Raw genomic sequence first — 113,413 nt, 5'->3', positions numbered from 1 at the left:
GCGCTGGTCGAGCTCGACGGTCTCGAGCCGGGCACGACCGAGGCCTACACCGTCGCCGTCGACGGCGAGCAGGTGTGGCCACCGGTCGGGTCGCCGTTCCCCGACCCCGTGATCGCCACCCTCGAGGCGGGCCGCCCCCTGCACCTCGCGTTCGGCTCGTGCCGCACGTCGGTGGCGCACGACGCGAAGGGCAACCGCACGCACGGCGTCGACGCGCTGCGCGCCTGGGCGCTGCGCGTGGCCGGCCAGGTCGAGCCGGCCGATCCCGACGACCCGGACCTCACCCCGGACCGGCTGCCCGACCTGGTGCTGTTCCTGGGCGACCAGGTCTACGCCGATGACACCACCGACGCCATGCGGGAGTTCATCGAGTCGCGCCGCGACATCGACGAGCCGCCGTGGACCGAGCTGCAGGACTTCGAGGAGTACGCCCACCTCTACCGGCTCGCGTGGTCCGACCCGGCCAACCGCTGGCTGCTGTCGACCGTGCCGAGCGCGATGATCTTCGACGACCACGACATCCGCGACGACTGGAACACCTCGCTGGAGTGGCGCCGCGAGATGGAGGCCACGTCGTGGTGGCACGGCCGCATCGTGGCCGGCCTCGGGTCCTACTGGGTCTACCAGCACCTCGGCAACCTCTCGCCCGCCGAGCGTGAGGTCGACGAGGTCTACGCCCTCGTGCGGGCGCACCGCGGCCAGGACGAGCAGGACCTCGGCCCGCTCCTCGACGCCGTCGCGGCGCGGGTCGACCAGCAGCCCCAGACCTACCGCTGGAGCTTCACCCGCGAGTACGACACCCAGGCCCGGCTCGTCGTCGTCGACTCACGGGCCGCCCGCCGGCTCGACCCCGACCACCGGGCGATGCTCGACCCCTCCGAGGCGGCATGGCTCGACGAGCAGCTGCGCGGAGACGTCGACCACCTGCTCATCGGCACGTCGTTGCCGTTCCTGCTGGCCCGCGGGCTGCACCACCTCGAGGCGTTCAGCGAGGCGCTCGCCCGCGGCGCGTGGGGCGAGCGGGGCGGCCGACTCGGGGAGAAGGCGCGCCAGCTGGTCGACCTCGAGCACTGGGGGGCGTTCCAGACGAGCTTCCAGGAGGTCGCCCGGCAGGTGATGGAGGTCGCGGCCGGCAAGAGGGGCCGGGCACCGTCCACGGTGACGTTCCTCTCCGGCGACGTGCACCACAGCTATGTCAGCCAGGCGCGTCCGGCCGACGGCGGGCCGGAGCTGGGGTCGACGATCCTGCAGGCCGTCTGCTCCCCGATGCGCAACCCGCTCGCGCGCAGCCTGAGGTTCGCGACGGCCGTGCTGTCCTACGGCGTGGCCGGTCCGGTCGGTCGGCTGGCAGCGAGGTCGGCGCGGGTCCCCGACACCCCCTTCACGTGGACCTACGCGGAGGGCCCGTGGTTCGACAACAACCTGGCGTTCCTCGACCTGGCCGGGCCGAGCCTGCGCATCTGGTGGGTCACCGGGGAGGTCGTCGACGACCACGAGCGTCCGCGGCTGGCCAAGGTGGAGTCCTACGCGCTCGACGAGGACGGCAACCCGCCGCCGCTGGAGGGCGTGGTGTCGAAGGTGCGGCGCCGGGTCGCGCGGCGCACGAGGGACGGCCTGGTCCGGGAGCGGTGAGGACGGCGCTCAGGCGTTGCTGAGCGTGCGGTCACGCCCGTGGACGCAGTCGCAGGTGTCCGAGCACGGCAGGTAGGTGTGCCGGCCGTGGCCGCAGCCGGTGCACGGGAGGTCGTGCGAGAGGTGGACCGAGCTGGTCTCGACGGTGTCCCACATGCTCTCGAGGGTGGCACCGCACCCGCGCTCGCGGACCCGAACGTGCCCGGAATGCCCGATCTGGGGCACGGAATGGCCCGTTCGGGCCATGGGCGTGTGGCCCGAACGTCCCGCACCGGCGTCCTAGGATCGCCGCATGGGGGCGCGGACCGGTCACGAGCTCACGCGGCAGCAGGCTCGGCGCATCGCCGTACGCGCCCAGCTGCTCGCGGAGCCGCGGCCGACCGACGCGCTCGACGTGGTGCGCCACCTCGGCTCGCTCCAGGTCGACCTGACCCGCGTCGTGGCACCGCACGCCGAGCTCGCGCTGTGGACCCGGCTGGGTGGTGCCTTCGATCCCGATGACCTCGAGGACCTCGTCGGCGACGGCGCGCTCGTCGAGGTCAGGGGCATGCTGGTGCCCAGCGAGGACGTGGCCCTGCTGCGCGCCGACATGGACGCCTGGCCGGGGGAGCCGCCGCTGAAGGAGTGGCAGGAGGACCTCGCGGACTGGGTGGCCGCCAACGACGGTTGCCGCCGCGACATCCTCGCGCTGCTGCGCTCGGAGGGACCGACGCCCGCGCGCGACCTGCCCGACACCTGCGAGGTGCCGTGGCGCTCGACGGGCTGGACCAACGACAAGAACGTGATGAAGCTCCTCGAGTGCATGGAGGGACGCGGCGAGGTCGCCGTCGCCTCGCGCGAGGGCAGGGAGCGGCGGTGGGACCTCGCCGAGCGGGTCCACCCCGGCGACCCGGCGGTGCCGGTGGAGGAGGCGCACCGCACGCTCGCCCGTCGGCGGCTCCGCGCGCTCGGCATCGCCCGGCCACGCGCCCTCGAGGCGTGGGACGAGCGCTACGACGTCCGTGACACGGGTGAGCCGGCGCGGGTCGAGGGCGTCCGCGGCCAGTGGCGCGTCGACCCCGACCTGCTGGCCGACCTCGACGACTTCGCCGGACGCACGGCGATCCTCTCCCCGCTCGACCGCCTGGTCTTCGACCGCAAGCGGATGGAGGACCTGTTCGCCTTCGACTACCAGCTGGAGATGTACAAGCCGGCAGCGAAGCGGCAGTGGGGCTACTGGGCGATGCCGGTGCTCGACGGCGACGAGCTCGTCGGCAAGGTCGACGCCACCGCCGAGCGCGACGCCGGCGTGCTCGTGGTGGACGCCGTGCACGAGGACGGCACCTGGTCGGCGGCCCGCCGACGGCGGGTCGAGGCCGAGATCGCCGCGCTGGGGGAGTGGCTGGGGCTCGAGGTCGTGCGGTCGGACGCTACGACCGGCGGGTGAGCGTCGCCGGGACGTCGATCCGGGCGAGCTTGGCGGGATTGCGCACGGCATAGATCCGGCTGATCCGGCCGTCCTCGACGAGGAAGGTGATCGCCGTGTCGTGGCCGTCCTCGAGCCCGACGATCCTGACGCCAGGGGACCCGTTGAGCGGGACCGGCACGACGGTGGCGCCCGCCCCGAGCTTCGGGAACGCCCGCAGCAGGTTCGCCACCTTCTTGGCGCCCGCGACCGGATGGGCGATCGCCTGGGCGATCCCGCCGCCGTCCGCCACGAGGACCACGTCGGGGGCGAGGACGTCGAGCAGGGCCTGCAGGTCGCCGCCCGCGACCGCGGCGAGGAAGCGTTCGACGACCTGCTCCTGCTCGCTCCGGCTCACCTGCCTGCGCGGCCGCCGGGCCGCGACGTGCTCGCGGGCCCGGTGCCCGATCTGGCGCACCGCCGCCGCGGACTTGTCGACGACGCCGGCGATCTCGCCGTACGGCATGTCGAACACCTCGCGCAGCACGAACACGGCGCGCTCGGTCGGGGTGAGCGTCTCGAGCACCGTCAGCATCGCGTACGACACGCTCTCCGCGAGCTCGACGTCGTCGGCGACGTCCGGCGCGGTCAGCAGCGGCTCGGGGAGCCACTCGCCGACGTACTCCTCGCGTCGGCGCGCGTTGGCCCGCAGCCGGTCGAGCGCCTTGCGGGTGAGCATCCGCACCAGGAACGCCCGCGGGTCCCGTGCCTCGGCGCGGGCTGCCGGCCCGATGGCGTCCCATCGGATCCAGGTCTCCTGCACGACGTCCTCGGCCTCGGACGCCGATCCGAGCATCTCGTAGGCCACGGTGAAGAGCAGACCGCGGTGGGCGACGAACGGGTCCTCGGACACGGTCAGGAGCCTACGGCCGGGCGCTGGGCGAGCGGCGGGAGTCCGCAGGCGGCCGCGAAGCCGTCGGACTCGATCCCGAACGCGACGTTCGCGCGGGTGGTGGAGTTGGCGAACGCGATGACCGCGGTCAGCTCCACCAGGGCGGCGTCGCCGAGCTGCGTGCGGAGGGCGGCGACCATCTCGTCGGTCACGGTCGGCTCGGTCTCGGTCATCGCCTCGGCGTAGGCGAGCACGTCGCGCTCCAGGGACGTGAAGGCGTCGGACTCGCGCCACCGGGGGATCTCGCGGGCCTTGGTGACGTCGAGGTCGCGGCGGTGCGCCTCGAGGTAGTTGAAGTCCAGGCACCAGCTGCAGCCGACCCTCGCGGCGACCGCCAGGTGTGCCCACGACTTCAGCTGCTCGTCGCACGTGTCCCACTTCTTGACCCTGCGCCCGGCGGCGGCCATGTCGGTCAGCACCCTCGGGTTGTGCCAGTAGACGCCGATCGAGGTGGGCACCGTGCCGAGGGTCTTGCGGGCGAAGCGCTTGATCAGCGATCCCCTGACGCCGGAGATGTCGGCGGCGGGGACACGGGTGGTGGTGGTCATGTCGTCCTCCTGAGGTCGGTCGGTCGACATCAAGACGCCGGCAGGCACCCGTTCTGTGACATCCGGCTGCGACACCGGCCGTGACATCGGGCTGGGCCGACGGTCAGCGCCTGAGCAGCCGGCGCAGCTCCTCGGTCGTCTCCGGGCTCCATCCGCTCGGTCGCACCAGCTGGACCCAGGCCGCCGCGTGCTCGCCCGAGAAGTTGTGGCCGTAGCCGGGCTCGGTGTCGAAGGCCATCGCCAGGTCGGCCGAGACCTGGAAGAACGTCACGAGCGGCACCCAGCGCACGCCGCTCGGGACGTCCGCTCCGCGCTCCTCCTCCAGCCAGTCGGGTCGTCGCAGGAGCAGGTCGGGGCTCCACCACGTGACCGGGTCGGACGCGTGCTGGAGGTAGAGCACCCGGCTGCCCTCCCACGGCCGGCCGGACGGCGGCGGGCTCTCGGCGCGCGTGGCGAACCGGACGATGCGCCCGTCACGGTAGACCGGCTCGATCTGGGGCGAGCCGGGATCGCGGTCGTCGGACAGCTCGCCCCAGAGCCGGTTGAAGCTCGGCGGACCGACGAAGAGGGCGCCACTCGTGCGGTTGGCGAGGTCGTACTCGCCGCTGAACGCCTCCTCGGCGCCGAAGGAGCCCAGGCTCTCGCCGAAGACGTAGAGCCGCGGTCGGTCATCGGGCGGGAGCGTCGTCCACCGCTGGTAGACCGCGTCGAACAGCCCGCGCCCGGCCCCGCGGGCCCGCTTCGCGTCGACGACGAACGACAGCCAGGACGGCAGGTGGGAGTACTGCATCGCGACGATCGCGGAGTCGCCACCGGTGACGTACTCGAACCCGGCCGCCGCGCTCGGCTCCACCCAGCCGGTGCCGGTCGTGGTGACCACGAGCAGGTGCTCGCGGTCGAACCCGCCGGCGCGCTCGAGGTCGTCGACGGCGAGCGCCGCCCGCTCCTCGGCGTCGTCGGCGTTGCCGAGGCCGGCGAAGGCGCGGATCGGGTCCATCGCGGTCGTCCCCACGACGTCCTCGATCTGCTCCGCGGTCGGGCCGCCGGCCACGAAGACGCGGCCCTCGCGGCCCATGTCGTCCCAGTCGACCAGCGACTCGTCGCTGCCCGAGCGCAGCGCGGAGTCGGGCTGCCGCGCCGAGGCGGGCGTCGTCAGGTCGCCGACGGCGAACGACGCGTCGAGGGCGCGCAGGCCGGCGTCGGCGAGCACCCCGCTCACCAGCGTGACCACGAGGCCCACCACCACGACCACCCCCAGCGCCTGCGCCGCCTTCGGCCCGATCCGGCGCCCGAGCAGCCGGACGAGTCGCCGGGTCAGCGCCCGCAGCCCCCGCGCCGCGGCGAGCACGAGCCCGGCGACGAGCAACGCGATCGGCGGCACGAGCAGCACGAACGCGAGGGGCGTGGGCTCGCTGCCGGCGAGCCGGTGGGCCTCCTGCTGCCAGCGGGCGCCCAGGAGCAGCATTCCCACCCCGCCCACCACGCCGGTCACGGCCAGCGCGGTCGTGGCCCAGCGCGGCCAGGCGCCCCGGGGCCGGTCGCGCACCGCGCTCCAGCACCACGAGCAGAGCACCCCGAGGCCGTATCCCGCCGCCGCGGCGACACCCGTGACGATGCCCTGGAAGAGCGGTGGGCGCGGGAGCAGGGACGGCGTCAGCGAGACGGCGGCGAGCAGCAGCGCCCCGGCCACGCCCGGTGCCACCAGCGCGAGCCGGCGGGCGGATGTCCGCGCGAGCGTGTCCAGCCGTGCCAGGGCCACGCCGGTGGCGTCACCTGCCATCGGGGCACCTCCTCGCCCGTGACGCGAGCGCCCTGCGCCGAGCTCCTCGCGCCCAGACGGACTATCCCACACGGCGTCCGCGCGGGTCACCGTCCCGGACGTCCGGCGGACGGTCCCCCCACCTGCTCGGCCGGGCCTTCGCCTTCGCCTCCGCCTTCGCCTTCATCAAGGTATGCAGGCCAACCCGCACTTCCCGGCCTCAATTCATCGAGGGAAGTGCCGGTCCAGCGACATACCTTGATGAACCATCGACGGCGGCGCGGGGCCGCGTCGCGGATCGGGCTACGCGCGGTCGTCGCGCATCCGGGCCTACTCGTCCAGCGGGAGACCGAGCGCCGAGGCCAGCGCGCGCGGGTCGGCCACGGAGAGCGTGGCGCCGGGGTGGGTGATCGTGCCGGTGGGGTCGATGGCGGGGACCGCTTCCCGGAACGTCAGGCAGAGCGCACGCTCGCCGTTGGTCGTGAAGGAGACGCCGCGGTCGGCGGCCGACAGGTGGGCGGGACCGGCGGTCTTGAGCCACGAGAAGCCGCCGGTGAGCTGCCCGCCGGCCAGGTTGGCGCGCGGGGTGACCAGGCGCCACGGACCGAAGCGGACGTAGAGCCACTGCGGACCGACCTCCACCGTGGTGCTGGCCGGGGTGATGCCGAAGGCGCGCGCGGGCGCGACGTACGACGGCGCGAAGGCGAAGTCGAACGTCTCGACCGCCTCGGGCGTGCCCTCGCCGCCGGGCTCCCGCACGAGGCCGCGCAGCGCCGCACCTGCCGGCACCCGGTAGGGCTGGAGGGCGGCGGCGGCGGGACGCGGCACCCGGAGCACGGCACGGCTGACGCCGCCCGGCGCGGGCAGGACGTGGTGGTCCATCGTCGTGGCGACGGCCCCGCGCCCGGCCCGCCACGTCCACGACCGCAGGGCGGGGTCGACACCGACGACCTCGAAGTCGACGGCGACCCCGGGCGGGCCGTGCACCCGGCCGGTGGTGCCGGGCGCCAGGACGTCGTCGGACGACTCGACCTCGCGGATCGACGGCGCCCACGACGACCACGTCGCGGGGGTGGTGAAGCGGCGCCACGCCTCGTCGGCGGCAGCGGGACCGTGCGCGTCGACGAGCATGGCGCCGGCCTCAGAGCTGGACGGTGTCGTTGTCGCCCAGGTCGGGCCGGTCGTCGGTGACGAGCCCCTTGGCCACCTGGACCACGAGGGCGACCTTGCCGGGCGACTCCCAGTACTCGGCCGTGTCGCCGTCGATGCGCAGCAGCACGCTCTCGGGGTCGTCCGGACCGCCCGACATGAAGGCGCCGGCCGAGGCGTCCCACAGCTCGCGCAGCTTGGCGCGGTCGTCGCTGACGTGGGCGGTGCCGGCCAGCGAGACCCAGCCGGCCTTGCTGGAGTAGGAGACGTTGACCCGCGGGTCGGCCTCGATGGCACGCACCTTGTCGCTGCTGCGCTCGGTGATGAACCAGGTGGTGCCCGGGCCCTCGAAGTCCTGGGTGCCCATGGGCATGGAGACCAGCCGGCCGTCGAGCGAGACGTAGGTCAGCACCGCGATGTCGGTCTTCTCCATGATCTCGGCCACGGTGGCGGTCGGGTCGTCGTGAGTGCTCATCTCCCGACAGTGACACGCCCCGCCGACCCGGCACCCCACCCGGGAGGCTGGTGCGGTCACACCGGCGGCGCGCGGGCCGTCGTACTGGCAGGATTGCCCCAGCACTGCAGGGGCACGAGACCCGTTCCGCCGGGTCCGCGAGCAGACAGGGGACACGCAGAGCATGACGACCACGCACCCGGCCGACGACCACGCGCTGATCAGGGTCGAGGGGGCCCGGGAGAACAACCTCAAGAACGTCAGCGTCGAGCTGCCCAAGCGGCGGCTGACCGTGTTCACCGGGGTCTCCGGCTCCGGCAAGAGCTCGCTCGTCTTCGCCACGATCGCGGCGGAGTCGCAGCGGATGATCAACGAGACCTACAGCGCGTTCGTGCAGGGCTTCATGCCGAGCCTCGCCCGGCCCGACGTCGACCACCTCGAGGGACTCACCACCGCGATCATCGTCGACCAGGAGCGGATGGGCGCCAACCCCCGCTCGACCGTCGGCACCGCCACCGACGCCAACGCGATGCTGCGGATCCTCTACAGCCGCCTCGGCGACCCCTACGTCGGCCCGCCGACCGCGTACTCCTTCAACGTCCCCACCCGCAAGGCCAGCGGGATGATGACCACCGAGAAGGGCGGACGCACCGAGCGGCGGATCGCCAAGCAGGAGGTCTACCTCGGCGGCATGTGCCCGCGCTGCGAGGGCATGGGCAAGGTCAACGACATCGACCTGACGGCGCTCTACGACGCTGAGAAGTCGCTCAACGACGGCGCCCTCACCGTGCCCGGCTACTCGATGGACGGGTGGTACGGCCGGCTATTCGAGGGCATGGGACTGCCGATGGACAAGCCCATCAAGTCGTTCACCAAGAAGCAGCTCGAGACGATGCTGTGGTCGGAGCCGACCAAGATCAAGGTCGAGGGCGTCAACCTCACCTTCACCGGCATGATCCCGCAGATCCAGAAGTCGATGCTCTCCAAGGATCCCGAGGCGATGCAGCCGCACATCCGCCGCTTCGTCGACCGGGCGGTCACCTTCCAGACCTGCCCGGAGTGCGAGGGCACGCGGCTCACCCCCGAGGCACGGAAGTCCACGATCAGGGGCAAGTCGATCGCCGACGTGTGCCAGATGCAGATCAGCGACCTCGCCGAGTGGGTGCGCGAGCTCGACGAGCCGTCGGTGGCGCCGCTGCTCAAGGGCCTCCAGCACCTGCTCGACTCGTTCTCCGAGATCGGGCTGGGCTACCTCTCCCTCGACCGTCCCGCCGGCACGCTGTCGGGCGGCGAGGCCCAGCGCACCAAGATGATCCGGCACCTCGGGTCGTCGCTGACCGACGTCACATACGTCTTCGACGAGCCCACCATCGGGCTGCACCCGCACGACATCGAGCGGATGAACAACCTGCTGCTGCAGCTGCGCGACAAGGGCAACACCGTGCTGGTCGTCGAGCACAAGCCGGAGACGATCGCGATCGCCGACCACGTCGTCGACATCGGTCCCGACGCGGGCGCCGCGGGCGGCACGATCTGCTTCGAGGGCGACGTGGACGGCCTCCGCGCCAGCGACACGATCACCGGCCGGCACCTCGACGACCGGGCGCGGCTCAAGGAGTCGTTGCGCGAGGCGAGCGGCGTGATGGAGGTGCGTGGCGCCTCGACCCACAACCTGCGCGACGTCGACGTCGACGTCCCGCTCGGCGTGCTGACGGTGGTCACCGGGGTGGCCGGATCCGGCAAGAGCTCGCTCATCCACGGCTCGCTCGCCGGCCGCGACGAGGTGATCGTCATCGACCAGGGCGCGATCAAGGGCTCGCGGCGCAGCAACCCGGCGACCTACACCGGCCTGCTGGAGCCGATCCGCAAGGCCTTCGCCAAGGCCAACGGCGTCAAGCCCGCCCTGTTCAGCTCCAATTCCGAGGGGGCGTGCCCGACCTGCAACGGCGCGGGCGTGATCTTCACCGAGCTCGGCCCGATGGCGACGGTCGAGTCGCCGTGCGAGGAGTGCGAGGGCCGACGCTTCAAGGCGGAGGTCCTCGAGTACACGCTCGGCGGCAAGGACATCGCCGAGGTGCACGAGATGTCGGTGGTCGACGCCCTCGCCCACTTCGGCGAGGGGGAGGCCCGGATCCCGGCGGCCGTGAAGATCCTCGAGCGGCTGGTCGACGTGGGGCTGGGCTACCTCTCGCTGGGCCAGCCGCTCACCACGCTGTCCGGCGGTGAGCGCCAGCGGCTCAAGCTGGCCACGCAGATGGGGGAGAAGGGTGACGTCTACATCCTCGACGAGCCGACCACCGGCCTGCACCTCGCCGACGTGGCCAACCTGCTCGGCCTCCTCGACCGCCTCGTCGACTCCGGCAAGTCGGTCATCGTGATCGAGCACCACCAGGCCGTGATGGCCCACGCCGACTGGATCATCGACCTCGGCCCAGGCGCGGGCCACGACGGCGGCACGATCGTCTTCGAGGGACCGCCGGCCGAGCTGGTGGCAGCGAAGGAGCCCACCCTCACCGGCACGCACCTCGCCGCCTACGTCGGCGCGTGATGCTGCTCCTCCACGGGCCCGGTGCGGGTGTCGATGGGCTGGCTGCTCCCCGGCGTCCGAGTCGGTGCTCGGTGGCGAGCTCGGCTATCTGCGCGGGTGGAAGCGGAGGTCGCCGTTGGGGAGTCGGTCTGTGCGGTGGCCGGTGTGGTGGGCTCGGTGGTGATGGTGGCTGCACAGCAGGATGGCGTTGGCCAGGTCGGTGGGCCCGCCGTGCTGCCACGGGGTGAGGTGGTGGGCCTCGCACCAGGTGCCCGGGGTGTCGCACCCTTGAGCGCGGCACGTGCGGTCGCGCACCAGGAGTGCCTTGCGCTGGGCGGGGGTGAAGAGGCGGCGGGCTCGGCCGAGGTCGATCGGGAGGCTGTCGCCGGCGAGGACGGCGGGCAGGATCTTCGCGGTGCACGCCAGCCTGCGGGCGTGGGCGGCGGTGACCTGGTCGCCGGTGAGGTCGTCGCCGGGCACGAGGCCCGCACCGGTGAGGTCGGCGGTCGCGAGGTCGGCTCGTAGCGCGTCGAGGGTGATGGTGACCACCAGTGTGGTGGCGTCGCCGCCGTGGACCGGCAGGCGGGTGGGGTCGAGGGACTCCAGGAGCTGGATGAACGCCTGACCCAGCCGGCGCGGATAGGGCAGACGGGCGAGCACCCCCCCATCCGTCGTCGAGCCAGCGCCACGACCGTTGCCAGCTGCGGAGGCCAGGCGAGGGTTGGCGAACGCTTCGAGGTAGGTCGCGAGCCGGGTGGCGGCGGCGTCCGGGATGCGACCGGAGATGCGGGTCGTGCCATCGCCGAGACGCCGCAGCATCAGGCGGGTCTGCTGCTCGGCGTGGGCCTCCAGGTCGGCGAGGCGGGCGGACTCTGCCTGCTCGGCGACCTCGGGAGCCACGACGTCGAGGATCCGGTGCCCGATCCGGCCGAGCGCCTTGGGCCCGAACTCCGCGGAGCGCTGGACCAGGTGGGCCTCGGCCAGCGACACCGTCTCGGCGTCGACCGCCTCCGGCAGGGCGGTCAGGGCGCGCTGGATGACCTGTGCCTGCGCGAGACTCACCGCGCCGTCCCGCATCGCCGCCGCCAGCACCGGGTGGCGCCGGTCGAGCGCGTGGGCCAGGCGAAGGTCGGCGCGCGCGTCGGTGAAACGGGTGCGCGTGTGCTGCGCCAGCCACCCGGCCGCGTCCTTCGCCGCCGTCTCGGCGGCAAGGTCACCGGCGTCGGCGAGGATCCGCAGGCGCAGCTCGACCAGCTGACCCTCGGCCCGCGCCAGCTCGCTCAACGCGCTGGCCTTGTCGGCGGTGGTCATGAACGTCGGACTGGCATCGGCGACCGCTTTCAGCGACGACCTCACCTCACCCACCGCAGCCATGATCGGGTGCGACACGATCGGCCCCCTCTCGCGACAACGACGGTCCACCGCGCACACGCGCGGCTGCTGAACGGTCGTCGCTCCTGGAGGCCCGGATCACCGGGCTATCACGTCACCCTCGCAACTCGCCCCCACCAGCCACAGCCCGGGCACTGCCCTGGAGCCATGGACCTCGTGAAGCGTTCCCCCAGAGTAGCGTCCACCTGCATTATTCGCAAGTGTGTTCGATGCGCCGTGTGCCCCGAACATCACGGCGTGAGCACCACCAGGCGCTGCGTGGCGCGCGTCATCGCGACGTAGCGGTCCACCGCGCCCCCGACACCGTCGCCGAGCCGGTCCGGGTCGACCAGCACCACCAGGTCGAACTCGAGGCCCTTGACCAGCTGCGGCGGCAGCGAGCGGACGCGCGCCGAGTCGGCGTACGTCGGATCACCGACCACGACGGCGGTGCCCTCGGCGTGTTCGGCGAGCCACGCGCCGATGATCGCGTCGCGCTCCTCGACGGGCGCGTGGAGGACCGGGATCCCGCTCTCGCGGATCGACGTGGGCACGTTGGCCTCCGGGAGCGCGGCCCGGATGACCGGCTCCGCCTCGGCCATCACCTCGGCAGGGGTGCGGTAGTTGACCGTCAGCGGCGCCACGGTGACCTCGGGCAGACCGACCCGAGCCAGGCGCTCGACCCACGACTCGCCGAAGCCGTGGCGCGCCTGCGCACGGTCGCCGACGATCGTGAGGCTGCGCGAGGGGCAGCGCCGCAGCAGCATCGCCCACTCGGCGTCGCTGAGCTCCTGCACCTCGTCGACCACGATGTGGGCGAACGGACCGGCCAGGCGGTCCACGTCGGCGTCGGGCAGGGCCGCGTCGTCGACCAGCGCGCTCTGGAGGTCGTCGTGCACGAGCATCGACACCAGCCCCTCGCCGTAGTCGTCGGCACCGGACTCGCGGGCGGTCGTGCGGAGGTCGTCGATCACCCCGTCCATCCGCGCCCGCTCGCGTGCCTCGGCGACGGCGGTACGACGCCGACGGCTCGAGGCGTGGGGGTCCCCGAGCCGGAGCCGGGCCGCGTCGAGCAACGGGAGGTCGGCGTCGGTCCATGCCTCGGGGTCCTCGCGTCGCAGCGCGCGCACCTCGTCGGGAGCCAGCCACGGCGCGCAGTGGCGCAGGTAGGCCGGCACCGTCCACAGGTCGCCGACGAGGTCGGTGTGCTCGATGATCGGCCACGCCCGGTCGAACGTGTCGCGCAGCCCGGCATGGCGGTCGAGGACGCGGCGCAGGTCGTCGGGGGAGAGGTCCTCCAGCTCGTCGGCCACCTTGTCGACCAGGATCGTCAGGACCGCCTCCCACACGTCGTCGCGGGCCAGGTTGTGGGGCGTGCCGGGGTCGGGGGAGGCGAACGCCTCCGCCCACTCGGCGGCGGTGATCCGGACGTCCACCCACGGGGTCTCGACCAGGGAGGACTCCGTGGGCGGCTCCTCGTAGAGCGCGACGGCAGGCTCGATCGCCGCGACCATGCACAGGTCGGCCTTGAGCGAGGCGACGCGTGGGTCGCACTCCGGGCCGGAGGCCGCGTCGGGCACGAGATCGGCGATCGTGCACGTCTGCACGCCCTCCTCGCCCAGGCTCGGCAGCACGTCGCCGACGTAGGCGAGGTAGGGCTGGTGCGGGCCGACGAAGAGCACGCCGCCGCGCCGGTGACCCAGCCGCGGGTCGGCGTGGAGGAGGTAGGCGGTGCGGTGCAGCGCGACCACGGTCTTGCCCGTGCCGGGACCGCCGTCGACGACCAGCGCGCCGCGCGACCCGGCCCGGATGATGGCGTCCTGGTCGGCCTGGATCGTGGCGAGGACGTCGCGCATGCGGGGCGTACGACTGCCGCCCAGCGTCGCGACGAAGGCCGACTGGTCGTCGAGGGCGGCCGCGTGGCGCAGCGCCTCCTCGGTGAAGGCCTCGTCCCAGAAGTCGACGATCCGTCCGCCCGACCACCGGTAGCGGCGCCGGCTCTCCAGGCCCTGCGGGTGGGCGTGGGTCGCGGCGAAGAACGGCTCGGCCGCGGGGGAGCGCCAGTCGACGAGCAACCGCCGGCCGCCGGCGTCCGCCAGCCCGAGGCGCCCGACGTACGTCGGCTCGTCGCGCCCCGCGTGCACGATCCGGCCCAGGCAGAGGTCGAGGTCGTAGCGGCGCAGCGCGCGCAGTCGTGACGACAGTCGGTGCACCTCCTGGTCGCGCTCGAGGGCGGCAGTGCCGTGGCGCGCCGGGGCCGCTCGGGTCTCGGCGAGCCTGCCCTCGAGGTCGGCGATCGCCCGCTCGAGCGCGTGGGCGATGCGGGCGAAGTGCATGCGGTCGCTGTCGATGAGGGCGGGGTCCGCCTTGGCGGCGAGCGCCTCGGGAAGCGCGAAGGGGAAGGTGTCGGGAACGGTGTCGGGGAGGGCCTCGTACGGGCGTCCTAGCGGCATCACGCCGTGCAGTGTGCAGGCCGACCGGGGTCTTGCGGCAAGGCCCCCGATGGCCTATACGTTGAGAGTGGAGGCAGTCCAGGGCATCGGCTCGGTCCCGATCCTGGAGGCCATGGGCATCCGTGTCGTCGAGGTCCGCGCGGGGCACGCGGTGGCCGAGATGCCGCCCGAGCCCAACGTCAACCACTTCGGCGTGACCTACGCCGGGTCGCTGTTCAGCGTCGCCGAGATGCTGGGCGGGCTGCTCAGCCTGGCGACCTTCGACCTCGAGGGCGAGCTCGCCGGCTTCGTGCCGCTCGTCAAGGAGTCGACGATCCGCTTCCGTCGTCCGGCGATGGGCGTGGTGCGTGCCACGGCGTCGCTGTCGCAGGAGGAGGCGGCGCGGGTGCGGGCCGACGCGCTGGCGTCCGGCCGCGGCGAGTTCGCGCTGGAGGCAACGCTCACGGACGCCGCCGGGGAGGTCGTGGCGACGACCGTCGGGACCTACCAGGTCCGGCGCCTGGAGTGAGCCGGTGAGGTTCGTGCTGCACGACCACCGGCGCCCGCGCCCGCACTTCGACCTCCGACTCGAGGAGGAGGGCGTGCTGCGCAGCTGGGCGGTGCCCAAGGGGCTGCCGGACGACAGCCGCCGCGACCGGCTCGCCATCGCGGTGGACGACCACGACCTGGACCACCTCGCCTACGAGGACGAGCACAAGTCCGTCGCCGACACCGGCACGTGGGAGGAGCACGACCGCGACGGCCGCCGGATGGTGTTCTCCCTCCACGGGCGCGAGGGCGTACGCCGCTATGCGCTCATCCACACCGGCGGCACGCAGTGGCTGCTGCACCTGACGCAGGACCAGCCGGGAGCCGTCAACAAGGGTTGACAACTCAGGCCTGGTCAATCACAGTTGACGCATGAGGACAGCCATCGACGCCGAGGAGCCTGGCGAGCCGGGGGAGGGGGGGCCGCTCGACGAGCTGGTGCGCATCGCCCGCGCCAAGCACGAGCTGGCCGCCGCCGAGGCGGTCGCGGTGCGCCGCGCGCGGGTCCAGGGGTTCACCTGGGCCGAGATCGGCACGCTGCTGGGTGTGAGCAAGCAGGCGATGCACAAGAAGTACGGCAAGTCCGCCTGACGCCGGCCTGCAGCGCAAGCGAGGCGTTGACGAGCCCACGGGCCCGGTGTTACACAAGGATCGTATACAAAGTCGTATACAAGAAGTCCGTGTGACCGCACCCTCTCGGGAGACTCACCGTGACGTCCAGGCAGACTCGGATGCCGCACCACCGTCCACCCCAATGCGCCCCCCGCCCGTCGCGGCTACGGCGCCCGTCCTCGCTCGTCCTCGCCGGCCTCCTCGCGGTGCTGCTGTCCGCGTGCTACGCGGTGCAGCCGCGGGGCGAGACGCCGGAGCGCAAGGACGTCTCGAGCGTCCCCATCGAGGCCGTGTCCCTGGCCGACGGCGGCGACCTGGTGATGGGCCTCTCGGCCGATCCCGACGTGCTGGACCCGACCACGTCCTCGTCGCTCTACACGCGCTACGTGATGAGCTCGATCTGCGAGAAGCTCTACGACATCGACGCCGACGGGCGCATCGTGCCCCAGCTCGCCACCGAGCTCCCCGAGCTCGACGACGCCGGCCGCACCGTGCGGATCCCGCTGCGGCAGGGCGTCACCTTCGCCGACGGGACGCCGTTCGACGCCGATGCGGTGAAGCGCACCCTGGAGCGCCACCTCGAGAAGGAGGACTCGGCCCGCGCGGCCGAGATGGGCCCGGTCGAGAGCGTGGTCGCCGTCGACGACAGCACCGTCGAGCTGAGGTACGAGACGCCGTTCGCGCCCGTCACCGCGTCGCTGGCCGACCGAGCGGGCATGATCATGAGCCCGCGCGCCCTCGACGACCTCGGCGACGACTTCGGCACCTCGCCGGCGTGCGTGGGTCCGTTCCGGTTCGTCGAGCGGGTGCCGGCGACCTCGATCGTGGTGGAGCGCGACCCGGAGTACTACGCGGCCGACGAGGTGCACCTCGACACGATCACCTACCGCATCATGACCGACGCCAACATCCGCGCCGCCAACCTGCAGTCCGGCGACGTGCACGTGATCGACACGGTGTCGCCGACCACGATCGAGACCCTCGAGCGCGAGCCGGGCATCGGCCTGCTGCAGACCGGATCGCTGGGCTACCAGGGCATCACGTTCAACCTCGGCAACACCGACGGCGTCGGCACGCCCCCCGGCAGGATCGACACACCGGTGGCCAGCGACCCCCGGGTGCGGGAGGCGTTCGAGCTCGCGCTCGACCGCGAGGCGCTGGTCAACTCGGTGTTCGACAACTGGTTCGAGCCAGCCTGCTCGCCGATCTCGCCCGACACCGTCTACGCCACCGAGGCCAGCAACGAGTGCCCGCCCTTCGACCCCGAGCGGGCACGCGAGCTCCTCGACGAGGCCGGCGTCGAGACACCGGTGCAGCTCACCATGAAGGTCTCCAACACCCCGGACACGCTCCGCCTGGCGCAGGCGATCCAGGGCAGCGTCTCGGCCGGCGGGTTCGACATCGAGCTCGAGCCCGTCGAGTACACGACGCTGCTCGACGACCAGACCGGCGGCGACTTCGAGATCCTCCAGCTCGGCTGGTCGGGCCGCATCGACCCGCACGGCAACATGTTCTCCTTCCTCTCCACCGGCCAGGCCAACAACTACTCCGGATTCAGCGACGAGCGCGTCGACGCCCTGCTCGAGCGGGCGGCCCGCGAGGTCGACACCGACCGTCGCGCCGACCTCTACGGACAGGTGGTCACCCTCGTGCACGAGGCCGACCCGATCGTCTACCTCTACCGGCAGCGCAACCTCACCGGCTACTCCGAGGACATCGCCGGCGTCAGCACGTACGGCGACGGGGTGGTGCGCCTGAGCCGGGCGGGCTTCGTGACGGACGGGGGCTCGTGATGGTGCGCTACCTGCTCGGGCGCCTGGCACAGGCGTTGGTCACGATGTTCCTCGCCTCCGTCGTGGTGTTCTGGGGGGTACGCGCCCTGCCGGGCGACCCTGCCCTCGCCGCCGCGGGGGAGGAGGCCGACCCGGCCACGCTGGCGGCGGTGCGCGCCGAGCTCGGTCTCGACGACTCGCTGCTCGTGCAGTACGGCACGTTCGTGAAGAACCTGGTCCAGGGCGACCTCGGCACCTCGATCGCCACGGGCATACCGGTCACCGATCTCCTCGGCACGACGCTGCCGGTCACGCTGTGGCTCAGCCTCTACGCCGTCGTGGTGGCCGTCGTGGTGGGAGTCGGCGCCGGGGTCGCGGCCGCGGTCCACCGTGGTCGCTGGCCGGAGTGGCTGGCCAACGGCTTCACCCTCGTCGGCCTGTCGGTGCCGAGCTTCTGGCTCGGGATCCTGGCGATCCTCTACCTGGCGGTGGGTCTGCGCTGGTTCCCGGCGTCCGGCTACGTGCCGGTCAGCGAGGAGCCGCTGCGGGGTCTCTACTACCTGACGTTGCCCGCGCTCGTGCTCGGCACCGCGCTGGCCGCCGTCATCATGCGCCAGACCCGCTCGTCGATGCTCGACACGCTCTCCGCCGACTACGTACGCACCGCACGCGCCAAGGGGATGCCCGCGCGCAGCGTGCTCACCCGGTTCGCGCTGCGCAACTCGCTCATCGTGGTCGTCACCATCATCGGCCTGCAGCTCGGCGGGCTGGTGTCCGGAGCCGTGGTGACCGAGCGGATCTTCGGTCTGCCCGGCTTCGGCAAGCTCACCCTCGACAGCGTCTTCACCCGCGACTACCCGGTGATCCAGGCGGTCGTGCTGGTCACGACGTTCGCCTACATCGTCATCAACCTGGCGATCGACGTCCTCTACTCGGTGATCGATCCCCGCATCCGCGTGGCAGGAGGGAACCGATGAGCGAGGCCACACCCGTCGTCACCGTCGACGACGTCGACCTGGGTCAGCAGCGCGGCCAGGTGCTGCGCCAGCTCGCGCGCAACCCGCTCGGGGTGGTGGGCGGGGCGCTGCTCCTGCTGGTCGTGCTGACCGCGGTGCTGGCGCCCCTGATCGCGCCCTACCCGCCGGAGGAGGTGCACTTCGACCTCCCGTTCCAGCGCGCCTTCACCGACGGCTTCCTGTTCGGCACCGACGACCTCGGCCGCGACATCCTCTCGCGCATCGTCTACGGCACGCGGGTCTCGCTGCTCGTGGGCGCGCTCAGCGTGCTGCTCGCGGTCGTGGTGGGCACCCCGCTCGGCCTGCTGGCCGGCTACGTGCGCTGGGCCGACGTGGTGGTGTCCCGGTTCACCGACCTCACGCTGGCCTTCCCGTTCCTCATCGTCGCCGTCGGGCTCGCGGCCATCAACGGACCCAGCGTCTACAACGCCGCGATCGCGCTCGGCATCGCCCAGGTGCCCACCATGGTGCGGGTCGTGCGGGCCGAGACGCTGCGCGTGAAGGAGCGCGAGTTCGTGCTCGCGGCCCGCGCCCTCGACGCCTCCGGGGCCCGGATCCTGTGGCAGCACGTGCTGCCCAACGCGGCGTCGGCGTTGATCGTGCAGGCCACCGTCATCATGCCGGTCGCCGTGATCGGCGAGGCGTTGCTGTCCTTCCTGGGCCTCGGCATCCAGCCGCCCACGCCGAGCCTGGGCATCATGCTCTCCGACGCGCAGCAGTACATCTTCCGCGCGCCGGCCGCGGCGATCTTCCCGGGCCTCACGATCGCCGTGATCTGCCTGGGCTTCAACCTGTTCGGCGACGCCCTGCGCGACGCCCTCGACCCCACCACCCGGAGGCGCTGATGACGGCCGACCCCGGCGCCTTCGTGGCGCCCCCCGAGCACACCACGAGGCCCACGCTGCGCGGCAGGTTCGGCATGTGTGCCTCCACCCACTGGATCGCGAGCGCGGTCGCGCAGTCCGTGCTCGAGCGCGGCGGCAACGCCTTCGACGCCGCGGTCGCGGGCGGGTTCGTGCTCCACGTGGTCGAGCCCCACCTCAACGGCCCCGGTGGCGACATGACGGGCCTCTTCGCCACCGCCGACGACCCCCGCCCGCGGGTGCTGGTCGGCCAGGGACCGGCCCCCGCCGGCGCGAGCATCGAGCACTACCGGGCCGAGGGCCTCGACCTCGTGCCCGGCACGGGTGCGCTGGCCGCGGCCGTGCCCGGCGCCGTCGACGCGTGGCTGCTGCTCCTGCGCGACCACGGCACCTGGGAGCTCGCCGACGTCCTCGCACCGGCGATCGAGTACGCCGAGGAGGGCCACCAGATCTCCGCGCGCGCGGCGCAGACCGTGGCCGCCACCGCGGAGCTGTTCCGCGAGCACTGGCCCACCTCGGCCGACCTCTGGCTGTCCGAGGGACGACCGCCCGGCGCCGGCGACGTCGTCCGGCTGACGGCGTACGCCACCACCTTGCGCCGACTGGTCGGTGCGGGCGCCGGCGCGCCCGACCGCGAGGGCCGCATCGAGGCGGCCCGTGATGCGTGGGGGAGCGGGTTCGTGGCCGAGGCGGTCGAGGCCTTCGTCGCGACCCCGCACCGCCACAGCGACGGCGCCGACCACGCCGGTGTGCTCGCCCGCGCCGACATGGCCGCCTGGCGCGCCGGCTACGAGGAGCCGGCGACCCTCGACGTCCACGGCGTCACGGTCTGCAAGACCGGCGCCTGGGGCCAGGGCCCGGTGCTGCTGCAGGCGCTCGCGATCCTCGCCGGCTTCGCCGACGACGAGGTCGACCCGTCCACCGGCGCCGGCGCCCACCGGGTGCTGGAGGCGCTCAAGCTCGCGCTGGCCGACCGCGACGCCCACTACGGCGACCCTGCGGACGGCCCCGGCGTACCCCTCGACGTGCTGCTCTCACCCGCCTACGCGGCCGAGCGCCGCGCGCTGATCGGCGAGGCGGCCTCCCACGACTACCGGCCGGGCGACGTGGGCTCCACGCCGGTCTACCTCCCACCGCTGCTCACCGAGGCGCCCGACGAGGCCGGCGCGGCAGCCGTGGGGGAGCCGACCGTCGGCGCGGTGGGCGACGTCCGCCGCGGCGACACCTGCCACCTCGACGTCGTCGACCGGTGGGGCAACATCGTCTCGGCGACGCCCTCCGGGGGCTGGCTGCAGTCCTCGCCGACGATCCCCGAGCTGGGGTTCTGCCTCGGCACCCGGCTGCAGATGACCTGGCTCGACGAACGGGCGCCGTCGGCGCTGCGCCCGGGGAGGCTCCCGCGTACGACCCTGAGCCCCACCCTGGTGCTGCGCGACGGCCGGCCGTGGTGCGCCCTCGGCACCCCCGGCGGCGACCAGCAGGACCAGTGGCAGCTGCTCTACCTGCTGCGGGTGCTGCGCGGCGGCTACTCGCCGCAGCAGGCGATCGACGCACCCGCCCTGCACACCACCTCGATGCCCGGCTCGTTCTGGCCGCGCACGTGGACGCCGGGCGGCGCGGTCGTGGAGGACCGGCTCGGCGAGGAGGTCATCGCCGACCTCGAGCGCCGGGGCCACGTCGTGACCCGCGCCGGCGACTGGACGCTCGGCCGGCTCTCGGCCGTCGCCCGCGACCCGGCGACCGGCCTCCTCGAGGCCGCCGCCAACCCGAGAGGAGCGCAGGGCTATGCCGTCGGACGCTGAGACCGCACCACAGGCAGCACCGGCGACCGCCACCGACCCAGCACCGGAGTCGGCGCCGCCGCTGCTGCGGATCACCGACCTCGAGGTGAGCTATCACGGCACGCCCGCGCTGCACGGCGTCGACCTCACCGTCGCCGAGGGGGAGCGGGTGGCCCTGGTCGGCGAGTCGGGGTCGGGCAAGTCCACGACCGCGGCGGCCGTGATCAACCTGCTCCCCGGCGGCGGCGCCGTGACCCGCGGACGCATCGAGTTCCGGGGCGAGGACGTCACCTACGCCGACGAGCGACGGCTGCGCCGGCTCCGCGGGCGACAGGTCGGGCTGGTGCCGCAGGACCCGATGTCCAACCTCAACCCGGCCACCCGGGTGGGCCAGCAGGTCGCCGAGACCCTGGTCGCCCACCGACTCGCCTCACGACGCGAGGCCCGGCGTCGCGCGGTGGAGCTCCTCGGCGAGGCGGGCATCCCGGACGCCGAGCGGCGCAGCCGCCAGTACCCCCACGAGTTCTCCGGCGGCATGCGCCAGCGGGTGCTCATCGCCATCGCGCTGGCCTGCGAGCCCGACCTGCTGATCGCCGACGAGCCCACGTCCGCGCTCGACGTGACGGTGCAACGCACGATCCTCGACCACCTCGAGACGCTGCGGGCCGAGCGGGGCGCGTCCATGCTGCTCGTCACCCACGACCTCGGGCTCGCGGCCGACCGCGCCGACCGGGTCGTGGTGATGTCGCAGGGCCGCATCGTCGATCAGGGACCGGCACGCGAGCTGCTGCGTCACCCCCAGCACGAGTACACCCAGCGCCTCGTGGCGGCAGCACCGTCGGTGGCCAGCGCCCGAGTCGCGGCCGGGGCAGCACCCGCCGGCCTCCGGACCGCCACCCGGGACGGGTCGTCCGCCGATCTCCCGAACGCCGGCTCGAACGCCGGCCCGACCGACGGCGAGACGGCGCCGATCCTCGCCGTCGAGCACCTCACGAAGGAGTACCACCTGCGCGGCCGGCGGGGCCGGCTCACCGCCGTCGACGACGTGTCGTTCGAGGTGCCCGCGGGCACGACGACGGCGGTCGTGGGGGAGTCGGGCTCGGGCAAGACCACCGTGGCCCGGATGGTGCTCGGGCTGGTCACGCCCACCGGTGGGGAGGTGCGGGTGGACGGCGCCCACGTGGCGGCGGCCAGGGGAGCGAAGCGACGGGCGATCCGTCGCGCGATGCAGCCGGTCTTCCAGGACCCCTACGCCTCGCTCGACCCGATGTTCACCGTCGAGCACGTCGTCGACGAACCGCTGCGGGTCTTCGGCGTCGGCGACCGGCGGTCGCGGCGGGCCCGGGTGGCCGAGCTGCTCGACCACGTCGCGCTGCCGCACTCGGTGGCCCAGCGCCACCCCAACGAGCTCTCCGGGGGCCAGCGGCAGCGCGTGGCGATCGCCCGCGCGCTGGCGCTCAACCCGCGTCTGGTGGTGTGCGACGAGGCGGTGTCTGCGCTCGACGTGCTGGTGCAGGACCAGATCCTCACGCTCCTCGCCGACCTGCAGCGCGACCTCGGCCTCTCCTACCTGTTCATCACCCACGACCTCGCGGTGGTGCGGCTGGTCGCCCAGGACGTGGTCGTGATGCAGCAGGGCCGGCTCGTCGAGACCGGAGCCGTCGACGACGTCTTCGAGCGACCGTCGTCCGACTACACCCGCGAGCTGCTGGACGCGATCCCGGGAGCCGGGGTGTTCTCGTGAGGCACGGGTGAGCCGGCGCGCCGACCAGGTGCGCCGGGCGCTGCGCGCCGACATCGTGGACGGCACCCACCCGGCGGGGACCCGGTTGACCGAGTCGGAGCTGTGCGAGGCGTACGACGTCTCGCGGGTGCCGGTGCGCGAGGCGCTTCGCCACCTCGAGGCGGAGGGCTTCGTCACCAGCGTCGCCTACGCCGGCGTCCGGGTGGCACACCTGGACAGCGACGAGGCGGCCGACATCTTCGCCGTGCGCAGCACGATCGAGGAGCTGACGGCGCGGCGGGCCGCGGAGCGCTGCCGGGCGCAGGGGGACGACGAGGTGCAACAGTTCGCCGACCTGCTGCGCGACCTGGTGGCCGCGGGCCGCAGTGGCCTGGAGGTGCCCGGACGCACCGACCTGCCGCCGCTCAACACCCGGTTCCACCTGGCGATCGCCGAGTTCGCGGGGAACGCCTCGCTGCTCGGCCTGCTGCGCCAGATCGGCGGCAAGGTCGAGTGGCTCTACGGCATGGACGTGGCAGCCCGCGGCGAGCACTCGTGGCAGGAGCACGGGGAGATCGCGGAGGCCGTCCTCGCCGGGCACCCGCGCAAGGCGGCCGGGCTGATGCGGCAGCATGTGCGCAACTCCCTCGACGGCTATCTGCGGCGGCACACCCGGTGAGCGGGGCAGCGCGCCCGGTCGGCGCGGACGGCCTCTCCACGGCGGCGATGCTGGTGCTCTCGTTCGGCACCGGCGTGCTGGACGCCGCGACCTACCTCGGGCTCGACCAGGTCTTCACCGCCAACATGACCGGCAACGTGATCTTCGTCGGCCTCGGGCTCGCCGAGGCCGAGGACGTGCCGCTGCTCCGCGCCGCCGTCGCGCTCGTGGGCTTCGCGATGGGCGCCATCCTGGCCGGAACCGTGCAGCGTGGGCACCACGCTCGCCCCAACGCCGACGTGGTGGCCGCGAGCCTGCTGATGACCTGCGCGCTCACGGTCGGTGGCTGCGCCGTCGTGCTCCGCCTAGTCGACCCCGGAGCGACCGTGTTCGACCTGCTCGCCGGCGCCCTCGGGGGCGCGATGGGCGCCCAGGCCGTCGCTGCCCGTCGGGTCGCGGTGGGCGACGTGTCGACCGTGGTGGTGACGTCGACGCTCGCGGGGTTGTTCGCCGAGGCGGCGTGGACCGGCGGCACCGCGGGACGCGCCACGACGCTGCGCAGGGCCGGGGCGGTGGGCACGATGTTCGCCGGCGCCGTGGTCGGGGCGTTCACCCTCCGGGCCGGGACCGCGCTCCCGGTGGCGATCTCGGCGAGTCTCCTGCTCGTCGTGGCGTCGACGATGGTCGTGCGCGTGGTGCGGGACCGGCGCCGCCGCGCGGTCGGTGACCGGTCGACGAGCACGACGTCGGGCGAATGACACCGTTGTCACCCGGGTCGAGTCGGCGCGTCCTGACCGTCATCTGGTGTCGAGTCGGCGCGTCCTGACCGTCATTCGGCGTCGAGTCGGCGCGTCCTGATCGCGCGCCTATCGGGCGTACGCCGGCCGGCGGTGAGCAGGCAACCGAACTCGCGGCGAAAGAGGTTGCTGGCACACCGCCCATCGGGGATGAGGCGGCGGACCGGGCGCGGGGGCGATCGCGCTCCATTCAGTTCGCCGATAACTGACATTATGTCAGTCCGCGAAGCGAAGGCCACCTGAGTCCGGCCCCGGACCGATCCCCTGCGACGTATCGCTCCATCGGTGTCACGTCGTCCGCGCAGACACGGCGGCGCAGATGATCCCCCGGTTGCCGTCCTGGTCGGCGATCACCGTGAGCCCGGGAGCGTCACTGTCGTCGACGACGGTTCCACCCGCAGCGACGGCGGCGGCGATCCGTTGCTCGACCACCTCGGGAGCCACGTAGACCTCGACGTGGAACCGTTGGTGCCCGGGCTCCTTCTCGTGGGGCTCGGAGAACCAGAGGTTGGGCAACCGCCCCCGGGCGTCACGGATCTCGTCGTCGCCGGGTGTGCCCCGGCCCTGGTCCTCGGCGTTCCCCGTCAGCAGCGCGGCCCACACCGGCGCGATGGACGCGGAGCTCGCCGTGTCGAGGCCGAGCTCGACCTCGCTCACCGCGGACGGGTCGGCGGCGATCCCCTGCTCGACGGCGATCTCGGTGATCCGCCGGGCGAGGTCGACGTCCTGCTGGGTCACCCACTCGACGACGTGCTCCGTGCCGTCGTCCTCGCGATACACGGCATCGCCGGTGACCAGCTCGAGGTCGACGTACCCGTCGCCGATCGCCACCCGCGGGTGGTGACCGAGCGCGTCGCCCGCCTCGCCCACGGCTGCGACGAGTCGGACGGCAGTGCCGAAGCTGTCCACCAGGTAGCGGGCGTGCAGGCCTTGGGCCAGCTTGCGCCAGTCGGTCAGGCCGGCCTCGGCGATCTCGTCCCCCGTCAGCATGTCCATGGACAGGCAACCTAGCTGCGCCTCGACCCCTCCCACCACCGGCAGACCGGCCGCAGGCCGACTTTGAGCCAGCCAGCGGCACGCGCCAGCAACGTGTTCGTGGGGATCGCCCCGCGCGTGAACACGTCCGGACTCGACCCGAGGACGGGGGTGCTTGCGGGAGCCGGGGCTGGCCGAAATCATTCAGCCATCGCCCGCGAGATCTTCTGGACGGACGGCGCTCGCGCCTGTCGGCGCCGGGGCGAGGACGACCAGGCGCTGGTGCCCACCTCCGACTCAGGCCTCGTCGACATCAACTGCGACGGGCCGCTGGACCAGCCGTTCGTCGGCGGCCAGCTCGTGAGCGACCCGCGCCTGCGCAGCGCGTACGCTCCGCGAGTCATCTCCTCCACCCTCGCCGTCGCCTGGGTCGCGGCCGGCCGGCGGGCGGGCTACGTCTCCGACGGTCAGTTCCGGGACAACCTGCACTTCGCTGCCGGCATCGCGCTCTGTGAGGCATCGGGCTGCGTGATCAGCGACCTGGCCGGGGACCCGCTCCACACCGGTCGCGGACTGGTGGTCTCGGCCGACCAGGCCACCCACGACCGGCTGCTCGGGATCGTCGAGCCCCACCTCCGAGCGGTTCGCTCCGCCACCTGACCGCTGGCGAGGTCGACCCCGCTCCCCCGTCACGCGACCGCCCGACGGCGCGAGGTCCCGTACCTGCTCGTGGGCGAGCCCCCGGGAGACCCGGGAGACCAACGGGATCGCGGTGGACCGGCGGATCAGATGGTGCCCGCACCATCGTGAGCCGGTGGGCGGCGATGGTCAGGGCGCGACCAGACCGGTCTGGTAGGCGATGACGACGAGCTGCGCCCGGTCCCGGGCGTGGAGCTTTCCCATCGCGCGGCTGACGTACGTGCGAGCCGTGGCCGGGCTCAGGCACAGCGTGGCGCCGATCTCCTCGTTGGTCAGCCCCCGACCGACGAGGGCCAGCACCTCGCACTCGCGCTCGGTCAGGACTGCGAGCCGCTCCTCGGCCCGGGCCGTCGCCGCGCGCTGCCCGGCGAACTGGGCGATCAGGCGACGGGTGATCCGCGGCGCCAGCAAGGCGTCCCCCTCGGCGATGACGCGGATGGCGTGGAGCAGCTCGGACGGGCCCGCGTCCTTGAGCAGGAACCCGCTGGCGCCGGCCTGCAGCCCGTCGAACACGTGGTCGTCGGTGTCGTAGGTGGTCAGGATCAGCACGCGGACGTCGTGCAGCCCCGCCGACGAGACGATCTCGCGGGTCGCCTGGATCCCGTCGAGCCGTGGCATCCGGATGTCCATGAGGACGACGTCTGGTCGGGTTGCGCGCGCACGCGTCACCGCCTCGAGGCCGTCGGTCGCCTCGCCGACGACCTCGATGTCCTCCTCGAGCTCGAGCAGCAACCGGAAGCCGGAACGGACCAGCGCCTCGTCGTCGACCACGAGGACTCGGACAGGACGAGGCGGCGGTCGCGCGTCGATGCTCATGCCGGAGCCGGAGCCTGAGCCGGTTCAGCGTCGCGCAGGGGCAGCCATGCCGCGACCTCGAAGCCGTCCGTCGTCGTGCCGGCCGTCAGCTCGCCGCCCAGGAGCTGGCACCGCTCGCGCATGCCCACGAGCCCACGTCCGGGCGCGGACCGGGCCGCGCCGCCCTGCACCTCGGCCGACTCCCCCATCGGCCCCGCGTCGCGCACCCGGACCGCGACGCCCTCGGCTGCGTAGGCAACCTCGACGCTCACCCGGGTCGGACCGACGTGGCGGATCACGTTGGTGATCGACTCCTGGACGATGCGGTAGATCGCCCCGCCGACCGCGCTCGGCACCTCGAGCGCCGACGGTGCGGTGTGGACGGCGACCTCGATCCCCGCGTCTCGCGCCCGCGCAGCCAGCTCGCCGATCTGGTCGAGCCCGGGCTGGGGCGTTCGCCCGCCGTCGTCTCGCAGCACGCCGAGGATGGTCCGCATCTCCTCGAGGGCGCGGGCGCTGGTGCGCTCGATCGCCTCCAGCGCCGCCTGCGCCTGCTCCGGGCGCCGGTCCAGGACGTGCGCGGTCACGCCCGCCTGCACGTTGATCACCGCGATCGCGTGCGCCACCGTGTCGTGGACCTCGCGCGCGATCCGCAACCGCTCCTCGTCCACCCGCGCCCTCGCCTCCTCCTCGCGAGTCCGCTCGGCCAGCTCGGCCCGCTCGACCGCCTCGGCGGCGATCACCCGGCGAGACCGCACCGACTCCCCCAGCGCCGCACTCATGACGAGCGCACCGATCCGGAAGAACACCCAGCCGATGGCCGCCCGCGGCTCGACGTCGGCGGCCGACACCAGCCACACCGGCGCCAGCACCGCGACACCCACGCCGGCGATTGCCAGGGACCGGCGTCCGTCGCCGCGCTCGGTCAGCGTGTAGATCGCGACGAAGAGGGCCAGCGAGCACGGCCCGTCAGGGAAGTCGAGGACGTAGTAGACCAGGCTCGCCAGCGCGGTGACGACGAACACCGGGGCCGGCCAGCGGCGCCGTACGACGAGGGCGATGCCGCTGGCCGCGAGCAGCGTGTAGCCGAGGTTGCCCAGGTCGCTCAGCGCGCGCAGGACCGGCTCCCCGTCGGTGCGCACGACGGTCCCCTGCACCTGCATGACGGTGATGGACGCGGCGAGCAGCAGGTCGCCGACTCGCGGCGGCACGCGGAGCGCGCTGGTGCCCGGCATGGGCCCGACTCTAGTCGCCCAGGGCCGGATCACAGGTCCGTCCGGGAGCGTGACGTCCTACGTCGACGAGCGTAGGCCGGGTCCCCTGCACGGTCGCTCCGAGCCGTGCCGCCAGCCGTTCCCGGGCCGACGACGCTGGCACCGAGCCTCGGTGACGATCGGTGGTCTCGACGCCGACGAAAGGCACCGCATGTCCGAGCCGCCCATCACCACCGACCACCCCTCCCCCAGCACCATGGAGCGGTTGGCGAGCACCGCACAGCGCCACCGCTGGATCGCCCTGCTCCTCTGGGTCGTCGTGCTCGCGACGACGACCTTCCTCGGTCAGGTGGTCGGCGCGGCCTATGACAACGACATCACCCTGCCCGGCACCCAGTCCCAGGAGCTGTCCGAGCTGTTGGAGGAGAACGCTCCCGCGCGTTCCGGCGACACCGTCACCGTCGTGGTGCACGACGAGCGCGGATGGGACGCCGGCCTCGACCAGGCGGCCCTGGTGCGCGACCTCGCGGCAGTTGAGCACGTCGAGACGGTCACCGGCCCCGATGCCGAGCGGGGCACGGTCTCCGAGGACGGCTCCACCGCACTGGTCGAGGTCGCTCTCGAGGGGGCGCAGGCGGACACGCCGCGCGCGAGCTTCGAGGATCTCATCGAGGCCGCCGAGGACCACCGCGGGGAGCGGACCCAGGTGGAGCTCGCCGGCAACGGCATCCGCCAGGTCGAGAGCGGGGGCGGCAGCGTCGCGGAGGGCGTCGGACTGCTCGCGGCGCTGGTGATCCTGGTGCTGATGTTCGGCTCCGTCCTCGCCGCGAGCCTGCCCCTCATCACCGCCCTGCTCGCGGTCGGATCGATGTCCGGCGTGGCAGCGCTGCTCTCGCACGTGCTCACCATCCCGGACTACACGACAGCGATGCTGGCGCTGGTGGGTCTGGGCGTCGGCATCGACTACGCGCTGCTGATCTTCAGCCGCTACCGCGGCGAGCTGGTGGACGGTGCTGACCCGGCGCAGGCCACCCGCACGGCGCTCGACACCGCCGGTCGCTCCGTGCTGTTCGCCGGCGCCTGCGTGATCATCGCGCTCGGCGGCCTGTTCACGCTGGGCATCGACGCGTACGAGGGATCGGTGACCGCCGTCGCGCTGACCGTCCTGACGACGATGGTCGCCTCGCTGACGTTGCTGCCGGCGCTCCTCACACTGTTCGGGACCCGGATCGAGAAGGGTGTCAGGCGGCGCGCGGCTCGCGGCGACCACGACGCCGGACGGTCGTGGCGGCGGTGGGCAGGGCTGGTCCAGCGTCGTCCGGCACAGGCGCTCGCGGCGGCAGTCGCCGTGCTGGCGGTGCTCACGATCCCGGCGCTCGGGATGCAGCTCGGGTTCAGCGACGCCGGGACCGACGAGGAGGGCAGCACCGCGCGGGCGGCGTACGACCTGGTCAGCGAGGAATTCGGGCCGGGGGCCAACGGCCCGCTGCTCGTCCTCACCGACGGCACTCCGGCAGACGCACGGGCGACCGCCCAGACACTGCGCGGCGCGCCCGGCGTCGTGGCCGACCGGGTAGGACCGCCTGTCCCCGTCGCCGAGGGGCTGTTCCTGACCCGGGCGGAGCCGACCACCGGCCCGCAGGACGAGGCGACCGCCGAGCTGGTGACGACCCTCCGTGACCAACTCGGGCGCGGGCACCTGGTCGGCGGTCCGACCGCGGCCTACGTCGATTTCTCGGCGGGGATGGCCGACCGGTTCCCGGTCTTCGTCGCCGTGGTGATCGCGCTCTCGGGGCTGTTGCTCGTCGTGGTGTTCCGCTCGGTCTGGATCCCCCTCAAGGCGGCCGTGTTCAACGTGCTGTCGATCGGCGCGGCCTTCGGCGTGCTCAAGCTCGTCTTCCAGGACGGCAACCTCGGTGCGCAGCCCGGGCCGATCGAGGCGTTCCTCCCGGTGTTCGTCTTCGCCATCGTGTTCGGGCTGTCGATGGACTACGAGGTGTTCTTGATCTCGCGCATGCGCGAGGAGTGGCTGCGCACCGGCGACTCCCTGGCGGCGGTCCGGGAAGGGATCGCGCACACCGGGGGGGTCATCACGGCGGCGGCCGCGATCATGGTCATGGTGTTCGGGTCGTTCGTCCTCTTCCCGGATCGGATGCTGCAGGAGATCGGCCTCGCCATGGCCGTCGCCGTCCTCCTCGACGCCTTGGTCATCCGCTGCCTCGCCGTCCCGGCCGCCATGCGCCTGCTCGGGGCCAGGGCGTGGTGGGTGCCCCGGTGGCTCGAGCGAGCGCTCCCGGAGGTGCACGTGGAGGGGCGCCGCCGCGATCGCTCACCTGCCCGGGCGCCGGAGCCCGCCGGCAACAGGTGACGTCACGGCGCCCGGCGCCACCGGCCAATGCACCCGAAGGGGTGCATCCGCCCTGAGGGACCGCGCGCATGCTGGAAGACCTCGGAAGGGGGTCGCCATGCCGACCTTGCTCGCCTCGGGCCGACCCGCTCACGGGGGTCGCCTCACCCGGCTCGTGTCCTGGGCTCTCGCCTCCGTGCTGGTCGCGGCCGGTCTCCTCACCGTCGAGACGACCTCGCCACCACCGGCACAGGCGCAGGAGGTGGCCTGGGACTGCACGCCGACGGCGTACCTCTTCCAGTCGCCCGAGGAGCAGGCCACGCGGGTCTACGCCGTCGACCTGGTGACGGGCGCCTCCACCCGGGTGGGCACGATCGACGACTACGTCAACGGCGTGGGGTTCAACCGCCTCGACAACTTCATGTACAGCTACGACAAGACCCGCCGGCAGATCGTCAGGATCGGCGCCGACCTGGAGCTCACCTCGCTGGGCGTCCCGCGCAACGCCACCGACCGGCTGCGCACCGACATCGGCTGGAGCGCGGGCGCCGTCGACGCCGACGGACACCTGTGGCTGCTCGAGGAGACCACCGGATCCTGGGCCGAGGTCGACGTGACGAACGACCCGGCAACCCTGGTCGACCAGGGCACGACGGCCTCGACGGTCGGCTACCCGAGGGACTGGGCGTTCGTCAACGGCTCGCTGTACGGCGTCGTCAACCGCAGCTTCGCGGGCGGCAACCGCGCCGTGCTGGTCCGGTTCGACACCACCACCCACCGCCTCGTCGACCAGGGCGTGCTCGACTCCATCACCGGGCTCACCAAGGCCTACGGTGCCGTGTACAGCGACGGCCGGTACCTGTACGCCAGCAACAACGGCACCGGCGCCATCTACCGCATCGACCCACAGACCCTCGATGCGTTCAAGCTCTCCGACGGCCCCGTGTCGATCAACAACGACGGCGCCCGGTGCCAGACGCCGATCCCCACCGTGACGGTGGTCAAGAACGTCGCCGGCCGGCTGGTGGCCGAGGACCAGTTCGCGGTCAGGCTCTACGACGCGGCCGGCAACGCGGTCGCAGGCGCCACGACGACGGGCACCCAGACGACGGCGTCGACGATCAACCAGCCGGTCCGGCGCGAGCGCGCCTACTACATCACCGACGAGCTCACCGGCGCCGCCACGTCCCTGCCGACCGACTACACCCGCACGCTGTCGTGCACGAGCGAGGACGGCCCGGTCGCCACGCGAGAGCTGGCGCCTGCGATCTGGACCCTGACCATCGGCGACGCCGACGACTACGTGTGCACGGTGACCAACACCCCGGTCCCGGTCCCCCGGCTCGAGCTCACGAAGTCCGTCGCACCGTTCGCGCCGTACGCCGCCGGGGACGTCCTCACCTACACCTACGAGGTCGCCAACACCGGCAACGTCCCCGTCTCCGGGATCGCGATCACCGAGGTCGCCTTCTCCGGTGCGGGCACGCCCACCACCCCGACCTGCGCCGCCACGACTCTGCCACCGCGCACGGCGACGGCGTGCACCGCGACCTACACCGTGCAACCGGCCGACGTCGCGGCCGGCGGGCTGTCCAACACCGCTCGCGCGACCGGGACCGAGCCGGGCGGCGCTCCGGTGGTCTCCAACGACGACAGCGCGGACCTGCCCGCCACCGCGGCCCCCTCGCTGGCGATCGACAAGACCGCAACCCCGTCCGCGGTGATCCGCGCCGGGGAGACCGTCCGCTACGAGTTCGTCGTCACCAACACCGGCAACGTCACCGTCACCGGCGTCGCGGTCACCGAGGAGGCGTTCACCGGCGCCGGGGGCGGCATCGGCACCCCGACCTGTGACCGCACCACGCTGGTGGCGGGCGAGCGCGCGCTCTGCGTGGCCACCTACACGGTGACGCAGGCGGACATCGACCGCGACCAGGCGATCACCAACACCGCCCGGGCCACCGGGACCGATCCCGGCGGCGGGCCGGTCGGCTCACCGCCGGACAGTGCGAACGTCCCGGTCCTCCAGAGCCCCGAGCTCACCTTGCAGAAGGTCGTCAGGCACGGGCGGCTACGGACGGCCGGCGACCGGGTGACCTACCGCTTCGCCGTCACCAACAGCGGGAACACCACCGTCAGCGGCCTGAGGATCGCCGAGACCGCGTTCAGCGGCACCCGACGCCTGCGCAGGCCCGCCTGCCGGGCCACGACGCTCGCGCCCGGGGGGAGGACGACCTGCGTCGTGCGCTACCGGCTGTCCAGGGCCGACGTCGCCGCCGGACGAGTCGACAACACCGCGACCGCACAGGCGCTCGACCCGCAGGCCGCCCCGGTCGTCTCCAACCCCGGACACGCGGTCGTCGGCACCTCCACCGGCAAGCGCCGGCCGCGCATCCGCACGCAGGTCTCCAGAGACCGCGTGGCCCCGGGGCAGCCGTTCCACGACCGGGTGCGGATCTCCGGGCTCGGCCGGGGCAGCCGAGTGAAGGCGACCGCGCGGCTCTACGGTCCGTTCGCCTCGCGCGCCGCGGCGCGGTGTCGTCCGAACCACCTCGCCGAGTCCGTCACGTGGCGCGCGCGACGGGGATGGACGAGGTCGCCCTCGGTCCGCGTGGCCTCGCCGGGCGTCTACACCTGGCGCGTGACCGCGAAGGCGACGCGCACGTCCGCCGCCCTCCGGCACCGGTGCGGACAGCGGTCGGAGACCCTCACCGTCGCCAAGCCGGCCTACCAGCCGCCTGCGGTCAACGGCGGCTTCGCCGGGACGCTGGCACCGCGGGGCGAGGCTCGCGTCGCTGCCCTGCCTCGCGTCGTCGCGCGGGCGATCGGCCTCGACGCGACCGTGCTGACGACCCGGATCCGCCGCGGAGCCATGGGCCTGCCCGCCGACGTCCGCCAGGTCGCCTGGCTGCGCAGGTCGGCCGGGTACGACGACGCCATCGGCACCACCGTCATCGGCGGCCACGTCTCCGACCGGCGCGACCGCCCCGGAGCCCTGCGCCGGCTCGCCGGGGCCCGCCCGGGTCAGGTCGTCCGGGTGGTCTCCGGCTCGGACGTGAAGCGGTTCGGCGTGGTCGACACGGCGACGTTCCCCCGGAGTGCTCGTCTCCCCCGTCGGTTCTTCCGCACCACCGGTCCGCACCGCCTGGTCCTGATCAGCTGCACCGACCGCGTCCTCCTCCCCGGCGGCCGCTTCCGCTACACGCGCTACCAGGTGGTCGTGGCCAAGCCCCTCCCCACGCGGAAGGAGCGTTGACCGACCAGCTGACATGGCGAGGCAGCAGCGCCACCGCCCGCGTCGTCAGGAGGTCTCCACGGAGGAGCGCAGGGCCCGGAGCGTCTGTCCCAGGCGCAGCAGCTCGGCCTCGCCCACGGGCGCCGCCGCGAAGACCTCGGCGGTGATGCGGTCCAGTGCCGGCAGCAGCTCGTCCAGCACCCCTCGGCCGGACGGTGTCAGCACCAGGATGGACGACCGTCCGTCCTCGGGGTGGGGCGTGCGGATCACGAAGCCGTCCCTGACCTGACGATCGGCTGCCTTGCTCGCCGCCCCGACCGTGATCCCGAGGCTCCCGACGAGGTCGGACACCCGGCATTCCGGCACCCGTGCGATCGTCCGCAGCAGCTCCAGCCTGCCGAGGCCGTGAGCAGTCTCGGAGCGCAGTCGCGCGTCGACGAGCGCGTAGAGCCGGACCTCGAGGCGCACGAGGTCGTCGAGCAGCTGAGCCCCGTCGACAGCCCCGTCGACAGCCGCGGGAATAGATTCCCGGGAATGCGCTTTGCTTTCCATGGAATGCATGTTGTCATCCCTCGACCCAGGAGGTCCACGTGGACCAGACGTCGCTCGCCGAGCTCCGCACCTTCTACGCATCCTTCGGCCACCGGCCGTTGCCGGAGGGCACCCGCACCACCGAGACCACGCTGGGCGGCGTGCCCGCCGTCGACATCGCGGTGCCACTGGCGGACCCGCCGGTGGGGACGCTGCTCTACCTCCACGGTGGCGGCTACGCGGTCGGCTCGGGACACACGGGTGTCCCGCTCGCCGCCGCGCTCGCCGCGCGGGCAGGACTGCATGCCGTCTCCGTCGACTACCGGCTCGCCCCCGAGGCCCCCTTCCCCGCGGCACTCGACGACGCGCTCGCGTCCTACCGGCAGCTCCTCGACCACGTGGATCCCGCCGCCCTGGTGCTCGCGGGCGACTCCGCCGGCGGCGGACTCGCGCTGGCGACCATGATCGCGGCGCGCGAGGCCGGACTGGACCTCCCCAGCGGCCTCGCAGCGTTCTCCGGGTGGTTCGACCTCACGCTCTCCGGGGCAAGCCTGACGGGCAAGGAGGACGTCGATCCGGTCTTCGACGCGGCCGACGTCAGGGCGTACGCGGGCAACTACCTCGCCGGTGCTGACAGTCGTCACCGGCTCGCGAGCCCGCTTCTCGCCGACCTGCGGGGGCTGCCGCCGCTGCTGCTCCAGGTCGGCTCGCGAGAGGTCCTGCTGGACGACAGCACCCGGCTCGCTGCTCGTGCGGCGACCGCGGACGTGGACGTCGCGCTCGAGGTGTACGCGGGTGCCACCCACGTCTTCCACCACGACCACCTCGTCGACCCGACCGCCGCGCGGGCGCTCGACTCGGCGGCGTCGTTCCTCCTGCGGCGGACCGGGCGTCACTGAGAACGGGGTCGACCCGGGGCTGACCAGGCGCTCGGCAGCGAACGTGGGCAGGACCACACCGGGCCACCGAGTGAGCCCGCTCACGACCACCCCGCTGGGTGGTCTCGAGTCGCTATTCTGGTCTCAGACCCCGACCGCTCCTCCCCCGTAGCGGCCGGGGTCCTCCATCTCCGAGGCCCCCGTCCGGCGGGCGCGATCACCGAAGATGGGGTCCGTCCCCCATCTTTGTCCGCCGGCGCCCGCACGGGCGTGATCAGGCCGTGAGCGCCTGTACGGTTGGGGGTACCGCCAAACGACGACGAGGACCTCCGCTTGTGCTGATGCTGATCGCCGTGCTGCTGGCGGCGGCAGTGGCATCCCCGTGGCTCGTGCTGCGTGCCGGACGCCGCGCGTTCCTGGCCCTGGCGGCGGTGCCGCTCGCCGGTGCGGTCTGGGTCGCCGCGCAGACGCCCGCCGTGCACGACGGCGAGATGCTGGTCGAGGTCCACCCGTGGGTCGGCAGCATCGGCATGGATCTCGCCTTCGCCATGGGCACCCTGCAGTGGCTGATGGCCCTCATCGTGCTCGGGATCGGTGCGCTCGTCCTCGGCTACTGCGCCTGGTACTTCGACGACGACGACGACGGCGTGCCTCGCTTCGCGGGCGTGCTGGTGGCGTTCGTGGCCTCGATGCTGGGCCTCGTCCTGGCCGACGACCTCCTGCTGCTCTACGTGTTCTGGGAGCTGACCACGGTCTTCTCCTTCCTGCTGATCGGTCACGACTCGGCCCGGCGGGCCAGCAGGCGCGCTGCCATCCAGGCGCTCGTCGTGACGACGCTCGGCGGCCTGGTGCTCCTCGTGGGCGCGATCCTGGTCGGCCACTCCGCCGGGAGCTACCGCATCTCCGAGATCCTCGCCGACCCGCCCACGGGCGTGGCGGTGACCGTCGGCGTGCAGCTCCTCCTCGTCGGGGCGATCAGCAAGTCGGCCCTCCTCCCCTTCCACTTCTGGCTGCCGTCCGCGATGGCGGCGCCCACCCCCGTGAGCGCCTACCTCCACGCGGCGTCCATGGTGAAGGCCGGCGTCTACCTCGTCGCGCTGCTCGCGCCCGCCTTCGCCGCCGTGACGGGCTGGCGCACCATGCTGCTCGTCCTCGGGCTCGCGACCATGGTGCTCGGCGGGGTCCGCGCCCTGCGCCAGCACGACCTCAAGCTGCTGCTCGCCTACGGCACCGTGAGCCAGCTCGGCTTCCTCGTGCTCGTGCTGGGCACCGGCACCCGCAGCGCGATGATGGCCGGCCTGGCGCTCCTGCTCGCCCACGCGCTGTTCAAGGCGACCCTCTTCCTCGTGGTCGGCATCATCGACCACAGCACCGGCACCCGCGACCTGCGCGAGCTGACGGGGCTGGCGCGCCGGATGCCCGTCGTCACCGTGGCCGCGGCGCTCGCCGCCGCCTCGATGGCCGGCGTCCCCCCGCTCCTCGGCTACGTCGCGAAGGAGAGCGTCCTGGTCGCCCTCGTCGACGTCGCGCGCGACGGTGACGGCACCGGGATCACCACGACCAACGGGTGGCTGCTGGTCGCCGGCGTGGTCGTCGGCTCCATCCTCACCGCTGCCTACTCCGCGCGGTTCCTGTGGGGCGCGTTCGCCAACCGCGACGTCGAGTCGCCGCCGTCGGTCCACTCCCCCTCCGCGGCGTTCGTCGCCGCGCCCGTCGTGCTGGCCGCGCTGTCGCTGCTGCTCGGCGCTGCCGGCGGGCCGCTCACCTCGCTCCTCGCGGGCCAGGCCGACGCCTTCCCGCCCGGGGCCCACGAGCCCGAGCTCACCCTGTGGCACGGCGCAGGGCTCCCGCTGCTGCTGACGGCGATCACGCTCGCCGCCGGTGCCGTGCTGTTCGTCGCCCGCGAGCCCGTCGCCCGCCTCCAGGCCGCCCTGGCCCACGACTGGAGCCTCGAACGCGCCTACCGAGGCGGGATGCGACTGCTCGACCGCACCGCCGTCGAGGTCACCGGTGTGGTCCAGCGCGGCTCCGCGGCGGCCTACCTCGGCATCATCCTGGTCGTGCTCGTGCTGCTGCCCGGCTCGACGCTCATCGGCGGCCTCGGCGACCTCGACGTGCAGGCGTGGGACAACCCCGCCCAGGCCGTCATCGGCGTCATCATCGTCGCCGCCGCGGTGCTCACCGCCAGGTCGCGCCGCCGCATCCGCGCCGTGCTGCTCGTCAGCGTGACGGGCTACGGCACGGCACTGCTCTTCGTCCTCCAGGGAGCCCCCGACCTCGCCCTGACGCAGGCGCTCGTCGAGACGCTGACCGTGGTGGTGTTCGTGCTGGCCCTGCGCAGGCTGCCCGAGTACTTCACCGACCGCCCGCTCACCGCGCAGCGCTGGGTCCGCATGGCGCTGGGTCTCGCCGTGGCCGTCGTCGTCGCGGGCTTCCTCCTCATGGCGGGCGCGGCGCGCATCAGCGACCCGGTGTCGGTCTCGCTGCCCGAGCGGGCGCTCGAGTTCGGCGGCGGAGGCAACATCGTCAACGTCATCCTGGTCGACACCCGCGCCTGGGACACGCTCGGCGAGCTCTCGGTGCTGGTCGCCGCGGCCACCGGCGTGGCCAGCCTGGTCTACGTCAACGCCCGCGGCGCCGACATCCGTCGCGTCCACGACATCCCGTTCCCCGTGGGCGTCAAGAAGGTCGCGACGTCGCCCGGCCGTCGGGCCTGGCTCCCCGGCTCGCGCACCCTGCCGCCCGAGAAGCGCTCGATCGTCTTCGAGGTCATCGTCCGGCTGCTCTTCCACACGCTGATCGTGATCTCGGTCTACCTCCTGCTCGCCGGGCACAACGCCCCGGGCGGCGGCTTCGCGGCGGGCATGACCACCGGTCTGGCCCTGGTCATCCGCTACCTGGCCGGCGGCCGCTACGAGCTCGACGAGGCCGCACCGGTGGACGCCGGGCGCCTGATCGGCGGCGGTCTCGCCGTCGCCGCGCTGGCCGCGCTGCTGCCGCTGGCGTTCGGTGGCGTCGTGCTGCAGTCCGCGGTCATCGACCTGCACGTGCCGCTCCTCGGCGACCTGCACCTGGTCTCGTCCGCCCTCTTCGACGTCGGCGTCTACCTCGTGGTCGTCGGGCTCGTCCTCGACCTGCTGCGCGCGCTCGGGTCCCACATCGACCGCGACATCCAGCGCGAGCTGCGCCGCACGGAGACGGAGAACGCATGACCGTCAACCTCACCCTCGTCCTCATCGCGGCGTCGCTGCTCGGCTGCGGCGTCTACCTCGTCCTCGAGCGCAGCCTGTCGCGGGTGCTCATCGGCCTCGTCATGATCGGCAACGGCGTCAGCCTGTCCTTCATGGTGGCCGGCGGTCCCGCCGGCCGGGCGCCCATCGTGACCAAGGGCGGCGACACCTCGGGCCTCACCGACCCCCTCCCCCAGGCGATGGTGCTCACGGCCATCGTCATCACCCTCGCCACCACCGCGTTCGTGCTGGCCATGGCCTACCGCAGCTGGCAGCTCAACGGGCACGACGACGTGCAGGACGACATCGAGGACGACACCATCCGCAGGCTCGCGCACCGCGATGTCACGTCCGAGGCCTACGACGCCACCACCTCCGACTTCCCCGGCGACGACTCCAGCGGCGACCTCGGCCAAGGTCCCGATGACGACCCGCTGGCCGCCGACGCCTCCGAGGTGAGGTCCCAGTGAACGCCCTCGTCCCGCTCCCGGTGCTGCTGCCGATCCTCGGCGCCGGCGCGTCGCTCGCGCTGCTGCACCACCCGCGCATCCAGCGTTGGCTCGCCCTCGGCGTCCTGAGCGTCGTCGTCGTGGTCGCCGCCGTGCTGCTCTACCAGGCCGACCAGCACGGTCCGCAGACGGTGTGGATCGGTGCCTGGCCGGAGACCATCGGCATCGTCCTGGTCGCCGACCGGCTGGCCGCGCTCATGCTCCTCGTCAGCGCTGTCGTGACACTGGCGGTCCTCGCCTACTCGGTCGGGCAGGGCATGACCGAGGACGAGGAGGGTGCGCCGATCTCGATCTACCACCCGACCTTCCTGGTGCTCGTCGCGGGCGTGGCCAACGCGTTCCTCGCCGGCGACCTGTTCAACCTGTTCGTCAGCTTCGAGATGCTGCTGTTCGCCAGCTACGTCCTGCTGACCCTCGGCGGCACCGCGGCACGGGTGCGGGCCGGCACGATCTACGTGCTGGTCAACCTGCTCTCCTCGACCCTGTTCCTGATCAGCCTGGCGGTCACCTACGCCGCCACCGGGACGCTCACCCTCGCCCACCTGGCCGAGCGGCTCGCCGAGCTGCCCGACCACGTGTCGCTGATGATCCAGCTCCTGCTGCTCACGACGTTCGCGATCAAGGCGGCTGTGTTCCCGCTGTCGCTGTGGCTGCCCGACAGCTATCCGACCGCCCCGGCGCCGGTCACCGCGGTGTTCGCCGGGTTGCTGACCAAGGTCGGCGTCTACGCGATCCTGCGCATGCAGACCCTGCTCTTCCCCGACAGCCCGCTGACCGGCCTGCTGCTGTGGGCGGCGCTGCTCACGATGATCATCGGCATCCTCGGCGCCATCGCCCAGTCCGACATCAAGCGCATGCTGTCCTTCACCCTGGTCAGCCACATCGGCTACCTCATCCTCGGCATCGCGCTCGACAGCCGGGCGGGCACCGCGGGCACGACGTTCTACGTCGTCCACCACATCACCATCCAGACGGCGCTCTTCCTGGTGCTCGGCCTCGTCGAGCGGCGGGCCGGCAGCACGGCCCTGATGCGCATCGGCGGGCTCGCGCGCCTCGCCCCGGTGCTGGCGGTGCTGTTCTTCGTGCCGGCGATGAACCTCGCCGGCATCCCACCGTTCTCCGGGTTCATCGGCAAGGTCGGGCTGTTCCAGGCGGCCCAGCTCGACGGCAGCCCGCTCGCGTGGACGCTCGTCGCCGCCGGCGCCGCGACCAGCCTGCTCACGCTCTACGCCGTCGCCAAGACGTGGACCGTCGCGTTCTGGCGCACGCCGCGCGAGGCCCACGAGGCGCTCGAGGCCATCGGTGACACGGGCGTCGACCCGATCCCCGGCTACGACACCCAGCCCGCCGTCCAGCACCGCGGGCACGTGCACACCGCCGCGGGCAGCGTGTCGAGGCGCGACATCGAGGAGGCGCGACGCCTCGGCGACGACAACGAGCCCGACCGCGACTTCTACACCCTCATCCAGGCGGGCGAGGACAGCCGCACCTCGCCGCTGGGCATGCTGATGCCGGCCAGCGGCCTGGTCGTGGCCAGCGTGCTGCTGACGGTGATCGCCGGACCGCTCTACGCGCTCGGCGACCGCGCGGCCGTCGACCTGCACGAGCGCACCCCGTACCTCTCCTCCGTCCTCACCGAGGAGCAGCCATGAGCCCGGTGGTGCGCACCCGCCCCGACGGCAGCACCCGGCCAGCTCGGCACCGGGCCGTCCAGCCGCGTGCGGTCGCCTGGCTGCTCGTCGTGTGGCTGGCGATGTGGGGCGACGTGACGCCGCTCCTCGTCGTGGGCGGGGTGCTCGTCGCGGTCCTGGTCTGCCTCGCCTTCCCGCTGCCGCCGATCGACCTGGGCTCGCACGTACGCCCGCTCGCGCTGGTCGGGGTGATCGCCCGCTTCCTGGCCGACATCGTGCGGGCCAGCATCGAGGTGGCCGGGGTGGTCCTGCGCCGTCGGCCGGTGCGCAACGCCGTCGTGGCGGTCGACCTCGAGACCGAGTCCGACTTCCTGCTGACCCTCGTGGCGTCGATGCTCTCGCTCATCCCCGGCTCGGTGGTCGTCGAGGCGCGACGTTCGACGCACACGCTCTACCTGCACGTGCTCGACGTGCCCGACGCCGAGGCGGCCGAGGAGTTCCGCCGCACCGCGCTCGACCTGGAGCAGCGGCTGCTGCACGCGCTGCCGCTCCGGGCACCCGCCCACGCACCGACGACCCCGCAGGAGCAGCCATGACCGTCGTGCTGGTGCTCGCAGCGGCGCTGCTCGCGGCCGCCGCCGGGCTGCTGCTCATCCGTCTCACGATCGGGCCGACCATCCTCGACCGCAGCGTCGCGCTCGACGTGATCGTCGCGGTGACCGTCTCGGCGACGGGCCTCTACGTCGCCCACAGCGGCGCCACGTCCGCCCTCCCCATGCTGGTGGTGCTGGCCGGCTGCGGCATGGTCGGCGCCGTCAGCGTCGCGCGCTACGCCAGTCGCAGCGACGACCTCGAGGCCGGCGACCGCGACGAGGGCAGCACGGGGGGTGCCCGATGAGCTGGACCGTCGTCGCCGACGTGGCCGCCGCCGCGTGCATCCTGCTGGGTGCGATGCTCGCGCTCGTCGCCGCGATCGGCGTCATGCGCCTGCCCGACCTCCTCAGCCGCATGCACGCGGCCACGAAGCCCCAGGTGCTCGGCACGATGCTGGTGATGACCGGCGTCGCGCTCCGGCTCCGCGAGCCCGGCGTGGTGGGCCTCCTCGCGCTCATCGTGCTGCTGCAGATGGCGACGAGCGTGGTGACCAGCCACATGGTCGGACGCGCCTCGTTCCGTGCCGGGCAGGTGCGCCACGACCTGCTCGTGGTCGACGAGCTCAGCGACGGGCCCGCCCACGAGGAGCCGCGCGGCGCGCCCTGACCCGGCGCGGGCCCTCTGCCCCTCCTGCGCTGCTCTCCCACCCGCCGGCGGCCTACGGTGGGAGGCATGGCTGAGACCCCGACCTACACCCTCAACGACGGCACGACGATCCCCGCGATCGGCTTCGGCACCTACCCGCTGGTCGGCGACGACGCCACGGCCGCGGTCCTCTCCGCCCTCGAGACGGGCTACCGGCTCATCGACACGGCGGTCAACTACGACAACGAGACCGAGGTCGGGGAGGCCATCCGTCGCTCGGGCGTTCCCCGCGACGAGCTCGTCGTGACCACGAAGGTCCCGGGTCGGCACCACGGCTACGACGACGCCATCGCGTCCGTGCGCGAGTCGCTCGACCGCCTCGGCCTCGAGCGCACCGACCTCCACCTCATCCACTGGCCCAACCCGAGCCAGGGCCGGTACGTCGAGGCGTGGCGTGCCCTGGTGCAGCTGCAGCAGGACGGGCTGGTCCGCTCGATCGGCGTCTCCAACTTCACCGAGGAGCACCTCGCCCGCATCATCGACGACAGCGGCGTCACGCCGGCGGTCAACCAGATCGAGCTGCACCCGCGCTTCCCGCAGCAGCACATGCGCGAGGTCCACGAGCGGCTCGGCATCCGCACCGAGGCATGGAGCCCGATGGGCAAGCGTCGCGCGCCCCTGACCGAGGACGCGGTCCGGACAGCCGCCGAGGCGCACGACGTCTCCCCCGGGCAGGTCATCCTGCGCTGGCACGTCCAGCTCGGCTCGCTGCCCATCCCCAAGTCCGTCGACCCGGCACGCCAGGCGCAGAACCTCGACGTGTTCGGCTTCGAGCTGACCTACGACGAGGTGGCCGCCGTCTCGGGTCTCGGCGAGCCCGACGGGCGCCTATTCGGCGGCGACCCCGACACCCACGAGGAGATGTGACGGGGCCATCGTTACGATCGTGGGCATGCTGAAGCGACTCGCCACTGTGGCCGCCTGCCTGTCCGTCCTCGCCCTCGCCGGCTGCGGCAACGAGGCCGACAGCACCGCGAACGACCCGGCCGCGGAATCCACGAGCGAGTCCCCCAGTGAGTCCACCACTGAGTCCCCGAGTGAGTCGGCGTCCGGCGAGACGACCACCTGTGAGTACCCCGCGGACGGGCAGGAGCCGGCCCGCGACGTCGAGCCGCCCGAGGCCGAGGCGCTGGCGGACGGCACCGTGCCCGCGACCATCGTGACCAACTTCGGCGACATCGGACTTACCCTCGACGCGGCGTCTGCCCCCTGCACCGTCAACTCGTTCGTGTCGCTGGCCGAGCAGGGCTTCTACGACGACACGCCCTGCCCGCGCATCGGCGACCAGAAGGGCTTCGGCATCCTGCAGTGCGGCGACCCGACGGGCACCGGCATGGGCGGCGCCGGCTACTCCTTCGCCGACGAGCTGAGCGGCGACGAGTCCTACCCGGCCGGCACCCTCGCGATGGCCAACGCCGGCCCGGACACCAACGGCTCCCAGTTCTTCCTGGTCTTCCGCGACTCCCAGTTCCCGCCCAGCTACACGGTGTTCGGCACGATCGACGACGCCGGCCTCGCCACCATCGACAAGATCGCCGCCGAGGGCAACGACGGCGCCAACCCGGCCGGCGGCGGCACGCCCAACAAGGACGTCACCATCGAGACCGTCACGGTCGGCTGACCGGCTCGTAGACGACGTCCTCGCCGAGCTGCACGGTCCGCGAGACCGTGCAGAGGCGGTCGCGCGACATCTCGATCGCCGACTGCAACCGGTCGCTCGCGGCGTCGCCGTCGGGCCCCTCGGGGAACGCGATGTCGAACGACACCTGGATCCCGGTCAGGTGGTTGCCGTCGGCGTCGCGCACCTTGTGTCCCTCGGCGTGCACGTCGAAGGTCGTGCTGGTGGTCCGCTTGTGCGTGATCGCCTCGACGTCGAGCGCGCTGCACCCCGCGATGGCGGCGAGCAGCAGCTCGACCGGGGTGAAGTCAGGGTCCTCTCCCCCGGAGCCGAAGAAGGTCTCACCGCCACGGGCGTTGGTGGCCTTGAACCTGGCGGGTCCGATCCGGGTGAGCTCGACGCTGCGCAGCGTGTCGTCCGTCATGACGAACACCCTGCCAGAGCGGGGCTCGGGCAGGGTGGATGGTCCCCGACGGCGGGGGCGGCGGGCGCCATTGCCCGCGAGAGGTGTCAGGGAGGGTGTCAGCGGGTGCTGCGGCGCGCGGCGCGGCGGGCGCGGCGCTCCTCACTGCGAGCGATCTCCACGTTGCGCAGGAGGGCGCGGTCCTCGGTGGAGCGCGCACGCGAGTCGACGAGGCTGAGCGCCAGGTGCAGCTGCGGGTTCATGAAGTTCGATCCTGTTCCGAGGGCATCCGGCCCTCTCGTTACGAGCAGTGGATGTAAGAAGTTGTCGCCCCATTGCGACCCTTACATCATAGGCAGCAGCCGCGGGCGCACCCCATCGGCGCGAGGGTGATCTTGCCCACCTCCCGCCACCTCGGACGGGGTAGGTTCGAGTCGTGACCATCGAGCGAGCACGACGCCCCGGGCCGTCGGTCCGCACCCGCGTCGTCGAGCACACCTCGGGCTCCGAGGTCGCCCGTGAGGACCGCCTGATCACCGAGGAGCCGCTCGAGATCCGGGTCCGGTCGGGCGCGCTGCCGCCCAGGCGGGCGTGGGTGACCATGCGCACGCCCGGCCACGACTTCGAGCTCGCCGCGGGGTGGCTGGTCACCGAGGGCCTTGCCCGCTCCGGCTCGATCGCCCAGGTCGCCTACTGCACCGACGCGGACCTCGCGCCGGAGCAGGAGTTCAACGTCGTCACGGTGACCGTGTCGGGGGAGGCGGTGCTCCCCCACCGCCACGACGCCGCCTCCTCCGGATCGTCGGCGTGCGGCGTGTGCGGCAAGGACAGCATCGCCGACGCCCTCGCCACCCGGACGAGCACCGCGTGGGCCGGCGCTCGCCCCGACGCCTCCGTCGTGCGCCGCCTGCCCGACGCGCTGCGCGAGCGACAGACGCTCTTCGCCCGCACCGGCGGCGTCCACGCCGCGGGCCTCGCCGACGCCGACGGCTCGCTGCGGGTGGTGCGCGAGGACGTCGGCCGCCACAACGCGGTCGACAAGGTGGTCGGCGCCCGCGTGCTCGCCGGCGACGTCCCCGCCGCAGCGTGCCTGGTGCTGAGCGGTCGGGTGGGCTTCGAGCTGGTGCAGAAGGCGGCCGCCGTCGGCATCGGCTCGATCGTCGCGGTCGGCGCCCCCACGAGTCTCGCCGCCCGCCTCGCCATCGAGGCCGGCATCGACCTGTGGGGGTTCACCTCCGCGGGCCGCACCGTGCACTACTGAGCCCCGTCTCACGTCGCACCGGCGGCGTGGGGCCACGGCCGTGTCGGTGCCGCGATCTACGGTCGTGCCGTGCGCATCCTCCACACCTCCGACTGGCACCTCGGGAGGTCCTTCCACCGCGAAGGGCTCCTGGGCCACCAGGGTGCGTTCGTCGACCACCTCCTCGAGGTCGTCGACGCGGAGCGGGTCGACGTCGTCGTCGTCTCCGGCGACGTCTACGACCGCGCCCTGCCGCACGTCGACGCGGTCGCGCTCGCCGACGAGGCGTTCGCCCGGCTCGCCGCCTCCCGCGCCCGCGTGGTGGTGAGCAGCGGCAACCACGACAGCGCCCAGCGCCTCGGCTTCGGCGCGCGGCTGATGGACGCCGCCGGCGTGTTCGTGCGCACCGACGCCTCGTCGGTCGGCACCCCGGTCGTGCTCGCCGACCAGCACGGCGACGTCGCGTTCCACGCCATCCCCTATCTCGATCCGTCCGCGCTGCTCGAGCCCTGGGCGCTGGGCCGCCGCAGCCACGAGACCGCGCTCACCGAGGCGATGAGGCGGGTGCGCGCCGACCTCGACGCCCGACCCGCCACGACCCGCAGCGTGGTGCTCGCCCACGCCTTCGTGGCCGGCGCCACGCCATCGGAGTCCGAGCGCGACATCAGCGTCGGGGGCGTGTCCCGGGTCGCGACCACCGTCTTCGACGGCATCGACTACACCGCGCTGGGCCACCTCCACGGCCCCCACGTCCTGGCCGACGGCCTGCGCTACTCCGGCTCCCCGCTCGCCTACTCCTTCTCCGAGGCCGACCAGGCCAAGGGGTCGTGGCTGGTCGAGCTCGGTGCCGGCGGGCTCGACTCCGCCACCTGGATCGACGCGCCCGTGCCCCGGCGGCTGGCCCGGATCACCGGCACCCTCGCCGACCTCCTCGCCGACCCCGCGCTCGCCGTCCACGAGGACGCCTGGGTCCAGGCCGTCCTCACCGACGCCCGACGCCCCGCCCGCGCGATGGAGCAGCTGCGTCGGCGCTTCCCCCACACCCTCGTCCTGCAGTTCCCCACCCCCGCCGCACAGCTCGGCACGCCCGCACGGCCGGCCGACGGCACGAGCGACCACGCCATCGCCCTCGACTTCGTCCAGCACGTGCGCGGGTCACGGGCCACGGAGGCCGAGGCCGCGCTGCTGCGCGAGGCCATCGACGCGTGCTGCCACGACCCCGACCAGGACGTCCTCGTCGGTGCCGGCGCGGCTGCCGCCCCGACGCGGGCCCCGGGTGGTGCCGGGTGAGGCTGCACCACCTGCACGTCGTCGCGTTCGGCCCCTTCGCCGCCCCGGTGTCCATCGACTTCGACGCCCTCTCCGAGGCGGGCCTGTTCCTGCTGAGCGGGCCCACCGGCGCCGGCAAGTCGAGCATCCTCGACGCGGTCTGCTTCGCGCTCTACGGCGACGTCCCCGGTGACCGGTCCACGGCCAAGCGACTGCGCTCCGACCACGCGACCGACGACGTGGTCCCCCGCGTCGTGCTCGAGGCCACCCTGTCCGGGCGACGGTTCCGCATCGACCGGTCCCCTGCCTGGACCCGGGCGAAGAAGCGCGGCTCCGGCACGACCACCGAGCAGGCCCGGGTGGTGATCTCCGAGCGGCGCGCGGCGCCCGACGGCAGCGGGGAGCACCTCTGGCACCCGCTCAGCACCCGCCTCGACGAGACCGGGCACCTCGTCACGCGCCTGGTCGGCATGACGCTGCCGCAGTTCTGCCAGGTGGCGCTGCTGCCCCAGGGCCGCTTCCAGGCCTTCCTGCGCGCCCGCTCCGAGGAGCGCCACGTCCTGCTGCAGCAGGTCTTCCAGACCGGGCGCTTCGACCGCACCGAGCGGTGGCTGCGCGATCGCCGGGTCGAGCTGCGCCGCACCTCCGAGGCCCACCGGACGACGGTCGCCGACCTGGTGAGCCGCGTCAGCGAGGTGGGCGGCGACGTCGCCCCCGACGAGTGGCCGTCCGACCCGGCGAGCCTCGGCGACTGGATCGGCGCGCTGACCGAGGCCACCACGGCCGCTGCGGTCACGCAGTCGGCCAGGGTCGAGGCCGCGGTCGCCGCCGAGACGGCGGCCGCCGACGCGCGGGCCGCCGGCACCGAGCTCCACCGGCTCCGTGCCACGCACGCCGCCGCGCGCCGCGACTGGGCCGAGCTCGAGGATGAAGCGGCCGACCACGACCTGCGACGCGGCCGGGTCGAGCAGGCACGGCGCGCGGCGCCGGTCCACTCGCTCGACGACCTCGCGCTCGCCTCGCACGCCCACGTCGACGACCTCGACCGCCGGCGGGCGGGCGCCCTCGACGCGCTCGCCGAGGTGCTCGCCACGACCGACCTCGACGACCTCGAGATGGCCGAGCACCACCGAGCCGCCACCCGCGCGCTCGCCGACCTCGCCCGCGTCCGCCCGCTCCAGCTCGAGGCGAGCGACCTGGCCGGCGAGCTCGCCCGCACCCGCCGGCGGCGCGACGACGTCGCCGCCGACCTGACCCGCCTCGACGTGCGGGCGGCGCTCGTGCCCGCCGCGGTCGCCGAGCTCGAGCCCCGCGTCGCCGCGGCCCGCGAGTCCATGGGCGTCGCCGAGACCCTCGACCGCGAGCTGGCAGCGCTCGGCTCACGGCTGAGCGCCGCGAGGTGGGCCGAGACACTGGCGAGCGACCTCGCCGACGCCCAGCAGGCGCTCGCCACCGCCACCGGTGCCCGGCTGCTGGCCCGGGAGGCACTCGTCGAGATCCGTGAGCAGCGCCTCGACGGCATGGCGGCGGAGATCGCCCGCAAGCTCGCCGTCGGCGCCTGCTGTCCGGTGTGCGGCTCGGCCGACCACCCCTCCCCCGCGGCCGCCGCGCCGGGTGCCCCCGACGAGGCGAGCGAGCGCGAGGCCCGCCGCGAGGTCGACGACCTGGAGGTGGTCGTCGAGGCGCACGCCCAGCAGGTCCGCGGGCTGGAGGCCCGGCTCGCCGCGGCGCTCGCCGAGGCGGGAGACCCGGTCGAGCGCCTGCTCGCCGAGGAGTGCGAGGTGCGCGCACGCCGCGACACCGCCCGCGCCGACGCCGCGACGCTCCAGCCGCTCACCGAGCAGCTGGGCGCCCTGCGCGAGGAGCAGGAGTCCCTCGCCCGCCAGCGCGAGAGCCTCACCGAGACCGCTGTGCGCCTCGACACCGAGGCTGCGGTGCTCCACGCCCGCGCGGAGTCGCTGCGCGAGCAGGTCGGGGCCGTCGTCCCGGAGGGCTCCGACCTCGACGACCTCGTCGCCCACCACCAGCGCGTCGAGCAGCTCGCCCAGCGCTGCGCCGAGCTCGCCGCGGAGTGTGCGCGGGCCCGCGCCACGGCCGCCAGCGCCCAGGACGCGGCCGACCGGGCGGCCACGCGCGCCGGCTTCGCGTCGGCCGCCGCCGCGGCCGACGCCTGGCTGCCCGCGAGCGACCTCGCCCGGCTCGAGCAGGAGGCGCACCGCCACGAGCGCGAGGTGGCCCGGGTGCGGGACCTCCTCGCCGACGCGGCGCTGCAGCGGGCGAGCGAGGCCGAGGCGCCCGACCTCGAGGCGCTCGCGACCGCACACCGGCAGGCCACGCACGAGGCCGGGCAGGCCCGGCACGAGGCCTCCCGACTGCACGAGCAGGGACGACGGCTGCGCGACCTGGGGGCCGAGATCGAGGCCGCCCTCGCCTCGTGGGCGCCGGTGCGCGACGACCTCGACCTCGTCACCGACCTCGCGGCCCTCGTCGAGGGCAAGCACGCCGACAACCGCCACCAGATGCGGCTCTCCGCCTACGTCCTGGCCCACCGGCTCGGACAGGTCGTCGAGGCCGCCAACCTCCGGCTGTCCACGATGAGCGACCAGCGCTACTCCCTCGTCCACTCCGGGCAGCGGGGTGCCGGGGAGCGGCGCGGTGGGCTGAGCCTGCTCGTCCGTGACGACTGGACCGGCGACACCCGCGACCCCGCGACGCTCTCCGGCGGCGAGACGTTCGTCGTGTCGCTGGCGCTGGCGCTGGGACTCGCCGACGTGATCACCCAGGAGGCGGGCGGCACCGACCTCGACACGCTCTTCGTCGACGAGGGCTTCGGCTCGCTCGACGCCGAGACGCTCGAGGACGTGATGGACACCCTCGACACGCTGCGCGACGGCGGCCGGGTCGTCGGCGTGGTCAGCCATGTGCCCGAGCTGCAGACGCGCATCCCCACCCAGCTGCGGGTCCACCGCGGCCGCCACGGCAGCCACACCTCGCTCTCCCTCGCCTGAGGCGGCTCGGCTAGGTTCGTCCCATGAGTGCGCCAGGACTCGACCCGACCTTCAGCGAGCTGCCCCACCGACGCCTCGGCGACGTGGCCCTGGCCCGGGCCGCCGAGCTCGGCGCCAGCCACGCGGACTTCCGGTTCGAGCGCAACCGCTACCAGTACCTCGGGGCCCGCGACGGCGTGCTCCAGACGGCGAGCGACGCCGAGGACGTCGGCTTCGCGGTCCGCGTCGTGCACGACGGGGCCTGGGGCTTCGCGTCCGGTGTGGTGCTGACCGACGACGAGGCGCGCCGCGTCGCGGAGACCGCGGTGACGGTGGCCAAGGTCGCCGCCGCGATGACGACGACCCCGGTCGAGCTCGCCCCCGAGCCGGTGCACGACGACGTCACCTGGGTCTCCGGCTACGACGTCAACCCGCTCGAGGTGCCCACGCAGGACAAGGGCGCCCTGCTGGTCGACTGGACCGAGCGGCTACGCGCCGGGGCGGCCGTCGCGCACGCGACCGCCTTCCTTCAGCAGGTGCAGGAGAACAAGTACTACGCCGACCTGTCCGGCACCCGCACCACCCAGCAGCGGGTGCGCCTCCAGCCCGGCTTCGAGGCGACCGGCGAGGACGCGCACACCGGGATCTTCGACTCGATGGCCTCCATCGCCCCACCGGTCGGCCGCGGCTGGGAGTACCTCACCGGCGGCCACTGGGACTGGGACGCCGAGCTCGCCGAGGTACCCGAGCTCCTCGCGGAGAAGCTCAAGGCGCCGACCGTCGAGGCCGGCACCTACGACCTGGTGGTCGACCCGTCCAACCTGTGGCTCACCATCCACGAGTCGATCGGTCACGCCACCGAGCTCGACCGGGCCCTCGGCTACGAGGCCAACTACGCCGGCACCTCGTTCGCGACCTACGACAAGCTCGGCACCCTGCGCTACGGCTCGCCAGTGATGAACGTGCGCGGCGACCGCACCCAGGAGCACGGCCTGGCCACGGTCGGCTACGACGACGAGGGCGTGCAGACCCAGAGCTGGGACATCGTCCGCGACGGCGTCCTGGTGGGCTACCAGCTCGATCGCTCGATGGGCCACCTCAAGCCCGAGCTCAACGACGGCCGGTCCAACGGTTGCGCCTACGCCGACTCGCCGGGTCACATCCCGATCCAGCGGATGGCCAACGTCTCCCTGATGCCGGGCGCCGACGACCTCAGCACCGACGACCTCGTCTCCCGCGTGGAGCGGGGCATCTACGTCGTCGGCGACAAGTCCTGGTCGATCGACATGCAGCGGTTCAACTTCCAGTTCACCGGCCAGCGGTTCTACAAGATCACGGACGGCCGGCTCGACGGGATGCTCCGCGATGTCGCCTACCAGGCGACGACCACTGACTTCTGGGGCTCGATGGAGGCCGTCGGTGGTCCGGACACGTGGGTGCTCGGCGGCGCGTTCAACTGCGGCAAGGCCCAGCCGGGCCAGGTCGCGGCGGTCAGCCATGGCTGTCCGAGCGCTCTCTTCCGCGGGGTCAACATCCTCAACACCATGGACGAGGCGGGACACTGATCGTGTGTTCTCTGTCGGCAGGCGCGGACGACCGAGACGCACCCACACGAGGCTGAGCGCTCGAGTGTTGTTCTTCGTCACGTGGGTACAGCCGCACCAGGCGGAACACGTCCAGCGCGCGTTGGGGCTCTGCCAGGTCCACGGGGTCGAGAAGACGGCCCCGTGGACCGATACCGTGGTTCGCGTGGACCAACAAGACCTTGGAGTGAGACGCTGTGGGCGTGGGTGAGGAATCGATCTCGGACCGCATGGCGGCCGCTGCCCGAGAGATGCAGGACCAAGGTGACCCCGCGGCCACTGTGAAGAGCGCCGTCGAACTGCTTGTGCGGAATGTGGAGGGATGTCACTCCGCGAGCATCTCGCTCGTGCACGGCAAGCAGCGGGTGGAGACTCCGGCAGCCAGTGACGAGGTAGCAGCCGTGGGCGACCGGCTGCAAGCGGAGCTCGGCGAAGGACCTGCCCTCGACACGCTGTGGGACGTGGACACGGTCTACGTTCCCGACCTCGCTGCCGACGTTCGTTGGCGCAGGTGGGGACCGGCGCTTCACGAGGCGACGGGAGGGCGCAGCGTCTTGACCTTCCGCTTGTTCACGATCAAGGACATCGTCGGCGCTCTGAGCATGTACTCGACCGAGGCCGACGCGTTCAGCGCGGAGGACAAGGCCGAGGGCCTGGCTCTTGCCGCGCACATCGCCCTCGCCGTGCTGGCCGCGCAAAGGCTGGACCAGTACGAGGCGGCCTTGGACTCCCGCACGCTGATCGGTCAGGCGTGCGGTGTGGTGATGGAGCGCTACGGCGTCGATGCGGATCGCGCGATGGCCCTGCTGACCCGGCTCTCCTCGACGCACAACGTCAAGCTGCGCCAGGTCGCCATCGAGCTCATCAACACCCGCCGTCTTCCGACACCCTCGTCCTAGCCGATCTGGAAGTCCCCCATCCCTTCCGCAGACCTGGTCCTTCCGTGAGTTCCATCGCAGGTCTCCCTGACCGTGGCACGGCGGCCGCCCACGTCACCGGCAACACGACGATCCTCCACCCAAGGACGACACCGCTCGACCGGACGCCACCCGCCACGCGAACGACGAACCGGTGCCCATATGCTGCGAAGACTCCTCGACCACGACCCCTGGAACGAGTCATGCAGCTAGCGATGTTGGGTGCCGGACCCATCGAACCGATGCCACGCCGGGCGAGACGATCCCCCGCCACGAGGACGACGGACCCCGTAGCGCATCTCGTGCGTTACACCTGGGTCCTCGGCGGGGCCTTCGACCGCGGCAAGGCCCAGCCCGGGCAGGTCCCGGCGGTCAGCCACAGCTGCCCCACCGCCCTGTTCCGCAGCGTCACCATCCTCAACACCATCGACGAGGCAGGCCACCGATGACGTCCCCTGCTCTGCACCCCTCCCTGCACACCCCGCAGCAGCTGGTGGAGCACGCGCTCGCCACCTCGACCGCCGACGACTGCGTCGCGATCGTCCGCGACGTCACCAGCGCCAACCTGCGCTGGGCCAACAACACGCTCACCACCAACGGCGTGATGACCGAGGTCTCGGTGACCGTCGTCAGCTTCGCCGCCGTCGCCGGGGGCGTCGCGACCGGGTCGGTGTCCGGCAGCGCCTCGACGCCCGAGCAGGTCACGGCGCTCGTGCAGGCCGCCGACGCGGCCGCCCGCGCCGGCACCCCCGCCGAGGACGCCGCCGAGCTGGTCGCCGACGCCACCTCCCCCGACTGGGAGACCGAGCCCGAGACCACCGACATCGGGGTCTACCACGACTTCGCGCCGGCGCTCGGCGACGCGTTCGCCCAGGCCGGCGCCGAGCAGCGCCTGCTCTACGGCTTCGTCAACCACGACATCGCCACCACCTACCTGGGCTCGACCCGGGGCCTGCGGCTGCGCCACGTGCAGCCCACCGGCCACTACGCCTGCACCGGCAAGGACGCCTCGCTCACCCGCAGCGCCTGGACCGGTGGCGCCACCCGCGACTTCCGCGACGTCGACGCGGCCGCCATGGCCGCCACCGTCGCCCAGCGGCTCGCGTGGGCCGAGCGTCGCATCGACCTGCCCGCCGGGCGCTACGACACGATCCTGCCGCCGTCGTCGGTCGCCGACCTGATGATCGACGCCTACTGGGGCGCCGGCGCGCGCGTGGCCCACGAGGGCGAGTCGGTCTACAGCCGCCGCGGCGGCGGCACCCGCATCGGCGACAAGGTCGCCGCGCCCGGCGTGAGCCTGTTCTCCGACCCCGCCCACCCCGGGCTCGAGTGCGCGCCCTTCGTGATCGCCGGGGCGTCCGACAACACCGACTCGGTCTTCGACAACGGCCTCCCCCTCGGACGCACCGACTGGATCCGCGACGGGCTGCTCACCGGGCTGCTGCAGACCCGGCACTCCGCCGGCATGACCGGGCAGCCGGTCACGCCGATGATCGACAACCTGGTGCTCGAGGTCGGCGACGGCGCCGGCACGGTCGACGACATGGTGTCCGGCGTGCAGCGCGGCCTGCTGCTGACCTGTCTGTGGTACATCCGCGAGGTCGACCCGCAGACGATGCTGCTCACCGGCCTGACCCGCGACGGCGTCTACGTCGTCGAGGACGGCGAGATCGTGGGCGCGGCCAACAACTTCCGCTGGAACGAGAGCCCGATCGATCTGCTCAACCGGTTCAGCGCCGCCACCTCGACGGTGCCGAGCTTCAGCCGCGAGTGGGGCGACGACTACTTCTCGCGCACCGCCACCCCGGCCCTGCGGATCCCCGACTTCAACATGTCGAGCGTGTCGCAGGGCGTCTGAGCGGCACCGGCGCTCAGCGCAGCCGCTCCACCCGCTGGCGGTGCTTGGAGCTGTTGTCGCCGTCGATGTCGGAGTCGCGGGTGCGCGAGATGTGGTCGATCTTCTCCTCGTGCCCCTGCACCGGCTTCGCCGTGATGAGGGTGTCGCGCTCGTAGGCGTGCGACTTGTCGGTGTTGCGGTAGTAGCGGTGGAGCGCCCAGTAGGTGGCGACCGCCCCTGCCGGGCCGGCAGCGAGGATCCACAGCGGCGACGAGTCCCCGGACATGACGACGACGTCGAGCATCCACGCGCTCATGCCGTCGCCACCAGGAGCGCGCCCGCGGCGCCCTCGAGGACCGTGCCGACGGTGAGCGCCGCCGCGACCAGCCGCCATTGCGACACCGGCACGCTGCCCATGGTCTCGCCGGTGCGCCCGTTGACCGCGATGTAGTGCAGCACCTTGGTGTTCTCCTGGTAGTAGGAGTAGAGCCACACGGGCAGGTACATCGAGACCCACCGGGAGCCGCCGACGTCGACCTGCTCCTGCTCCCACCGCACCCCGCGGTCGAACGTGGACAGCGAGTCGTGCACCTGGGCGCGGCCGATGGAGAGCAGCTGGTCCTCCACGACCGGCTGGAGGTCCTCCACGTCGAGGTCGCGCTTCTCGCTCGTGTAGCCGACGAGGTAGCTGGCGTTCCACTTCACGGCGTTCTTGGTGTCGAACGGGAGGATCGTGTTGATGATGTTGTTGGTCGTCGAGCGGTCCGAGCTCGCCCGTGCGGCGGCGCCCTCGATGGTGAGGTCGTCGACGGTGAACGACACCGACCGCTCCACCCGGTAGACGTCCGCGGCGTAGTAGGTGACGTCGTTGTCGCCGCTCTTCTCGGTCCACCGCCGCGTCTGCACCTCGCCCCGCCCGGCGTACGCCGCCTCGGCGCGCGCGTCGATGACGAGGTAGGGCAGGTAGACGCCGAGGACGTTGTCGGGCACGAACTCGGCCTTGAACCGAGGGTGCGCGAACAGGCGCCGCTTGGAGGCGAACTCGCGGATCCTCTCGACCGCCTCGGCGTGCGTCAGGCGGAACGGCAGCACCGCGTCCGGCACGGCCCCGTTGGGGGTCTGCTCGTTGACGTTGAGCGTGTGCCGGCACCAGTGGCAGCGGGCGTTCATCGCGTGCGCGGTGTCGACGACGACCTCGGCGCCGCAGCCGCCGCACTTCAGCGTCACCTGGGCATCGGCGTCGGCCGCGATGTCCTGGGCGCCGCCGGCGATCACCGTGCCCTCGAGCTCGTCGATGCCCTCGCCGAGGCCGAGCGCCTCCTCCACGCGCGACTCCTGCCACTGGTGGCGGCAGAACAGGCACACGAGCAGGCCGGTCGACGCCCGCAGCTGGACGTCGGTCGAGCCGCACTTCGGGCAGCGGTTGAGACCGTCGGCGAGGGCGTCGTTGACGGTGCGGATGTCCGGGCCGGGCTCGGGCTCGGCGCGCGCCGCGGCCAGCTCCTCCTCGAGCGGCAGCGGCGGTCCGTCGAACACGGGGGCCTCGGGGTCCCGGGGCGGTGGGGCGTCCTGGGTCATCTCACGTCCCGCCTCACAGGCCGAGGGCCTTGGCCTTCGCCGCGTCGTAGTCCTCCTGGGTGATCAGGCCGGCGTCGAGCATCTCCTTGGCCCTCGTGAGCACCGCGACCGGGTCCTCGGCGGCGGGGGCCGCAGGAGCGGCGGCAGGAGCCGCGGCAGGAGTGGGCGCCGCGGGTGCCTGCTGGGTGGGCTGCTGGAGGCCACCCAGGCCCATCCCACCGGCCGCCATGCCCATCCCGATGACGCCGCCGGGACCGGCGTTCTCACCGGCGGCCTCGATGCCCGCGGCGACAGAGGCCTGGAGGTTGGAGTTGCCGCGCGCGCCGGACAGGGCGTCGGCACGCTGGACGTTGGCGAGCAGCTCGCGGGTGGTGGCGTCGTACTCGATGGAGATGATCGCCGTCTTGACGATCTCGAGCCCGCGGTCGGTGCGCCAGCGGTAGTTGTCCTCGACGGCGGCCGAGAGCGACTGCGCGAAGCCGACGGAGTCCTGCTGGAGCCGGGCGATCCGGTTGCCCTTGGCGGGATCGTTGGTGTACATCGAGAACGCCGGCGCGAGCGAGCCGACGACCTCGTTGAAGAGTTGCTCCCCCGCCGGGTTGTCGAGGTCGGTGAAGTCGAAGACGGCGCGACCCTCGATGACCCCGGCCGGGACGAAGCTGCGGATGAAGGTCAGCGGGTCGGTGATCTTGAGCGTGTAGGTGCCGCGGGTGACGGCGCCGACCTGGGTGTTGAGGAAGGCGTCGTCCCAGTAGATCTCGGACTGGGTGCCGAACTTGTTGTTGGGCAGCTCCTTGAGCGCGACGAACAGCGCCGTCTGCTGCGCCCCGGGACGGCCGCCGAACTTGAAGCGTTCCCAGCTCTGCTTGACGATCGAGTCGACGAGCCCGCCGCCGGAGAAGATCGACTGCGACGAGGGCTCACCGGAGTCCCAGATGTAGCCGCCCGGCTGGGCGGCGAAACCGGTGAACGCGCCGTCCTCCATCAGCACCAGGCCGTAGCCCTCCGGGACGACGATCTTCGAGCCGTCGGTGATGATGCCGTCGGAGGCACCGGGGTTGGCGCCGCGTCCGGCGTTCTGGTCCTTGCGCACCGCCGGGAACACCGCCGCCGTGGCGGAGATGCCCTCGGGGACGCCGAAGAAGTCGAGCCACTGGTCCGCGAGCGTGCCGCCGATGGCGCCGCTCACCGCCTGGAAGAGTCCCATGCCCATTGCCTCCGATGCATGCCGTGCGGGCGGATCCGCCCGGCGGACACAGTAGCGGCCAGGCGCCCCGAAGGGAGGCGATCGGCCGGGTGCGCCCCCACCGCGCCGGCCGAGGGCCGGGCGAGGGGCGCGCCTAGGGTCGGGGGTGGCCCCCCGGGATCTCCACGTCCGGGTCGTAGGGCGTGCGCGTGTAGACGAACGTCGCGCACTCCAGGTTGCGGATCGTCCCGTCCGGACGGCGTACGAGCACCAGCTGCTCGCCGCGGTGGTAGCCGAGCACGCCGACCAGCACGCCGTGGACGAGCTCGAAGCGGTCGGTGACGACGTCGCCGAGGGCCATCGCGCGCAGCTCGAGCCCGTCGTTGTGCCAGCGCACGTCGTAGGCCGTGTTGCCCCAGAACCACAGCCCGGGCACCCCGGCGACGTCGGCCGGCACCTCGACGGTGGGACGCCACGGCGCGGGGCGGGTGTCGTCGGCGTCCGGGTCGCCCTCGATCAGCGACACGGCGAGGTCGCGCGGCGCGATGCCCGTGGTCGCGTTGGTCAGCACCGCGGCACCGATGCCGCTGTCGGGGTCGACGTGCAGCGCGGCGAGGAAGCCGGGCATCGAGCCGTTGTGGCCGACGAGCCGTCCACCGGGATGGACGCCCAGCATCAGGCCGAGGCCGTAGTCGGGGGTCACCGGCCGCTGCATCTCCGCGAGCGACGACGCCGACAGCAGGTCGGGCCGCGCCCCGCCCAGGACCTGACCCCACGTGACGAGGTCGGCCAGCGTGGACCACAGCTGCCCGGCGGGGGCCATCGCGCCGGTGTCGGTCAGCGGCTCGTGCACCCGGATGCCGGTGAAGTGGTCGACGCTCCAGCCCGGCTGGGCGCCCGGACGCGGCAGGTAGGACGTGGCGCGCATGCCCAGCGGTCGCAGCAGGCGCTCCGCGACGAGCTCGCGCCAGGGCGCGCCGAAGCGACGGGCCACGACCTCGCCGAGCAGGGCGTAGCCGAGGTTGGAGTAGTGGAACCAGGCCCCCGCGGGCGCCACCCGGCCGCTGCCGTCGTTGGCGGACGCGAGCGCCGCGAAGTCGCCACCACGGGTGCGCTCCCACCAGGGTCCACGCGGCTCGCTCTGCATCCCCGAGCTGTGGGCCAGCGCCTCGCGCAGCGTCACCTCGCCGTAGCCGACGTCGCCGAGGTGGTCGGCGATCGGGTCGTCGAGGTCGACCAGGCCGGCGTCACGGGCCTGGACGACGAGCACGGCGGTCATCGTCTTGGTGATCGACCCGATCCGGTACTGACCGTCGAGGCCGGGAGCCTGGCCGGCGCCGCCCGCCCACACCGCGCCGTAGCGGTCGAAGACCGCGCCGACCACGGAGGTCAGCCGGCCCTCGGCCTGTGCGACGTCGAGCAGTCGCTGGCGCTGGTCGCTCACGGCACGACCCTAGGCCAGCCTCGGTAGTCAGGGACCGAACGGTCGTCGTACGACCCTCCACACGACCACACCGTCCCGAACTACCCCAGGGGGGTGGTGGGGGGTAGCGGCCGGCCGGCCGGCGCGGCGGCCCGACCCGTCAGTCCTGGGCGAACGCCTCCGGCGGGGGGCACGCGCAGACCAGGTTGCGGTCGCCGTAGGCCTGGTCGATGCGCGCGACCGGGGGCCAGTACTTGTCGGGGTCGATGCCGCCGGGGAACACCGCGACCTCGCGCGAGTAGGGGCGGTCCCACTCCCCGACGAGCGCGCGCGCCGTGTGGGGCGCGTGGCGCAGCGGCGAGTCCTCGGGGCTCCACTCCCCCGCCTCCACCTGGGCGATCTCGGTGCGGATCGCGATCATCGCGTCGCAGAACCGGTCGATCTCGGCGAGGTCCTCGGACTCGGTGGGCTCCACCATCAGCGTGCCGGCCACGGGGAACGACATCGTCGGGGCGTGGAAGCCGTGGTCGACGAGCCGCTTGGCGACGTCGTCGACGCTCACGCCGCTCGCCTTGGTGATGCCGCGGAGGTCGAGGATGCACTCGTGCGCCACCAGGTCGCCGTGGCCGCGGTAGAGCACCGGGAAGTGCTCGCCGAGGCGGTGGGCGATGTAGTTGGCCGACAGCACGGCGACCGCGGTCGCTCGGGTCAGGCCCTGCGCGCCCATCATCCGGATGTAGGCCCACGTGATCGGCAGGATCCCGGCCGAGCCGTAGGGCGCGGCGCTGATCGGCCCGATGCCCTGCCGCTTGTCCGGGTCCGGGTGCGAGCCGTGGGAGGGGAGGTAGGGCGCCAGGTGGCCACGGACGGCGACCGGGCCGACGCCGGGGCCCCCGCCGCCGTGCGGGATGCAGAAGGTCTTGTGCAGGTTGAGGTGGGAGACGTCGCCGCCGAACTCACCCGGGCGCGCCCAGCCGAGCAGCGCGTTGAGGTTGGCACCGTCGACGTAGACCTGGCCGCCGTGGTCGTGCACGATCTTGCACAGGTCGGTGATGGTGTCCTCGTAGGCCCCGTGGGTGGAGGGGTAGGTCACCATGATCGCGGCGAGCGTCTCGGCGTGCTGGTCGCACTTGGCGAGGAGGTCGTCGAGGTCGACCGACCCGTCGTCGGAGGCCTTGACGACCACGACCTTCATCCCCGCCATCACCGCCGACGCGGCGTTGGTGCCGTGGGCCGACGACGGGATCAGGCACACGTTGCGCCCGGCGTCGCCGTTGGCGAGGTGGTAGCCCCGGATCGCCAGCAGGCCGGCCAGCTCGCCCTGCGAGCCGGCGTTGGGCTGCACCGAGACCTTGTCGTAGCCGGTGACCTCGGCCAGCCAGCCCTCCAGGTCGTCGACGAGCTCGCGGTAGCCGGCGGCGTCCTGGGCGGGGGCGAAGGGGTGCAGGTCGGCGAACCCGGGCAGGCTCACCGGCTCCATCTCGGTCGTGGCGTTGAGCTTCATCGTGCACGAGCCGAGGGGGATCATGCCGCGGTCGAGGGCGTAGTCGCGCGACGAGAGCCTGTGCAGGTAGCGCAGCATCTGCGTCTCGCTGTGGTGGGAGTTGAAGACCTCGTGGGTGAGGAAGTCGCTGGTGCGCCGCAGGTCCTCGGGCAGACCGGACGCGTCCTCGTCGCCGGGCGCGACGCCGAAGGCGCGCAGCACTGCGGCGACGGTGGACGGGCTGGTGCGCTCGGAGGTCGACACACCGACGTGGTCGGCGTCGACGGGGCGCAGGTGGAGCCCGAGCTGGCGGGCGGCGGCGACCACCTCGTCGGCGCGGCCGGGCACGGCCACTGTCAGCGTGTCGAACCAGGTGTCGTTGACGACCTCCACTCCCCCGGCGCGGAGGGCGGCGGCGATGCGGTTGGCCTGTTCGTGGGTGCGTCGCGCGATCCGGCGCAGCCCCTCGGGCCCGTGGTAGACGGCGTACATCGACGCGACGACGGCGAGCAGGACCTGCGCGGTGCAGATGTTGGAGGTCGCCTTGTCGCGACGGATGTGCTGCTCGCGGGTCTGGAGCGCGAGGCGGTAGGCCGGACGGCCCTCCGCGTCGACCGAGACCCCGACCAGGCGGCCGGGCAGGTGCCGCTCGAGGCCCGGGGCGACCGACATGAACCCGGCGTGGGGCCCGCCGTAGAAGAGGGGCACGCCGAAGCGCTGGGACGAGCCGACCACCACGTCCGCACCGAGCGTGCCCGGAGCCTCGAGCAGGACCAGGGCCAGGAGGTCGGCGGCCACCACGGCGAGCCCGCCGCGCTCGTGGACGGCCTCGATGACCGGACGCGGGTCGCGCACCGCCCCGGACGCGCCGGGGTACTGCACCAGGACGCCGCACACGTCGCCGTCGGGGAGGCCGTCGGCCAGGTCGGCGACGACGACCTCGATGCCCATGCCCTCGGCGCGGGTGCGGACCACGTCGATGGTCTGCGGCAGCGCGTCGGCGTCGACGACGAACGGACCGGTCGCGGTGCGCTGGGCGCGGCGCACGAGGGTCATCGCCTCCGCCGCGGCGGTGCCCTCGTCGAGCAGGGAGGCGTTGGCCGTCGGCAGGCCGGTCAGGTCGGCCACGACCGTCTGGAAGTTGAGCAGCGCCTCGAGCCGGCCCTGGGAGATCTCGGGCTGGTAGGGCGTGTAGGCGGTGTACCACGACGGGTCCTCGAGCACGTTGCGCCGGATCACCGGCGGCGTGATCGTCGCGTGGTAGCCCAGGCCGATCATCGCCTCGGCGGGCCGGTTGTGCGAGGCGAGGGTGCGCAGGGCCCGGGCCGTGGCCTCCTCGTCGAGCGGGACGGGGAGGTCGAGGGACGCGGCCGAGCGGATGCCGCCCGGCACCGCGGCTGTCATCAGCGACTCGAGCGAGTCGTGGCCGATCGCCTCGAGCATGTGCGCGAGCGCGGCGTCGTCGGGGCCGATGTGCCGGGCGACGAACTCGCCGAGGCTGTCAGCCGCGGTGTCGGCCGGGGTGTCGGTGGAGGTCGGGGTGGCGTCGGGCACGAGGGCTCCCTGAGGTCGCGTCGCTGGGACCTCCCCCTCTGTCGGTCGGACGACCTCCAGAGTGCCAGCCCAGTGCGGTCCGGGTGCCTGAGAGGTTCCGGGGAGGAATTGCCCCTTCGGCGCGCGACGCCCGGTCGGCGAGACCCGAGCGTCGCGACTCTCCCGCATGGGATGTCGGCGCTGTCGAGTCTAGCGGGGACGCGCCGAAATGACCGAGACCGCCCGGTGTGCCCGGGCGGCCTGGTCGGAGGGTGTGGGCCGGTGCTCGCTCGGGGAGGACCGGTGGGGTGCTCTCAGCCGGTCTGGCGGGCTGCGCGGCGGGCGGCGAGCTCGTCGCCGGCCACGGAGGCGCCCGGCTGCTCGGCGGTGCGCTCGGAGGGCAGCTCGGCGAGCGTGCCCTCGATCTCGCGCCACACGCCGCCGATCGCGATGCCGAAGACGCCCTGGCCGCCTTGGAGCAGGTCGATGACCTCGTCGTTGCTGGTGCACTCGTAGACCGAGGCCCCGTCGCTCATCAGCGTCACGCGGGTGAGGTCGTCGGTGCCGCGCTCACGCAGGTGGGCGGTGGCGGTGCGGATCTGCTGCAGCGAGATGCCGGCGTCGAGCAGGCGCTTGACGACCTTGAGGATCAGGATGTCGCGGAAGGAGTAGAGGCGCTGCGAGCCGGAGCCGGCGGCGCCGCGGACGCTGGGCTCGACGAGGCCGGTGCGCGCCCAGTAGTCGAGCTGGCGGTAGGTGATGCCGGCGGCGTTGCAGGCCGTGGGACCGCGGTAGCCGGTGTCGCTGGGCAGTGGCGACACGTCGTCGCTGAAGAGCAGTCCCTGCTCCTGCGCCAGGTCGGCGGCCTCGGCCTCGGCCTTGAGGCGGGCCGCGTCGGCGCCCTGCTCGTTCTCGTTGCTAGCCACAGTGACCCTCCAGGTCAGATCCTCCGCTGAGCGGTAACTCCTGGGGGAAGGGCCCGCCCGGCTGCCGGCACCCGGCAACCACAGCGGTGGAGTTACAACAGAGACAGTTCACCGTAAGCCCCGAAATCCGGGTTGTCCATCCACGCGGCGGCGTGTCGTCAACCCTCAACCTTCACTTGAGGGTGAGGGTTTCGGTGCGCCAGGCGGGCGTCACTCGGCCTCGAAGTCGTCGGGCGAGACGTGGTCGAGGAACTCGCGGAAGCGCTCCACCTCGTCCTCCTGCTCGGCCGGCACGGCGAGGCCCGCCTCGTCGAGCACGGCCTCCGCGCACACGATGCGCGAGCCGGTGCGCAGGGCCAGCGCGATGGAGTCGGAGGGACGCGCCCCCACCTCCGCGCCGCCGTCGAAGACGAGCTGGGCGAAGAAGATGCCGTCCTGCATGTCGACGATGCGGACCTCGTCGAGGCGCTGGCCCGTGGCCTCGAGCATGTCGCGCATCAGGTCGTGGGTCAGCGGACGCGGCGGCGTGACGCCCTGCTGGGCGAAGGCGATGGCGGTCGCCTCGACCGCCCCGATCCAGATCGGCAGGTAGCGCTCCCCCGTCACCTCGCGCAACAGCACGATGGGCTGGTTGGAAGGCATCTCGACACGGACTCCGACGACGTCCATTTCGCGCATGACCCCACCCTACCCACGTGCCCTGATGCGGACGCGGACGCCCGCGCCCTGCCGGGAGCGGTGGGTCGGACCGGGGTCAGCCCCGGTCGAGGCCGACCTTCACCAGCGTCGCGTGCAGCCGCACGGACAGCGCGGCGATCTCGGACGTCGCGTCCTCGGCGCGCCCGCGGGCGGCGGCGTCGCGACCCCGGGCGAGCGGGGCCACCACCTGCTGGACGAGACCCACCTCGCGGTCGGCGGCGGTCTTGAACGCGCGCAGGTGGCGCGGCTCGAAGCCGTAGTCGGCGAGCTCACGGGCGGTCTGGGCGACCACGAGGGCGTCGCTGTCGAAGTGGCCGGTGCCGCTGCGCGCGCTCACCAAGCCGTACTGCTCGAGCTCGGTCAGCAGCTCCTCGGAGATGTCCGCGACCTTGAGCAGCTCACGCCGCGAGAGGCGCAGGTCGCTGCTGCGCCGGAACGACTCGGGGCTGGGCAGGCCGTCGGCGCTCAGGGCGAGCTTGGGCACGGTGGGCACGACCGACTCGATCGCCGGCGGCTCGAGACCGCGGTCGATGGCGTCGAGGTGGTCGCCGATGACCTTGAGCGGGAGGTAGTGGTCGCGCTGCATCGTCAGGATGTAGCGCAGCCGCGACACGTCGTCACCGGAGAACTTGCGGTAGCCGGCGGCGGTGCGCTCGGGCTTGACGAGTCCCTGGTCCTCCAGGAAGCGGATCTTGGGGATCGTCACCCCGGGGAAGTCGGCTCGCAGCTGGTCGAGGACCTGCCCGATGTTGTAGCGGGCGCCGCGACCCGCCCCCGGGGCCGTCGAGGCACTCACGGATCAGCTGTCCGGGTGGGAGGAGAAGAACACGAGGCGGTACTTGCCGATCTGCACCTCGTCGCCGTCGTGCAGCTCGAGGGAGTCGATCCGGTCGCGGTTGACGTAGGTGCCGTTGAGGCTGCCCACGTCGCTGACGGTGTAGCCGCCGCCGGAGCGGCGGAACTCCGCGTGGCGACGCGAGACGGTCACGTCGTCGAGGAAGATCTCGCTGTCGGGGTGCCGCCCGGCGCCGACCACGTCGGTGTCGAGGAGGAACCTGCTTCCGGCGCTGGGGCCACGCTGCACGACGAGGAGCGCATGACCGGCGGGCAGCGCGTCGACCGCGGCGGCGTCGACGGGGCTGAGCTGGCGGTCGGAGGACTCGCGCTGGTCCGGCGCCCCGAAGGTGATGGTCGCAGTGGTCTCGACCGGGCTCGGGCCCGGGTCCTCCCCAGCGAGCAGCTTGGTGCCGCACTGGGCACAGAAGCGGGCATCGTCAGGGTTCTGCTTGCCACAGGCGGTGCAGAACGGCATGGAAAGCTCCTCGACGTATCGACGCTGAACCCTCAGCCGAGGGTTGAGGTTGATGGTTTCCCCGAACCTACCAGCCCGACGATGGCCGCCGCGCCCGGTCGGGAAGACCCACCGGGTGGTCGTGGGACCGGCTCAGCCGTCGAGCCCGGACTGGTAGGCGGCCGCGTCCATCAGCCCGTCGAGCTGCGAGTCGTCGGCCGCCTTGACCTCGAAGAGCCAGCCGGACTCGTAGGGGTCGCTGTTGACGAGCTCGGGGGTGGAGTCGAGGGCGGCGTTGGTGGCGACGACCTCGCCCGTCACCGGGGCGTAGATGTCGCTGACCGACTTGGTGGACTCCAGCTCTCCGCAGGTCTCCCCCGCCGTCACCTGGTCGCCGACCTGCGGCAGCGACACGTAGACGATGTCGCCGAGCGCGTCCTGGGCGAAGTCGGTGATGCCGACTCGCACCGAGCCGTCGGCCTCGCCCGGGATGCGGACCCACTCGTGCTCGCTGGTGTACTTGAGGTTCTCCGGATACACGATGGCTCCTCGCGGGGTCGGGCTGGTCGCGGTGTGGGTTGGTCGCGGTGTGGCTGGTCGGCAGGCTACTGGCCGGTGCCGAACTGCGCATACTCAGGCCGCGTGGCGGGGCGGACGCTGGTGATCTCGATGGTCTCGTCCTCCTCCACCCGCACCGACGCGCCGTCGTAGGTCTCCAGCGTCTCGATGGGCCCGGTCGAGAACGTCAGCGCGGTGCGCAGGACGTGAGGGTCGCCGATCACGTCGATCACGTAGGGCGGCTCGAGGAGCTCGCCGTCGAGCTCGATGCCGCCGACGGCGTTCTCGAACGAGCTGTCGGCACCGAGCCGGACGGTGTCATTGAACTCGATCGCCTCGGCGCCGGCCGTCCTCAGCTCCTGCACGGTGTCGAGCAGGGAGCCGACGTTGACCCGGCTGTCGGACTCGGTGATCGTCACCCGCAGGCCGGGTCCGGTGACCGGCACCAGCCCGGCGATGATGTTGAGGGTGCGCACGCGCTGCTCGGCCTCGGCGAGGGCGGCGGACCGGGCCTGGTTCTCGTCGCTGAGCTCGTCGCGCCGGGCCTCCAGCCGGTCGACCTCGCGGCGCGCACGCTCCGCGGTGCCCGTGAGGCCGTCGAGCACCTCGATGAGCTCGCCCTCGCGCAGCCCCTCGTAGGTGTCATTGGCCGCGGTGTCGCGCACCTGGACGACGAACGCGAAGCCGAGGACGGCCAGCAGCACGGCCACGACCCCCTGGCGCCGCGACGGACGTGTCAGCGCCACCCGCAGCCGCTCACGCCCGGTCTCGGTCCCGGGCTCGTTTGCGGCTCCGGCCGTCGTCCCGGGCTCGACCGTGGTCTCGGTCGTGGTCTCGGTCGTGGTCTCGGTCGTGGTCTCGGTCGTGGTCTCGGTCGTCGTCCCGGTCTCGCCGGTGGGGTCGTCGCGGTCGGGGCGGTGGGGGTGCTGCTCAGGCATGGAACACGTGCCTGCGGATGGCCGCCACATTGGCGAAGATGCGGATGCCGAGGACGACGATGACGCCCGTGCTGAGCTGCGAGCCGACGCCGAGCTGGTCGCCGAGGTAGACGATCGCCGCCGCGACCACCACGTTGCTCACGAAGGAGACGACGAAGACCTTGTCGTCGAAGATGCCGTCGAGGTGGGCGCGCAGGCCGCCGAAGACGGCGTCGAGCGCCGCGACCACGGCGATGGGCAGGTAGTTCTGCAGGCTGAGCGGCACGTCGGGGGCGAAGACGAGCCCGGCGACGATGCCCAGGAGCAGGCCAAGGGCGGCGATCACGGCGAGCTCCCCTCTCCTTCTGGTCCGCCGTCGGGATCGGCGTTGAGCTCGATCACATCACGAAGGGCCCGTTCGGGCGCAGCCGGCAGGTGGATGTCGTCGACGTTCTGGGCCTCGTAGACGAAGCCGAGGCCGTTGACCAGGCCGAACCACTGCTGGCCCTGGTAGGTGTCCACGAGCCCGGCCTGCAGCGTGCGCGGGTCACCGATCACCGAGACGACGTACGGCGCGTTGACCGGGCGGCCGTTGACGTGGACGGCGCGGTTGGTGTTGCGGATGCCGCCCAGGGCGTTGAGCCGCTGGTCGTTGATGGCGATGGCCTCGGCGCCCGCCTGGAACAGCCCGTCGACGAGCGTGGCGAGGTCCTCGTCGCGGATCTCGCTGTCGACGTCGGCGCCGGGGGCGTTGTCGACCGTGATGCGCACGCCCAGGCCGTGGACGGCGGAGAAGCCGGCCAGGAGCTCGGCGCGCCGCACGCGGGTCGCGATGTCGTCGAGCTGGCCCTGGATCTTGGTGCTGCTGCTCGCGACGGCGGCGTTGGAGCGGGTCAGCCGGCCGACCTCGGCCTGGATGTTGCGGACCTGGTCGCCCCGGGCGTCGATCTGCTCGATGAGCGCGGCGCGGCCCAGCTCGGTGGAGGGCGCCTCCCGGGCGGTCTGCACCGCGACGACCGCCGTCATCACCCCGAGCGCGGCCACCGCCAGCACGCTCGACCAGTGCGGCCGGGCCACCTGGGGGCGTACGTCGCCGGCCGCGGCCCGCTTCTGGGCGACGTGGGCGTAGTCCTCGTCCATCGAGCGGGCCGTGATCAGGGTGAGCAGCGGCGTCGTCACGTGCTCGGGGAGCTTGCTCGCGCCCTCCGGGGCCCGGGCGGGGGCCGGTCGCGCCTCAGCCATGGTCGCCCGCCGGTGACGTGTGGCGTGGCGTCTCGCGCAGCAGCGTGCGCACCTGCCAGGCGTAGAGCACCCCGGCCCACCAGTAGAGCCCGATCCCCCACCACGCGAAGGCCCACCCGAAGTTGCGGGCGAGGGTGGCGACGATGCCGTCGCCCTCGCCGAGCAGCAGGAGCGGGAAGGCGTAGAGCAGGTTGAACGTCGCGGCCTTGCCGAGGAAGTGCACCGGGAGGGCCGAGTAGCCCCGGGTGCGCAGGATCGGGACCAGGCCCCAGAGCAGGAGGTCGCGCAGCGGCAGCGCGATGGCCACCCACCACGGGATGATGTCGCGCATGAACAGCCCGACCACGACGGCGAGGATGTAGAGCCGGTCGGCCACCGGGTCGAGGATCTCGCCGAGCACCGAGTACTGGTCGAGCCGGCGGGCCAGCCACCCGTCGAGGAAGTCGGTGAACCCGGCGACCATGAGCACCACGAGCGCGATGGCGTCGGCCTCGGGACCGAGCACCAACCACAGGAACAGGGGCACGCCGGCCAGCCGCACCACACTGATGATGTTGGGCACGGTCCAGACGCGAGAAGCTCCCTCGGACACGAGCAGACCCTACCGACCGCTCGGGGCCTCGACGCCGGGCACGTCGTGGTGTGCGGCGTCACGGATCTCGCCGACGAGCTCCTCGAGCACGTCCTCGAGCGTGACCACGCCGATGACGGTGCCGTCACGCTCGACGACCCGGGCCATGTGGGCTCCCTTGACCTGCAGGCTCTCCAGCGCATCGTGGAGCAGGTCGTGGGGGTGGACGGAGGCGAAGGGCCGGATCCACTTGTCCTCGATGACGCGCGAGCGCTTGTCGTCGTCGGACTCGAGGGCGTCCTTGATGTGGAGGTAGCCGAGGAGAGTGCCGTCGTCGGCCGCCACCGGGAACCGGCTGAAGCCGGTGGCGGCGCAGACCGCCTCGACGTCGGCCACGGTGGAGCCCGGGGCCACGGTGGCGAGCGTGTCGGTCGTCATCACGATGGAGGCGACGGTCTTCTCGGTGAAGCCGAGCGCGCCCGAGAGCCGGTCGTACTCGTCGGCCTCGATCAGGCCCTCGCCGCGCGACTCCTCGACCAGCGCGGCGACCTCCTCGCGCGTGAAGCTGGAGTGCACCTCGTCCTTGGGCTCGATGCGCAGCAGCCGCAGCACTCCGTTGGCGACCATGTTCATGCCGGCGATGATCGGGCGCAGCACGGTGACGATCACCATCATCGGGGGGCTCAGCACCAGGGCGGCCCGGTCGGCCCCGGCGAGGGCGATGTTCTTGGGCACCATCTCGCCGAGCACGACGTGCAGGTAGACGACGATCGACATCGCCACGACGAACGACACCGGGTGCAGCAGGTCGTCGGGCAGCCGGGCCGCGTGGAAGACCGGCTCGAGCAGGTGGGCCACCGCGGGCTCGCCGATGGCGCCGAGGCCCAGGGAGCACACGGTGATGCCGAGCTGTGCCCCGGCCATCACGAGCGAGATGTTCTCCATGGCGCGCAGCGTGGTGCGGGCTGCGCGCGAGCCCTCCTGGGCACGCGGCTCGATCTGGCTGCGGCGCGCGGCGAGCAGCGCGAACTCGGCGCCGACGAAGAAGGCGTTGAGGGCGAGCAGCACGACGGCCAGGCCCACCCCGAAGAGGTCACTGTTCATGGCCGGGCTCCCCCACCAGGACGAGGTCGAGCCGGTCGATGCGCAGGCCGTCCATCCGCTGCACGGTCAGGGTCACCAGGCGCTCGCGCACCTCGTTGGGATCGCTGCGGTCGGGCACGGGCACCTCGACCCGGTCGCCGGGCTCGGGGATCTTGCCGAGCTCGCGCATCACCAGTCCGGCCACGGTGTCGTAGTCCTCGTGGTCGGGCAGCTCGATGTCGGTGGCGTCCTCCACCTCGTCGGGGCGCAACAGCCCCGAGAGCGTCCAGCTGCCGTCGCGGCGCTGGCGGATGCGCGCGCCCAGGCGGTCGTGCTCGTCGGAGATGTCGCCGACGATCTCCTCGACCACGTCCTCGAGCGTCACGATCCCCGCGTGACCGCCGTACTCGTCGAGCACGACGGCCATCTGGAAGCCGTCCTGGCGCAGCAGGGCCAGCAGCGGGTCGAGCCGGAGGCTGTCGGGCACGACGACGGGCTTGACCATCACGTGCCTGATACGGGTGGTGGCGCGCTCGTGGACGGGCACGGCCACCGCGTGCTTGACGTGCACGGTGCCGACGACGGCGTCCTCCGCGTCGAGCACCGGGAAGCGGGAGTGGCCGGTCTGGCGGGCCAGGTCGATGACCGTCGACACGCGGTCGCCGTCCTCGACGGTCGTCGTACGCACGCGCGGGGTCATGATCTCGCCGGCGGTGCGGCTGCCGAACTCCACGGACCGCTCCACCAGCTCGGCGGTGTCGGCGTCGAGGGTGCCCTGGTCGGCGGAGCGCTGCACCAGCGAGGACAGCTCCTGGGAGCTGCGCGCGGAGCGGAGCTCCTCCTGCGGCTCGATGCCGAGGCGGCGCACGATCGCGTTGGCCGAGCCGTTGAGCGCACGGATCGGCCCGCGCGTGAGGGCGGTGAAGCCGCGCATGAAGCCCTGCGTGGCGCGGGCGGTCTCGAGCGGGCGGGCGATGGCGATGTTCTTGGGCACCATCTCGCCGAAGATCATCGTCACGACCGTGCCGAGCGCCAGGCCGAGCGCGATGGAGAGCGGGGTCACCGCGCCGTCGGGCACGCCCAGCGCCGCCAGGGGCTCGTCGACGAGGTCGGAGATGGCCGGCTCGGCCAGGAAGCCGATGGCGAGGTTGGTCACGGTGATGCCGACCTGGGCGCCGGAGAGCTGCGTCGACAGCGAGCGGAGGGCCAGCTGGACGCCTCGGGCGCCCTCGTCGCCCGAGGCGGCGGCACGCTCGACGCTGGGGCGGTCGACGGTGACGAAGGAGAACTCGGCGGCCACGAACAGGCCGCAGGCGGCCACGAGGGCCAAGGACACGATCAGGAGCAGGATGGGGGTCACGACGCGCACCCGGTGGTGGTCAGTGCGGTCGTGCGGGGACTTTGACTCTCGTCCATGGCGGCTGCTGCGGGTTCCTTCGTCCGGGGTCGGTGGCGCGGCGCGCCCCCGCTGGGAGCCCGCCGACGGGCTACAGGGTAACGGGAGGGGCGTTGTCGGCCCCAGTCGTCGTGTCGCTTTGGGGTGATGGGTTGCTGCGCCCTAGGGTGGCGCCGACACAGGGCGTGCGACAGGGGCCCTCCGGGTCTCGGCGAGGGGCACAATGCGAGCGTGGGCACAGTCTGTCTCGGCTGCCCTCCTCGTCGTCCTCGTCGCCACCCTGGCCACGGTCACCGCCACCCGTGACGCGGGTGACACCAGTGGCCCCGACGCGGTGCGGATGGTGCAGGGCACCCAGGACCCCGACGGCCCCGTGCGGCCCAACCTGGTGTTCGTCCTCACCGACGACATGCGCGACGACGACCTCGACCACATGCCGATCACCCGCCGGCTGCTGGCCGACCAGGGCATGGAGTTCACCGACGCGATCTCCCCGCACCCGTTGTGCTGCCCGGCCCGCGCGCAGCTCGCCACGGGGCAGTACGCCCAGAACAACGGCGTGCAGCACAACCGCGGCGTCCACGGTGGGTTCCAGGCGCTCGATCCCACCCGGGAGGCAAGCGCGTGGTTCCGCGACGAGGGCTACCGCACGGCGTTCGTCGGCAAGTTCCTCAACGGCTACGGCCCCCGTGACGTGCGTCCCGAGGGCTGGACGCGGTGGGACGCGCTGACGCGCGGCACCTACGACTACGTCGACTTCACGATGACCAACGACGGCGAGCCGCGTCGCCACACCGGCACCTACATCACCTCGGTCATCGAGGACCACGCCAACGAGGCGGTCCGCGACTTCGCCCGCAGTGGCGACCCGTTCGTCGTCTACTCCTGGCACATCGCTCCCCACTACCGGATCACGCCCGAGGGCGGGCGCAGCCTGCCGCTGGCCGACCCCCGCGACGAGCGGCTGTTCCTCGACGAGCGCCCCTCCTCCTTCGACGACCCCGCCTTCGACGAGGACGACGTCACCGACCAGCCGGCCTACCTGCGCAACCGGACGCGGGTCTCGCCCGCCGACATCGCGGCGGAGAACACCGCGCGGCTCCAGTCGCTGCAGTCGGTCGACCGCGCGGTCGGCTCGCTGGTCGAGACGCTGGCCGCCGAGGGCGTCCTCGACGAGACCTACATCGTGTTCGCCTCCGACAACGGCTACTCCCTCGGCGAGCACCGCTTCGTCGGCAAGGACGTGCTGACCGACGAAGCCCTCCAGGTCCCGCTGCTGGTGCGGGGGCCGGGCATCGTCCCGGGAAGCACCTCGGCGCTCCCGGTCACGCTCGTCGACCTCCCGGCCACCTTCGCCGCGCTCACCGGCGTCACCCCGCAGTGGCAGGTCGACGGCACGTCGCTCGCGCCCACCCTGCGCGGGGAGGACCAGGCGTTCCGCGACACCACCCTCGTCCAGACCGGCCGCACGCTCGGCAACGGCTGGTCGCACCGCGGGGTGCGCACGGGGCGCTACCTCTACGGCACCGACGGGGCCGACGGCTTCCTCTACGACCGGCTCCTCGACCCCGACGAGATGGTCAACCTCGTCGACGACCCCGCCTACGCCGGGGTGCAGTCGGTGCTGGAGCAGCGCCGCCGGGAGCTCGTCGACTGTGCCGGGTGGACCTGCAACCAGCAGTTCGGCCCGGTCCCCGACCCGGTGACCGCCCCGGTGACCGACCCCTCCCAGGGGCCGTCGTGACGGCGTGAGCCAGGCGCTCCTCCCCGCCCTGGCGCAGGTCGCTCCGGTGGCGGTCTTCCTGGTGGCGATCACGGTGACCGCCGAGGTCGCCCAGCTCGCGGGCGTGTTCGACGTGGCGGCGCACGCCCTCGCGCGCCGTGCCCGGCACCGTGTGCTGCTGCTCTGGCTCACCTTCGCCGCCCTCGCCGTGGTCTGCACGATCGTGCTGAGCCTGGACACCACTGCTGTCCTGCTCACGCCCGTCGGCATCGCCGTGGCCCGGCAGACCGGCATCGCGCCGCTCCCCTTCGCCCTCACCACGCTCTGGATCGCCAACACCGGCTCGCTGCTGCTGCCGGTGTCCAACCTGACCAACCTGCTGGCGGTGCACCGCCTCGCCGACCTCGGCGCCGGTCACGGCGACTACGTGCGGGCGGCGGCGCTGCCCGCGCTCGCCGCTGTCGCCGCGACGCTGGTCCTGATCGCGGTGCTGCAGCGCCGGGCGCTGCGCGGCACCTACGCGGTGGAGCCGCCGGCCGATCCCCACGACCGGGTGCTGCTCGTCGTCGCCTGCGGCGTGTGCCTGCTCATCGGTCCGCTCTTCGCGGTGGGCGCCCCGCCTGCCCTCGTGGCGCTGGGCTCGGCCGGCGTGCTGCTCGCCGTCCTCCGGTGGCGCGCGCCGGGCCTGCTGCGGGAGGTCCGGCCGCCGTGGCTGATGGCCGGCGCGTTCCTCGTGGTGGCGGGACTGCTGCGGCTCGCGCAGGGCGAAGGGCTGCTCGACTGGCTCGCCCCGGCGTTCGGCGCCGGCAGCCGCACGCTCGACCTCCTCCACCTCTCGGCCGCCTCGGCGCTCACGGCCAACGCCGTCAACAACCTCCCGGCCTACCTGCTCGTCGAGCCGGCGGCGTCCGACGACGTACGCCGCCTCGTCGCGTCGCTGGTGGGCGTCAACGCCGGGGCCCTGGTCACCCCGTGGGCGTCCCTCGCCACCCTCCTGTGGCTGCAGCGCTGCCGGGCGGCCGGTCTCCGGATCCCGCTGCTACGCCTGGCCGCCTGGGGCGCGGTGTGCGCGAGCCTCAGCGTGACCGCGGCCACGCTCGCGATCCGCTGAGCCGCGATACTCGCGCGGTGATGATCTCCCGCGACGACGTCCTCGCCGCCCAGCGCCGCATCGACGGCCGGGTGCGGCGCACTCCCCTGCTCGCTCCGGCCGGCAGCGACACGCTCTGGCTCAAGTGCGAGCACCTGCAGCACTGCGGCGTGTTCAAGACCCGCGGCGCCTACAACCGCCAGCTGGCCGCCCACGAGCGCGGCGAGCTCGGCCCGGCCGGCGTCGTGGTCGCCTCCGGCGGCAACGCCGGTCTCGCCCAGGCGTTCGTCGCGCGCGAGCTGGGGATCGCGGCGACAGTGTTCGTCCCGGAGACCGCCCCGCAGGTGAAGGTCGAGCGGATCCGCGGCTACGGCGCTCGGGTGCTGCAGGTCGGCTCGGAGTTCGCCGAGGCCCAGATGGCGGCCGTCGAGTTCGCCGAGGACAGCGGCGCGGTCCTGGCCCACGCCTACGACCAGCCCGACGTCGCGGCCGGCGCCGGCACGCTCGGCGAGGAGGTGCTCGAGGACGAGCCGGGCATCGACACGATCGTGGTGGCGGTCGGGGGCGGCGGGCTCTACGCCGGCGTGGCGGCCGCGGCCCGCGGCCGGGCGCGGGTGGTGGCCGTGGAGCCCGAGCGCATCCCGACGCTGCGCCGCGCGCTGGAGGTCGGCCACCCGGTCGACGTGGACGTCTCCGGGGTGACGGCCGACTCGCTCGGCGCACGGCGCCTCGGCGACCTCGCCGACGCCGCCCTCCGGGCCGAGCAGCCGGTCTCGGTCCTGGTGGGCGAGGACGACATCGTCGCGGCCCGCGCCCACCTCTGGGCCGAGCACCGGATCGCGTCCGAGCACGGAGCCGCGACCGCGATGGCGGCCCTCCTCAGCGGGGCGTACGTCCCGCAGGACGGGGAGCGCGTCGCGGTGGTGGTGTGCGGCGCCAACACCGACCCCGCCTCGCTGGCGGCGCCGACCCACGCCTGAGGAGGCACACAGCAGCGGCGTGGCCCCGGAGGGCCACGCCGCTGTGGTTCGCGTTTTTCAGGGCCGTCCCACCGCCTCTGGGGGGGGGATCCGTGCCTCGGCGGGAGGTCGAGGCACGGGGGACACGGTGATGGACCCAGCGGAACGCGGCCGCTCACACCCTCAGCGCCCTGCCGGCCCGGGGTGTTACGGGCCGGCAGCACCTTTTTTCCGTGGGTCCGGACCGCAGGCTCAGTCGGCCTCCCAGTAGGGGCCCGGGCGGTAGGGGTCCGGCTCGATCGTGGTGACCGGCCGACGCTCCGTGCGCCAGACCGTGCGCCACGTGCCGTCGGGGTTGCGCACCTTGGTGGAGACTCGGAAGTTGAGGTAGGTCGTGGTGTAGGCGTTGCGCGAGTTGCGCTTGTTCTTCCACTGGTAGTCGAAGTTCTTGAGGTACTTCCGAGCCAGCCGCTTGCCCTGGACGGTGAAGAGGAGCTCGTCGTTGCCCGGGCTCAGGCTGGCCCAGTTGGACGAGCCGGTGAGCACCATGTGGGTGTTGGGCACGCCGTTGTAGGTGCCCTGGACGACCAGGTACTTCTGGTGGCTGTAGTAGCTCAGGATCAGGTCGTCCTTGCCGTCCTTGTTGAGGTCGTAGTTGTCGTCGGGGTTGAAGTCGAGCCCGGTCGAGCGCAGCGGGATCCGGCCCCGGGGCGTGGGCGCGCCGATGACACGCTTGGTGTGGTAGCCGATCAGCCCGTAGCTGACCCGCACCTTGCAGCCCTCGATGTGCTTCTGCCGGATCGCCGCGGCGAGGTAGTCGCCCCGCTTGCCCCGCATGGTGTGCATCGACAGCGCCAGCCGGGTGCGCTTCTGACCGCCTGCGCCGTCCGGGGTCAGGCACTGCACCTTGCCCAGCATGTCGAGGATCAGGTCGTTCCTGGGCCCCGACGGCTTGGGCATGATCCACGCGGTGTGCTTGTCGACCGAGTCGTCGCACACGCCGAGCCGCGGCGTCCCGCAGAAGAACTGCGGGGGCTGGCGGGTGTCGTGGTCCTTCTTCATGTCGTTGAACAGCCGCACGAACTGCCGGAACAGCTCGTGGTCACCGGAGGTGAAGTAGAGGTCGTTCCACTGGTGGATGTTGGCGTTCTGGGTCATGTTGGCCGAGCCGACGGCCAGCACGTCCTTCGAGCGGCCGGCGCGGGAGAACGAGTAGAACTTGGTGTGCATGTTGTTGTACTCGTTCTTCTTGCTCCGGCACCCGGCCTGGCAGCGGTAGATGAAGCTGCTGCTGCTGCGCTTGGCGCCGATCTCGCGCCGGATGGCCCGCATCGCCTTGGTGTACTGGTGGTCGTTGAGGAGCATCTGCACCTTCACGCCGCGACGGTGGGCGGCGATGAGCGCCCTCGCGACCGGCATCCGGTCGAACGAGTAGACCGCGATCCTGATCGTCGACCCCTTGGGCGTGTTCCGGATCGTGTTGATCACCCGGCGCTCGATCCGGTAGTGCCCCTTCCTCAGGTGGGGGTCGTTGAAGAACGGACCCTGCGGCGCCTTCCACTTCTTCCGCCTGGCGTGCGCCTTCTGGCTCTCCTGAGCAACCGGGGCGGCCGCCCGGGTTGCCGTGGATCCCGGACTCCCTCCGGGAGCCGCAGCCGCGGCGGGCACCACGGCCTCGGGGGTGCCCAGCACCAGCGCCAGGGTGAGCAGGACCAACAACCTCGACACGTACACGCCTTCCTGACCGCCACCGTCGTGGCGTCGTCACGCTCGGGCCCCGTCCCCACGTCGCTGCGCGAGCGCGGTCGGAGCAGGTCGACCGGGCCCACGAGGTTCGCAGACCCGGTCCTGTCCGACAAAGAAGACGACGCCCGGGCGCGGAAAGTTGCGAGCCAGCCGCAGGTCAACGCCGCGCTCGGGAGGTGCCGGAAGCCGGGCGGCATCCCTGTGCCGCCCGGCCTCCTGCGTCCGGACCCTCGTCCTCCCGGGCGGAGCGGCGGGCCCTCAGCGGGTGATCCGCAGACGGACCCTGTTGGTGCCCTCGGAGCTCCTCACAGTGAGGCGCGCCGATCGGCCTGACGCACGCGGCCGGATCGAGGCCACCCAGTGGGTGATGCCACCTCGGCGACCGGCCACCGTGAAGCCGGACGTCTTGACGGCACCCGAGTGGCGCAGGCGCGGGAGCTCGGTCGACATCACGTGCAGGTTGCTCCGCTTGCCGCGTCGCAGCGTCCACGTGGAGCCGTCCCGCTCGGAGCGCGCGACCCACACGTCGAGGGCGACGTAGGTCGCGCTCGTCGTGGTGGTGTTGCCCGCCGCGTCCGTGACGGTCGCGGTGGAGGTGATCGACCCGAAGGGCCCGCCCGCCGTGGTCACCTTGCACGACGCCAGCCCGGAGAGACCGTCGGCGCCCCGGCACTGCGGGATGCGCGAACGACCCTTGTAGGTCCGCCCGTCGCTGACTCGTGAGAGTCCGGCGGTCGGAGCGGTCAGGTCGATGTTGACGGGGCCGGCCGTCACCACCGCGACGCCACCGTCGTCAGCGGTGACCGTGCGGCTGACGTACTGGGCCGCACCTTCCTGCGAGAGCACCACCGGAGCCGGGCACGACGTCACGTCGGGACCGCACGAGAACGTCACCGTCACCGGGCCGGAGTACCAGCCCTGGCCCCCGTTGCCACTCACACGCGTGGTGACCACCGGCGCCCTGCGCGCCGTGGAGGCGGCGGACGGCTCGTGGTCGGCGTCACCGTCGTACGCCGCGCCGACGACCGAGCCACCGTCGTTGGAGGTGCCCTCGAGCACGGCCGTGCCGTTCACGAGCGGCGCGGAGCCGACCTCGACGCCGTCGAGGAGGAACCGGACCGACCCGGTCGGTTCACCCACGCCGGTCACGGTCGCCGTCAACCTGCCGGGGGCCGCGGACACGGTCGTGGCGGTGGAGGCCTTGGCGACCAGGAAGGAGGCCACGTCGGATCCGGAGGCGTAGCCACCCGAGGCGGACGTGTAGGAGGCGCGCACCGAGTGCAGGCCAGCGTGGACGCCGGTGACGTCGGGCCGGGTCGCCGTGCCCGAGGGCCCGACTGCCACCGGGGCACCCAGGGGGTCGCCGTCGAGGCCGAACTGCACTGCGCCGTCCACCGGCCCGGCCGGCGAGGTGACCGACGAGGAGATCGGCACGTCGTCGCCGAAGGTGATCCCGGAGATCGGCTCGACGCTCACGGTCGTGGCGTTGGCGACGGCGGTGAGCGCCGCTGACCCGGAGACCGAGCCGACCGACGCGCTCACCCGGAAGGCACCGGCCGTCGTGGGACTGCAGGTCGCGACAGGGCACGGAGTCGCAGTGCCACCGGACACGGGGGCCAGGGAGACGCTCGCCTGGGCGGTGACGTCACCGAGGTCGTTGCCGTAGAGGTCCTGGCCGACCACGACGTAGGCCCTGTCCTGACCGATCGGGACGGTGGCGTTGTCCGGGGAGACGACGAGTCGTGCCAGGTCGGCGGAGACCACCTCGAGGTCCGCGGTGTCGACCACGGCGGTGCCGTTGGCGCCAGGGGTGCTGGCCGAGACGGCGTAGGCCCCGGCCACCTCGACGCGGCACACGCCGCTGGGGCAGGCCACGTTGTCGCCGCCGGGACCGGAGGTCGTGACGAGGGAGTCGTCGGTGATGTCACCGAGGTCGTTGCCGAAGTTGTCCGTGCCGGTGACGGTGTACGCCACCTGCGTGCCGGCGCTCGCCGTGGAGTCTGCCGGGGTGAGCTCGATGGTCGTGGCCTGGCCGGCGACGACCGAGAAGGTGCGGGTTCGGGGGAATCCGGCGTAGGTGCCGGTCACCGTGTAGGTGCCGATCGCCGTGGCCGAGCAGGCGTCAGCCGTGCAGGTCGCGCCCGTTCCGACCCCGTTGGGCGAGATCGTCAGGGACTGGGGGGTGGCCCCGGCGGTGACCGCACCGTCGGTGACGGTCATGGTCACCGGGTTGGCCACTCCTGCCGCCACCGAGGGAGCGCCGAGCTGCAGGTCCACGTCGGTGATCGGGGACGCGTAGGTGACGGTGAGGTGCGGGGCAACGCCTGCCGTGCTCACCGCGACGGACCCGCCGACGGGCATGAGGGACGAGCCGCCGCCTCCGCCGTTGCCGACGCCGATGGACGAGCCGCCGCCGCCGCCGCCGCCGAACAGGCCGCCGCCGCCGCCGGCACCGTAGGAGGCGCCACCGTTGCCTCCGACGCCCAGGCCACCCGCGGTCGCCCCGCTGCCGCCGGCGCCGCCGGCGGTCTGGGTGCCGCCTTGGCCGGGCCCGCCGGTGGCGCCGGCGCCGGCCAGGCCGGTGGAGCCGTTGAGACCGGCGTTGCCGCCGCTCGACCCGGACACGTCGGCACCGCCACCGCCGCCGGCGACCACGATCCTGGACTCCAGCGTCCCCGCGTCGTTGCGCGACACCGACCGCAGGTCGGTGGCACCACCGCCACCGCCTGTGCTGGCATCACCATTAGGGCTGCCGCCGCCGTTGAAGCCGGCTGCCGAACTTCCTCCGTTGCCGCCCACCTCGACGAAGTAGGTGGCCCCGGGCGAGACGGCCACCGATCCCGCGACGACCGCACCGCGGCCGCCGCCTGCCGCCCCGCCGCCCGATGCACCGACCGCCTGGACGTCGACGGAGGTGACTCCGTCGGGCACTACCAACGTCTGCTCACCGTTGGTGAAGCCGTAGACGAGCGAGCAGCTGAAGGCGTTGCCCGTCAGGGTGCAGTCCTCGGCCGGATTGGCCGCGTGGGCCGGGGCCACGGGGCCGACGAGGGCAAGCGCCGTGACAGGGAGCACCAGAGCCGTCGCGGAGCCCAGCCAGTGGCGCTTCCGTGATGAGGGCTGGGTGGGATGGGTTCGCATGCTCCCCATACGAGACGCTGATGGTTGAGCATTCAGCCGAACCGTGCGCTCGTTACTCTGGTGTTGCCGTCCTGTGGATTGCTCGTGTCAGTCATCTCACGCCTTGGCGGCCAGACCCGCGACGAGCTGCACCTCGCGATCGTCGCCTGGATCGAAACCACGTACAACCGCCACTGTCGCCAGCGGGCATCGGCGAGCTCACCCCGGTCGGTCGAACCCGCACTCACCTCGTGGTCGCGACCTGCTACCTGCTCGGGGTGAGCACCCGACGCATGGAACGGCTGGTGCTGTCAACGCCGCCGGGTTCCGCGCTGATGACCAGCGACGTGACGACCCAAGACGTCGAGCAGACCACGGCTGCCCTTCTCCCGGTTGAGCCCATCCGCCCAGAACTGGTCGAAGAAGACACCGTGTTCGACGTGGGTGAACCAAGTGCCGTCGTGGGTCGGCTCGAACTCGTACGACGCCACGGACGTCGACATGTGCGCACCGTCGATCCACATGTCGTAGGTCGTGACGATCCGCACGTGCGCGACGATGTCGGTGTAGGTGGCCTCGTAGCGAGACACCGGTCCGTCGTGGAACCTGCCCTCGGCGACGTCGCGGCCGCCGACGCGGAAGTCGAAGGCCCACTCGCCGGATTCGTAGGTGTCGCCGGTGCCGAACCACGCGAACTTCTGATCCTCCTCGGCGAAGGCCGCCCAGACGTCCTCGATCGGTGCGGGGTAGTCGCGGGTGAGGGTGAAGCCGGCGCGCGCCAGTCGTCGTACGGTCTCCATGGGCCGCTCTACCGCGCGAAGGTGACGTGGATGGTGCCGCTCTCGGAAACCTCGGACGTCACGCGGTGAGTGAGCTCGAGGCCTCGCAAGTCGTCCCAGAGGCGCTCCCCCCTGCCGAGCACGATCGGGGCGATCATCACGTGGAGCTCGTCGACCAGTCCGGCACGCAGGAAGGCGCGTGCCGTGCTCACACCTCCACCGATCCGGACGTCCTGTCCGGCGGCAGCTTCGGTGGCCTCGGCGAGGACCTGTTCGATCGGCTCGCTGCGGAAGTGGAAAGTCGTACCGCCCTGCATGGCGATGGGGTCTCGCGGTGCGGTGTGGGTGAGCACGTAGACCGGCGTGCCGAACGGCGGCTCGTCGCCCCACCAGCCTCTCCAGCTCGGATCGTCGGGGTACGAGTGCAGCCCGAACATTGCCGCGCCCATGATCTCGGCGCCGATGCCCTCGTGGTGTCGGGCGGCGTGCCTGTCGTCGAGCCCGTCAGTGCCGGCGCCGGTCGTGTCGCCGAGCACGTGCTCGCGGAACGTGCGGGTGGCGCCGTATGTGGCCGTGAGCCGCGCCCAGTCCTCGCCCATCGGGTTCTTGGTGGTGTCGTCGGTCGTCGCGGAGCGGCCGTCGAGCGAGCTGAAGAGGTCGATGCGAACGCGGGTCATGTCAGGTCTCCTTGAGAGCGGGGCGGGTCAGGTGGATGCCAAGGCGATCGGCCTGGTGCTCGGCGTGGGTGCGCTGATCGCCCAGCCAGAGGTGCAGGACGTCAAGTCCGCCTGGTCGCAGGCTCACCGTGCGAACCCGACCGTGCTTCTCCGAGGTCACGACCCCTGCGTCCTCGAGGATGCGGAGGTGCTGCATGAGCGAGGGCAGGGCCATCGCGAACGGTGCCGCAAGCTCAGACACGACCGCCGGAGAGGTCGCCAGACGCTCCACGACCGCGCGGCGCGTGGGATCCGCCAGGGCGCGGAGCACGGTGTCGATCTCGTCGTGATACTTAGTCATTTACCTAACGATAGAGGAGCCCGTCGGAGATCGTCAACCAACGGCCCGGCAGCGCCGCATCGGGGCCGGACAGCTGAGATGGGACTGGCCCTGGTCGTGGTGGTCCTGGTAACCGGCTGCGGCCCGCCGGGGTCACCGAGGCCTCCTGCCGCGGCCCGGTGTCCGGCCGTGGCGTCCCACCGCGAGACTGCCGCAGCTCGCCGATCGTGTGAGCGCGCCGCCACCCCTCCGATAGGCTCATCGCACAACTGCAGGTGGTGGGCCGATGCCCCGGTTCCGGGACGCACTGGCAACTGGAGCCCGCAGCGACGGCGGGTGGTGACCGATGACCTCGCGCCCGAGCACGGCACGGTCTCTTCTGCACTCACGGTCTTGCTGTTCCTTCGGCCCTCTGTGATCTCGTTCGTCTGGTCGCCCGGCAAGGGGTTGCCGGCGGGCACCGGAGGCTCTGAGAACGTCACGGTCCGCCAGGTCCGTGAGCCCAACCGGCGTGGCCCCGACGCGCGCGTGTTGACGGTGGGTGTCGGGGAGTCCGACGGCCGTGACGACTTCGACGACGTGCCGTTCCACTCCGTCGCAACCCTGGGCGAGGTGAGTCGTCTCGACGACACCCTGGTCTTCGTCAGCGACGCGCACCCGTGGCGACGCGACACCCGGCCTACCAGATCCTCCACGTGCCTCCCCCGCTCCGCGACCATGAGCGGCTGGCGGTGACCGCCGGGACCCGCGACCGGACGCTGATCGCCACCAGTCGCTTCGCCGCGAGGCTGTGGTCGGACTTCCTCGACGTCAGCCTCGAGACCGTGCACGTGGTCTATCCGTTCGCGGAGCCGGCGTTCGCCGTCCAGGCCCGTCCGGACCACTCCGGCCCCACGCGGGTGCTGTACGCCGGCCGGCTGGCGCCGGAGAAGGGGATCTTCACCCTGCTCTCCATACTGCACACCGACCTGTTCGAACGTCCGCAGATGTCGGTCACCGTCACCCGCGCCGGGTCCGACAAGCCCCAGGGCGCGATCATCGAGCAGATGCTCGCCACGAACCCGAGGCGCTGGCTCAAGGCATTGCCACCGCGCAGCTCCTCGGACCGGTGGCTCCCGACGTACGGAGACACGCGGGCCAGGCCTTCACCGTCTCCGACTCGGTCGACAGCCTGCTCGACGTACTCCGAGCAACGCCGGCCTCGACCCCGTGGGCCGTCATCCGGGACCTCGAAGCCCTGGCCGCGCTGCCCTCCCTGGCCCCTCCGCACGAGCGATCAAGCCAGGACGACCTTCCGACCGGGGTCTAGCCCGAACCCGTGCCCGCCCGTCCCCGCACCACCTACCAGCAGGAAGAACATCATGTCGGCTTCGTACCCAGCTTCCAGCTCCGCTTCCGCCCCCGAGACGACCTCCAGGACGCCGTCAGGCACGACGTCGGCGACGACCGCTGCGATGCCTTCCGAGAGGAGGCGCCCACACGGCAACGCATCGGACGTCCGCTACCTCGAGGAGGCGCGCGACGCGCTCGGGCCGATCATGACCGCGAGCCGGGGCACCGCCATCTCCGGGCGCAGCCACCATGTGCGTGAGCTGGCTCGTCTGGCGCTGGCCGAGCAGACCGACCAGCTCGCCGCGATCACGGCAGCGCCGAGATGATCCCTGGCGCCAACCCAGCGGCGCGGTCCATCGCTGAGCAAGCCATCCACGCACACGACCGACGCCTGGCCGCCCTCACCCTTCTCTTCCCGCCCAACACGCCGCGGCCGTGAGAGTCAGCGCCCAGCAGTCACCAACCTGATGGCCGGGTACATCTCGAGGGCCGCGAACGCGGTCGACGCACTGGCCGGACTCACCGTCGCCGGGGCGAACCTGTGCGTGGCGGTGCTGCAGGTGGTCCGCAAGATCGGCGACGACATCGAGGGGAAGCCCATCCGCCCCCGACCTCTGGACGAAGCACGTTCGACCCTCTTCCTCGAAAGTAAAGACAAGCCCCGGCTCCACCAGGAGACTGGGGTCGCGCCCATTTCGGACAGTGCGCTCGTGCGGGGGCTCGGATTGAGCCCCGTACGAGCGTGACCATCACGGTCCTGGCTCGTTGCACCGGAGAGACCCGAGGGCAACACAACCGGTGTCGGCAACCCGACTTGGCGCGCCAACACCCGGGGAACCCTCTCTTGGGACCGGAACGGCCACTGAGCCGTTCCCCACGATTCGCAACACGCAAGCCAACAACTGAAGGGCAAGACATGCACAAGCGCAACATCATCACCGGCCTCCTCCTCGCGGGAGCGCTCGTCATCGGTGGCACGGGCGGCGCAGTCGCCGGTGACCTCATCGGCAGCAAGGACATCCGTGACGGCTCGATCAAGGTGAAGGACATCGCCCCCGGCGCGGTCGAGAAGTTCACCGCCTCCGCCAAGGGTGAGCGCGGCCCGGTCGGCCCCAAGGGCGCGGATGGCAAGGACGGTGCCAAGGGTGACCCCGGCAACGCGCTCGTCGGTGCGACGTACCGCACGCTGACCTACACCAACGGCGGTGGCGGATCGGCCACCGTGGCGTGTGACGACGACCCGACGGTCTCCCAGACCTACACCGCCATCGCGGGCGGCGTGCAGGGCGGCAACGTGGACACGCAGGACGACGGCTTCGTGGTGAACTCGTCGTTCCCCGGTCGCATGAACTGGGACACCGGCACCCCGCGTCCGGGTCGCCTCGACGGCTGGATCGTCCTGGGCAACGGTGAGTACACCAGCACGCTGACCGTCTGGGCGCTCTGTGTCCCCAACACCAGCATCACCGTGGACAACGGGACCATCAACAACTGACACCGGTCATCACGTCCGGGCTTCGGGGAATCTCCCCGAAGGCTCGGGCGCGACAACCTCCTTCGGGGACGGACCGAGGACCGGTGGGCCGCGCCCACCGTCTGAGAGGAGTTCCGCGGGAGAGTTCTCCTCTCACCCAGCAGGGCCCCGGCGCCACGCCATGGCGCCGGGGCCCTGCTGCTTGTCCGCCACACCTGTTGGAGGGGCGGCGAAACGTCTGGACCCCAAGGGGGGGCTCACCCTTTCGCCTGGCGATGAGTTGGTCGCACCTCGTGACGTCGCTGACACAGCAACATCCGGTCTGCCGAGATGCGCGCTGGATGTCAATGGCTCGGTCGCGCCCAGGAACCGGAATGGGACGTGCTCGGTGTGGACCTCAGCGCTCGCATTGCCTGTAGCGCTCGGCCTTGCAGTGGTCGCGACCCTCGCCGCCGTCGGCAAAGTCCCTGCCGCGTCCCCGAGGAGCACGTCCTCGCCGCGGCGGCCCTGAAGGCGGTCGTTGCCGCCGCTGCCGCGAAGCTTGTCCTTCCCGGCGCTGCCAGTCAGGAGGTCTTTGCCGGGTCCGCCGGCCATCGTCGAGGTGGGCGTGCAGCCGTAGTCGAACCGGTCCCACACCTGGTCACCCGACACCGTCGCGAGGTGGTCGTGACCGGCTCCGCCGCGCACCTTCACGTAGCAACCGTTGCCCGACAGCTCGTTGTCGTTCCTGTTGCCGGCGAGCGTCACCTCTGGTGCCATCAGGAGCGCATCCTCGACACCAGTCACGGTCGTGAGCACGACCTCTGAGTACTCACCGTTCTCGCCGTAGACCCGGTCGCTGCGCAGCGCTCCCCGTGCGAGGTTGAGGTCGAGCGCACCGTTGGGGCTGGCGAAGACCAGTCGGTCCTTGCCGCTGCCGGCGTCGATACGGGGCCTGGCGTGATCCGAATGCGGGAGCGTGTCGGTGAAACGGATCTCGTCGTCACCGCCGTACGTCTCCACGGTGACCTGCGGGGCGGAGGCGAACGTGTCGAAGCGGAAGGTCACCTCGTCGTCGCCGTCGGTCCCTCGGTAGTCCACGGAGCTGGGCCCGGTTCGCCGGACCCGCCGGGCCACGTCGTCGCGACGTCAGCAGCCTCGAAGGAGGAGAGACCGATCGTCTTGTCGATGTTCTGGCCGACCTCGCGGATGGTGCCTGCGGCCATGTCGATCGACGCTGCCGCATCCTGCGTGAAGTCGACCACGACCACGTCCCGGCCTGCCCCGCCCACGAGCTCGGCATGGTTTGCCAGGTGGCCGACCACCACGACATCGTCGCCCTGACCTGCATCCACGGTGGTCTGGCCGATGGTCGTGACGCAGATGAGGTCGTCGCCGCCAAGAGCCGACACGGTCGTCGCGGGGCCCGTGACGATCACGTCCCGGCCCTCGGTGCCGGTGAGGGTCGGGTCGGTCCCGACGATCGTTGCGGGCTCGCCCCGGCAGGTCTCGACCGCCGCTGCGGCCGGGTTGCCGAGGATGGCCACCGGCGCGAGCATGGCCAAGCCCAGCAGGCCGGCGACTGTCAGAGTGGTCCTGTGCATCATTCCCCCGTAGATGTGGTGCGTATCAACGGACCCGTGGGACGCGCCGGCCACACCAATAGTTGTGGCGGGGGTCGCAGCCGGGCGCACGAACTGCTGGCAAGGTGCTGGCAGACCGATCCGGAGGGATGGAAAGAGGCCGTCCCGGTTGTCCGGAACGGCCCCTAACCTGCGGTTCTCTCGGTCGGGGTGACAGTGTGCTGGCTCAGGACATCGGAAACCCATGTCTCAAGACATAGGAAACCTCATGCTGGCCGGTGTCGAATGCAAGGTTGGTCGGGACCGTCACCCTGCGACACAACGGCCGGCGGCACCACATGGGCATCGGACGAACCCACGCCGCAACCTACGTCCGGCTCCTGACGTCGGGACCGCGCCACGTCACCCCACTCAAAGCGGGTGGCCACCGTTCAGAAGAATCCCACAACGCGGGTCAGCTTCCCGTGCCCACCGACTTCGCAGAAGTCCGTGCCCATGCGGCCGATTCGACTACCAGGGAGCACTCGTCGCCAGCGAAACATGATCACGTTGTTGTGCGATTGGACTGGACCGTCGATCTCCAGCTGCGAGTCCGGTAGCACGCGCTGGACCTCCGAGATGTGAGCCGCCAGCTCCCGTCGCCCGCGAATGGCGATGGCCGGGTCCATGTAGATGGCGGACGCGTCCCAGCAGACAGTCAACGCGACGAGACGGGAATCAACATCGGCGTCGTTCCACGCGCCCAGGTATGACGCCACGAGCGCCTCGCTGTGAGCCCCTTCTCTCGTCTTGTCACCCGGTCCCATAGGTTCGTCCCCCATCCTGAGCGCGGATCGTGGGCACTGCGAGCCCGCGGCCCACCCGCGCCTCGGCGGAGAATCCGTGGTTGTGAGGTTCGTCCTCAAACCCGGACCCGGTCTCGGCCGAACACGACGCACCAGCCGTCCGTCCCAGGCGGGCGCCTCCCGATGCTGTCTGGTGGCCACGCTGCCGGTACGTGCTGCGCGCACCGGGCGCTACCGGCGCCATTGTCCGACTGCTGCCTGTCATGTACCGTATGGTACAGCGCCGTGCGGCAGTGCGCCATCTCGTCGTGAAACGCCGTTGAAGACTGCTCGAAAGGCGATGGCTCTTGTTTGCTCGGTCCCTGACACGTTCTGCCGGAGCGCGGAGCCCAACGGCATCACGTACGTCACGGCCGACGAGTTCGCGCGGGGACCAATCGTCCGTCCTCCAGGCCGACACCGTGGTGTCGGCTGGGCCCGGAGCGCGCTCCGGCTCTGCACCCCGACCGGCGATCAGAGGCCCACACCGTGGCGCACCTTCTGGCTACCGAGCCGGGGTGCCGCGAAGAGCTTGTCCGGTCGCATCGACCATTCGGGTGCTTCTACCAATGACCTGTGAGCGGAGTAGAGATGCCAGATTCTCCTGCGATTCTCGCGCAGACTCCAGAACCCCCATACACGGCCGTCATCTTCACGTCAGTCCGAAGCCACGGTGACAACGGCTATGCGGCGATGGCCTCGCGGATGGGCGTTCTAGCGTCACAGCAACCGGGCTATCTAGGGATGGAGTCAGCTCGGGAGACGCTAGGAATCACCGTCTCATACTGGACTACCGATTCGGCCGCCGCGTCGTGGAAAGGGGTAGCGGAGCACATCATTGCTCAACAACGAGGCCGTAACGCCTGGTACCTCGACTACCGGGTGCGAGTATGTACCGTCACGCGTTCATACGGCGCCCCGGAATCCCCTGGGCCGTGACCCTCGCCGCTCATGGCCCCATGACGAGGGCCGTACGGCCGCCCGCTGCACCGGGTGCGGTTGGTTCTCCGACTTCGGCAGACGAAACACATGCGCGGGAGTCAGTGGTCGGTTCGGCTGTGCTTCGAGCGGTTCGCACGCGGATGGATGCGGTTGGTAGGCAAGCATGGGGGCACTCATCACGGCTGCTTCTTGCCTGCAGAGGGGGCCAGTGACCAGGCGGCCACTGACTCTCGAAGTCCCAAGTCAGCAGGATGGCAGCTGGCCTGGACTCGATCGTCGAGGACTTCCGCCACCGCCCCCTCACCGACGCGGGCCCGTTCACATTCGTCACCGCCGACGCGCTCACGATGAAGGTCCGCGAAGGCGGCCGCGTCATCAACGCGGTAGCGCTGCTGGCCACCGGAGTCAACGGCAATGGCCACCGAGAAGTGCTCGGGATGCGCGTAGCCACCGCTGAAACCGGGGCAGCGTGGAACGAGCTTCTCGCCGACCTCGTCGCCCGCGGCCTGTCCGGTGTCCGGTTGGTGACCTCCGATGCCCACGCCGGCCTACGAGAAGCGATCGCAACCAACCGGGCCGGCGCCGCCTGGCAGCGCTGCCACACCCACTACGCCTTCAACCTGATGGGCGTCACCCCGAAGGCGATGCCGCCCGGGGTGAAAGCGATGCTGCACTCGGTCTACGACCAGCCCGACGCCGCCGCGGTCCACGCCCAGATCTTCCCCGATCGCGACGCCGTCGTCCGCCTCGTCGGCGCCGTTCTGGCCGAGCAAGCCGACGAAGGGACCGAAGGCCGCCGCTACCTCGGACTCGACGTCCTCGCCCGCTCACGCATGAACCTCGTGCCCACCGCCGAACCCGAGATCGGAGCCGACGACCTGCCCACATTGACCGCCTGACCCCTCACCAAGGAGCACGCTGCGTCACACCACTATCCGGGACTTGACCGCGGTCAGTTCATTGCTGTGGGAACGACGTCGCCGCATCGGCGAGTGCACTGCCTGCTACTCCAGTAGCAGGCCACGCTCCGGACCGCCCGGAATCTCATCTGAGCCGTCGGCCGCGTGATCACCAGTAGCGTCTAGCGCCAAGCTCCCCCGTCTCCCGGCGAATCGCACCGTGAGACCGACAGCCCACACCGTGGCAGCGGCAAACACAACGCGCACACCCCAGGCCTCAGCCGCGAGGCCGGCGAAGGCCGCAGAGACGGGCAAGACGCCCCAACTGACCGTCCGCGACGCTGCATAGACACGTCCAAGCTGATCTTGAGGTGTCAGTCGCTGTCGGATCGTCGTAACGATGATTCGCCACACGCTCGATCCGGCACCTGCGACGACCACCCCGACCGCGACGACTGCGATCCCGCCACCGAGCGCCATAGGAAGCGCGAGCATGGCGGTGCCAACGCAGTCCAGCAAGAGCAGGTTTCCCGCGTGGATCCGCGTGCTCAGCCAGTCGGTGAGAACCGATGCAAGAATGCCGCCGACCGCCATGCCGGTCAGGAGCATCCCGTAGGACGTCGCACTGAGCCCTAGGTGCTCCGGATGCGAGACGTAGACGACGAGCAGCGCGGTGACGGCGCCCCAGACGATGTTCATGCCGGCGGTGAAGAGTGTCAGCGTCCTGATAACAGGCTCGTTCCAAACGAAACGCAGACCGTCGAGGAGGCCCTTCGCCCGCAGGAGGGACCGCGGTGCGCTTGACCTGTCCGTTGCTGTGTCGAGTCGACGACGCGTGGTGCGATGAACCACCGCTATCGCGGCGAGTCCGTAGAGCACGCCACTGAGTCCAGCGACGCCTACGAGACTCCCGAGAGCGACGAGCGCCGCCAGCGCTGGGCCCATCAGCTGGTTGGTTGTGTTGATGGTCGCCTCGACGCGACCGTTGGCGCGCCCAAGCTCGGTGGGTTCCACCACCCTAGGGACACTTGACGTCAGTGCCGTGTCGATCAGTGTCTCAGCGGCGCCCAGGATGGCGGCTGCCGCAATCAGGATCCACAGGTGCAGCCCTCCGGCGAAGGAGAGCGCCGAAAGCGCTGCAAGCGTGAGCGCTCGCGCAAGGTTCACGCTGACGAAGAGAGCAGCGCGCGGCACTCTGTCCACCAGCCAGCCCGCGTGAAGCCCGAACACCGGCCATGCAGCCGTGAGGGCGGCCGTCACCGCCGCCACTCCCCCGGCGCCGGCGCCGGTCTGCAGCGCTAGGACTGGAAGCAGGAACAGGACCATTCCGTCGGCGAGATTTGCGGCTCCCGTTGCGGCCCACAGTCGATTGAACGATGAACCCAGTCCGCCGATGCGGCCCATTACTAACCTTTCAAACACCTATGACTGGTCAAGTCTTGCCGTGACCGATCCAACCTGTCAAGCCACATTCGGCGGTAAGGTACGCCTGTGCTTGTACTCGTCGGCAACGCGTTGTGCCTGGACTTCGCCAACACCGTCAACGTGCGGCCGAACCCGACCCGCGACTCGCTGCGCGAAGCGTCGACGGCGGTTGAGTGGGCCGCCGCCGTGGCGCATCGACTGGAGCCGCGTGACGTCACAGAGGGGTGGATGCAGACTGCGGTCCAGCTTCGCGAGGCGATCACGCGATCCATCGACGCGAGGATCGCGTTCCGCGCCCCCGAAGACGGTGATCTCGACGTCGTGTGGTCCGGCTACCGCACTGGGCTGGCGTGGGCGCACCTGGCATCGACAAGTTCAGGTGTGGGGCTTCGCTGGAGCGACGCCGGCCCAGATGCCCTGCTCGCGCGTGTCAGCGCTTCAGCTGTGGAGGTGTTGACCAACGCCCCGGCCGAGCGCTTGGGCACGTGCCCGTCGTGCCGATGGCTCTTCCTGGACACCAGCCGCAACGGCAGCCGGCGCTGGTGCTCCATGAAGATGTGCGGAGCGCGAGAGAAGTCGAGGGCGCACTACCGACGCATCGCTGGCAGATGCTGACTCGCATGCGCGTCCCGTGTCGTGCACACGTCGACGCAGCCCAGAGGCGTCACCGGAATCTGACCCGCGTCGAAACCCACTGGTCTCGAAGGTGGAGATGCCCGCGTCACGTGTGAACCTGCGAGACCGGAGGAGTCGGGTGTGATCCGCCGTCGCAGTACGTCGCGCCGATGGCTTTCACGCTTGACCTCAACATGAGTTGAGGTCCTAGCGTCCCCTGCATGCACTCGATGTCGTCTCCCCATACCGCACCGCCAGGTAGCGTCCCTCGTCCTTCTTCGTCCACGCGAACTCGCCTTCTGGTCCTCACAGGCAGCGTGCGAACCGGTCGGATGGGACCCACAGTGGCCGCGTGGGTCTCCCGCCATGCCAGCCGTCGCGAGAGCTTCGAGGTGACTGATCTCGATCTCCGCGACGTCCGTTCAGGCAACGCGGATCTTGCTACGTCGCTCACGCCGGCGGACGCTGTCGTGGTCGTGACCCCTGAGTACAACCACTCGTTCCCCGGTCCCCTCAAAGGGGCGATCGACTCGGTCCGGGAGGAGTGGCACGCCATGCCCGTCGGCTTCGTCAGCTACGGCGGCATTTCTGGCGGACTCCGTGCCGTCGAGGCACTGCGTTGCGTGTTCGCCGAGCTCCACGCAGTGACGGTCCGCGAGACCGTCAGCTTTTCGATGGCATGGGATGCCTTCGACGGCGACGGCGACGGCGACGGCGCGCCGTCGCCGTCCGCAGGCCCAGCGGCGGCAGCCGATCGCCTCCTTGACCAGCTCGAGTGGTGGGCCGGCGCCGTTCGTGCCGGAAGGCTGGTCAGTGCCTACCTCGGATGACCCCACCGGGACGGCGTCTGCATCGCTCGTCGTGCTGCTCCTGGGGTCCACGCTGACCGTGATGGCAGGCGCTGTGATCGCTCCCGTCGTGGCCTTGGTTCAAGGAGAGTTCGGCGTCTCCGACACCCGGGTGGGCCTGCTCCTCACAGTGCACGCGCTGTCCCTGGCCGCGGCCAGCCCGGTGGTGGGGCGCCTGGTGGACCGGCATGGCCCGCGCGTACCACTCAGCCTGGGTCTGGTCTGGTACGGACTGGCCGGCGGAGGAGGTGCGCTCGCCCAGAGCTTCGAGGCGCTGCTCTTCACGCGCCTGCTCTTCGGTGCCGGGGCGGCGGCAGTGTTCGTCGCCACGACCGTCGCTCTGCTGGACGCCGTCCCACGCGAGGCTCAGGACCGAGCCATGGGCTGGCGGTCCACGGCCACGAGTCTGGGAGGCGTCCTGTGCCCGCTCGTGGGAGGGATCGTCGCCACCGCAGGATGGTGGGCACCCTTCGTCGTCTACCTCGTCGCCCTGCCGCTGGCGCTGGCCACGTGGCTCCTCCTTCCCTCGAAGGAGGCGGCGCCACCCATCCGGACCTCCCGTGCACCACTGAGCCATCCGAGAGTTCTCGTCAGTCTGTGCTGCCTGTTCGCCCTGGGGTCAGCCGTCCTCTATGTCGTCATCGTCTTCGTCCCGCTCCGCCTTCACGAGCTCGGCGCAGGATCTCCCCTCGTCGCGGCGGCCTCGACGGCGTTCATGTCGACCGCGATGAGCATCACGGCACTCGCGTTCGCCCGGCTCCGACGCCGGATCGGCCTCGTTCCGGTCCTGGCGGGCGGCTACGCCGTCATCGGGTGCGGGCTACTCGTGCTCGCGAGTGTGTCGAGTCCCCTTCTGCTCGTGGCGGCCGCTGGTCTCTTTGGAGCAGGCTTCGGAGTGACCTTGCCAGCTCTCACCATCCTGCTGAGCGACGCGGTTCCGGCCACAGCACGCGGACGGGCGATGGCCCTCTCCGCAACGGCCCTCTTCCTCGGGCAGTTCCTGTCACCGCTGCTCGTGGGACCTCCGATCGAGCGCACCTCCATCAGCTTCGGCTTCTTAGGGGTTGGCCTCGCCGTGCTCACCACGAGCATCTTCATCGTCCTGCGACCGCCCACGGTCGCCGGGCGATCGAGGCGCCGGGCCGCGCTCGTGCGGCACCCGGATGATGGCTCGACGGCGCCAGGCCACGTCCCCGAGGATGGAGCGGCCATCAACGTGCGGCGGAGGACCCCGTGAACAAGCGGCTCGAGTTCGCAGGACTGCAGGCTTCGTCTGCGTCGCGTTCATCGTCGACGTGCTCGCGCAGAGGATCGTCGCCTGGAACGTCGCGCCCACCAAGGCTGTCGAACTGGTCGACGTTCCCCTGCGGATGGCGTTGTGACAGCGCGTCCGCGAGGGTCACCCGTTGTGCGAGGCGAGCTGATCGGTCACGCGGACGCGGGCTCGCGATACACGTCCATCACGTTCACTGAGCACCTCGCCGAGGAGCGCATCCGCCCTTCGATCGGGTCAGTGGCCGATGCGTACGACAACGCGCTGATGGAGTGCGTGATCGGGCTTCACAGGACCCAGTGGGTCCGCGCCACGGTCTTCCACAGCGGCCCCTACCGGACTATCGGTGACGTCGAGTACGCCACCGCCGGCTGGGTCGACTGGTACAACAACGACGCTTGCACAGCTCTCATGGGGAACCGCGCACGAACCGCGCCCCGGTGACCTGTGGGTGTCATGGGACTGCGCCGCCGGCATGACCGGTCGCGTCATGGGCGGCGGTCCTTGGGTCGCAGCTCATCGCACGTGGTCAAGCCGTGTGCAGAACGCGGAAGCGATGAGGTGCGAGTGGATCTCTGTCGACCACCTGCACCGGCGCCCACGCCCACTGCCACACGCCGACACCTGTCGGGCGTGAGAAGTGGATGGCACCGCGAGTGCCTGCCACCTCGACGGCTGACCAAACGATGCGGTGGACGCTTGCTACGCCTCGTGCCGACCGCAGAGCTTCTCCTAGCACCGCTGTCGTGTCGTATCCCTCAAAAGCCGTGAAGAGGGGCGGCTCGGACAACCGCTCGGTCAAGATCACCTGCACGCGGCGACCGAGGGGCCCCAAGCGGTCCGGCAGGTAGCGCAGAAATGGGATGGCGCTGCCCTGTTCACCTAGTTCTCTGTGCCAGGACGCAAATTCGGGCTGACCGGCAGGAGCCCCAATCACGAGATGAGCGAGTCGTGCGTCCGCCCGGAGTGCTCGCACGATAGCCACTGATGGTTCTTCGTAGCCCACAAGGAGCAGGACCGCGGACACGCCACTGCGAAGGACAAGATCACATAGCTCCGACGAGTCGTTCGCGTGCGCATCGATCTCATGGACGGTGACTTCCTGCGGAGTCAGATACTCACTCAGAACTCGTGCGCCGGCAGCCCAGTAGTCACTGGACTCTCGGATCAAGGCGACTCGACGGTGCCCGGCGTTCCGCAGGAAGTCGCCGTAGACCCGCCAACCATAGGACTGCGCCGGGGCCAGGCGCGCGACGCGACTCCCCGGCTGATCGGTGAGTTCATCGATCACTGCCGAAGAGCACAGGAAGGGGAGTTCGAGTACGTCGGCCCGGCATGCGGCGGCTCTGGCAGCGACGCTGTGGTACTCCCCCACCAAGGCCACGGCACCCAACTCGTGCAGCTCGTCCACCATGGCACTCGCTCGGGCAGGGTCGGCGGCAGTGTCACGGACGATCAGCTCCAAGGGCCGTCCATCAACCCCGCCAGCGGCGTTCACCATCTCTGCGCCCAGCTCGAGGCCGGCCAGCAGATGGCGACCCGCCTCGATCCAGCCGGGCCGACTGAGCGGGACCAACGCCCCCACCCTGACGGTGCGCGGCGTGGATGCCCACACGCCAAGTGGCGGTAGCGCAGTCATCGATTGCCTCCCTGATGCGGCCGACTCCGAGCTGACACGGTTGGCCGTTGTTGGTCGAGGACCGCGACGGACGTACGACATTCCCACCAGAGGGCGCCGGAGCGGGCCCGGGGACTGGTCGTGGATCGCTTTCCAGGTCTTCGACCAGTCCTGCGCTCATGATGGTGAACCTGGTCCACTGACGGCCACCGACAAGTGGTACGCCCGCAGGATCCGGCGGACCCGGTCGACGTCCTCGCCCATAGCCGCGATCAGCGCTGCGACGTCCGGGAAGGTCTCGGTGTCGCGCACACGGTCGACAAAGGCGACCTCGACGGGCGCTCCATACAGGTCCAGGTCCACGCGATCGAGCACATACGACTCCACGCGACGGCTCCGCTCGCCCGGGAAGGTGGGATTGGTCCCGACGGAGATCGCGGCCGGCAGGCGCTCCCCAGTGTCACGAAGCGTCAGCCAGCCAGCGTAGACGCCGTCGGCCGGCGCGCCCCTCGTGCCCTCGGCCGAAAGGTTCGCCGTCGGGTACCCCAAGAGGCGGCCGCGACGGTCGCCTTCCACCACCGTCCCTACGAGCACATGAAGATGGCCCAGCACCGCAGCGGCACCACAGACGTCTCCCACCGCCAGGCAGTCAGCCAGCCGTCGCCGCTGGCGATCGTCCATCAGCCGCGAACCTGTCGTTGCTCGGCACGGCGCGCCCGCCACTCGTGATCGAGCAGCGCCCGGGACCTGCGCGTGCGCTCAGGGTCGGCGAAGCGTTCAACCACCCGCTCGAGCGTCACTGGCTCGATCCGGGGGTAGCGACACACCTCGGTGAGCGACCCGTAGGCGTGGTAGGGAGCTACGTCTGCAATCCGGTCGAGGGGTCGCGACCGAAGGCGCTCGGTGGTGAGCGGGTAGGTCAGATCGAGAGCCAGGTGGGTCATCGCGAGCGGAATTCCTTCCGAGTGCGTGTGGTGGGGCCGGGCCGGATGTCCCGGTGGAAAGTCGTGGACTGCTGGTGGGTAACACCGCCGAGCGCCGCAACGCGTCCTTCGGTATGCCGTCGAACAGGTGCCGCGCACCGTGGCCACCGCGTCGCGCCTCGATGGAGCACGGGGCATCGCGGGCTCCGAACCAAGCCGCTGGCGGTCGAAGCGGTCTTCGCAACGAGCAGGTGGCCTGCCTCCGGCATGACGCGCCCGTGCGATGGCGTGGTGATCGCACGCCGCCGCGCATGCGGGTCGCGCGAGCGCACCCAGGACCATTCGCCCGGCGGGGCGGCTACTTCTCGATGATGTTGATGCCCAGCATGCGACCACCCAGCTCCGATCGAGGCTGGTGCGAGGAGCCCTTTGCCAGTACGACGTACGAACCCGGGCCCAGTACGGCATCGCCGTCGATGAACTCACCTTCGATGACGAAGTACCGCTCCTCGCCGTCGTGAACATCCACGACGGGCCACTGAGTGCCGGGGCCGAAGTCGATGAGCCAGGCACGCGCCTGGTCCGTTGTTGGCAATGGGCGTCGCAGGATCCCAGGTGCAACCTCCACCGGGGCAATGTCGTCGATGTTCACGGTCTGGAAATTGGTCACACACGAACGCTATGCGACCCCATAGCGCCGTCGGCATGACCGAAAGGTCACCTAGGGGTACTTTGCAGCCATGCTGCACCGCGTAGTTGCCCTGGCGACCGGCCCGCAGTCGCTCTTCGAGTTGGCCGCCGCCGGCGAAGTCTTTGGTACCGCGAGACCGGAAGTCCCGAGCCACTACAGCTGGAGTGTCTGCACCCGCACGCCAGGTCTCGTTCCGATAGTCGGCGGCGGTGAGCTCAGCGTGGCGTTCGGCCTCGAACGCCTGGAGCAAGCAGAGACGGTCGTCGTCACCGGCTACGTGGAGTATGAGAAACCTGCACACCCCGACGTCCTGCTCGCCCTCCGAAGAGCTCATGAGCGTGGGGCGCGAATCGTGTCCATCTGCTCAGGTGCCTTCCTGCTAGCCCAGGCAGGGCTCTTGACTGGACGATCCGCCACCCTGCACTGGCGCATGGAACAGGACTTCCGCCGCTTGCACCCTGAGGTGGACCTCCGAATCGACGCCCTGTACGTGTCCCACCCCGACGTCGCGACCAGTGCCGGTACGGCCGCTGGAATCGACTTGTGCCTGGAACTGGTGCGTCACGACTTCGGTGCCGCATACGCATCCCAGGTTGCACGTCACATGGTGATGCCGCCACATCGTGAAGGCGGTCAACTGCAGTACCGGACTGGGCCGGAGATGCGGGAGACTGAGACCGCCACGCTGGGCCCCCTGCTGGAGTGGGCTACCGCCCACCTGAGTTCTGACCTGTCTGTCGAAGTGCTGGCAGGCCGATCCCACACCTCTGCTCGCACCTTGTCGCGCCGTTTCGTAGATCAGCTGGGTGTGAGCCCGGGTCGGTGGATCCTCGCCCAGCGCATCAACGCTGCTAGAGCTCTACTCGAGGGAACCAACCTCACGGTCGACACCATCGCAAGCCGAGTGGGCTTGTCGACGGCGACCAATCTGCGGCGACGGTTCCACGCCTCGGTGGGGATCAGCCCGGCAGCCTATCGGCGTACATTCCAAGCCGCCACGCGTCCTTCCGATGCCCCCCACGGCCGTCAGACCGGAAGCATCCATGCCCCTGCCCCAAGGAGCAGCGTCAGGGGTAGTACGCCAATGCGACAGCAGGACCCTGGCTCGAGCACGGTGTGAACCGCCCCGGCTAGGCCGGAGACTCCAGTTCCTGGGCGAACGCTCTTCGCCGCGGTCCCTACCTCGAAGGGTCATGCGGCAGCGCACGTACCGACCAGTTGCTCCAGGGCCAAACGTACCATCTGGTACGTTGACCGACTTGGGCCACGCGTGTCGCGAAGCGGCGGCTCACCATGCCGGCGCGTTCCGCTCGTGACGGTCAACGTAGGACCGCGGCGTTGGTCAACGGAAGGGCACTGATGGACCTGCATCTGAACCATGTCGACTCCTCAGCTGCACGAGCCAGCGTGGAGGTGGCTCGGAAGTACTGCTCCACTGCGTTGTTCAATCACTGTGCGCGTTCGTTCTTCCTCGCTGCCGCCGCTGGTCGTCAGCGTGGCATGGAGGTCGACGAGGAGCTCTTGTACGTCGCTGCGATGCTGCACGACATCGGATTGACGGCGCCCTTCGACTCGCACACGCTGCCGTTCGAGCATGCCGGAGGCGAACTGGCGTGGGTCTTCGCGGCCGGCGCCGGATGGCCACCAACGCGGCGAGTCCGGCTCGGGCAGGTCATCGTGCGCCACATGTCGCCGGAGGTCGATCCGGACGAGGATCCAGAAGGCCACTTGCTTGAGATCGCCACGTCGTACGACATCGCTGGCCGCGGCGGAGAGCTCTGGGACGACGGTTTCCTCCGCGATCTCGTCGTCGCGTATCCGCGACTGACGATCGCGTCCGACTTCGCTGCCAGCTTCGATCGTCAAGCTGCGCGGAAGCCCGGATCCCCTGCCGGGCGGGCCGTCCGAGGGGGCATCCGTCAGGCTCTCGCCGACCACCCCATGGGCTAAGTGGTTAACGCGCCGGCCCTTGGCACGACCGTGGTGTCACAGCGCGAGAGCCTCTGCAGTGGCACGTCCAGACGAGACGAGCGCCCGGTCCATGGTTCACCGATCGCGACAGCTGAGCCGACGGACGTGCCCACCACGGACGACAGGATGCCGCCGAGGCCGCGGCTCCCTTGCCCCGTCGCTCACGCAGGCGGACGCAGTCGTGGTGGTGACCCCGGAGTACAACCACTCGTTCCCCGGTCCGCTCGAAGAGGCCATCGACGCGGTTCGCGACGAATGGCGTGCCATGCCCGTCGGCTTCGTCAGCTGGGGCGGCATCTCCGGGGGACTCCGCGCAGTCGAGGCACTCCGCTGCGTCTTCGCCGAGCTGCATGCAGTAACGGTCCGCGAGACTGTGAGTTTCGCGATGGCAGGCTCTGTGATCGCTCCGGTGGTGGCGCTGGCCCAGGGGGCGTGTGGCGTCCACGACACCCAGGTCGGACTGTCCGCTCCGCGTACGAACCGTATGGTTCGTGCGCTCCCGCGTTCTCGCCCCCGTGTGCCAGTACCCCAAGGGACCGGCCCTTGAGATGAGTCTGCTCTTCGGTGTGGCGGCCTTGGGGTCTGCCCTGCTGCATGCCACATGGTCCGCGATCGCCTACCGCTTCCGCGAGCAAGCGCTGGGCTTCGCCTGCATGTCCGCCATCACCGTGTTCGTCGGGGCGGTGCTGGTGGTCCTCCATCCTGTGGTCGACAGCGAGGCCATCCCCCTTCTCGTCGCCTCGGTGCTCCTCCACGTCGTCTACACGATCGCCCTGATGCGGCTCAACGACCTGGCCGAGTTCTCCGCGCTCTACCCGCTGTCCAGAGGCCTCTCCCCCGTCGTCGTCGCAGCCGCGGCCTATGCCTTGGCACGCGACAAGCTAACGCCCGGAGAGCTCGCGGGCTTCGGCCTCGTCATCACCGGGCTGCTGATGATCGTCAGCGCGAAGGTCTCCCTGGCCCGGGCAAACCTCCGCGGACTCGCACTCGCCCTCGCCGTCGGCCTGCTGATCGCCAGCTACACCGTGGTAGACGGGGTCGGTGTGCGAGCCTCCGACTCGGTGCTGGGGTTTATCGGCTACCTCTCCGTAGGCCAGGGGCTGCTCACGCTCGCCCTCGTCCTGGGCTCGAGCAGCATCACGACGAGCCGACTCTGGCGCGAGGGTCCCTGGCTGCTGGCGACAGCCGTCGGCGCCCTGAGCTCCGCGTCGTACGGTCTCATGATCTGGGCGCAGACGCTGGGTCCGCTCGCCGTTGCCGCCGCCCTTCGTGAGACGAGCATCGTCTTCGCTGCCGTCATCGGCGTCGTCTTTCTGCGCGAGAAGGCAGGTGCACGCACTCTTTCGGGGGCGGGCATCATCGTGGCGGGCATCATGGTGATGAACCTGGCCTACTGACGGCCATCGACAGGCGGTACGCCCGCCAGGATCCGGCGGACCCGCGCGACGTCCTCGCTCATGCCTGCGATCAGCGCAAGCGGTGCGGGACGTCCACCAGGTGAGGACCGGCCGGGTCCGGCTCGGGGCGCCGCCTACGAACGCGCCTTGATGACGCCTTGGCCGATCGCGCACACGTGCCAGTCGCCGTCGCGCTGCACCAGGACCGTGCAATGGCACACAGCCCGGCGTCCGTCGACGTAGGCCACCCAGGCCTCTGCTCGGATCAGGTCACCCTTGGCCGGCGCGACGTACTCGACAGACATGGAACCGGTCAGGACGTCTGGGCCGAGGGCCGAGCCTCCCGCAAAGGTCATGGCGTTGTCGGCTCCGTAGGCCAGCAAGCCGCCGTGCGCGATGCCACCCTGTTGCAAGTGCTCGAGCCGGAGAGGGATGTCGATGGTCGCGCGACCGTCCCCGAACTGCGACAGGGTCGCGCCCAACAGCTTGCTGAATGGCTGAGCCTCGAGCACCGCCCGGGCTTGGTCCATGGTCGGCGGCGTGACGCCACTCATGGAACGAGGCATGAAGCTTCCTCAATTCGCAGATCGCGTGGACGTACCGATCGGTACATGCGTGAGCATACGCGTTCCACAGAACGGGGCGACGGGGCGTGAAGCCCGGAGTCACCACGGACGAGTCCCGCGAACTGCGTGCCGGGTGCTCAAGCTCCACCGCCAGCACTACTACGCCTGGCTCGCCTGCCCGATCACCGACAGCGAGCTCGAGGAGGCCTACCTCGCGAACGCGATCTTCCACGCCCGCCGCGAGCACCCCGAGGTCGGCTACCGGCTGTTGTTCGACGAGGGCACCGACGCCGGGCAACAGGTCAGTGAACGGACCGTGTGGAAGAACTGCTCGGCCAACGAGTGGTGGCGCGTGTTCGGCAAGAAGCGACGCGGGAAGTAGGGGCCTGCCCGGTGCACCCGCCCACGACGACCTGGTCCGCCGCGAGTTCACCGCACCCGGCCCGAACCAGCTGCGGCTCACCGACATCTCCGACCACCCCACCGCGGTCGGGAAGCTCTACATCTGCGCGGTCAAAGTCGTGTGGTCCAAACGCATCGTCGGCTACTCCGTCGACTCCCCCGATGACCGCTCAGCTCGCGGTCGAGGCGCTCGAGTCTGCCGTCGGCGCGGCGCACTGCCGGGTTACTACGAACGTCTGAAGCGAGCGCCCTCCGAACGGGCCGGGAGACACGCTTGGCGGACGGACCTGATCACCCAGATCCACATCGGATCCCGCGGCATCTACGGCGGTCGTCGTGCCCACGCCGAGCTCACTCTCGGCCACGGTGTCGCGGTCGGGCACGGCCAGCTCGAACTGCTCATGCAGCGCGCTGGACTCCACCTCACCTATTCGTGCAGCAGCCCCATCCACCGAACGGTGGAGGCGCGGATCAACCGGAGCCCAGCCGCAATGGTCGATGTGGCGGATCGTGGTGCGCCCGTAGCTTGGCGGCATGGTGGCACTTGACGTACGACATCTGCACAAGCGCTACGGCCAGCACGTCGCCGTCGATGACGTCTCCTTCACGGTCGACGAGGGGGAGATCTTCGGCATCATCGGGCCCAACGGCGCCGGCAAGACGACGACCGTCGAGTGCATCGCCGGGTTGCGGACGCCCGACTCCGGCTCGGTCTCCGTGCTGGGGCTCGACCCGATCAAGGACCGGGCCGAGGTGCGTGAACGACTGGGCGTGCAGCTGCAGGAGAGCAGCTTCCCTGACGCGATCAAGGTGTCCGAGGCGCTCGCCCTCTACAGCTCCTTCTACCGCGACCCCGCCGACTGGCGCGAGCTCATGGACCTCCTGGGCCTCACGGAGAAGCGCGACACGCAGTACAAGGCGCTCTCGGGCGGGCAGAAGCAGCGACTCTCGGTCGCGCTCGCGCTGGTGGGCAACCCGAAGGTCGCGATCCTCGACGAGCTCACGACGGGTCTGGACCCGCAGGCCAGGCGTGACACCTGGAGTCTCATCGAGCGGGTGCGCGACACGGGCGTCACCATCCTGCTGGTCACGCACTTCATGGATGAGGCCCAGCGTCTCTGTGACCGCATCGCCGTCATCGACCGTGGCCGGGTCGCTGCAGTGGACACGCCGGCCGAGTTGATCTCGCAGGCGAGCGGGGTGCAGCAGGTCCGGTTCCGCCTGAGTCAGCCGCTGGACGAGAGCGTCCTGACCGAGCTTCCCGACGTGACCGGTGTCGAGGTGGTCGACGACCGGTGGCTGGTCACCGGCAGGGGAGAGCTCCTGAGCAGCGTCGTGGCGGCTCTCGCCCGCGCGCGGGTCGTGGCGCAGGACCTCCGCGCCGACCAGCGCAACCTCGACGACGCGTTCGTCTCCTTCACGGGCCGTGCCCGGAGATCGTCCGAACATCTCACCGGGGAGGTCGACTGATGCCGTCTCTTCAGAAGGTCGTGGAGATCGAGGCGAGGCTGTTCCTTCGTGACTCCGCCACGGTCATCTTCGGCGTGCTGTTCCCGACGGGACTCCTCCTGGGTCTGGGTGCCGTCCCGACGCTGAGGGAGACGTCGCCGGACACCGGCGGCCTCCGGTCGATCGACGTGTGGGCGCCGACCGCGCTGGTGTTCGGGATGGTCATGATCGCCGTGCAGCACGTTCCGGTCGTGATCGCGACGTATCGCGAGCGCGGCATCCTGCGCCGGCTGTCGACCACTCCGGCCCATCCGCGCACCGTGCTGCTCGCCCAGATGCTCGTCGCGTTCGCCTCTGTGGTCGTGTCCGCGGCGCTCATGATCCTCCTCGCGTGGGCGGTGCTTGACATCTCGCCGCCCGAGCGGCCGCTGCAGTTCCTCGTGGCCTTCGTCGTGGGCTATGCGGCACTCCTCGGGCTCGGCATGCTGTCCGCGGCCGTGGTCCGCACGGGCAGTGCGGCGAACCAGACCGGCACGCTCCTGTTCGTGGCGCTGATGTTCTTCGGTGGCGCCTTCCTGCCCCGGGTGCTCATGCCCGACGTGCTGCGAGAGGTCGGCGAGTTCATTCCGCCGGGGCTGCAGGCTCTCACCACGGCCTGGTCCGCCGAGGCGGGCGAGGTCACCGCCACGGCCGGTGGACAGCCCTTCTGGCTGCAGATCGCCATAATGGCGGGCATCGCAGTGGCCGCGAGCGCCACCGCTGCGAAGCTCTTCCGCTGGGAATAGGGGTCGACCACCATGCGCGATGTCGGGGACGGCCGGCGCCCGAGCTCCGGGACGCACGGATCCACCATCACCGAGGAGGTGGCGATCGCGAACCGGTCCCGGCTGGCCTGGAGGACCGAACAGCTGCGGGTGTGGGACCTCCTGCAGCTGGTCACACCGTGGCTGCTGCTGACGGTCTCGACCGCGATCTACCTCTCGTGGACGCTTCCGACCTCCGGCGAAGGCTTCTGGTCCGAGGGCGCACGCGTGCTCGGGCTGGTCGCGGTCTCGGTGCTGTGGGTGCTGTTCAGGCACACGCTGCCTCTCAGGAGGAGGACGCTCGGGCCCGTGCAGGCGGGCATCTACTTCGTCGGACTGCTGGCGCTGTGCGTCACCCTCATGACGTACTCGGAGGTCTTCCTGGTCTTCGCCGTGGCCGGCTTCTTCCACGCGTACGTGCTCACGCCGTGGCCGCTGGGGGTGATCGGAGTCCTGGCCACCTCGGTGGCCCTCAACGGCTCCGCGATGCAGGTGTGGGCCGACCCGACCCCGGGGACGCTCGCGGAGTTCCTCCTGATCGTCGCGGTGCAGACCGCGGCGATTGGGGTGGGCATCGTCCTGACGGCGCGCAGCGAACCGGAGGAACGCAGGCGCGAGGAGCTCGTCGAGCGCCTCGAGGCGGCACTGCACGAGAACGCCGGGCTCCACGCGCAGCTGGTCGCGCAGGCCCGGGAGTCGGGGATGCAGGACGAGCGGCAGCGACTGGCGGGCGAGATCCACGACACCCTGGCCCAGGGCCTCGCCGGCATCATCACGCAGCTCCAGGCAGCGGAGCGAGCCGCTCATGGGCGGGGCGAGGCGGACGGGCACGTCGGGCGTGCGCTGCGTCTCGCGCGCACCAGCCTGAGCGAGGTCAGGCGGTCCGTGCAGGCGCTCGCTCCCCAGGAGCTCGGCCGAGCGCACCTGCCCGACGCGCTGCGCACCCTGACCGAGCGGTGGTCGCAGGACCAGGGCGTCAGCGCTCAGGTGGAGGTCACCGGCACCCGGGAGCCGCTGAGCCCGGCCATCGAGGTGTCTCTCTTCCGAGTCGCGCAGGAGTCGCTGACCAACGTCGCCAAGCACGCGGACGCCTCGCGCGTCGTCGTCACGCTGTCCTACACCGGCACCGAGGTGCTGTTGGACGTGCGGGACGATGGACGCGGGTTCGCGGAAGTGGCCGGCGACGGGTTCGGCCTGACCAGCATGCGCCAGCGCACCAGGGGGGTCGGCGGTCACCTCGAGGTGCAGAGCGCGCCGGGCGACGGGACGTCCGTCAGCGCGCGCGTGCCCGCGATCACGCCCGTCGGGACCAGACACAAGGAGCAGATCGACCGATGATTCGACTGGTAATCGTGGACGACCACCCGATCGTGAGGGGCGGTCTTCGCGACACGTTCGCCGACACCGACGACATCGTCGTGGTCGGTGAGGCCGGGGACGGCGCGGAGGGAGTGGAGTGCGCGGTGCGGCTGGCCGCGGACGTCGTGCTGATGGACCTTCGGATGCCCGGGACGGACGGCGTCGCCGCGACCGCGGCCCTGCGCGAGCGGGCCCCGGAGGTCCGGGTGCTCGTCCTGACCACGTTCGACAGCGAGAGCGACGTGCTGCCGGCGATCGAGGCGGGTGCGACCGGCTACCTGTTGAAGGACGCCGTGCCCGACGAGCTGATGCAGGCCGTCCGCTCCGCCGCGCGTGGAGTGTCGGTGCTTGCGCCGTCGGTGACGCAACACCTCATGGGGCAGGTCCGGAGGCCGGGCGCCGGCACATTGACCGATCGCGAGAAGGAGGTGCTGCAGCTGGTCGCCAACGGCAGCTCCAACCGAGACGCCGCCACGACGCTGTTCATCGGCGAAGCGAGCATCAAGACCCATCTGCAACACATCTACGACAAGCTCGGCGTCCGTGACCGGGCCTCCGCCGTCGCCGAGGGCTACCGCCGTCGCCTGCTCACTTGACGCCGGCTCCCGGCCGCTGTGCGGCGGGGCCGTTGCGAGCGCACCAAGATCGCGGGCGAGGTCATGACGATCCGACGACTTGCCCATGCTGCTGGTTGCGGGCATCTCGCTGGGATGACGCGGCGTCCCTGCGGCTGCCCACAGCCCACCAAACAGCCGGCCCTGGCGGCCACCGTCCCGGTCGCGGTCGGTGGCCTCGTCGCGGCCGACGCCGCAACGCGTCTCGACCTCATCTCGTAGCTCCACACATCAGAAAGGTGTCACCTCATGAATGGTGTCCCGTTGTCGCCGAGAGCCATCCTCGGCTTCGTGTCCATTGCGGCGGGCGCTGTGCTCGCGATCTTCTTCTGGGAGCGTGAATTCCTCTGGTTCGAGGGAGGACCGCTCGGCATCGCACTGATAGGCCTCGGCGGACTCGATCTGTGGGATTCCTCGCGGAGAAGGAGAGCCGGGGCTCCTCGCAGCCTCCTCCAGAAGGTGCGCGATGAGCTCGTCGGACCGCCTCGCAGCGAGTCCCCATCGTCGGAGCCGACGGCGGGGAGATCTGCGGAGCCTGAGCCCCCGGCCGGCGAGGACCCGGACCACCGTCGGTGATCGGCTGTTGAACCTTGGTCCGGAATGCACTTCTTCCGGGCCATCGGTGACTCCACCAACCTCAGCGGGCGAACGACCCCTGGAGGACTCTCCGTCGCGGCACTGACTTTCGTCGGTACCGCGATACGTTCGACCGCCGTTAGGGTCGCGACGTGACGGTCGTGCGACACCCGCTTGCCAGAGTGGTGGGGTTGTGGCTCGCGCTCAGTGTGCTCGCCGTCGTGGAGCATCGTGTCGCGTGCCGGGTCTGATGGAGGCTCTCATTCCACGGAAGCGCTGCGGAACTGGGTCAACCAGGCCGAGATCGACGAGGGCCGCCGTCCCGGTGTCACGACCGCCGAGGCGCAGCGGATCGCTGAGTTGGAGCGTGAGAACAAAGAGCTGCGTCGGGCGAATGAGATCTTGCGGACGGCGTCGGCGTCTTTCGCCGCGGCGGAGCTCGACCGCAAGCTGAAGTGACCACGCCGGTGCTGGTCGAGTACATCGACCAGCACCGCAACCGGTTCGGGGTCGCGCCGATCTGCACCGTGCTACGCAAGGCGGGCCTGCAGATCGCCCCGAGCAGCTTCTACGCCGCCAAGAGCAGGCCGCCCTCGGCCAGGGCAGTCGCTGATGTGCAGCACCTGGTGGTGAAGCGTCGCGTGCACGCGGAGAACTACGGCCGTCTACGGAGTCCGCAAGATGCACGCCGAGCTGAACCGTCGCTGCCACCGCATCGCCAGCTGCACCGTGCACCGGCTGATGCGCGCCGAGGGACTTCGCGGAATCAGCAGGGCAAAGGGGCCGCGCACCACGGTCCCGGGTAACGGTCCGGACAGTCGACCGGACCTGCTGGACCGCGACTTCCAGGCGCCGGCACCGAACCGGGTGTGGGTCGCGGACATCACTTACTGCCGCACCTTCGCCGGGTGGGTCTACGCCGCGTTCGTCATCGACATCTTCTCCCGACGCGTGGTCGGCTGGCAGCTGTCGAAGAGCCTGCGCACCGACCTGGCCCTGGACGCCCTCGTCGACCCGCCTCCGCCGCAGCCGTCAGGTCGGCCAGGGGTGGACCCGCTGCCAGACCGGACTGTCCACGTAGTGGTTGTCGTAGTGGTCGGACGTGGCCGTGAGCTCGTCGAGGGTGGCCTCTCCCCGATAGAGCCGTTCGAGCAGTCGGTAATAGTCGAACCGGTGCTGGCCGGGGGTGTAGATCGCGAGCATGTCGGCCGACGATCCCGAGGTGGGCGCGAAGGCGTGCGCGACGCCGGGCGGCAGGACCACCATGTCGCCGGGCGTCAGGACCTCGACGTTCTCGCCTACGAGCACGTCGAGCGAGCCGGAGAGCACGAAGATCGTCTCGGTGGCGCGCAGGTGGAGGTGCGACGGCGCACCGGGCGAGCCTTCCTGGAGCTCCGCACGGTTCACGGTGAGCGCGCCGCCGGTGTGCTCCCCGTCCGCGAGCAGCTCGATGACACTGGTGGCCCCGTCCTGCAGGCGCTCGCTGGTCTCATGGCGCACGATCCAGGGCCTGGTCGCCGGGCGCTGGGCGGAGGTCGTGTCGTGGGTGGTGGTAGGTCGTGCCATTGCTTTCTCCTTCTCGATGGTGGTGCGATGGGAAGAACAGGTCAGACGGTCACGGCGGTGCCGTCGCCTGGAACGCGGAGCCCGTCGACGTCGGAGTGACGGCGCCTGAGCCCTAGCGCGAGCAGGCTCGTGACGCCGATGAGCGCCACCGCAGCCAGGAACGCGTCACGAAGACCGGCAACCAGTTCAGCGTCCCCGCCCGCGCCGCCCGCGCCGGAGACGGACACAAGGAAGGCCAGCCCGATCGCCCCGCCGATCTGCTGCGTGGTGGACACGACGCCGGTTCCGACGCCCTGGTCACCGGCGTCGACTCCCGTCGTGGCGGCCCCGAACATGAGTGTGTAGCCCGCCCCCTGTCCGAGACCCAGCACGACCAGCCCAGGCACCAACGCCGCGTAGCTGCTCGCTCCGCCAAGGCCCAGGCCGACAGCCGCGGCGCCGGCGCCTCCGAGCACGAGGCTGCCGACCAGGATGTCTCGCGCGCCAAAACGGGTCGCCGCGCGTCCTGCCAGCTGAGCACCTGAGGCGATGGCGACCATCGGGACGACGAACGCCAGACCGGTCTGCATCGCCGAGTAGCCGAGCACCACCTGGAAGTACAGGGTGAGGAAGTACAGAAGCGTGCCGAAGGACGCCATGTAGCCGAAGGTGACGGCCGCACCGAAGGCGAGGTTGCGGTCGCGGAACAGCCGCAGCGGGACCAGCGGGTCGACGCTGGAACGCTGCTGGATGATGAACGCCGCGACGAGCAGCACGCCGGCGAGACCAGCAGTCCGCACGAGCGGCGAGTCCCACCCGACCTCCGGACCATCCACGACGGCATAGACGACAGCGGTGATGCCAACCGTCGACACAACGGCCCCGAGCGCGTTGAGCGAACGCGAACGTCGCGTCCCAGCAACAGTGTTCTCGATGGCCGCAAGCGCACCGAGTGCCACAGCGCCCGCCAGAGGCACGTTGACCAGGAAGACAGCCGTCCACCCGAATGCGTCCGTGAGCGCGCCGCCCAGTAGTGAGCCGAGGATCATGCCACTACCGCCGGCGGTCCCCCACACGGCGTACGCGCGGTTGCGCGCCCGACCCTCGGCGAAGCACAGGCTTACCAAGGTAAGCGTGGCAGGGAACAGCACAGCGCCACCGATGCCCTGGAGGGCTCGAGCCGCAATCAGCACGGCTGGGACTGTCGCCATTCCGCCGAGCAACGACGAGAAGGCATAGAGACCGAGCCCCACAACGAACATCCGTCGCGCGCCGAGCACGTCACACGCTCGCCCGCCAAGAAGCAGGAACCCGCCGAATGCGACTGCGTACGCGCTCACCACCCACTGCAAGCTGTGGTCGTCGAAGCCGAGACTGGACCCGATTTCGGGCAGTGCAACATACACGATGTTGTAGTCGATCGAGATGATCAGCTGAGCAGCAGCAAGGAGAGGCAACACAAGCCGCGCTTTCCGACTATCCTGCATGTTGGACATCGAGAATTACTCCATTCGTTGTGGCTTCCAGCGACGCGACGCGTCACCGTCGAGCGTTGACCATCCAGTCACGGGTACGGGACGGGGTGTGAGGAAACCCGGCCTCGACCGAGCGTCGGAGATCGTCGAGAGACTCCGAGGCAAGCTCGCGGCGCCACGCCAGCTCAGCGCGCGACATCGTCTGAGAAATGCGGCACGAGAGCCGGTAGTCCTCGTTGGGGTCGCCACCTGGCCCCTGACGCAGGAGCTGCGTGCACTCGAACGCCGAAACTCGTCCCTCGATGGCGACGACCACATCGAGAACGGAGATCTTGTCCAGGCCCCGCGCCAGGCGGAAGCCGCCGCGCGGGCCGGAGACCGACGTCAGGATGTCCGCCTTCACCAGCAGCTGGAGCTGGCGGTTCAGGTAGGCGGGCGGCAGGTCATAGAACGCAGCAAGACGAGCCGCAGTGAAAGGCCCCTCGGGCTCCAGCCATCCCAGATTGAGACAGGTGTGCAACGCCCACTCGACGCCTTGGTTCATCCTCATGCCGAAGACCCAATCATTCTCGATACTCAATGTCAAGGATATAGAACTGCCGATCATCCGCTCTCGCGCGTCCATCAAGTCCCGCGAGAACCGCCGACGAGCGGCTCACCGGACCGCAGGCAGGAGGGTGTGAAGGCCAAGACCGATCATGAAGGTACCCCTCAGGATGCTGAGGCCTCGGCGCACCCCAGCGGACCTGATGCCGGGCACCGCCGCAACAGCCGCACCGACGAGTGCCACCGGACTCGAGGTCCTCGCCCGCTGCCGAGTCAACATCGTCCCCACCACCGAACCCGAGATCGGAGCCGACGACCTACCCGCCCTGACCGCCTGAACCATCACGAAGGAGAACGCAGCGCTACACCACTACCCGGGAGTTGACCAAGTGATGTGGGACCGATGGCACGCGTGGTGTGTTCGTAGCCTGCCTGGGCACTGTCTTTCGAACTCGCGCTATGCGGTAGCTCCCCATCTTGAAGCCTTCGGCGCACGGTGTACGTCACCGTCGCTTCCTGGCTGTCGCCAGCACGAATCCGAGTTGTTCGCCTCTATCCGCTTCAAGCATGTCCAGTACGGACCGATCGCTCGGGCCGGGGTCGGTCTGGCGCGCTAAGCGAGCCCGTTCCCACGTCAGCCAGTCATCGCGCCCGTGCACCTGCCACCTTGCCTCGACCTGCTCTAACGCTCCGGTGAGTTCCCAGTGCTTCTGCCACCATCCCGGTGAATGCCAAGCAGCAGCTTCAGATCCCACGACGTCGGTTACGTAGGACGGCGGCGCAACCTCGTATGGATCATCACGAAGACCAGGCGTGGACATGGCCACCAGGCCCCCAGGCTTGACGTGCCTCAAAAGGCGAGGCAAGAAGTGGACGTCGGTTCCGAAGTACTCGAAGGCATCGACCGACACGACCGCGTCGAAGACCGCGTCACCCAGATCAAGCGTCCGAATGTCACCGTCGATGGTCGACACCTGGTCAGAGACGTTCGCCTCGACGAGGACGACACGACGCTCGTCGCTAGGGACCCAGAGGTCCAGTGAAACCACAGAGCAGCCGTATTCACGAGCCAAGTACACCGAGGTGGCTCCTCGACCAGCTCCGAGATCGAGCACCTGGGCCGAAGCCGCGACAGGGATGTCCCCGAGTAGCTCCTCCAGCTGCCACAGTGGGTGGGGCCCCATGTCCAACCCCAACACCCAGGTGGGGTCATACTCCGCCGATCGCGGGTACCGAGATGGCTTCATAACTAGGTCGAGATCATGCATGCGATAAGTATCGGGTTCCTCTCGAGGCGGCGCTTGGGCGGGGGCTGCTGCACGAACCGGTGACAGTCTGAGATCGCTTGACGAAGAATCAGGTTGGAAGGATGTTGCTGTGCGCCAGCCCTACCCCCGTGAGTTTCGTGGGGACGTTTGCACAGCGGCGAGTACAGCACCCTCGAGGTGGCCGAGCTCTTCGGCGTCGGACGCTCCACCGTCTACCGCGCGATCGAACGCCAGCGCATCGCGGCCAAGGCTGACCTCGCAGAGGCACGACCACGCCACTGACTTCGCCAAGGCGTCGGCTGTCCCAGCTCCGACCCCCCTACGGGACAAGCGGCGCCGATCAGCCAACACTCGGGCCAGAGGACCTGCAGGGGTTCGGCCTAGGGTCTGGCTTGGTGCCTCATTCCTGACCGTTGGCCTGTTCCTGGTCCTGGGCGGCAGGCCCGGACCAGGCTAGCCAGAGGGCTGCATAAGAGCCGCCGTTGGCGATGAGTTCGTGGTGCGAGCTGAGTTCTGTGATGCGACCGTCTTCCATTACTGCGACGCGGTCCGCATCTCTCGCTGTTTGGAGTCGGTGAGCGACTGCGATGATCGTGCGGCCGCGGATGGTGGCGGCGAGTGCTTGTTCGGTGCGGCGAGCGGCGGTCGGGTCGAGTAGAGCGGTGGCCTCGTCCAGGACGAGGGTGTGGGGATCGGCGAGCAGGACCCGGGCCAAGGCGACGTGCTGGGCGTGCGCGCCCCCGAGCTGTTGGTTGCCGAGGTCGGTGTCGAGTCCCTCAGGCAGCTCGTCGACCCAGTCGGCCCCGAGAGTGCGCAGGGCGGCAACCAGTTCGTCGTCGGTGGCGTGTGGCGCCGCGAGGGTGAGGTTGTCACGCAGTGAGTCGGCGAACACGTGGTGCTCCTGTGTCACCAGGACGACGTGGCGGCGGAGCTGCTCGGGTGCGAGGTCGGCGACTTCGACACCGCCCACGGTCACGGTGCCCGCGCGGGGACGGTCGACGCCGGCCAGGAGACGTCCGAGCGTGGTCTTGCCTGCTCCGGAGGGGCCGACGACGGCGAGGTGCTCGCCCGGCTGCACATCGAGGTCGACGCCGTGGAGGACGTGGCTGTCGTCGTCGTACGCGTAGTGGACGCTGCTGACAACCATGCGCTGGTCGACTGGGACGGTTGCGGCGTCCGTCGGCGAGGAGCGCGGCGGTTCGGCCGGTCCGGCGAGGCCCTCGAGCCGGGCGAACGACGCGGCGCTGCTCTGCAGTGTCTCGACCCACACCAGGATGGTGTCGATCGGGACGCTGAGCTGACGCAAGTAGAGCGTGGCGGCAACGACGGTGCCGAGGCTGACCTGCTGGTCGTGGTAGAGCAGTCCGCCGACGCCGAACACGACCCCGACGGCGAGCGCGGTGGAGACGTCGATGGTCGGGAAGAACACGCTGCGCAGCCGCAGGGTGCGCAGCTGGGCGCGCGTCGCGGCCTCGATCGCCGTCGCGCAGGCGGCCGTGCGCTGCTCCTGCAGCCCGAGCAACTCCACGGTCCGGGCACCGGTGGCGGTGCCGGCCAGCACGTCGGCGACCTCGGCGCCAGCTGCCGCCTGGTCCAGGTAGGCCGACCGGGCGCGGCGCAGGTACCAGCGCACGACCATGGGGACGGCCACGAGTGCGACCAGACCGATCACCCCTAGCAGGGGGGAGAGCAGGACGACGGCGACGAAGATGATCAGCGTCTGGACGAGGGCGAACATCATTTCCGGGGCGGCGTCGCGGAGCACAAACGAGACCAGCCCGACGTCGGTGGTCGCACGCGAGGTGAGTTCACCGGTCCCGGCTCGTTCAACCGTCCGCGCAGGGAGCTGCATCAGACGGTCGATGAGCTCCTCGCGCAGGCGGGCCGCAGTACGTTCGCCGAACCGGTAGCCCAGGTAGCGGGCCTGGCGTCCGATGACGAGCTGCGCCATCGCGGCGAGCAGCACGAGCAGACCCAATCGGTCGATCGCCGCGACGCCGGCGCCGTCCCGCACCTCGTCCACGATCCGGCCGATCAGCCACGGCCCGAGCAGTCCCGCGCCCGCTGCCGCGCAGTTGGTCAGCAGCACCAGCACGAACGCGGCGCGATCGGAGCCGATCAGGCGCCGCGCGGCACGGCGCACCTCGACAGGCTCCGCGACCTGGAGCCGCTGCGCGCTCATGTAGCCATCTCCTCTTTGGCGGTCGACGGGCTCGGAGTCTCCCCGCGGCGGACCAGGGCGGCGTACGCCGGGTGCTCGACCATCAGCGCCGCGTGGGTGCCCGTGGCGACCACGCGACCATCGGCGAGCAGGTGGACCTCGTCGGCTCCCTGCAGGACGATCGCTGAGGTCGAGGTGACCAGGGTGGTCCTGCCCCGGCGGTGTTGCACGAGCCGGTCGACGATGGTGGCCTCGGTGGCTGCGTCGACCGCCGAGGTGGGTTCGACGGCGAGCAGGATCGGCGGATCGGCGACCACTGCGCGGGCGAGCCGGACACGCTGACGCTGGCCGCCGGAGAGGTTGCGGCCGCCGGGGTCGATCCTCGACTCGAGGCCGTCGGGCAGGCCGCGGACGACGTCGTCGGCTGCCGCGGTGTGCAGCGCATCGAGCAGCGCGCTCCGCCCGAGGTCGTCGACCCGGCGCCGACCGGCGACCACCTCCGCGAGCGAGCCGGCGAATAGTTCGGCGTCGTGGTCGGCAACCAGCACCTGCTCGTGCAGCGCCGCGGGGTCGAGGCTGTCGACCGGTCTCCCGGCCCAGGTAGCCCCTGACTGAAGGCCCCCGAGGCGGTTGATGAGGGCGACGGCGTCGGCGTGCCTCGCGGTCGCGACCACGACGAACGTCCCGGGCGTCACCTGCAACCCCGAGACCTCATCGACCAGGTCGCCGTCGCCGGGCGGCGGCGCCGTTCCGACGCCGTCGGCACGCATGCCCAGGAAGTCGGTCACCCGGCGGGCCGCCACCAGCGCCTGGCTGAGGTCGACTGCGTTCTCGATGAACGAGGCCACCGGAACGGCCAGCACCGCAGCGTACCCGTAGACCGCGACGAGTTCACCGACGGTGAGGTCGCCCTCAGCCGCGAGCCGCGCGGCCAGCCACACCACGACCGCGGAGAACAGGGTGGGCAGCCCGAGACCGACCGCCTGGACCACGCTCGTGACCCGGCTGACCCGGTAGCCCTGCTGCAGCAGCTGTTGTGACTCGGCTCGGATGCGGTCCGCGTAGACCCCCTTGCCGCCCAGCCCGTTCAGTACGCTCAGCCCAGCGACGACATCCACTACCCGAACCGTCACCCGGCCCTGCTGCTCCCGGTAGGGCGTCCCGACCGCCTGCAGACGCCCCAAGGCAGGGCCCAGGACCAGCGCCAGGACGGGTACCCCGGCCAGCACCACCGCCGCCAGCAGCACCGAGATCCGCAACAGCAGCACCGCGATCACGACGTACGCCAGCACCGCGCCCACCCCCGGCCCGGTCGCGGTGAGGCTCCGCCCAATCGCCCACGCGTCCCCGCTGCCGATCGCCACCACCTCCCCAGTGCCGACACGACGCGTCAACGTAGCGCCGAGGTGCACGGTGTGCGCGCTCACCAGCGACATCGTGCGGAAGGCGGCGTCCATTCGTACACGGGTCATCGTTCGGTGCCGCCAGATGCTCAAGCCAGCGAGGACACCGCCCGCGACCACAAGGAGGGCCGCCCAGACCAGCACCGACCCGCGCCGACCGTCGGCCAGGCCGTCGATGGCGCGGGAGAGCAGGTACGGCGGCACAGCAAGGCCTGCCATCCAGGCGCTGCCGAGCACGGCACCGAGTGCCACCCGGCCGCGCTGCCGGGCCACCAGCCACCCGAGGTAGGACCATGGGCCGAGCGAAACTGGACGGGACGGCGAGGCCGAGCGAACACCCATGCCTCACCCAAACACAAGTCGAGCCGCGAGCCGTGTCCGGCGCCGGCGCCGGCGCGGCCAGCCCTCACCGACCAAGTTGTCTTGGGCCTTGAGCGGCGCGATTCCTCACGCTCGGCGAAGGAGAGATACCTGCCTGCGGGCTTGAACTTCAAGTCGAACGGCGCCGTGCCGCCAGCGGTTGTGGAACCACGGGACTGCTGAACGATCAGGGGAATTCTGACTACGCTGCCTGATCGTTCAGCAGTCCCGACAACCCGATTGCCTGTGTCCGCAGCTCGGACCCACACTGTCATCATGCCGTCGTCGAGCCAGTGGGTCGCGTTCCTCGTCGCCTCAATTGTCTTCATCCAGGTGCCGGGTCCGAGCCTGCTCTTCACCATCGGGCGTGCACTCACCGTCGGTCGCCGCGAGGCCCTGCTCTCGGTAGTCGGGAACGCCCTCGGCGTGACCGCCCAGGTCGCCCTCGTCGCCGTCGGGCTCGGTGCGGTGGTAGCGGCAAGCGCGACGGCGTACACCGTCCTCAAGGTCACGGGCGCGGCGTACGTAATGTGGCTAGGGGTGCAAGCCGTCCGCCACCGTGCCGACGCCCGGCTGTCGCTGGCCGACGGGGCACCGGTGCGCCGGGGGCACCCCGTGCGGGTTGGTTTCACCGTCGGTGCAACCAACCCCAAGACCATCGTGTTCTTTTTGGCATTTCTGCCGCAGTTCACCGACCCGGGCGGCCCGGTCGCGCTGCAGACAATGTTGCTCGGCATGGTGTACGGGGTGTTTGCCGCCGCCTCCGACAGCATCTGGGCGCTCGCTGCCGGGACAGCGCGCAGCTGGTTCGCCCGACGGCCCGCGCGGCTCGACGCACTGAGCGCGGGCGGCGGCACGATGATGATCGGCCTCGGGGCCACCATGCTGACCGTCGACTGACCGTCAGCTGAACCGACAACCGAGTGCCGGGCGTGGACCAGCATGGGTCACGAGAAGTTCACCGGGTGGGAGTAGGCCTGAGATCTGGCACATGCCATCCGGTTTTCTCATTCACATGCGCCGGGAGGAGATCGCGCTGCTCCGGGCGCAGGACGAGGGCGTGCGCGAGATCGCCCGAGCCATCGGCCGCGACCCGGAACGGTGTCACGGGATTTGCGTCGCAACGCCGCGACTCAAGGAGGCAAGCTCGAGTACCGAGCGTCGGTGGCGCAGTGGAAGGCGGACATGGTGGCCCAATCTCGCTCCCCCGCAGTCCGCAAACAGTCCGCAAGAGCTTTATCGACAGCCATTGGTGACCATCTGCCGATTCTGTGTTTTCGCAGGTCAGAGCCCTATAGCCGTCGACAACCGCTGGTCGCACCTACGCGAGGTCCATTCCCTGCCAGCAGACCCCTGCCGAAGCGCGAGTCTGCTGACGTCGTCAACCCCGGTGCAGGTTCACTCCATGTGTCCGAACGGCCCCGTCAGACGGTTGCCCTCCATCCAACATGGGCGCAATGCGCTCCCGAGCGGGTCGGCCGCAAGAGGCAATACCCATCCACTCTCGCTCGAAGTTCCTCCGGGCGCTCAGAAGGGGCATCTGTCGACGACGCTCGAAAATGAGGCCATAGCGACGGGCGAAAACGAGGCCACCCCGACAGATTGGGTGGGTGATCT

At 71.3% G+C, this 113,413-nt stretch carries 105 protein-coding genes, 4 pseudogenes, 1 riboswitch and 1 other annotated feature (1 of these 111 cut by a window edge); of the genes and pseudogenes, 59 read left to right on the top strand and 50 right to left on the bottom strand.

Going from position 1 to position 113,413, the window contains the following annotated elements; translation table 11 throughout:
• A protein-coding gene (locus AC4H2S_RS10165; RefSeq protein ID WP_491496858.1) for an alkaline phosphatase D family protein crosses the window boundary here: on the top strand, positions 1–1,632 show its 3' portion. It extends 165 nt beyond the left edge of the window; 1,632 of the gene's 1,797 nt are visible here — the last part of the coding sequence; the start codon falls outside the window, past its left edge; it ends in the stop codon at positions 1,630–1,632.
• 9 nt (positions 1,633–1,641) lie between these two features.
• Here the strand turns inward: AC4H2S_RS10165 and AC4H2S_RS10160 are convergent, their stop codons facing one another.
• Positions 1,642–1,788, bottom strand: a complete 147-nt coding sequence (locus tag AC4H2S_RS10160) for a hypothetical protein (protein WP_491496857.1) — start codon at positions 1,786–1,788, stop codon at positions 1,642–1,644.
• Between the two features lie 136 nt (positions 1,789–1,924).
• Here AC4H2S_RS10160 and AC4H2S_RS10155 point away from each other — a divergent pair, with 136 nt between their 5' ends.
• Entirely contained in the window at positions 1,925–3,058 is a 1,134-nt protein-coding gene (locus AC4H2S_RS10155) for a DNA glycosylase AlkZ-like family protein (protein ID WP_491496856.1), read from the top strand.
• On the opposite strand, the gene AC4H2S_RS10150 is transcribed toward AC4H2S_RS10155, so the two are convergent.
• The 5 genes from AC4H2S_RS10150 to AC4H2S_RS10130 form a co-directional block, all read right to left on the bottom strand.
• On the bottom strand, positions 3,042–3,929 hold the full coding sequence (locus AC4H2S_RS10150) for an RNA polymerase sigma-70 factor (protein WP_491496855.1): 888 nt from the start codon (positions 3,927–3,929) through the stop codon (positions 3,042–3,044). The two genes, AC4H2S_RS10155 and AC4H2S_RS10150, sit on opposite strands and share 17 nt — an antisense overlap.
• Positions 3,930–3,931: 2 nt before the next feature.
• Complete coding sequence (locus tag AC4H2S_RS10145) at positions 3,932–4,516, bottom strand: carboxymuconolactone decarboxylase family protein (protein WP_491496854.1); 585 nt, start codon at positions 4,514–4,516, stop codon at positions 3,932–3,934.
• A gap of 103 nt (positions 4,517–4,619) precedes the next feature.
• Complete coding sequence (locus AC4H2S_RS10140; protein WP_491496853.1) at positions 4,620–6,296, bottom strand: alpha/beta hydrolase; 1,677 nt, start codon at positions 6,294–6,296, stop codon at positions 4,620–4,622.
• 309 nt (positions 6,297–6,605) lie between these two features.
• Positions 6,606–7,406, bottom strand: coding sequence for an SRPBCC family protein (locus AC4H2S_RS10135; RefSeq protein ID WP_491496852.1), 801 nt, complete (start codon positions 7,404–7,406; stop codon positions 6,606–6,608).
• Between the two features lie 10 nt (positions 7,407–7,416).
• Positions 7,417–7,899: a pyridoxamine 5'-phosphate oxidase family protein gene (locus AC4H2S_RS10130; protein WP_491496851.1), complete on the bottom strand. Its 483-nt coding sequence runs from the start codon at positions 7,897–7,899 to the stop codon at positions 7,417–7,419.
• A gap of 163 nt (positions 7,900–8,062) precedes the next feature.
• On the opposite strand from AC4H2S_RS10130, the gene AC4H2S_RS10125 reads away from it, so the two are divergent.
• Positions 8,063–10,426, top strand: coding sequence for an ATP-binding cassette domain-containing protein (locus tag AC4H2S_RS10125; RefSeq protein ID WP_491496850.1), 2,364 nt, complete (start codon positions 8,063–8,065; stop codon positions 10,424–10,426).
• An 84-nt stretch (positions 10,427–10,510) separates the two neighbouring features.
• On the opposite strand, the gene AC4H2S_RS10120 is transcribed toward AC4H2S_RS10125, so the two are convergent.
• Together AC4H2S_RS10120 and helR are read right to left on the bottom strand one after the other, a co-directional pair.
• On the bottom strand, positions 10,511–11,716 hold the full coding sequence (locus AC4H2S_RS10120) for an HNH endonuclease signature motif containing protein (RefSeq protein ID WP_491496849.1): 1,206 nt from the start codon (positions 11,714–11,716) through the stop codon (positions 10,511–10,513).
• Positions 11,717–12,027: 311 nt separating this feature from the next.
• Entirely contained in the window at positions 12,028–14,229 is a 2,202-nt protein-coding gene (gene helR, locus AC4H2S_RS10115) for an RNA polymerase recycling motor ATPase HelR (RefSeq protein WP_491496848.1), read from the bottom strand.
• A 67-nt stretch (positions 14,230–14,296) separates the two neighbouring features.
• On the opposite strand from helR, the gene AC4H2S_RS10110 reads away from it, so the two are divergent.
• The 10 genes from AC4H2S_RS10110 (at position 14,297) to AC4H2S_RS10065 (ending at position 23,940) form a co-directional block, all read left to right on the top strand.
• Positions 14,297–14,737: a PaaI family thioesterase gene (locus tag AC4H2S_RS10110; protein WP_491496847.1), complete on the top strand. Its 441-nt coding sequence runs from the start codon at positions 14,297–14,299 to the stop codon at positions 14,735–14,737.
• Between the two features lie 4 nt (positions 14,738–14,741).
• Positions 14,742–15,098, top strand: a complete 357-nt coding sequence (locus AC4H2S_RS10105; RefSeq protein ID WP_491496846.1) for a DNA polymerase ligase N-terminal domain-containing protein — start codon at positions 14,742–14,744, stop codon at positions 15,096–15,098.
• Between the two features lie 31 nt (positions 15,099–15,129).
• Positions 15,130–15,348: an RNA polymerase subunit sigma-70 gene (locus AC4H2S_RS10100; RefSeq protein WP_491496845.1), complete on the top strand. Its 219-nt coding sequence runs from the start codon at positions 15,130–15,132 to the stop codon at positions 15,346–15,348.
• A gap of 227 nt (positions 15,349–15,575) precedes the next feature.
• Positions 15,576–17,162, top strand: coding sequence for an ABC transporter substrate-binding protein (locus AC4H2S_RS10095; RefSeq protein ID WP_491496844.1), 1,587 nt, complete (start codon positions 15,576–15,578; stop codon positions 17,160–17,162).
• Entirely contained in the window at positions 17,162–18,118 is a 957-nt protein-coding gene (locus AC4H2S_RS10090; RefSeq protein ID WP_491496843.1) for an ABC transporter permease, read from the top strand. Before AC4H2S_RS10095 ends, AC4H2S_RS10090 begins: the two co-directional genes overlap by 1 nt.
• Positions 18,115–19,002: an ABC transporter permease gene (locus tag AC4H2S_RS10085; RefSeq protein WP_491496842.1), complete on the top strand. Its 888-nt coding sequence runs from the start codon at positions 18,115–18,117 to the stop codon at positions 19,000–19,002. The genes AC4H2S_RS10090 and AC4H2S_RS10085 overlap by 4 nt, the downstream gene beginning before the upstream one ends.
• A complete protein-coding gene (locus tag AC4H2S_RS10080; RefSeq protein ID WP_491496841.1) occupies positions 19,002–20,822 on the top strand; it encodes a gamma-glutamyltransferase family protein in 1,821 nt (606 codons plus the stop codon). The genes AC4H2S_RS10085 and AC4H2S_RS10080 overlap by 1 nt, the downstream gene beginning before the upstream one ends.
• Positions 20,806–22,545 carry a dipeptide ABC transporter ATP-binding protein gene (locus AC4H2S_RS10075; RefSeq protein ID WP_491496840.1) on the top strand — a complete coding sequence of 580 codons (1,740 nt, stop codon included), beginning with the start codon at positions 20,806–20,808 and terminating at the stop codon, positions 22,543–22,545. The genes AC4H2S_RS10080 and AC4H2S_RS10075 overlap by 17 nt, the downstream gene beginning before the upstream one ends.
• A 7-nt stretch (positions 22,546–22,552) precedes the next feature.
• Positions 22,553–23,203: a GntR family transcriptional regulator gene (locus AC4H2S_RS10070; protein WP_491496839.1), complete on the top strand. Its 651-nt coding sequence runs from the start codon at positions 22,553–22,555 to the stop codon at positions 23,201–23,203.
• Complete coding sequence (locus AC4H2S_RS10065; protein WP_491496838.1) at positions 23,200–23,940, top strand: YoaK family protein; 741 nt, start codon at positions 23,200–23,202, stop codon at positions 23,938–23,940. The genes AC4H2S_RS10070 and AC4H2S_RS10065 overlap by 4 nt, the downstream gene beginning before the upstream one ends.
• Positions 23,941–24,267: 327 nt before the next feature.
• Here the strand turns inward: AC4H2S_RS10065 and AC4H2S_RS10060 are convergent, their stop codons facing one another.
• On the bottom strand, positions 24,268–24,975 hold the full coding sequence (locus AC4H2S_RS10060; RefSeq protein WP_491496837.1) for a VOC family protein: 708 nt from the start codon (positions 24,973–24,975) through the stop codon (positions 24,268–24,270).
• A 117-nt stretch (positions 24,976–25,092) separates the two neighbouring features.
• Between AC4H2S_RS10060 and AC4H2S_RS10055 the strand changes: the two genes are divergently transcribed.
• Positions 25,093–25,614, top strand: coding sequence for an inositol monophosphatase family protein (locus AC4H2S_RS10055; RefSeq protein ID WP_491496836.1), 522 nt, complete (start codon positions 25,093–25,095; stop codon positions 25,612–25,614).
• 168 nt (positions 25,615–25,782) lie between these two features.
• Here AC4H2S_RS10055 and AC4H2S_RS10050 read toward each other — a convergent pair whose 3' ends face one another.
• Together AC4H2S_RS10050 and AC4H2S_RS10045 are read right to left on the bottom strand one after the other, a co-directional pair.
• Positions 25,783–26,469, bottom strand: coding sequence for a response regulator transcription factor (locus AC4H2S_RS10050; protein ID WP_491496835.1), 687 nt, complete (start codon positions 26,467–26,469; stop codon positions 25,783–25,785).
• Complete coding sequence (locus tag AC4H2S_RS10045; RefSeq protein WP_491496834.1) at positions 26,466–27,683, bottom strand: sensor histidine kinase; 1,218 nt, start codon at positions 27,681–27,683, stop codon at positions 26,466–26,468. Before AC4H2S_RS10045 ends, AC4H2S_RS10050 begins: the two co-directional genes overlap by 4 nt.
• 190 nt (positions 27,684–27,873) lie before the next feature.
• On the opposite strand from AC4H2S_RS10045, the gene AC4H2S_RS10040 reads away from it, so the two are divergent.
• Together AC4H2S_RS10040 and AC4H2S_RS10035 are read left to right on the top strand one after the other, a co-directional pair.
• Positions 27,874–30,030, top strand: coding sequence for an MMPL family transporter (locus AC4H2S_RS10040; RefSeq protein WP_491496833.1), 2,157 nt, complete (start codon positions 27,874–27,876; stop codon positions 30,028–30,030).
• Between the two features lie 97 nt (positions 30,031–30,127).
• A complete protein-coding gene (locus AC4H2S_RS10035) occupies positions 30,128–33,265 on the top strand; it encodes a DUF7507 domain-containing protein (RefSeq protein ID WP_491496832.1) in 3,138 nt (1,045 codons plus the stop codon).
• A 45-nt stretch (positions 33,266–33,310) separates the two neighbouring features.
• On the opposite strand, the gene AC4H2S_RS10030 is transcribed toward AC4H2S_RS10035, so the two are convergent.
• A complete protein-coding gene (locus tag AC4H2S_RS10030) occupies positions 33,311–33,796 on the bottom strand; it encodes a MarR family winged helix-turn-helix transcriptional regulator (protein ID WP_491496831.1) in 486 nt (161 codons plus the stop codon).
• A 38-nt stretch (positions 33,797–33,834) separates the two neighbouring features.
• Here AC4H2S_RS10030 and AC4H2S_RS10025 point away from each other — a divergent pair, with 38 nt between their 5' ends.
• The 9 genes from AC4H2S_RS10025 to AC4H2S_RS09985 all read left to right on the top strand — a co-directional run bounded on the left by AC4H2S_RS10025 (position 33,835) and on the right by AC4H2S_RS09985 (position 42,943).
• Positions 33,835–34,674 (top strand): alpha/beta hydrolase, encoded by an 840-nt coding sequence (locus AC4H2S_RS10025; protein ID WP_491496830.1) that lies wholly within the window; start codon positions 33,835–33,837, stop codon positions 34,672–34,674.
• 320 nt (positions 34,675–34,994) lie between these two features.
• The gene (locus AC4H2S_RS10020; RefSeq protein WP_491496829.1) at positions 34,995–37,865 is read left to right on the top strand and encodes a Na+/H+ antiporter subunit A; all 2,871 of its coding nucleotides are present in this window, start codon (positions 34,995–34,997) and stop codon (positions 37,863–37,865) included.
• Positions 37,862–38,353 carry a Na(+)/H(+) antiporter subunit C gene (locus AC4H2S_RS10015; protein ID WP_491496828.1) on the top strand — a complete coding sequence of 164 codons (492 nt, stop codon included), beginning with the start codon at positions 37,862–37,864 and terminating at the stop codon, positions 38,351–38,353. Before AC4H2S_RS10020 ends, AC4H2S_RS10015 begins: the two co-directional genes overlap by 4 nt.
• A complete protein-coding gene (locus AC4H2S_RS10010; protein WP_491496827.1) occupies positions 38,350–40,044 on the top strand; it encodes a Na+/H+ antiporter subunit D in 1,695 nt (564 codons plus the stop codon). The genes AC4H2S_RS10015 and AC4H2S_RS10010 overlap by 4 nt, the downstream gene beginning before the upstream one ends.
• On the top strand, positions 40,041–40,619 hold the full coding sequence (locus AC4H2S_RS10005; RefSeq protein ID WP_491496826.1) for a Na+/H+ antiporter subunit E: 579 nt from the start codon (positions 40,041–40,043) through the stop codon (positions 40,617–40,619). The genes AC4H2S_RS10010 and AC4H2S_RS10005 overlap by 4 nt, the downstream gene beginning before the upstream one ends.
• Complete coding sequence (locus tag AC4H2S_RS10000) at positions 40,616–40,921, top strand: monovalent cation/H+ antiporter complex subunit F (RefSeq protein ID WP_491496825.1); 306 nt, start codon at positions 40,616–40,618, stop codon at positions 40,919–40,921. Before AC4H2S_RS10005 ends, AC4H2S_RS10000 begins: the two co-directional genes overlap by 4 nt.
• Positions 40,918–41,283 (top strand): monovalent cation/H(+) antiporter subunit G, encoded by a 366-nt coding sequence (gene mnhG, locus AC4H2S_RS09995; RefSeq protein ID WP_491496824.1) that lies wholly within the window; start codon positions 40,918–40,920, stop codon positions 41,281–41,283. The genes AC4H2S_RS10000 and mnhG overlap by 4 nt, the downstream gene beginning before the upstream one ends.
• Before the next feature lie 66 nt (positions 41,284–41,349).
• Complete coding sequence (locus tag AC4H2S_RS09990; RefSeq protein WP_491496823.1) at positions 41,350–42,189, top strand: aldo/keto reductase; 840 nt, start codon at positions 41,350–41,352, stop codon at positions 42,187–42,189.
• Positions 42,190–42,214: 25 nt separating this feature from the next.
• Entirely contained in the window at positions 42,215–42,943 is a 729-nt protein-coding gene (locus AC4H2S_RS09985; RefSeq protein ID WP_491496822.1) for a peptidylprolyl isomerase, read from the top strand.
• Here the strand turns inward: AC4H2S_RS09985 and AC4H2S_RS09980 are convergent.
• Together AC4H2S_RS09980 and AC4H2S_RS09975 are read right to left on the bottom strand one after the other, a co-directional pair.
• A complete protein-coding gene (locus AC4H2S_RS09980) occupies positions 42,930–43,364 on the bottom strand; it encodes an OsmC family protein (RefSeq protein WP_491496821.1) in 435 nt (144 codons plus the stop codon). The genes AC4H2S_RS09985 and AC4H2S_RS09980 overlap by 14 nt on opposite strands.
• Positions 43,365–43,462: 98 nt before the next feature.
• Positions 43,463–43,606, bottom strand: a complete 144-nt coding sequence (locus AC4H2S_RS09975) for a hypothetical protein (protein WP_491496820.1) — start codon at positions 43,604–43,606, stop codon at positions 43,463–43,465.
• A 173-nt stretch (positions 43,607–43,779) separates the two neighbouring features.
• Between AC4H2S_RS09975 and AC4H2S_RS09970 the strand changes: the two genes are divergently transcribed.
• The 7 genes from AC4H2S_RS09970 to AC4H2S_RS09940 all read left to right on the top strand — a co-directional run bounded on the left by AC4H2S_RS09970 (position 43,780) and on the right by AC4H2S_RS09940 (position 53,197).
• Positions 43,780–44,604 (top strand): formate dehydrogenase accessory sulfurtransferase FdhD, encoded by an 825-nt coding sequence (locus tag AC4H2S_RS09970; RefSeq protein WP_491496819.1) that lies wholly within the window; start codon positions 43,780–43,782, stop codon positions 44,602–44,604.
• Positions 44,605–44,673: 69 nt separating this feature from the next.
• Positions 44,674–45,873, top strand: a complete 1,200-nt coding sequence (locus AC4H2S_RS09965) for an exonuclease SbcCD subunit D (RefSeq protein ID WP_491496818.1) — start codon at positions 44,674–44,676, stop codon at positions 45,871–45,873.
• Positions 45,870–48,860 (top strand): AAA family ATPase, encoded by a 2,991-nt coding sequence (locus AC4H2S_RS09960; protein ID WP_491496817.1) that lies wholly within the window; start codon positions 45,870–45,872, stop codon positions 48,858–48,860. The genes AC4H2S_RS09965 and AC4H2S_RS09960 overlap by 4 nt, the downstream gene beginning before the upstream one ends.
• A gap of 23 nt (positions 48,861–48,883) precedes the next feature.
• Positions 48,884–50,404, top strand: coding sequence for a TldD/PmbA family protein (locus AC4H2S_RS09955; RefSeq protein ID WP_491496816.1), 1,521 nt, complete (start codon positions 48,884–48,886; stop codon positions 50,402–50,404).
• A 221-nt stretch (positions 50,405–50,625) separates the two neighbouring features.
• Positions 50,626–51,321: a GAF and ANTAR domain-containing protein gene (locus AC4H2S_RS09950; protein ID WP_491496815.1), complete on the top strand. Its 696-nt coding sequence runs from the start codon at positions 50,626–50,628 to the stop codon at positions 51,319–51,321.
• Positions 51,322–51,641: 320 nt separating this feature from the next.
• The gene (locus tag AC4H2S_RS09945; protein ID WP_491496814.1) at positions 51,642–51,788 is read left to right on the top strand and encodes a hypothetical protein; all 147 of its coding nucleotides are present in this window, start codon (positions 51,642–51,644) and stop codon (positions 51,786–51,788) included.
• Positions 51,785–53,197 (top strand): metallopeptidase TldD-related protein, encoded by a 1,413-nt coding sequence (locus AC4H2S_RS09940; RefSeq protein WP_491496813.1) that lies wholly within the window; start codon positions 51,785–51,787, stop codon positions 53,195–53,197. The genes AC4H2S_RS09945 and AC4H2S_RS09940 overlap by 4 nt, the downstream gene beginning before the upstream one ends.
• 13 nt (positions 53,198–53,210) lie before the next feature.
• Here AC4H2S_RS09940 and AC4H2S_RS09935 read toward each other — a convergent pair whose 3' ends face one another.
• From AC4H2S_RS09935 to AC4H2S_RS09860, 16 genes are all read right to left on the bottom strand, one after another.
• Positions 53,211–53,492 carry a hypothetical protein gene (locus AC4H2S_RS09935; RefSeq protein ID WP_491496812.1) on the bottom strand — a complete coding sequence of 94 codons (282 nt, stop codon included), beginning with the start codon at positions 53,490–53,492 and terminating at the stop codon, positions 53,211–53,213.
• A complete protein-coding gene (locus AC4H2S_RS09930) occupies positions 53,489–54,754 on the bottom strand; it encodes a zinc ribbon domain-containing protein (protein WP_491496811.1) in 1,266 nt (421 codons plus the stop codon). Before AC4H2S_RS09930 ends, AC4H2S_RS09935 begins: the two co-directional genes overlap by 4 nt.
• Positions 54,755–54,767: 13 nt before the next feature.
• Complete coding sequence (locus AC4H2S_RS09925; RefSeq protein WP_491496810.1) at positions 54,768–55,961, bottom strand: SPFH domain-containing protein; 1,194 nt, start codon at positions 55,959–55,961, stop codon at positions 54,768–54,770.
• Positions 55,962–56,094: 133 nt separating this feature from the next.
• Positions 56,095–57,384, bottom strand: coding sequence for a serine hydrolase domain-containing protein (locus AC4H2S_RS09920; protein ID WP_491496809.1), 1,290 nt, complete (start codon positions 57,382–57,384; stop codon positions 56,095–56,097).
• 139 nt (positions 57,385–57,523) lie between these two features.
• Complete coding sequence (gcvP, locus tag AC4H2S_RS09915) at positions 57,524–60,400, bottom strand: aminomethyl-transferring glycine dehydrogenase (protein WP_491496808.1); 2,877 nt, start codon at positions 60,398–60,400, stop codon at positions 57,524–57,526.
• Between the two features lie 65 nt (positions 60,401–60,465).
• Positions 60,466–60,575: riboswitch (glycine riboswitch) on the bottom strand.
• Between the two features lie 118 nt (positions 60,576–60,693).
• Entirely contained in the window at positions 60,694–61,236 is a 543-nt protein-coding gene (locus tag AC4H2S_RS09910) for a MerR family transcriptional regulator (RefSeq protein ID WP_491497073.1), read from the bottom strand.
• 279 nt (positions 61,237–61,515) lie between these two features.
• Positions 61,516–61,983: a bifunctional nuclease family protein gene (locus AC4H2S_RS09905; RefSeq protein WP_491496807.1), complete on the bottom strand. Its 468-nt coding sequence runs from the start codon at positions 61,981–61,983 to the stop codon at positions 61,516–61,518.
• A 76-nt stretch (positions 61,984–62,059) separates the two neighbouring features.
• Positions 62,060–62,800 carry a transcriptional regulator FtsR gene (gene ftsR / locus AC4H2S_RS09900; protein WP_491496806.1) on the bottom strand — a complete coding sequence of 247 codons (741 nt, stop codon included), beginning with the start codon at positions 62,798–62,800 and terminating at the stop codon, positions 62,060–62,062.
• Positions 62,801–62,803: 3 nt separating this feature from the next.
• The gene (locus tag AC4H2S_RS09895) at positions 62,804–63,316 is read right to left on the bottom strand and encodes a zinc-ribbon and FHA domain-containing protein (protein ID WP_491496805.1); all 513 of its coding nucleotides are present in this window, start codon (positions 63,314–63,316) and stop codon (positions 62,804–62,806) included.
• 132 nt (positions 63,317–63,448) lie between these two features.
• Positions 63,449–63,835, bottom strand: a complete 387-nt coding sequence (gene gcvH, locus AC4H2S_RS09890; RefSeq protein ID WP_491496804.1) for a glycine cleavage system protein GcvH — start codon at positions 63,833–63,835, stop codon at positions 63,449–63,451.
• A gap of 65 nt (positions 63,836–63,900) precedes the next feature.
• Positions 63,901–64,791: a DUF881 domain-containing protein gene (locus AC4H2S_RS09885; RefSeq protein ID WP_491496803.1), complete on the bottom strand. Its 891-nt coding sequence runs from the start codon at positions 64,789–64,791 to the stop codon at positions 63,901–63,903.
• Complete coding sequence (locus tag AC4H2S_RS09880; protein WP_186342235.1) at positions 64,784–65,116, bottom strand: small basic family protein; 333 nt, start codon at positions 65,114–65,116, stop codon at positions 64,784–64,786. Before AC4H2S_RS09880 ends, AC4H2S_RS09885 begins: the two co-directional genes overlap by 8 nt.
• A complete protein-coding gene (locus AC4H2S_RS09875) occupies positions 65,113–66,012 on the bottom strand; it encodes a DUF881 domain-containing protein (RefSeq protein WP_491496802.1) in 900 nt (299 codons plus the stop codon). Before AC4H2S_RS09875 ends, AC4H2S_RS09880 begins: the two co-directional genes overlap by 4 nt.
• Positions 66,005–66,604, bottom strand: a complete 600-nt coding sequence (clsA, locus tag AC4H2S_RS09870) for a cardiolipin synthase ClsA (protein WP_491496801.1) — start codon at positions 66,602–66,604, stop codon at positions 66,005–66,007. The genes AC4H2S_RS09875 and clsA overlap by 8 nt, the downstream gene beginning before the upstream one ends.
• Before the next feature lie 9 nt (positions 66,605–66,613).
• Complete coding sequence (locus AC4H2S_RS09865; protein WP_491496800.1) at positions 66,614–67,687, bottom strand: hemolysin family protein; 1,074 nt, start codon at positions 67,685–67,687, stop codon at positions 66,614–66,616.
• The gene (locus tag AC4H2S_RS09860) at positions 67,677–69,026 is read right to left on the bottom strand and encodes a hemolysin family protein (RefSeq protein ID WP_491496799.1); all 1,350 of its coding nucleotides are present in this window, start codon (positions 69,024–69,026) and stop codon (positions 67,677–67,679) included. Before AC4H2S_RS09860 ends, AC4H2S_RS09865 begins: the two co-directional genes overlap by 11 nt.
• 259 nt (positions 69,027–69,285) lie before the next feature.
• On the opposite strand from AC4H2S_RS09860, the gene AC4H2S_RS09855 reads away from it, so the two are divergent.
• From AC4H2S_RS09855 to AC4H2S_RS09845, 3 genes are read left to right on the top strand one after another with little or no spacing between them, the layout of a single operon-like run.
• The gene (locus tag AC4H2S_RS09855) at positions 69,286–70,806 is read left to right on the top strand and encodes a sulfatase family protein (protein WP_491496798.1); all 1,521 of its coding nucleotides are present in this window, start codon (positions 69,286–69,288) and stop codon (positions 70,804–70,806) included.
• A 4-nt stretch (positions 70,807–70,810) separates the two neighbouring features.
• On the top strand, positions 70,811–71,896 hold the full coding sequence (locus AC4H2S_RS09850; protein WP_491496797.1) for an ArsB/NhaD family transporter: 1,086 nt from the start codon (positions 70,811–70,813) through the stop codon (positions 71,894–71,896).
• A 20-nt stretch (positions 71,897–71,916) separates the two neighbouring features.
• Entirely contained in the window at positions 71,917–72,855 is a 939-nt protein-coding gene (locus AC4H2S_RS09845; RefSeq protein ID WP_491497072.1) for a threonine/serine dehydratase, read from the top strand.
• Between the two features lie 231 nt (positions 72,856–73,086).
• Here the strand turns inward: AC4H2S_RS09845 and AC4H2S_RS09840 are convergent, their stop codons facing one another.
• The 5 genes from AC4H2S_RS09840 to AC4H2S_RS09820 form a co-directional block, all read right to left on the bottom strand.
• The gene (locus AC4H2S_RS09840) at positions 73,087–74,562 is read right to left on the bottom strand and encodes a phospholipase D-like domain-containing protein (RefSeq protein ID WP_491496796.1); all 1,476 of its coding nucleotides are present in this window, start codon (positions 74,560–74,562) and stop codon (positions 73,087–73,089) included.
• Positions 74,563–74,838: 276 nt separating this feature from the next.
• Positions 74,839–77,619: an Ig-like domain repeat protein gene (locus tag AC4H2S_RS09835; RefSeq protein WP_491496795.1), complete on the bottom strand. Its 2,781-nt coding sequence runs from the start codon at positions 77,617–77,619 to the stop codon at positions 74,839–74,841.
• Positions 77,620–78,011: 392 nt separating this feature from the next.
• Entirely contained in the window at positions 78,012–78,500 is a 489-nt protein-coding gene (locus AC4H2S_RS09830; RefSeq protein ID WP_491496794.1) for an SRPBCC domain-containing protein, read from the bottom strand.
• Between the two features lie 8 nt (positions 78,501–78,508).
• Positions 78,509–79,156, bottom strand: coding sequence for a dihydrofolate reductase family protein (locus tag AC4H2S_RS09825; protein WP_491496793.1), 648 nt, complete (start codon positions 79,154–79,156; stop codon positions 78,509–78,511).
• 1 nt (position 79,157) lies between these two features.
• Positions 79,158–79,496, bottom strand: a complete 339-nt coding sequence (locus tag AC4H2S_RS09820; RefSeq protein WP_491496792.1) for an ArsR/SmtB family transcription factor — start codon at positions 79,494–79,496, stop codon at positions 79,158–79,160.
• A gap of 318 nt (positions 79,497–79,814) precedes the next feature.
• Between AC4H2S_RS09820 and AC4H2S_RS09815 the strand changes: the two genes are divergently transcribed.
• The 4 genes from AC4H2S_RS09815 (at position 79,815) to AC4H2S_RS09800 (ending at position 82,302) form a co-directional block, all read left to right on the top strand.
• Positions 79,815–80,210 carry a hypothetical protein gene (locus AC4H2S_RS09815; protein ID WP_491496791.1) on the top strand — a complete coding sequence of 132 codons (396 nt, stop codon included), beginning with the start codon at positions 79,815–79,817 and terminating at the stop codon, positions 80,208–80,210.
• Complete coding sequence (locus tag AC4H2S_RS09810) at positions 80,207–81,133, top strand: hypothetical protein (protein WP_491496790.1); 927 nt, start codon at positions 80,207–80,209, stop codon at positions 81,131–81,133. Before AC4H2S_RS09815 ends, AC4H2S_RS09810 begins: the two co-directional genes overlap by 4 nt.
• Positions 81,134–81,274: 141 nt before the next feature.
• The gene (locus AC4H2S_RS09805) at positions 81,275–81,553 is read left to right on the top strand and encodes a hypothetical protein (protein ID WP_491496789.1); all 279 of its coding nucleotides are present in this window, start codon (positions 81,275–81,277) and stop codon (positions 81,551–81,553) included.
• A gap of 170 nt (positions 81,554–81,723) precedes the next feature.
• Complete coding sequence (locus AC4H2S_RS09800) at positions 81,724–82,302, top strand: hypothetical protein (RefSeq protein ID WP_491496788.1); 579 nt, start codon at positions 81,724–81,726, stop codon at positions 82,300–82,302.
• Positions 82,303–82,434: 132 nt separating this feature from the next.
• On the opposite strand, the gene AC4H2S_RS09795 is transcribed toward AC4H2S_RS09800, so the two are convergent.
• The 3 genes from AC4H2S_RS09795 to AC4H2S_RS09785 all read right to left on the bottom strand — a co-directional run bounded on the left by AC4H2S_RS09795 (position 82,435) and on the right by AC4H2S_RS09785 (position 84,601).
• Complete coding sequence (locus tag AC4H2S_RS09795) at positions 82,435–83,361, bottom strand: hypothetical protein (protein ID WP_491496787.1); 927 nt, start codon at positions 83,359–83,361, stop codon at positions 82,435–82,437.
• Positions 83,325–83,807, bottom strand: a complete 483-nt coding sequence (locus tag AC4H2S_RS09790) for a hypothetical protein (protein ID WP_491496786.1) — start codon at positions 83,805–83,807, stop codon at positions 83,325–83,327. The genes AC4H2S_RS09795 and AC4H2S_RS09790 overlap by 37 nt, the downstream gene beginning before the upstream one ends.
• Positions 83,808–84,274: 467 nt before the next feature.
• Positions 84,275–84,601 (bottom strand): nuclear transport factor 2 family protein, encoded by a 327-nt coding sequence (locus AC4H2S_RS09785; protein WP_491496785.1) that lies wholly within the window; start codon positions 84,599–84,601, stop codon positions 84,275–84,277.
• A gap of 1,235 nt (positions 84,602–85,836) precedes the next feature.
• On the opposite strand from AC4H2S_RS09785, the pseudogene AC4H2S_RS09780 reads away from it, so the two are divergent.
• A pseudogene (locus AC4H2S_RS09780) lies at positions 85,837–86,508 on the top strand (transposase); the annotation flags it as partial.
• A 105-nt stretch (positions 86,509–86,613) separates the two neighbouring features.
• Here the strand turns inward: AC4H2S_RS09780 and AC4H2S_RS09775 are convergent.
• Entirely contained in the window at positions 86,614–87,912 is a 1,299-nt protein-coding gene (locus tag AC4H2S_RS09775; protein ID WP_491496784.1) for an MFS transporter, read from the bottom strand.
• 87 nt (positions 87,913–87,999) lie between these two features.
• Here AC4H2S_RS09775 and AC4H2S_RS09770 point away from each other — a divergent pair, with 87 nt between their 5' ends.
• From AC4H2S_RS09770 to AC4H2S_RS09755, 4 genes and pseudogenes are all read left to right on the top strand, one after another.
• Positions 88,000–88,548 (top strand): CGNR zinc finger domain-containing protein, encoded by a 549-nt coding sequence (locus AC4H2S_RS09770; RefSeq protein WP_491496783.1) that lies wholly within the window; start codon positions 88,000–88,002, stop codon positions 88,546–88,548.
• A gap of 299 nt (positions 88,549–88,847) precedes the next feature.
• On the top strand, positions 88,848–89,378 hold the full coding sequence (locus tag AC4H2S_RS09765) for an NADPH-dependent FMN reductase (protein WP_491497071.1): 531 nt from the start codon (positions 88,848–88,850) through the stop codon (positions 89,376–89,378).
• A complete protein-coding gene (locus AC4H2S_RS09760; RefSeq protein ID WP_491496782.1) occupies positions 89,344–90,633 on the top strand; it encodes an MFS transporter in 1,290 nt (429 codons plus the stop codon). Before AC4H2S_RS09765 ends, AC4H2S_RS09760 begins: the two co-directional genes overlap by 35 nt.
• Before the next feature lie 13 nt (positions 90,634–90,646).
• Positions 90,647–91,085 (top strand): annotated as a pseudogene (locus AC4H2S_RS09755) (integrase core domain-containing protein); the annotation flags it as partial.
• A gap of 113 nt (positions 91,086–91,198) precedes the next feature.
• Here AC4H2S_RS09755 and AC4H2S_RS09750 read toward each other — a convergent pair.
• The 4 genes from AC4H2S_RS09750 to AC4H2S_RS09735 form a co-directional block, all read right to left on the bottom strand.
• Positions 91,199–92,284, bottom strand: a complete 1,086-nt coding sequence (locus AC4H2S_RS09750; RefSeq protein ID WP_491496781.1) for an ABC transporter substrate-binding protein — start codon at positions 92,282–92,284, stop codon at positions 91,199–91,201.
• Positions 92,285–92,464: 180 nt separating this feature from the next.
• Positions 92,465–92,968, bottom strand: a complete 504-nt coding sequence (locus AC4H2S_RS09745) for a riboflavin kinase (RefSeq protein WP_491496780.1) — start codon at positions 92,966–92,968, stop codon at positions 92,465–92,467.
• On the bottom strand, positions 92,968–93,231 hold the full coding sequence (locus AC4H2S_RS09740) for a hypothetical protein (protein ID WP_491496779.1): 264 nt from the start codon (positions 93,229–93,231) through the stop codon (positions 92,968–92,970). Before AC4H2S_RS09740 ends, AC4H2S_RS09745 begins: the two co-directional genes overlap by 1 nt.
• A gap of 337 nt (positions 93,232–93,568) precedes the next feature.
• The gene (locus AC4H2S_RS09735) at positions 93,569–93,880 is read right to left on the bottom strand and encodes a cupin domain-containing protein (RefSeq protein WP_491496778.1); all 312 of its coding nucleotides are present in this window, start codon (positions 93,878–93,880) and stop codon (positions 93,569–93,571) included.
• Positions 93,881–93,950: 70 nt separating this feature from the next.
• Between AC4H2S_RS09735 and AC4H2S_RS09730 the strand changes: the two genes are divergently transcribed.
• The 4 genes from AC4H2S_RS09730 (at position 93,951) to AC4H2S_RS09715 (ending at position 97,269) form a co-directional block, all read left to right on the top strand.
• Entirely contained in the window at positions 93,951–95,021 is a 1,071-nt protein-coding gene (locus AC4H2S_RS09730) for a GlxA family transcriptional regulator (protein ID WP_491496777.1), read from the top strand.
• Between the two features lie 239 nt (positions 95,022–95,260).
• Positions 95,261–95,851 carry an HD domain-containing protein gene (locus AC4H2S_RS09725; protein ID WP_491496776.1) on the top strand — a complete coding sequence of 197 codons (591 nt, stop codon included), beginning with the start codon at positions 95,261–95,263 and terminating at the stop codon, positions 95,849–95,851.
• Positions 95,852–95,942: 91 nt separating this feature from the next.
• Entirely contained in the window at positions 95,943–96,419 is a 477-nt protein-coding gene (locus tag AC4H2S_RS09720) for an NADPH-dependent FMN reductase (RefSeq protein WP_491496775.1), read from the top strand.
• Between the two features lies 1 nt (position 96,420).
• Positions 96,421–97,269 carry an EamA family transporter gene (locus AC4H2S_RS09715; RefSeq protein ID WP_491496774.1) on the top strand — a complete coding sequence of 283 codons (849 nt, stop codon included), beginning with the start codon at positions 96,421–96,423 and terminating at the stop codon, positions 97,267–97,269.
• Between the two features lie 134 nt (positions 97,270–97,403).
• Here AC4H2S_RS09715 and AC4H2S_RS09710 read toward each other — a convergent pair whose 3' ends face one another.
• Positions 97,404–97,823 (bottom strand): PaaI family thioesterase, encoded by a 420-nt coding sequence (locus AC4H2S_RS09710; RefSeq protein WP_491496773.1) that lies wholly within the window; start codon positions 97,821–97,823, stop codon positions 97,404–97,406.
• A 145-nt stretch (positions 97,824–97,968) separates the two neighbouring features.
• On the opposite strand from AC4H2S_RS09710, the gene AC4H2S_RS09705 reads away from it, so the two are divergent.
• From AC4H2S_RS09705 to AC4H2S_RS09670, 8 genes and pseudogenes are all read left to right on the top strand, one after another.
• The gene (locus tag AC4H2S_RS09705) at positions 97,969–98,217 is read left to right on the top strand and encodes a hypothetical protein (protein WP_491496772.1); all 249 of its coding nucleotides are present in this window, start codon (positions 97,969–97,971) and stop codon (positions 98,215–98,217) included.
• Positions 98,141–98,785, top strand: coding sequence for an IS3 family transposase (locus AC4H2S_RS09700; protein WP_491496771.1), 645 nt, complete (start codon positions 98,141–98,143; stop codon positions 98,783–98,785). The genes AC4H2S_RS09705 and AC4H2S_RS09700 overlap by 77 nt, the downstream gene beginning before the upstream one ends.
• Positions 98,772–99,707, top strand: coding sequence for an ABC transporter ATP-binding protein (locus AC4H2S_RS09695; RefSeq protein ID WP_491496770.1), 936 nt, complete (start codon positions 98,772–98,774; stop codon positions 99,705–99,707). Before AC4H2S_RS09700 ends, AC4H2S_RS09695 begins: the two co-directional genes overlap by 14 nt.
• 20 nt (positions 99,708–99,727) lie before the next feature.
• Positions 99,728–100,471 (top strand): ABC transporter permease, encoded by a 744-nt coding sequence (locus tag AC4H2S_RS09690; RefSeq protein WP_491496769.1) that lies wholly within the window; start codon positions 99,728–99,730, stop codon positions 100,469–100,471.
• Between the two features lie 12 nt (positions 100,472–100,483).
• Positions 100,484–101,827 carry a sensor histidine kinase gene (locus tag AC4H2S_RS09685; protein WP_491496768.1) on the top strand — a complete coding sequence of 448 codons (1,344 nt, stop codon included), beginning with the start codon at positions 100,484–100,486 and terminating at the stop codon, positions 101,825–101,827.
• The gene (locus AC4H2S_RS09680) at positions 101,824–102,444 is read left to right on the top strand and encodes a response regulator (RefSeq protein ID WP_491496767.1); all 621 of its coding nucleotides are present in this window, start codon (positions 101,824–101,826) and stop codon (positions 102,442–102,444) included. The genes AC4H2S_RS09685 and AC4H2S_RS09680 overlap by 4 nt, the downstream gene beginning before the upstream one ends.
• 825 nt (positions 102,445–103,269) lie before the next feature.
• Complete coding sequence (locus AC4H2S_RS09675; RefSeq protein WP_491497082.1) at positions 103,270–103,497, top strand: hypothetical protein; 228 nt, start codon at positions 103,270–103,272, stop codon at positions 103,495–103,497.
• Positions 103,455–103,598: a sequence feature (AL1L pseudoknot), on the top strand. (Overlaps the previous gene by 43 nt.)
• 112 nt (positions 103,599–103,710) lie before the next feature.
• A pseudogene (locus tag AC4H2S_RS09670) lies at positions 103,711–104,037 on the top strand (DDE-type integrase/transposase/recombinase); the annotation flags it as partial.
• 33 nt (positions 104,038–104,070) lie between these two features.
• Here the strand turns inward: AC4H2S_RS09670 and AC4H2S_RS09665 are convergent.
• The 4 genes from AC4H2S_RS09665 to AC4H2S_RS09650 all read right to left on the bottom strand — a co-directional run bounded on the left by AC4H2S_RS09665 (position 104,071) and on the right by AC4H2S_RS09650 (position 107,872).
• A complete protein-coding gene (locus AC4H2S_RS09665) occupies positions 104,071–104,604 on the bottom strand; it encodes a cupin domain-containing protein (RefSeq protein ID WP_491496766.1) in 534 nt (177 codons plus the stop codon).
• Between the two features lie 41 nt (positions 104,605–104,645).
• Positions 104,646–106,079: an MFS transporter gene (locus AC4H2S_RS09660; protein WP_491496765.1), complete on the bottom strand. Its 1,434-nt coding sequence runs from the start codon at positions 106,077–106,079 to the stop codon at positions 104,646–104,648.
• A gap of 43 nt (positions 106,080–106,122) precedes the next feature.
• Positions 106,123–106,683, bottom strand: a complete 561-nt coding sequence (locus AC4H2S_RS09655) for an RrF2 family transcriptional regulator (RefSeq protein ID WP_491496764.1) — start codon at positions 106,681–106,683, stop codon at positions 106,123–106,125.
• A gap of 424 nt (positions 106,684–107,107) precedes the next feature.
• Positions 107,108–107,872 carry an SAM-dependent methyltransferase gene (locus AC4H2S_RS09650; RefSeq protein WP_491496763.1) on the bottom strand — a complete coding sequence of 255 codons (765 nt, stop codon included), beginning with the start codon at positions 107,870–107,872 and terminating at the stop codon, positions 107,108–107,110.
• 147 nt (positions 107,873–108,019) lie between these two features.
• Between AC4H2S_RS09650 and AC4H2S_RS09645 the strand changes: the two genes are divergently transcribed.
• Complete coding sequence (locus AC4H2S_RS09645) at positions 108,020–108,154, top strand: helix-turn-helix domain-containing protein (RefSeq protein ID WP_491496762.1); 135 nt, start codon at positions 108,020–108,022, stop codon at positions 108,152–108,154.
• A 118-nt stretch (positions 108,155–108,272) separates the two neighbouring features.
• On the opposite strand, the gene AC4H2S_RS09640 is transcribed toward AC4H2S_RS09645, so the two are convergent.
• Both AC4H2S_RS09640 and AC4H2S_RS09635 read right to left on the bottom strand, forming a co-directional pair.
• Positions 108,273–110,054 (bottom strand): ABC transporter ATP-binding protein, encoded by a 1,782-nt coding sequence (locus AC4H2S_RS09640; RefSeq protein ID WP_491496761.1) that lies wholly within the window; start codon positions 110,052–110,054, stop codon positions 108,273–108,275.
• Positions 110,051–111,655 carry an ABC transporter transmembrane domain-containing protein gene (locus AC4H2S_RS09635; RefSeq protein ID WP_491497070.1) on the bottom strand — a complete coding sequence of 535 codons (1,605 nt, stop codon included), beginning with the start codon at positions 111,653–111,655 and terminating at the stop codon, positions 110,051–110,053. Before AC4H2S_RS09635 ends, AC4H2S_RS09640 begins: the two co-directional genes overlap by 4 nt.
• A gap of 417 nt (positions 111,656–112,072) precedes the next feature.
• Here AC4H2S_RS09635 and AC4H2S_RS09630 point away from each other — a divergent pair, with 417 nt between their 5' ends.
• Together AC4H2S_RS09630 and AC4H2S_RS09625 are read left to right on the top strand one after the other, a co-directional pair.
• On the top strand, positions 112,073–112,696 hold the full coding sequence (locus AC4H2S_RS09630; RefSeq protein ID WP_491496760.1) for a LysE family translocator: 624 nt from the start codon (positions 112,073–112,075) through the stop codon (positions 112,694–112,696).
• A 64-nt stretch (positions 112,697–112,760) separates the two neighbouring features.
• Positions 112,761–112,993, top strand: a pseudogene (locus AC4H2S_RS09625) (helix-turn-helix domain-containing protein); the annotation flags it as partial.
• Between the last annotated feature and the right edge of the window lie 420 nt (positions 112,994–113,413).

This window comes from Nocardioides sp. Z13_37 (assembly GCF_058355585.1).
Note: the sequence above shows the minus strand (reverse complement) of the source record. Positions and strands in the feature narration are given on the sequence as shown.

Excerpts from the sequence above, each read along its gene's own strand:
- AC4H2S_RS10000 (WP_491496825.1), top strand. The coding sequence starts at position 40,616 with ATGACCGTCGTGCTGGTGCTCGCAGCGGCGCTGCTCGCGGCCGCCGCC.
- AC4H2S_RS09895 (WP_491496805.1), bottom strand. The coding sequence starts at position 63,316 with ATGCCGTTCTGCACCGCCTGTGGCAAGCAGAACCCTGACGATGCCCGC.
- AC4H2S_RS09855 (WP_491496798.1), top strand. The coding sequence starts at position 69,286 with ATGCGAGCGTGGGCACAGTCTGTCTCGGCTGCCCTCCTCGTCGTCCTC.
- AC4H2S_RS10060 (WP_491496837.1), bottom strand. The coding sequence starts at position 24,975 with ATGGACATGCTGACGGGGGACGAGATCGCCGAGGCCGGCCTGACCGAC.
- AC4H2S_RS10155 (WP_491496856.1), top strand. The coding sequence starts at position 1,925 with ATGGGGGCGCGGACCGGTCACGAGCTCACGCGGCAGCAGGCTCGGCGC.
- AC4H2S_RS10080 (WP_491496841.1), top strand. The coding sequence starts at position 19,002 with ATGACGGCCGACCCCGGCGCCTTCGTGGCGCCCCCCGAGCACACCACG.
- AC4H2S_RS09660 (WP_491496765.1), bottom strand. The coding sequence starts at position 106,079 with ATGTCCAACATGCAGGATAGTCGGAAAGCGCGGCTTGTGTTGCCTCTC.
- AC4H2S_RS09990 (WP_491496823.1), top strand. The coding sequence starts at position 41,350 with ATGGCTGAGACCCCGACCTACACCCTCAACGACGGCACGACGATCCCC.
- AC4H2S_RS09685 (WP_491496768.1), top strand. The coding sequence starts at position 100,484 with ATGCGCGATGTCGGGGACGGCCGGCGCCCGAGCTCCGGGACGCACGGA.
- helR (WP_491496848.1), bottom strand. The coding sequence starts at position 14,229 with ATGCCGCTAGGACGCCCGTACGAGGCCCTCCCCGACACCGTTCCCGAC.
- AC4H2S_RS10005 (WP_491496826.1), top strand. The coding sequence starts at position 40,041 with ATGAGCCCGGTGGTGCGCACCCGCCCCGACGGCAGCACCCGGCCAGCT.
- AC4H2S_RS09655 (WP_491496764.1), bottom strand. The coding sequence starts at position 106,683 with ATGGACGCGCGAGAGCGGATGATCGGCAGTTCTATATCCTTGACATTG.
- AC4H2S_RS09980 (WP_491496821.1), bottom strand. The coding sequence starts at position 43,364 with ATGACGGACGACACGCTGCGCAGCGTCGAGCTCACCCGGATCGGACCC.
- AC4H2S_RS09805 (WP_491496789.1), top strand. The coding sequence starts at position 81,275 with ATGGCCGGGTACATCTCGAGGGCCGCGAACGCGGTCGACGCACTGGCC.
- AC4H2S_RS09730 (WP_491496777.1), top strand. The coding sequence starts at position 93,951 with ATGCTGCACCGCGTAGTTGCCCTGGCGACCGGCCCGCAGTCGCTCTTC.
- AC4H2S_RS09680 (WP_491496767.1), top strand. The coding sequence starts at position 101,824 with ATGATTCGACTGGTAATCGTGGACGACCACCCGATCGTGAGGGGCGGT.
- AC4H2S_RS09630 (WP_491496760.1), top strand. The coding sequence starts at position 112,073 with ATGCCGTCGTCGAGCCAGTGGGTCGCGTTCCTCGTCGCCTCAATTGTC.
- AC4H2S_RS09710 (WP_491496773.1), bottom strand. The coding sequence starts at position 97,823 with ATGAGTGGCGTCACGCCGCCGACCATGGACCAAGCCCGGGCGGTGCTC.
- AC4H2S_RS09775 (WP_491496784.1), bottom strand. The coding sequence starts at position 87,912 with ATGGGCCGCATCGGCGGACTGGGTTCATCGTTCAATCGACTGTGGGCC.
- AC4H2S_RS09800 (WP_491496788.1), top strand. The coding sequence starts at position 81,724 with ATGCACAAGCGCAACATCATCACCGGCCTCCTCCTCGCGGGAGCGCTC.
- AC4H2S_RS09985 (WP_491496822.1), top strand. The coding sequence starts at position 42,215 with ATGCTGAAGCGACTCGCCACTGTGGCCGCCTGCCTGTCCGTCCTCGCC.
- AC4H2S_RS09865 (WP_491496800.1), bottom strand. The coding sequence starts at position 67,687 with ATGAACAGTGACCTCTTCGGGGTGGGCCTGGCCGTCGTGCTGCTCGCC.
- AC4H2S_RS09725 (WP_491496776.1), top strand. The coding sequence starts at position 95,261 with ATGGACCTGCATCTGAACCATGTCGACTCCTCAGCTGCACGAGCCAGC.
- AC4H2S_RS09975 (WP_491496820.1), bottom strand. The coding sequence starts at position 43,606 with ATGAACCCGCAGCTGCACCTGGCGCTCAGCCTCGTCGACTCGCGTGCG.
- AC4H2S_RS10130 (WP_491496851.1), bottom strand. The coding sequence starts at position 7,899 with ATGAGCACTCACGACGACCCGACCGCCACCGTGGCCGAGATCATGGAG.
- AC4H2S_RS09640 (WP_491496761.1), bottom strand. The coding sequence starts at position 110,054 with ATGAGCGCGCAGCGGCTCCAGGTCGCGGAGCCTGTCGAGGTGCGCCGT.
- AC4H2S_RS10075 (WP_491496840.1), top strand. The coding sequence starts at position 20,806 with ATGCCGTCGGACGCTGAGACCGCACCACAGGCAGCACCGGCGACCGCC.
- AC4H2S_RS09885 (WP_491496803.1), bottom strand. The coding sequence starts at position 64,791 with ATGCCTGAGCAGCACCCCCACCGCCCCGACCGCGACGACCCCACCGGC.
- AC4H2S_RS09925 (WP_491496810.1), bottom strand. The coding sequence starts at position 55,961 with ATGGGACTCTTCCAGGCGGTGAGCGGCGCCATCGGCGGCACGCTCGCG.
- AC4H2S_RS10050 (WP_491496835.1), bottom strand. The coding sequence starts at position 26,469 with ATGAGCATCGACGCGCGACCGCCGCCTCGTCCTGTCCGAGTCCTCGTG.
- AC4H2S_RS09935 (WP_491496812.1), bottom strand. The coding sequence starts at position 53,492 with ATGAGCGCGTGGATGCTCGACGTCGTCGTCATGTCCGGGGACTCGTCG.
- AC4H2S_RS09930 (WP_491496811.1), bottom strand. The coding sequence starts at position 54,754 with ATGACCCAGGACGCCCCACCGCCCCGGGACCCCGAGGCCCCCGTGTTC.
- AC4H2S_RS09745 (WP_491496780.1), bottom strand. The coding sequence starts at position 92,968 with ATGGACGATCGCCAGCGGCGACGGCTGGCTGACTGCCTGGCGGTGGGA.
- AC4H2S_RS09845 (WP_491497072.1), top strand. The coding sequence starts at position 71,917 with ATGATCTCCCGCGACGACGTCCTCGCCGCCCAGCGCCGCATCGACGGC.
- AC4H2S_RS09720 (WP_491496775.1), top strand. The coding sequence starts at position 95,943 with ATGGTTCACCGATCGCGACAGCTGAGCCGACGGACGTGCCCACCACGG.
- AC4H2S_RS09715 (WP_491496774.1), top strand. The coding sequence starts at position 96,421 with ATGAGTCTGCTCTTCGGTGTGGCGGCCTTGGGGTCTGCCCTGCTGCAT.
- AC4H2S_RS10030 (WP_491496831.1), bottom strand. The coding sequence starts at position 33,796 with ATGGAAAGCAAAGCGCATTCCCGGGAATCTATTCCCGCGGCTGTCGAC.
- AC4H2S_RS10020 (WP_491496829.1), top strand. The coding sequence starts at position 34,995 with ATGCTGATCGCCGTGCTGCTGGCGGCGGCAGTGGCATCCCCGTGGCTC.
- AC4H2S_RS09820 (WP_491496792.1), bottom strand. The coding sequence starts at position 79,496 with ATGACTAAGTATCACGACGAGATCGACACCGTGCTCCGCGCCCTGGCG.
- AC4H2S_RS10045 (WP_491496834.1), bottom strand. The coding sequence starts at position 27,683 with ATGCCGGGCACCAGCGCGCTCCGCGTGCCGCCGCGAGTCGGCGACCTG.
- AC4H2S_RS10015 (WP_491496828.1), top strand. The coding sequence starts at position 37,862 with ATGACCGTCAACCTCACCCTCGTCCTCATCGCGGCGTCGCTGCTCGGC.
- AC4H2S_RS10160 (WP_491496857.1), bottom strand. The coding sequence starts at position 1,788 with ATGTGGGACACCGTCGAGACCAGCTCGGTCCACCTCTCGCACGACCTC.
- AC4H2S_RS09665 (WP_491496766.1), bottom strand. The coding sequence starts at position 104,604 with ATGGCACGACCTACCACCACCCACGACACGACCTCCGCCCAGCGCCCG.
- AC4H2S_RS10140 (WP_491496853.1), bottom strand. The coding sequence starts at position 6,296 with ATGGCAGGTGACGCCACCGGCGTGGCCCTGGCACGGCTGGACACGCTC.
- mnhG (WP_491496824.1), top strand. The coding sequence starts at position 40,918 with ATGAGCTGGACCGTCGTCGCCGACGTGGCCGCCGCCGCGTGCATCCTG.
- AC4H2S_RS09905 (WP_491496807.1), bottom strand. The coding sequence starts at position 61,983 with ATGCGCGAAATGGACGTCGTCGGAGTCCGTGTCGAGATGCCTTCCAAC.
- AC4H2S_RS09635 (WP_491497070.1), bottom strand. The coding sequence starts at position 111,655 with ATGGCAGGCCTTGCTGTGCCGCCGTACCTGCTCTCCCGCGCCATCGAC.
- AC4H2S_RS10085 (WP_491496842.1), top strand. The coding sequence starts at position 18,115 with ATGAGCGAGGCCACACCCGTCGTCACCGTCGACGACGTCGACCTGGGT.
- AC4H2S_RS09955 (WP_491496816.1), top strand. The coding sequence starts at position 48,884 with ATGAGTGCGCCAGGACTCGACCCGACCTTCAGCGAGCTGCCCCACCGA.
- AC4H2S_RS09940 (WP_491496813.1), top strand. The coding sequence starts at position 51,785 with ATGACGTCCCCTGCTCTGCACCCCTCCCTGCACACCCCGCAGCAGCTG.
- AC4H2S_RS10100 (WP_491496845.1), top strand. The coding sequence starts at position 15,130 with ATGAGGACAGCCATCGACGCCGAGGAGCCTGGCGAGCCGGGGGAGGGG.
- AC4H2S_RS09695 (WP_491496770.1), top strand. The coding sequence starts at position 98,772 with ATGGTGGCACTTGACGTACGACATCTGCACAAGCGCTACGGCCAGCAC.
- AC4H2S_RS10145 (WP_491496854.1), bottom strand. The coding sequence starts at position 4,516 with ATGACCACCACCACCCGTGTCCCCGCCGCCGACATCTCCGGCGTCAGG.
- AC4H2S_RS09825 (WP_491496793.1), bottom strand. The coding sequence starts at position 79,156 with ATGACCCGCGTTCGCATCGACCTCTTCAGCTCGCTCGACGGCCGCTCC.
- AC4H2S_RS10090 (WP_491496843.1), top strand. The coding sequence starts at position 17,162 with ATGGTGCGCTACCTGCTCGGGCGCCTGGCACAGGCGTTGGTCACGATG.
- AC4H2S_RS09875 (WP_491496802.1), bottom strand. The coding sequence starts at position 66,012 with ATGGCTGAGGCGCGACCGGCCCCCGCCCGGGCCCCGGAGGGCGCGAGC.
- AC4H2S_RS10035 (WP_491496832.1), top strand. The coding sequence starts at position 30,128 with ATGCCGACCTTGCTCGCCTCGGGCCGACCCGCTCACGGGGGTCGCCTC.
- AC4H2S_RS10040 (WP_491496833.1), top strand. The coding sequence starts at position 27,874 with ATGTCCGAGCCGCCCATCACCACCGACCACCCCTCCCCCAGCACCATG.
- AC4H2S_RS09650 (WP_491496763.1), bottom strand. The coding sequence starts at position 107,872 with ATGCATGATCTCGACCTAGTTATGAAGCCATCTCGGTACCCGCGATCG.
- AC4H2S_RS09830 (WP_491496794.1), bottom strand. The coding sequence starts at position 78,500 with ATGGAGACCGTACGACGACTGGCGCGCGCCGGCTTCACCCTCACCCGC.
- AC4H2S_RS09740 (WP_491496779.1), bottom strand. The coding sequence starts at position 93,231 with ATGACCCACCTGGCTCTCGATCTGACCTACCCGCTCACCACCGAGCGC.
- AC4H2S_RS10125 (WP_491496850.1), top strand. The coding sequence starts at position 8,063 with ATGACGACCACGCACCCGGCCGACGACCACGCGCTGATCAGGGTCGAG.
- AC4H2S_RS10120 (WP_491496849.1), bottom strand. The coding sequence starts at position 11,716 with ATGACCACCGCCGACAAGGCCAGCGCGTTGAGCGAGCTGGCGCGGGCC.
- AC4H2S_RS10135 (WP_491496852.1), bottom strand. The coding sequence starts at position 7,406 with ATGCTCGTCGACGCGCACGGTCCCGCTGCCGCCGACGAGGCGTGGCGC.